General features: G+C 37.9%; 77 protein-coding genes (1 of these 77 running past the window's edge). 52 read left to right on the plus strand and 25 right to left on the minus strand.

Annotated elements, in window-relative coordinates; all coding sequences use genetic code 11:
• Positions 1-215: T9SS type A sorting domain-containing protein (locus tag LVD51_RS08265; RefSeq protein ID WP_236970745.1), on the plus strand; the 215-nt coding region annotated here is incomplete at its 5' end.
• Positions 216-422: 207 nt separating this feature from the next.
• On the plus strand, positions 423-5,816 hold the full coding sequence (locus LVD51_RS08270) for a dockerin type I domain-containing protein (protein WP_236970746.1): 5,394 nt from the start codon (positions 423-425) through the stop codon (positions 5,814-5,816).
• 223 nt (positions 5,817-6,039) lie between these two features.
• On the opposite strand, the gene LVD51_RS08275 is transcribed toward LVD51_RS08270, so the two are convergent.
• Positions 6,040-6,921, minus strand: a complete 882-nt coding sequence (locus LVD51_RS08275; protein ID WP_236970747.1) for an AraC family transcriptional regulator — start codon at positions 6,919-6,921, stop codon at positions 6,040-6,042.
• A gap of 130 nt (positions 6,922-7,051) precedes the next feature.
• On the opposite strand from LVD51_RS08275, the gene LVD51_RS08280 reads away from it, so the two are divergent.
• The 3 genes from LVD51_RS08280 to LVD51_RS08290 are packed head-to-tail and all read left to right on the plus strand — an operon-like array spanning position 7,052 to position 12,147.
• Positions 7,052-10,114: a PVC-type heme-binding CxxCH protein gene (locus LVD51_RS08280; protein WP_236970748.1), complete on the plus strand. Its 3,063-nt coding sequence runs from the start codon at positions 7,052-7,054 to the stop codon at positions 10,112-10,114.
• Positions 10,115-10,139: 25 nt separating this feature from the next.
• On the plus strand, positions 10,140-11,003 hold the full coding sequence (locus LVD51_RS08285) for a sugar phosphate isomerase/epimerase family protein (RefSeq protein ID WP_236970749.1): 864 nt from the start codon (positions 10,140-10,142) through the stop codon (positions 11,001-11,003).
• A gap of 10 nt (positions 11,004-11,013) precedes the next feature.
• A complete protein-coding gene (locus tag LVD51_RS08290; protein ID WP_236970750.1) occupies positions 11,014-12,147 on the plus strand; it encodes a Gfo/Idh/MocA family protein in 1,134 nt (377 codons plus the stop codon).
• A 26-nt stretch (positions 12,148-12,173) separates the two neighbouring features.
• Here LVD51_RS08290 and LVD51_RS08295 read toward each other — a convergent pair whose 3' ends face one another.
• Positions 12,174-12,860, minus strand: coding sequence for a FadR/GntR family transcriptional regulator (locus LVD51_RS08295; protein ID WP_236970751.1), 687 nt, complete (start codon positions 12,858-12,860; stop codon positions 12,174-12,176).
• A 759-nt stretch (positions 12,861-13,619) separates the two neighbouring features.
• On the opposite strand from LVD51_RS08295, the gene uxuA reads away from it, so the two are divergent.
• A complete protein-coding gene (uxuA, locus tag LVD51_RS08300; RefSeq protein WP_236970752.1) occupies positions 13,620-14,783 on the plus strand; it encodes a mannonate dehydratase in 1,164 nt (387 codons plus the stop codon).
• Between the two features lie 306 nt (positions 14,784-15,089).
• On the opposite strand, the gene LVD51_RS08305 is transcribed toward uxuA, so the two are convergent.
• Positions 15,090-15,791 carry a FadR/GntR family transcriptional regulator gene (locus tag LVD51_RS08305; protein WP_236970753.1) on the minus strand — a complete coding sequence of 234 codons (702 nt, stop codon included), beginning with the start codon at positions 15,789-15,791 and terminating at the stop codon, positions 15,090-15,092.
• A gap of 422 nt (positions 15,792-16,213) precedes the next feature.
• Here LVD51_RS08305 and LVD51_RS08310 point away from each other — a divergent pair, with 422 nt between their 5' ends.
• The 6 genes from LVD51_RS08310 to LVD51_RS08335 all read left to right on the plus strand — a co-directional run bounded on the left by LVD51_RS08310 (position 16,214) and on the right by LVD51_RS08335 (position 27,604).
• Positions 16,214-19,399 (plus strand): SusC/RagA family TonB-linked outer membrane protein, encoded by a 3,186-nt coding sequence (locus LVD51_RS08310; RefSeq protein WP_236970754.1) that lies wholly within the window; start codon positions 16,214-16,216, stop codon positions 19,397-19,399.
• A 12-nt stretch (positions 19,400-19,411) separates the two neighbouring features.
• Positions 19,412-21,301, plus strand: coding sequence for a RagB/SusD family nutrient uptake outer membrane protein (locus LVD51_RS08315; RefSeq protein WP_236970755.1), 1,890 nt, complete (start codon positions 19,412-19,414; stop codon positions 21,299-21,301).
• 20 nt (positions 21,302-21,321) lie between these two features.
• Complete coding sequence (locus LVD51_RS08320) at positions 21,322-22,497, plus strand: DUF5000 domain-containing lipoprotein (protein WP_236970756.1); 1,176 nt, start codon at positions 21,322-21,324, stop codon at positions 22,495-22,497.
• Positions 22,498-22,550: 53 nt separating this feature from the next.
• Positions 22,551-23,225 carry a DUF4998 domain-containing protein gene (locus tag LVD51_RS08325; RefSeq protein ID WP_236970757.1) on the plus strand — a complete coding sequence of 225 codons (675 nt, stop codon included), beginning with the start codon at positions 22,551-22,553 and terminating at the stop codon, positions 23,223-23,225.
• A gap of 196 nt (positions 23,226-23,421) precedes the next feature.
• Positions 23,422-26,178, plus strand: a complete 2,757-nt coding sequence (locus tag LVD51_RS08330; protein WP_236970758.1) for an FG-GAP repeat domain-containing protein — start codon at positions 23,422-23,424, stop codon at positions 26,176-26,178.
• Positions 26,179-26,305: 127 nt separating this feature from the next.
• Positions 26,306-27,604, plus strand: coding sequence for a sialidase family protein (locus LVD51_RS08335; protein ID WP_236970759.1), 1,299 nt, complete (start codon positions 26,306-26,308; stop codon positions 27,602-27,604).
• A 123-nt stretch (positions 27,605-27,727) separates the two neighbouring features.
• On the opposite strand, the gene LVD51_RS08340 is transcribed toward LVD51_RS08335, so the two are convergent.
• Positions 27,728-28,411 (minus strand): FadR/GntR family transcriptional regulator, encoded by a 684-nt coding sequence (locus LVD51_RS08340; protein WP_236970760.1) that lies wholly within the window; start codon positions 28,409-28,411, stop codon positions 27,728-27,730.
• 416 nt (positions 28,412-28,827) lie between these two features.
• Here LVD51_RS08340 and LVD51_RS08345 point away from each other — a divergent pair, with 416 nt between their 5' ends.
• From LVD51_RS08345 to LVD51_RS08510, 34 genes are all read left to right on the plus strand, one after another.
• On the plus strand, positions 28,828-32,082 hold the full coding sequence (locus tag LVD51_RS08345) for a SusC/RagA family TonB-linked outer membrane protein (protein ID WP_236970761.1): 3,255 nt from the start codon (positions 28,828-28,830) through the stop codon (positions 32,080-32,082).
• Positions 32,083-32,105: 23 nt separating this feature from the next.
• Positions 32,106-33,572, plus strand: a complete 1,467-nt coding sequence (locus LVD51_RS08350) for a RagB/SusD family nutrient uptake outer membrane protein (RefSeq protein ID WP_236970762.1) — start codon at positions 32,106-32,108, stop codon at positions 33,570-33,572.
• Positions 33,573-33,740: 168 nt separating this feature from the next.
• Positions 33,741-35,021 carry a sialidase family protein gene (locus tag LVD51_RS08355; protein WP_236970763.1) on the plus strand — a complete coding sequence of 427 codons (1,281 nt, stop codon included), beginning with the start codon at positions 33,741-33,743 and terminating at the stop codon, positions 35,019-35,021.
• Positions 35,022-35,380: 359 nt separating this feature from the next.
• Positions 35,381-35,995, plus strand: a complete 615-nt coding sequence (locus tag LVD51_RS08360; protein ID WP_236970764.1) for a sialidase family protein — start codon at positions 35,381-35,383, stop codon at positions 35,993-35,995.
• Complete coding sequence (locus LVD51_RS08365; RefSeq protein ID WP_236970765.1) at positions 35,976-36,719, plus strand: exo-alpha-sialidase; 744 nt, start codon at positions 35,976-35,978, stop codon at positions 36,717-36,719. Before LVD51_RS08360 ends, LVD51_RS08365 begins: the two co-directional genes overlap by 20 nt.
• Before the next feature lie 349 nt (positions 36,720-37,068).
• Positions 37,069-38,613 carry a sulfatase family protein gene (locus tag LVD51_RS08370; protein WP_236970766.1) on the plus strand — a complete coding sequence of 515 codons (1,545 nt, stop codon included), beginning with the start codon at positions 37,069-37,071 and terminating at the stop codon, positions 38,611-38,613.
• Position 38,614: 1 nt separating this feature from the next.
• Positions 38,615-39,745 (plus strand): sialidase family protein, encoded by a 1,131-nt coding sequence (locus LVD51_RS08375; protein ID WP_236970767.1) that lies wholly within the window; start codon positions 38,615-38,617, stop codon positions 39,743-39,745.
• A gap of 16 nt (positions 39,746-39,761) precedes the next feature.
• Positions 39,762-40,919, plus strand: coding sequence for a sialidase family protein (locus LVD51_RS08380; RefSeq protein WP_236970768.1), 1,158 nt, complete (start codon positions 39,762-39,764; stop codon positions 40,917-40,919).
• 109 nt (positions 40,920-41,028) lie between these two features.
• Positions 41,029-41,661, plus strand: coding sequence for an SGNH/GDSL hydrolase family protein (locus LVD51_RS08385; protein ID WP_236970769.1), 633 nt, complete (start codon positions 41,029-41,031; stop codon positions 41,659-41,661).
• Positions 41,658-42,932, plus strand: coding sequence for a sialidase family protein (locus tag LVD51_RS08390; RefSeq protein WP_236970770.1), 1,275 nt, complete (start codon positions 41,658-41,660; stop codon positions 42,930-42,932). Before LVD51_RS08385 ends, LVD51_RS08390 begins: the two co-directional genes overlap by 4 nt.
• 4 nt (positions 42,933-42,936) lie before the next feature.
• A complete protein-coding gene (locus LVD51_RS08395; RefSeq protein ID WP_236970771.1) occupies positions 42,937-44,070 on the plus strand; it encodes a sialidase family protein in 1,134 nt (377 codons plus the stop codon).
• A 70-nt stretch (positions 44,071-44,140) separates the two neighbouring features.
• Positions 44,141-45,040, plus strand: a complete 900-nt coding sequence (locus LVD51_RS08400; RefSeq protein ID WP_236970772.1) for a hypothetical protein — start codon at positions 44,141-44,143, stop codon at positions 45,038-45,040.
• On the plus strand, positions 45,025-47,199 hold the full coding sequence (locus LVD51_RS08405) for an exo-alpha-sialidase (RefSeq protein WP_236970773.1): 2,175 nt from the start codon (positions 45,025-45,027) through the stop codon (positions 47,197-47,199). The genes LVD51_RS08400 and LVD51_RS08405 overlap by 16 nt, the downstream gene beginning before the upstream one ends.
• Positions 47,200-47,301: 102 nt before the next feature.
• Positions 47,302-48,120, plus strand: coding sequence for an HpcH/HpaI aldolase family protein (locus LVD51_RS08410; RefSeq protein ID WP_236970774.1), 819 nt, complete (start codon positions 47,302-47,304; stop codon positions 48,118-48,120).
• Between the two features lie 41 nt (positions 48,121-48,161).
• A complete protein-coding gene (locus tag LVD51_RS08415; protein ID WP_236970775.1) occupies positions 48,162-48,959 on the plus strand; it encodes an SGNH/GDSL hydrolase family protein in 798 nt (265 codons plus the stop codon).
• A gap of 23 nt (positions 48,960-48,982) precedes the next feature.
• On the plus strand, positions 48,983-50,155 hold the full coding sequence (locus tag LVD51_RS08420) for a sialidase family protein (RefSeq protein ID WP_236970776.1): 1,173 nt from the start codon (positions 48,983-48,985) through the stop codon (positions 50,153-50,155).
• A 44-nt stretch (positions 50,156-50,199) separates the two neighbouring features.
• On the plus strand, positions 50,200-51,138 hold the full coding sequence (locus LVD51_RS08425) for a succinylglutamate desuccinylase/aspartoacylase family protein (RefSeq protein WP_236970777.1): 939 nt from the start codon (positions 50,200-50,202) through the stop codon (positions 51,136-51,138).
• Entirely contained in the window at positions 51,131-51,955 is an 825-nt protein-coding gene (locus LVD51_RS08430; RefSeq protein WP_236970778.1) for an SDR family NAD(P)-dependent oxidoreductase, read from the plus strand. Before LVD51_RS08425 ends, LVD51_RS08430 begins: the two co-directional genes overlap by 8 nt.
• The gene (locus tag LVD51_RS08435) at positions 51,952-53,046 is read left to right on the plus strand and encodes a pyridoxal-phosphate dependent enzyme (protein WP_236970779.1); all 1,095 of its coding nucleotides are present in this window, start codon (positions 51,952-51,954) and stop codon (positions 53,044-53,046) included. The genes LVD51_RS08430 and LVD51_RS08435 overlap by 4 nt, the downstream gene beginning before the upstream one ends.
• 20 nt (positions 53,047-53,066) lie before the next feature.
• Positions 53,067-53,975, plus strand: a complete 909-nt coding sequence (locus tag LVD51_RS08440; RefSeq protein WP_236970780.1) for a dihydrodipicolinate synthase family protein — start codon at positions 53,067-53,069, stop codon at positions 53,973-53,975.
• A gap of 9 nt (positions 53,976-53,984) precedes the next feature.
• On the plus strand, positions 53,985-54,635 hold the full coding sequence (locus tag LVD51_RS08445; RefSeq protein ID WP_236970781.1) for an RraA family protein: 651 nt from the start codon (positions 53,985-53,987) through the stop codon (positions 54,633-54,635).
• 64 nt (positions 54,636-54,699) lie between these two features.
• Positions 54,700-55,089: a RidA family protein gene (locus tag LVD51_RS08450; protein WP_236970782.1), complete on the plus strand. Its 390-nt coding sequence runs from the start codon at positions 54,700-54,702 to the stop codon at positions 55,087-55,089.
• A gap of 142 nt (positions 55,090-55,231) precedes the next feature.
• Positions 55,232-56,713, plus strand: coding sequence for a M81 family metallopeptidase (locus LVD51_RS08455; protein ID WP_236970783.1), 1,482 nt, complete (start codon positions 55,232-55,234; stop codon positions 56,711-56,713).
• Complete coding sequence (locus LVD51_RS08460; protein ID WP_236970784.1) at positions 56,706-57,563, plus strand: SMP-30/gluconolactonase/LRE family protein; 858 nt, start codon at positions 56,706-56,708, stop codon at positions 57,561-57,563. The genes LVD51_RS08455 and LVD51_RS08460 overlap by 8 nt, the downstream gene beginning before the upstream one ends.
• A gap of 15 nt (positions 57,564-57,578) precedes the next feature.
• Complete coding sequence (locus LVD51_RS08465; protein WP_236970785.1) at positions 57,579-60,104, plus strand: sodium:solute symporter family transporter; 2,526 nt, start codon at positions 57,579-57,581, stop codon at positions 60,102-60,104.
• A gap of 423 nt (positions 60,105-60,527) precedes the next feature.
• The gene (locus tag LVD51_RS08470; protein ID WP_236970786.1) at positions 60,528-61,097 is read left to right on the plus strand and encodes an HNH endonuclease; all 570 of its coding nucleotides are present in this window, start codon (positions 60,528-60,530) and stop codon (positions 61,095-61,097) included.
• A gap of 145 nt (positions 61,098-61,242) precedes the next feature.
• Positions 61,243-63,933 carry a helix-turn-helix and ligand-binding sensor domain-containing protein gene (locus tag LVD51_RS08475; RefSeq protein WP_236970787.1) on the plus strand — a complete coding sequence of 897 codons (2,691 nt, stop codon included), beginning with the start codon at positions 61,243-61,245 and terminating at the stop codon, positions 63,931-63,933.
• Positions 63,934-64,402: 469 nt separating this feature from the next.
• The gene (locus LVD51_RS08480; protein ID WP_236970788.1) at positions 64,403-67,423 is read left to right on the plus strand and encodes a SusC/RagA family TonB-linked outer membrane protein; all 3,021 of its coding nucleotides are present in this window, start codon (positions 64,403-64,405) and stop codon (positions 67,421-67,423) included.
• 3 nt (positions 67,424-67,426) lie between these two features.
• A complete protein-coding gene (locus LVD51_RS08485; protein WP_236970789.1) occupies positions 67,427-68,953 on the plus strand; it encodes a RagB/SusD family nutrient uptake outer membrane protein in 1,527 nt (508 codons plus the stop codon).
• 19 nt (positions 68,954-68,972) lie between these two features.
• Entirely contained in the window at positions 68,973-70,772 is a 1,800-nt protein-coding gene (locus LVD51_RS08490) for a LamG-like jellyroll fold domain-containing protein (protein ID WP_236970790.1), read from the plus strand.
• A 63-nt stretch (positions 70,773-70,835) separates the two neighbouring features.
• The gene (locus LVD51_RS08495; RefSeq protein WP_236970791.1) at positions 70,836-72,794 is read left to right on the plus strand and encodes a glucoamylase family protein; all 1,959 of its coding nucleotides are present in this window, start codon (positions 70,836-70,838) and stop codon (positions 72,792-72,794) included.
• A 16-nt stretch (positions 72,795-72,810) separates the two neighbouring features.
• Complete coding sequence (locus LVD51_RS08500; RefSeq protein WP_236970792.1) at positions 72,811-74,139, plus strand: glucoamylase family protein; 1,329 nt, start codon at positions 72,811-72,813, stop codon at positions 74,137-74,139.
• A gap of 47 nt (positions 74,140-74,186) precedes the next feature.
• On the plus strand, positions 74,187-76,184 hold the full coding sequence (locus tag LVD51_RS08505; protein ID WP_236970793.1) for a DUF4886 domain-containing protein: 1,998 nt from the start codon (positions 74,187-74,189) through the stop codon (positions 76,182-76,184).
• Positions 76,185-76,282: 98 nt separating this feature from the next.
• The gene (locus LVD51_RS08510; protein WP_236970794.1) at positions 76,283-77,035 is read left to right on the plus strand and encodes a carboxylesterase family protein; all 753 of its coding nucleotides are present in this window, start codon (positions 76,283-76,285) and stop codon (positions 77,033-77,035) included.
• A 241-nt stretch (positions 77,036-77,276) separates the two neighbouring features.
• Here LVD51_RS08510 and LVD51_RS08515 read toward each other — a convergent pair whose 3' ends face one another.
• The 5 genes from LVD51_RS08515 to LVD51_RS08535 all read right to left on the minus strand — a co-directional run bounded on the left by LVD51_RS08515 (position 77,277) and on the right by LVD51_RS08535 (position 83,463).
• The gene (locus LVD51_RS08515) at positions 77,277-77,558 is read right to left on the minus strand and encodes a hypothetical protein (protein ID WP_236970795.1); all 282 of its coding nucleotides are present in this window, start codon (positions 77,556-77,558) and stop codon (positions 77,277-77,279) included.
• A gap of 942 nt (positions 77,559-78,500) precedes the next feature.
• Positions 78,501-78,848 (minus strand): transmembrane 220 family protein, encoded by a 348-nt coding sequence (locus LVD51_RS08520; RefSeq protein WP_236970796.1) that lies wholly within the window; start codon positions 78,846-78,848, stop codon positions 78,501-78,503.
• Positions 78,849-78,859: 11 nt separating this feature from the next.
• Entirely contained in the window at positions 78,860-81,151 is a 2,292-nt protein-coding gene (locus LVD51_RS08525; RefSeq protein ID WP_236970797.1) for a TonB-dependent receptor, read from the minus strand.
• A gap of 136 nt (positions 81,152-81,287) precedes the next feature.
• Positions 81,288-81,947 (minus strand): peptide-methionine (S)-S-oxide reductase MsrA, encoded by a 660-nt coding sequence (msrA, locus tag LVD51_RS08530; protein WP_236970798.1) that lies wholly within the window; start codon positions 81,945-81,947, stop codon positions 81,288-81,290.
• Between the two features lie 376 nt (positions 81,948-82,323).
• Positions 82,324-83,463: an AI-2E family transporter gene (locus LVD51_RS08535; protein ID WP_236970799.1), complete on the minus strand. Its 1,140-nt coding sequence runs from the start codon at positions 83,461-83,463 to the stop codon at positions 82,324-82,326.
• Between the two features lie 225 nt (positions 83,464-83,688).
• Here LVD51_RS08535 and LVD51_RS08540 point away from each other — a divergent pair, with 225 nt between their 5' ends.
• Positions 83,689-86,727 carry a PVC-type heme-binding CxxCH protein gene (locus LVD51_RS08540; protein ID WP_236970800.1) on the plus strand — a complete coding sequence of 1,013 codons (3,039 nt, stop codon included), beginning with the start codon at positions 83,689-83,691 and terminating at the stop codon, positions 86,725-86,727.
• An 80-nt stretch (positions 86,728-86,807) separates the two neighbouring features.
• On the plus strand, positions 86,808-89,264 hold the full coding sequence (gene priA, locus LVD51_RS08545; RefSeq protein ID WP_236970801.1) for a replication restart helicase PriA: 2,457 nt from the start codon (positions 86,808-86,810) through the stop codon (positions 89,262-89,264).
• Between the two features lie 66 nt (positions 89,265-89,330).
• On the opposite strand, the gene LVD51_RS08550 is transcribed toward priA, so the two are convergent.
• Positions 89,331-89,771, minus strand: coding sequence for a VOC family protein (locus tag LVD51_RS08550; RefSeq protein WP_236970802.1), 441 nt, complete (start codon positions 89,769-89,771; stop codon positions 89,331-89,333).
• A gap of 475 nt (positions 89,772-90,246) precedes the next feature.
• Between LVD51_RS08550 and LVD51_RS08555 the strand changes: the two genes are divergently transcribed.
• Entirely contained in the window at positions 90,247-92,379 is a 2,133-nt protein-coding gene (locus LVD51_RS08555; protein WP_236970803.1) for an alginate lyase family protein, read from the plus strand.
• 12 nt (positions 92,380-92,391) lie between these two features.
• Here LVD51_RS08555 and LVD51_RS08560 read toward each other — a convergent pair whose 3' ends face one another.
• The 14 genes from LVD51_RS08560 to LVD51_RS08625 all read right to left on the minus strand — a co-directional run bounded on the left by LVD51_RS08560 (position 92,392) and on the right by LVD51_RS08625 (position 109,551).
• Positions 92,392-93,657, minus strand: a complete 1,266-nt coding sequence (locus tag LVD51_RS08560) for an alpha-hydroxy-acid oxidizing protein (RefSeq protein WP_236970804.1) — start codon at positions 93,655-93,657, stop codon at positions 92,392-92,394.
• A gap of 650 nt (positions 93,658-94,307) precedes the next feature.
• Positions 94,308-95,786 carry a PhoPQ-activated pathogenicity-related family protein gene (locus LVD51_RS08565; RefSeq protein ID WP_236970805.1) on the minus strand — a complete coding sequence of 493 codons (1,479 nt, stop codon included), beginning with the start codon at positions 95,784-95,786 and terminating at the stop codon, positions 94,308-94,310.
• Positions 95,787-95,819: 33 nt separating this feature from the next.
• A complete protein-coding gene (locus tag LVD51_RS08570) occupies positions 95,820-97,370 on the minus strand; it encodes a hypothetical protein (protein ID WP_236970806.1) in 1,551 nt (516 codons plus the stop codon).
• Between the two features lie 673 nt (positions 97,371-98,043).
• Positions 98,044-98,880 (minus strand): class D beta-lactamase, encoded by an 837-nt coding sequence (blaOXA, locus tag LVD51_RS08575; protein ID WP_236970807.1) that lies wholly within the window; start codon positions 98,878-98,880, stop codon positions 98,044-98,046.
• Positions 98,881-99,547: 667 nt separating this feature from the next.
• Positions 99,548-99,886, minus strand: coding sequence for a gamma-glutamylcyclotransferase family protein (locus tag LVD51_RS08580; RefSeq protein ID WP_236970808.1), 339 nt, complete (start codon positions 99,884-99,886; stop codon positions 99,548-99,550).
• Between the two features lie 20 nt (positions 99,887-99,906).
• Positions 99,907-100,644, minus strand: a complete 738-nt coding sequence (locus tag LVD51_RS08585) for a class I SAM-dependent methyltransferase (protein WP_236970809.1) — start codon at positions 100,642-100,644, stop codon at positions 99,907-99,909.
• 18 nt (positions 100,645-100,662) lie between these two features.
• Positions 100,663-101,526 (minus strand): SDR family oxidoreductase, encoded by an 864-nt coding sequence (locus tag LVD51_RS08590; protein WP_236970810.1) that lies wholly within the window; start codon positions 101,524-101,526, stop codon positions 100,663-100,665.
• Between the two features lie 386 nt (positions 101,527-101,912).
• Entirely contained in the window at positions 101,913-102,530 is a 618-nt protein-coding gene (locus tag LVD51_RS08595) for an alpha-ketoglutarate-dependent dioxygenase AlkB family protein (protein WP_236970811.1), read from the minus strand.
• A gap of 208 nt (positions 102,531-102,738) precedes the next feature.
• Entirely contained in the window at positions 102,739-103,740 is a 1,002-nt protein-coding gene (locus tag LVD51_RS08600; RefSeq protein WP_236970812.1) for a YncE family protein, read from the minus strand.
• Positions 103,741-104,404: 664 nt separating this feature from the next.
• On the minus strand, positions 104,405-105,694 hold the full coding sequence (locus LVD51_RS08605; protein ID WP_236970813.1) for a hypothetical protein: 1,290 nt from the start codon (positions 105,692-105,694) through the stop codon (positions 104,405-104,407).
• 335 nt (positions 105,695-106,029) lie between these two features.
• Entirely contained in the window at positions 106,030-107,370 is a 1,341-nt protein-coding gene (gene gdhA / locus LVD51_RS08610) for an NADP-specific glutamate dehydrogenase (RefSeq protein WP_236970814.1), read from the minus strand.
• Positions 107,371-107,843: 473 nt separating this feature from the next.
• Positions 107,844-108,602, minus strand: coding sequence for a tetratricopeptide repeat protein (locus LVD51_RS08615; protein WP_236970815.1), 759 nt, complete (start codon positions 108,600-108,602; stop codon positions 107,844-107,846).
• Positions 108,603-108,608: 6 nt separating this feature from the next.
• Positions 108,609-109,169, minus strand: coding sequence for an RNA polymerase sigma factor (locus LVD51_RS08620; RefSeq protein WP_236970816.1), 561 nt, complete (start codon positions 109,167-109,169; stop codon positions 108,609-108,611).
• 88 nt (positions 109,170-109,257) lie between these two features.
• On the minus strand, positions 109,258-109,551 hold the full coding sequence (locus tag LVD51_RS08625) for a hypothetical protein (protein WP_236970817.1): 294 nt from the start codon (positions 109,549-109,551) through the stop codon (positions 109,258-109,260).
• A 478-nt stretch (positions 109,552-110,029) separates the two neighbouring features.
• On the opposite strand from LVD51_RS08625, the gene LVD51_RS08630 reads away from it, so the two are divergent.
• From LVD51_RS08630 to LVD51_RS08640, 3 genes are read left to right on the plus strand one after another with little or no spacing between them, the layout of a single operon-like run.
• Positions 110,030-111,598, plus strand: coding sequence for a sodium/sugar symporter (locus tag LVD51_RS08630; protein WP_236970818.1), 1,569 nt, complete (start codon positions 110,030-110,032; stop codon positions 111,596-111,598).
• Positions 111,599-112,744 carry a galactokinase gene (galK, locus tag LVD51_RS08635; RefSeq protein ID WP_236970819.1) on the plus strand — a complete coding sequence of 382 codons (1,146 nt, stop codon included), beginning with the start codon at positions 111,599-111,601 and terminating at the stop codon, positions 112,742-112,744.
• Between the two features lie 60 nt (positions 112,745-112,804).
• Positions 112,805-114,220 carry a PQQ-dependent sugar dehydrogenase gene (locus LVD51_RS08640; protein ID WP_236970820.1) on the plus strand — a complete coding sequence of 472 codons (1,416 nt, stop codon included), beginning with the start codon at positions 112,805-112,807 and terminating at the stop codon, positions 114,218-114,220.
• 386 nt (positions 114,221-114,606) lie between these two features.
• Here LVD51_RS08640 and LVD51_RS08645 read toward each other — a convergent pair whose 3' ends face one another.
• Positions 114,607-115,343: the 3' portion of an IS1595 family transposase gene (locus LVD51_RS08645; RefSeq protein ID WP_236970821.1), read on the minus strand. It continues 187 nt past the right edge of the window; only the last 737 of its 924 coding nucleotides appear in the window; its start codon lies off the right edge, out of view; it ends in the stop codon at positions 114,607-114,609.

Here is a 115,343-nt window from a genome sequence, read left to right on the forward strand (position 1 = left end):
CAGCTATCGGATTCAACTTGCCTGAGGCATCAGATGCGACATTGAGCGTATACGATGTAACTGGAAAAGTATTGAAAATAGTAGAAGGTGCATACGGAAAAGGCTACAACGAAGTAAAATTAAACAGTTCAGATCTTAACGCAACAGGAGTATTGTACTATCAATTAGATACAAAAACTTATACAGCGACTAAGAAAATGATCGTGATTGAGTAAGCATATTTAGGTTAAAATAATTTGCTCTGGATCCTCCCTTATTGTTAGGGAGGATCTTTTTTTTTATGGTTATACTACTTTTAAATGTCATTATATTTAATAATCTTAATATATGATGTTGATATACAATTGATTGTGTGATATTTTATTTGTTTCTTAACATTAATATATTATCTTTGGTAAGAGCGACCAAAAGAACAGTATATCATGAAAAACCAATTTCTCCATGGTTTATTTAATAATCTACCTGGAGTAAATAAGTTACTTCCTGCTTCGCTAGTGGGATTTTCTGCTGTATTGGGAATTGTACCAAGTCCTAACAGTTATTCTGACGTGCCTGTATCTGTGTCCGTGGTAAATCGTATAGACACAGTTGTTATTTCAAATAATTTTCTGTTAAGTCGGGAAATTCCTATGCCGTATATTTCTTTGGGGAGTATAGTAAATGAAGATTATACTTTAACTGGGATTCCACTTTATATGCCTTCGGTTTCCATGAGTGCTCATTCTCACCAATTTGCTACTAGGAAATTTTTAAATCTTCCTTGGTTGACATCAAGCCACTATTCTATTTTGGGATTATTTTCCAATAATTCTAAAAAGTCGAAATCTAAGAATATTTTTCTTGAATACGATGGATCAAATCTTATATCCTATAGCTTAAATAGTTACATGAATCAGAATGGTAGTTATTCTTCCACAATAACTACGAATTTTACTTATGTGAATTTACTGAAAGATAGAGGCCCACCCATTATATTTTTTAAAAATGAATTAGATCCAAAGCATAGTCAAAATGGGATACTTAGTGACAGTATTGATTGTGATGAGAAAGCTTATCCATTAAATTGTGATCTGGATATATATCCTATATTGGATTCAAATAATAAAATAAAACTAACTGTTCGAGATATTTCCCCTAACGCCAGTGATTGTGCTAATCACCATAATGTAAAAGTCAAGAATAAATGGGGTAGTGTGATCTGGGAAAGAGACCATATTACTGGCAAAGATTCTATTTTAAATAATATATCATTATGTTCATACGTAGGCCAAAGTCTTACTGTTGAAATCGACAATGGTATACCAGGCTGTGTAAGTAATTTAAATTTTACAACCTTTCCCAAAGTATCACTTCATTCGGCATTCCACAATAATGCCGCCTTTCCAAACATTCCTACTTATCAGGTTTCTAGAAGGAAGCTTACTACATACGTAGGTCTAGTACCTAGTCCGGATTCCCATAGACCGACGGTATCTGTGCCATGTAATCCCGGTGGGGGATTGGGGTATTACGGTTTAGAATCTCATCCCGATTGGACTGTAGGGCGACCCTGTGATGACAATACTGATACAGCTGAGGTTATTTATAGAAGATGGGAGGTATTTAACAATAGCGGTCTGTCTACAACCTTACTCGATACAATAGTGGTTTTGCGCTGGCCTATGTTCGGTCCTCAGAACTTTATCGGACTATATAAAGATTCCGTATCTAGTGGTATAGATACTATAAGTCAACAGAATGTTTCATTAAAGAGGTATTTTGCCCACAAACAAATCTTGGGAGTTAAAGGGGATGATTTTCCCATTACCGATGATGATATATTGAATTATAAATTGTCTCCCAGTATTATTGAAACAGCGTATAAGAACGCAGCGAACAATAGATTAATCAAACAATATCTCGACTGTATCATCATCAAAAAAGGAAGTAATCCGGCTAGAGAATACACCATAAGAGATATATTGGATGGAAGTTATCATAGAGAAGTTTCTCCTTTTTTTCCTGAAGATATAAAATCTCAATTATTAGTAGATGGCCCTTTGGGTGAATATATGCCTATATTATTTTTAAAGGAAGGGGATGAATTGTTAGCTGCTGATGGAAGGTTTGAAAAGGTAACTCGTCAATGGTTTAAAAGTGGCATTGATCCTTTTTGGTTTTCCGGGGGGTGGCCTTTGGTGTATGGAAGTGGTGATTTGGTCAAATATCAAGAAGGAATTGATGATTCTTTTTTAGACTGTCAGGTGAGATTGTTTTTTCCTGATTTGACAAATTTGGAAGCTAATACTTGTATTGCTATCTGTTTAGACCAATTTTTACTTAATGATTTAAATGGTATAACTATAACACAGGAAACCATTAATCAAAGGGATTCCTGTCCTATTTTCCGCAAGGTATTGACAACTATATATCAAGATTGTTGGGCCAAGGGAGATCTTATCGGAAACTTTCGAATATGTCAGTGGCGAGAGTTTGACACTGCTCAATATAGATTGGGTAATTTGACTATTCAACCGATTTCTGAAATCAACCAAGATTCTGCTCAGCAAGTTTATTCTTTGGCTAAAAAATGGATATTGAATGATACTGTAGGGCCTACTTTTAATTTTTTGTATCCCATGGATAATGGAGTAAGTGAAATAGAATGTGAATCTATCTGTACTACAGGTCCATGGGATCATGAAGAGAAGTGGATATTCAGTAAATCCGGCAATAATTCGATTATTAATCAATCAACTTATGAGAGTTTAAGTAGTTTTGAACAATTACTGTACAGTAAGTATCCTTCTGATATCGGCCATCATGTTTTATCAGGCAGACAATACCCAAGTGCTAAAGAATGGGAATTATGTAATGCTAGCTTATATGCCGCAGATACGGATCGTTGCGGAACTGCCTTATTTCTACCCTCCATCCAAGCTTCTGATTTGGGCTCTGGTATAGCTAATGTTACAGCGACTATTCTGGATACAACTATTTTTCTCACCGAGGTGAAAGATGATGAAATCTATACATATATTCATACTGGTCGTCCACTAGAGATTACTATAGAATCAGTGGATCAAATTTTAGAAGTAGTTTACAGGGCTACAGATAGTTGCCAAAATACAAGTGAATGGAGTAAGTATTTAACATTTGAGGATGTAATACCTCCTTTGGTAGTAATTGATTCTTCGGTGACTATAGATCTCAATCTTCCTGAATCCTGGGTATCTGTAAACTCTTTGGATGGTGGTAGCAGAGATAATTGTCAATTGGAAAATTTGTTGGTGAGAAGGTCGGATTGGTGGGTGGATAGTAGTAGGTTTGATTTTGTATTGGCCGATACTGTAACCCTTACATTTGAAAATATTTTAGAACACTTAGGATTTAGAGACATTGATCGCGCCGTAAAGGGAGAAAATCAATGTGGAGATTATAATTTTAATTTATTAGCCATCAATTCATTCTTTAAATCAAAAAATGCTCCATCTCCATATTTCTTGGATTTAATTGGTTTTTGGACGTCTAATGATTCATTTTCAACCAAGGTATTTCACGGTTGGCTTTTTCATATTTTAGAACAAATATTGATGGAAAATCCATCCTTGTTTTTATCTCATAATAGATTTGATATATTAAATAGATATGAAACATTTATCGATGCGCTAATGGGACATCCAGGCTATGGTAAAGAAATTCGAACTATAGGAGGAGGATGGAGTACTGCTATACCATTTACCTGTGATGATGTATGTGAAAATATAACCATAGAATTATTGGCCAGCGATGGGAGTGGAAATTGGTCAAAAGATTGGGAAAATATTAGCGTAACATCGTTAATTACTCCTGAAGTCGTTCGTGAATTGCCGAGTGTAGAGCTTTCATGCGCTAGTTTTAATGAAAATTACAAAAACTTATTTACCGCGGCCGCTCAATATGGCGAAGCAGGTTCCTCAATGGATAGTTTAAAAATATTTGAACAAATCGATGAAGTTTTTGGAAGCTATCGCCTTATTTATGTCGATACGGTCGCGGAGTGGATTGATAAAAATACTGTTTCTGGATATTTACAGCATCATCCGATTGATGTGAATTGTTCTAATGTAGTCAATGGACAACTGGATTGGGAGGATAAGGTATTGACTGTAGAAGATGGAGTGATCAATAATTGTTGCTTAGCTTTTCGTTTGGATCAAAATCTTGAGATAAATATTGATGATTGTGGAATGGGGGAAATTGTTAGGAATTTTACTTTGAATTCTTATTGTGATGTACAGCAGCCAGCGTTAGAGTTCACACAGGTGATTCATATCATTGAGCAATGTCCTATATCTTCAGAAATGTTTTATATTCCGAATTTAATTAATGATAGTTTGAATCCCTTCTGCGTGTCGTCCTTAGAAACAGCTGCCAAGGAATTGTCTATTCAAATCACAGGTAGCCCCTCTTTACTACCTAGTTTTGAAAACAAAATTTGTACTTCGATTGCATTAGGGGTTATGGATGAGACCATCGAAAAAATAGAAAATACAGACAATTATAATTTGTATAGGAAGTGGATATTAAAGGATTGGTGTAGTAAAGAAGAGATTGGCTTTGATCAAGAAATTGTTTTTAGGATAGGTGAAGAATGCTCTACTTTGCCGACCATAGAAAATTTGATTTTTGGCAATATAATTACTGAAAAAGGGAAAAGTATTGCCGATGTAAAAGTGGAAGCCAGTACTTCTAAAGGAATAACCATGGAAACCAGTACTGATGATCAAGGATACTATTCATTTTTTGCCCCTGATTCTCAAGCCGTAACCCTTGTGCCGAGTAAAAATATTAACCATGGAAATGGAATAACTACCATCGATGTAATTACCATTCAGCGGTATTTATTGGGGAAATTGGAATTTAATTCTAGATATGAAAAGATTGCAGCTGATGTTGATAATGATGGGTCTATTACAGGTTTAGATGTTTTGGCTACGCGTCGAATGGTTTTGAATCCATTTGGGCGATTTGCCAACAACAGCAGTTGGCGGTTTTTCGTCAATGATAATACCATGAGAGAATCCATGCTGTATCATGTAGCATCCAAAGAAGAAAAAATAGATTTTATTGGTGTAAAGATTGGAGATGTTAACCACAGCAATAATCCTTCTAGAAGTAAATACCGACATAGTCTGGAACTAAGGCTAGATGATCGAAAATTGCAAGCAGGAGAATTGTATACTGTGGGAGTACGATGTCAAAATTTTTCTAATATTACCGGTTTTCAATTTTCATTAGAATCGCCAGACGGAGCAGTAAAAATAAAAACTATTGAATCAGGAGTACTTCATATGACGGAGGAAAATTATCTAATGATAGGTTCAGATGTGGTTAATATCTCATGGAGTGAGGCTGAAGGTAAGGACATTGCTAAAGATGAGGCCTTATTTTTCATCACTATTGAAGCCCAGGAGGAGGTGACCTTAGGTGAGGGTTTGGTATTGAGTCAAGATCATTTATTTGGAGAAGCTTATTCTGCTGATCTAGAAGTAAATTCAATCGATTGGCAAATGAATCGTATTGATTCCAATCCTATGGTTCTGTATCAGAACCGACCCAATCCCTTTCATCATTATACGGTGATTGGATTTTATTTGCCATATGATTCACCAACTTGTCTCCGAGTTTTTGATATAACCGGTCGACTACTATGGTCACAACAACAACCTTACAAAGCTGGATATCACGAGGTCAATCTTGATGCAAGTTTATTGAATCAATCGGGAATGATGATGTATCAATTGTCGACAGACAATGTTGCTATAACGAATCGAATGGTGGTTTTTGATCGATAAAGAAATGGGATGATTCTTATATTTTTAGGTAGTTTCGTATTATACGAATTACATTTTATAATGACGGAAAAGATTTCGAGAGTATTTGAAGTTTGACGAGGCTAAAAACACAGGCATAGCAGTAGCTACGGCGAGTATTTTAAACGAAGTAAAACTTCTAATAAATCGAAAGATTACCGTTAATTATAAATGTAATTCGTATTAGTTACTTTTTTGATGCTCTTTATCCTAGACCTCCAAAACTGTGAAAAGTTTCTCGAAAACAAGAGGGACTCATATTTGTCAATTTTTTAAACTGATAATTGAAATTGGATAGTGTTTGAAAACCAGATAGATAGGCTATTTGGTTGACATTTTGGTCGGTTTCTATTAATAGTTTTCTAGCGTAACCAATGCGAATTTCGAGAAGAAAATTGGAAAAGGTTTTGTTGGCGTGTTTTGTGAAATATCGGCTAAAAGAAGTCGGTGTCATATTGGCTATTTGAGCTACTGCTTCAAGACTTATTTGACTTCTAAAATTTTTAAATACAAAGGCTTGTACCTTGTTCATGCGATCGGTGTCTTCCAATCGCAAATTATTGGTGTAATGTGGACTAGAGAGCAATGTATAGTCCTTGGTTTTGCTTAATTCATTTAAAATGTCGAGTAATATTAGATATCCGTTAAAATTGGGAGACTGACTGAGTTGAATCATTTTTCTTAAGACTTGTTGGGATATTTTCTTTGGAAAATGAAGGCCTCTATGGGATAGGGTCAATAGCTGTTTAATACTATACAATTCAGTTTTCTGAAGTAGATAATCTCCCAGAATTTCGCGATTAAAATATACGACAATGCCATCGGTATTGTCAGGGTTTTTTTCTTCAAAATATTCGGGATCGCTCCGCCAAAGATGAGGTAGATTGGGGCCTGTAAAGACCAAGTCCCCAGGGAAAAAAGAATCTACATGGTCGCCTATAAATCTCGTTCCCGAACCCTTGAGAACAATAAATAGCTGGTATTCTCGGTGAAAGTGCCAGTTGGGGTCAAAAAAACTCGCTATTAACCGATTGCTCACAAAAGTTCTAGATTGAGGGATGGGTGATTTTTCGACAATCGTCTTCATGGTAATCTTTTATTGTCCAATAAATGTAGTAAAATTTGTTTTATGGATATAATATAGGTAGGTATGGTTATTATATAGGGTTGGGTATTGTTTTATATAGTCGATATTTGATGTAATTAAAATAAATAATATGGCAGTAAGTCAATATATAAAGGTTGTTTTCTTGATGTCTATTTTTTGTATTGTCGGTTGCGTTAGTCGTCAAGAGTCAGTAGAGGAAGGGCCACGTCGAATTGAAGTTCTATTTCTGGGACATGAATCCCCTCATCACAATTCTAATGAATATGCGCCTATGTTGGCTCAAGCTTTATCTAAAGAGGGCATAAATGTAAGTTATACGACAGATCGGAGGGACTTGAATATTGATAATTTAAACCGTTACGATGCTTTAATTATATATGCCAATCACGAAACTGATAATACCGAACAAGTGGCAGCATTATCAGAATATGTGCAATCTGGCCATGGATTTATACCTATTCACTGTGCTAGTTTTTGCTTTAATACTTCCCATGAGTATATCAATATGGTCGGAGGACAATTCGAAAGACACGATACCGGAGTAGTGGCTGCAGAAATTGTACTGCCCAATCATCCCGCCATGAATGGTGTTAAGTCCTTTGCATCTTGGGATGAGACTTATGTTCATCAAAAGCTGGCCGATGATATTACCGTTCTCATGGAGCGGGTAGAAGGCCATTATCGCGAGCCGTGGACTTGGGTCAAAGAATACGGTCAGGGTAAGGTGTTTTATACGGCATATGGTCACAACGAAAAAACATGGAGCCATCCGGAATTTCAAAATTTAATAAAATCCGGAATTCTGTGGGCAGTATCACCAGAGGTCAAGGAATTGTATGAAGCTTTTATGGCCGATATGCCAGAACTGCAATACAGGGAAGTGTCAGGAATTCCCAACTATGAAAAGCGGCAACCCCCTCCCTTGTTTCAAGAACCCCTATCTCCTGACGAGTCAAAAAGATTGACTCAAGTTCCTCCAGGCTTTGAATTGCAATTGTTTGTTTCAGAACCCGATATTATAAATCCCATAACCATGGATTGGGATGAAAAAGGGAGATTATGGGTAATAGAAACTGTCGATTATCCCAATACGGTTCGCAATGATAAAGGGCAAGGTGATGATCGTATAAAAATATGTGAAGATACCGATGGCGATGGACGAGCCGATAAGTTTACTGTGTTTGCTGAGGGCTTAAATATTCCAACTAGCTTGGTATTTGCCAATGGAGGGATCATAGTCGCTCAAGCACCAGACTTTTTATTTTTAAAAGATACCGATGGCGATGACATAGCTGATATTCGACAAGTGCTTTTCAGTGGCTGGGGTACATTCGATACCCATGCAGGACCATCCAACTTAACCTATGGATTGGATAATCAGATTTGGGGGACGGTGGGATATTCTGGTTTTGATGGGGTGATTGCTGGTGATTCGATGAAGTTTCGACAGGGATTGTATCGTTTCCCGACGGATCTATCTAGTTTTGAATATGTGACATCTACTAGCAACAATACTTGGGGGCTGGGTTTTACTGAGAATAATGAAGTTTTTGCTTCCACGGCAAACAACAACCATAGTGTATATATGGGCATCCCCAATAAATACTATAACAATAGTCCAGAATTGCCAATCCAGGGTAGTAAAAAAATTGATGGTCATTATGCCATGCATAGTGTGACCAATAAAGTGAGACAGGTAGATGTATTTGGAGGATTTACTGCGGCAGCTGGACATTCATTTTACAACGCTCGAACCTATCCCGAAGAATATTGGGATAGAATGGCTTTGGTTTGTGAACCCACTGGTAATTTGGTTCACATCGCGAAAATAAAACCAGATGGAGGAGGCTTTAAGGAAGTGGATGGCTGGAATTTATTGGCTAGTACGGACGAGTGGTTTTCACCTGTCGAAGCCAAAGTTGGGCCAGATGGAAATGTTTGGATAGCGGATTGGTATAATTTTATTATTCAACACAATCCAACACCTTCTCCTGAAAGGGGTGGATTTCAGGCAGAGAATGGTGAAGGAAATGCCTACATACAGCCGTTGAGAGACAAAAGTCATGGTAGGATATGGCGATTGGTTCAAAAAAAGGGAGAGAATGGTCAAAAATACAGCTTAGATAAGGCCAATGAGGAATTTTTGGTCGATGCCTTAGGGCACGACAATATGTTCTGGCGTAAAACGGCTCAACGCATTATTGTAGAAAGTCAAAATATGGATTTTAAACCTCTTTTATTTGACATCGTTCACAGCGGACTAGAGAATGTATCGATTAACCATTTCCAACTATTACACAGTTTATGGGCATTGGATGGACTGATTGCATTTGATGGAATATCATTGGAAAATTTAGAGAAAATTCATTCTTTGTTACAACATTCATCTTCGGCGATTCGGAAGGCCGTTATCGATATTCTATCTGCTACCGTAGAGGGACAGGCTATCCTTATGAAGGAGAGAATATGGGAGGAAGCCGATTCCAATGTTTTGTTGTCGGCTCTTTTGGCATTATCTATTTGTAGTGAAAATCAAGATGTAGGTATGGGGCTATATGCATTGACTGTGGAGGGCAACATTACGGAAGATTATTGGTTGTCGCAGGCCTTGTACATTGCTGCTGCCAAACACAGTCGAGGATTTATAAAAAGTTATATCGATGAATATGGTCAATATATTCCACCGACTATAAATACAGATGAATTGTCTTGGTTGGAAGGATTTATGCAAAACCAATGGCGGGAAGAATATGTGAATTTAAATAGTCAGGAGACTACTACATCTTCAAATCAACTCGTGATTCAATTGGGTGTTATTCAGAATGAAATGAAATACGACAAAAAAGAATTTGTGGTAAAGGCGGGGCAAAGTGTTCGCATAGAATTTGAAAATAGAGATTTTATGCAACACAATCTTGTCATTGGTCGTCCTGGTAGCTTGGAAGAAATAGGCAGAGCTGCCGATAAAATGGCTATGGATACCGATGCGGCCGAGCGAAATTACGTGCCCGATCTGCCCTCGATATTGCATGCTACTGCCCTCGTGAACCCTGAAGATCAAGTGGTTTTGGAATTTACGGCACCAGCGGAAGAAGGGTTTTATCCTTTTATTTGTACTTTCCCTGGTCATTGGCAGATTATGAATGGAATCATGAAGGTGGTTAAACAATAGGTAAAAAGGAAAATTAAAGAATAAGATGAAAGGGCAAAATGTCAAATTGGGGATTAGTACATGGATATGGACTTCACCCTTTAATACAGATACCATAAAACTATTTCCCAAAATTAAGGCTATGGGCTATGATTCGGTAGAGATTCCAGTGGAATATCCCGAGTTAATAGATGGACAGGAGGTCAGCAAGGCACTTGAAGATTGCGGTCTTACTGCTGTAGTTTGTGGGGCTTTTGGGCCTGAAAGAGATTTTACTCATGAAGATGTGGCCGTCCATCAAAATTGTATGGACTATATTTTAGCTTGTTTTGATCTATGCGAAATGTGGGATTGTGGATTTTTGGCAGGTCCAATGTATTCTGCTGTAGGCAAGGTGAGGATGTTGACGCCAGAACAGCGGAAAGAAGATTGGAAGCTGGCTGTTGAAAATTTACAAAAAGTGTGTGAGGTGGCCGGGCCAAGAAATCTTTCTTTGGCAATTGAGCCATTGAATCGCTTTGAATCCGATATGGTCAATACGGCAGACGATGTAATGCGTTTGATTCACGATATAGGTCACACTAGTGCTAAAGTGATGTTGGATTCTTTTCATATGAATTTGGAGGAGAATGATATAGGGCTAGCATTAAAGAAGGTCGGAGATGATTTACTTCATTTTCAGGTGTCAGATAGTCATCGGGGGGTGCCGGGAACTGGTCTAAGTCCTTGGGATGAGATTAAAAAAGGATTGCAGGTTATTCAATATGATGATGTTGTATCGATTGAGAGCTTTACCCCAGAGGTCAAGGAATTGGCTGGGGCAGTCTGTATATGGCGTACGTTTGCTTCCAGTCAAGATGAATTTGCCCGTCTGGGAATATCATTTTTAAAACAATTACTACATACTTAAATTAAGAAAAATGAGTCAAAAGAAATTAAATATAGCTATTGTGGGATTGGGATTTGGTGCTGAATTTATACCTATTTATCAGGATTATCCTGGTGTACACTTATATGCCATTTGCCAACGAACGCCATCCACTCTTAATGAAATAGGGGATCGATACAATATTGAGCAACGCTATACTTCTTACGAAGAGTTGTTGGCCGATCCTCAAGTGGATGCGGTACACATTAATACTCCGATTCCCAATCACGGTCAGCAAAGTATACAAGCTCTGAGGGCGGGGAAACATGTAGCTTGCACTGTGCCTATGGCTACCACCATAGCTGAATGTGAAGAAATTGTCCATTTGGTAGCCGAAACTGGACTGACCTATATGATGATGGAGACCGTGGTATATGCCAGGGAATTTCTCTATATGAAGCAAGAGTATGAGAGTGGTAAATTGGGTAAACTACAGTTTCTTAAAGCCAGTCATCAGCAGGATATGGATGGATGGCCTAATTATTGGCCTGGATTGCCGCCGATGTATTATGCGACACATTGTGTGGGGCCAGTTTTGGGTTTAGGTCAACATCAGGCGGAGTATGTATCTTGTTTTGGTTCGGGAACAATAAGAGAAGAACTTCATCACCATTACCAATCGCCCTTTGCAGTAGAAACCACTCATATCAAATTTAAGGACAGTGATTTATCTGCTCATATTTACCGGTCGTTGTTCGATGTTGCTCGACAGTATCGGGAGAGTTTTGAGGTGTACGGAGATAAGCGATCTGTGGAATGGCCATTGATAGAACACAATCCTTTGGTATTGCACACGGCGAAGCGACCAGAACCAGAAATCCCAGAAGAGGTAGTTTGTCCTGATTTTGCCCATTATTTGCCTAGTGAAATACAAAAATATACTAGAGCTGGAGTGTACGATGACGATGACCATCAACATTTGTCCTTTGTTCAAGGGGGAGGGCATGGAGGATCTCATCCTCATTTAGTTCATGAATTTGTAAAAGCATTACAGGGTTTGGGGCCAGGTTATCCCAATGCCGTTGCTTCAGCCAATATTACTTGTGTGGGATTATTGGCTCATGAATCTGCTTTGGAAGGGGGAGTTATTAAGTTTTTACCAGGATTTACTTTGTCAGATACATAGGCAGAATAAATTATTCTAATCCTTTATTAATCTGTTATTTTAAAATATGGTGCCAGGTGTTTTTTCATGGCTAAACGAAAATCTTCAACCGTGCCAGATTTCAATATATTCACTAAATCTTTGTGATATATGTGGTTAGATTGATGTACCTTATTGTTTTTTTTATATAAACTGAATACGTGATTAAATAATGGTATAAGTAAAACTTGAAAACGGGTAAAAGTTTCATTCCCCGTCATGTCATAGAGTTTGGTGTGAAATTCAATTTCTTCCTCGATGGTAGGTTCATGTATACTCGATTGATTTTTTATAATGACTTCCAATTCTTCGATGTCTTTATCGGTCTTTCTCAAAAATAGAAATTCAGCCATGCCTATTTCTAATATAAGTCTCATTTCAAAGATATCTTTAAGGGTGTCCTTTCCCAAAATAAAGGGATTTAATACTCTTTCGAGACCACCGAGGATGTCGGGGCGAGCCATAATCATTCCTCTTCTCGTCCTAGATTCTATTATGCCGAGCATACGAAGTCTACTCAAAGCCTCGCGGACTACATTTCGGCTGACATTTAGTTTTTCTGCGATTTCATTTTCTCCGGGTAAGGAATCGCCGGGTTTAAAAGCATTTTCTAAAAAATAGGCGCGAAGATTGTTTTCTACTCGATCTGTCAACGAGATATTATCCAGTGGTGTAAGACTTTGTTTGCTATTCATAATCGATTATATATTCAAAATTACTACAAAGATAGATATAGTATGAATCAATAATATTTATAACTAAAAAAAGCTCAAAATATAGTTGATCAATTTCATACTTGACTACTTAACGTATGTATTAGAAGTAGGTGTTTAGTTTTCTTAAAAGATGAATATTAAGTATAGGTAAAAGTAAAAGTATTATTCGTAATAATAATTCAAGATTAATTGTAATTTTGTACTACAAATCAATATTGATGATTAAAGAATTTTATTAACCCATTTGGAATTAGTAGGTATTATATAGGTTAGTGATTTGCATTGATGTATTTTATGGACTATAATATGAATTGATGTTATCTAATCTAGGACTATGAATTTAAAATTTCATAGTCGATGAATATATGTGATTTCTTTTGTTAGTTGAATGATGCAATTATTGTTCATGTGTGATTCAATATATAAAATCAAAGGGTTTGATTAATTTCTGTCTTTAGACTTTGTTGAAAATGTATAGTGTTCAAAGGATTTAAATTTTTCTGTACATTTTGGTATTAAACTTAAAAGAGATGAATTATTTTTCTTGACTATGAGGGTAAATATTTTCTATTATTTACACTGTAGCAGAAAATGTTAAATTTTTTGGAGCAGGAAATTGGATTATATGTAATAAAATAAAGGTATTAGAATTCAAGAAAGTCTCAATAACCTTTGAATTGAAAATTGATTTACTTTTTGAAGAAATTTAATATTTATTGACTTAAACATTCACAGAATATGGCGAAGAGAAAATATATTTTTAAACACACCATGAAATGGCATGGGCCCAGTGATCAAGTAAGCCTAATAAATTTAGTTCAGAGTGGTGCAGAAGGCGTGGTTACCACATTAGAGAACATTGCAATAGGAGAGGTGTGGACGGAGGAAAAGATTAGTGAGCGAAAAGCTCAAATTAATAGCGTAGGTTTAGATTGGACGGTTGCAGAGAGTCTACCTGTTCATGAAGATATAAAGTTAGGGGCATCTACTCGAGATCAATATATTGAGAAATATAAACTGTCGTTGAGAAATTTAAGTGAAGCTGGAGTTAAAGTAATTGCCTACAATTTTATGCCTTTATTTGATTGGATGCGAACAGATTGGTACTACACATTAGAAGATGGAAGTCTTTCAACGCATTATGATCATTTGTACATAGTGGCATTTGATTTATTTGTATTGGAAAGGAAGAATGTAAGTTATCCAGAAGAAATAATCATTAAGGCCGAGGAATTGTTTAAGAAATTGTTGGAGCAAGAGCTCGAAAGCTTAACCCAAGCGGTATTGCGAAGTTTTAGTTATGCAGGATTGGGAGATACAATAGAAGACCTTAAAATAAACTTGGCCAAGTACGACGATATGGATCAGGAGACTTTGCGATCCAATTGGGCTTATTTTATAGAGAGTATTTTACCTGTGGTTGAAGAATGTGGCATACAATTAGCCATACATCCAGATGATCCCCCTTACAACTTATTTGGTATTCCGAGAATCACGAGTACAAGTGAGGATATTCAATGGTTGATGAATAGAGTGAAGTCAAAAAACAACGGCCTATGTTTTTGTACTGGAGCCTTGGGGGCTCAGCCGGACAACAAATTGACCGACATAGTAAAAGAATGGAAGGATCGAATTCACTATTTACATTTGCGAAGTGTAAAAGTATTGGATAAAGGAGTTTTCTATGAGACTAGCCATTTGGAAGGCGATGTGAATTTGTATTCTATTATTAAAGAGTTTGCCGATTCTCCGGTTGCATTACCTATTCGACCTGATCACGGTCATGCGATATTAGACGATCTTGGGAAGGAAGGTATTAATCCTGGTTATACTTGTATCGGAAGGATGCAAGGATTAACAGCCGTTAAAGGAATAGAATACGCTTTGATCCAAGGAAAATAATTATGCAAGCAATTACCTGCTTTAAAATAAGTAGGTAATTGTTTTTTATAAGCCTGCTTAGAGTCTGGTTTCTATCATCAATACATAAATGATATAGAAGTGGTTGTAGAGGGTAGAAGTATGTAAAATATTGAAATAGTAGCAGCAGTTTTCTGCTCCCTATGATCCATAATTTTGCGATCCTTTAAAGGTGTAAATTGACGACCTATATGGTATTTAAAAATTATAAGATCGAAGTGTATAAGTAGCAGCTAAATAAATCGAAATACAACCGTTGCCTATGATTTTACTAATTATAAGGATGATTTAATTTGAATTTTGTTCAGTCATTTGAAAATACGGCGCTAAGTGTTTTTTCATAGCGAGTCGGAAGTCTTCTACGGTTCCCGATTTCAAAGCTTTTACGATACCATCATGGTGTATGTGGTCAGGAGCTGAAGGTAGTTTATTTTCTTTTTTATAAATATTAAAAACATGATTGAATACCGGTAATAAAAGAATTTGAAAACGGGTAAAAGTTTCATTGCCCGTCATATCATAGAGTTTGGTGTGAAATTCAATTTCCTCCTCTATGGTAGGCTCAGGGATGCTCGATTGTTTTTTTACAATGGCCTCCAATTCTTCGATGTCTTTATCGGTCTTTCTAGAAAATAGAAATTCTGCCATACCCATTTCCAAGATCAATCGCATCTCAAATACATCGTTGAGGGTGTCATTGCCCAAAATAAAGGGATTTAATACTCTTTCGAGGCCTCCGAGAATATCGGGGCGAGCCATAATCATTCCTCTTCTGGTCCTAGATTCTATTATGCCGAGCATGCGCAGTCTACTCAAGGCCTCGCGGACTACATTTCGGCTTACATTTAGTTTTTCTGCGATTTCAATTTCTCCAGGTAAGGAGTCACCGGGTTTAAAAGCATTTTCTAAAAAATAGGCGCGAAGATTGTTTTCCACTCGATCTGTCATCGAGATATTATCTAGTGGAGTAAGACTTTGTTTGCTATTCATAATCAATTATATAACCTTAATAACTACAAAGATAGGTATACTTAGATAAAAAATTTTGATTGATCAAAAATTAGGCAAGAACAAAAATTTATGAACCTTATGTATTGCCATTTATCATTAGGGGGGAATGCCGTAAAAACCCTCTTTGCAGTTGTCTTGCAAATGTACATAAAAATAAAAATTTATTATTATTTTTATAAATCAAAAGTATTTGTATATTTGACCAACAAATACAATATTTCTGGACGATGTTTGTAGGCTCTGTAACATTAAATTTACAGATGTGCCTTTTGGGGTAGGTATTTTTGATGGTATGATATTTTCAAAATGACTCCACCGAATTCAATTTCCTATATAGATATAATGGTTGAGTGGTTATGATTCGATTTGCAATAATTAATAGATTAATTAAAAGAATAAGTATGAAAATTAGTATGTTCTCCATTCGGTTTTCAATAGGAGTACTGTTTGTAATGATTACAATGACTGTTTATGGACATTCGTATGGAAATACTAGCAGTTATATCAAAAACCATTCGGTTGTCAGTTTGGATACCCTTCCTTATATGGTGAAAGGGGTGGTAACTGACGTTGATGGAGAGACGCTGCCAGGAGTAAATATAACCATAGTAGGGGATACCAGAGGGGTAACTACGGACTTTGAAGGTCTGTATGAAATCAAAGTAAAGAAATCTGATATTTTATTATTTACCTACATTGGTATGCAGGAGCAAGAGATTCCGGTCGAAGGCAAACCTGTCATTGATGTGGTATTGACGGAAAAAGCTTCAGAATTGGAGGGATTGACGGTCGTAGCCTTTGGTACGCAAAAGAAAGAAAGTGTCATAGCATCAGTGAGTTCAATTAATCCCAAAGACTTAAAGGTTCCATCGAGTAACTTGACCACGGCACTAGCGGGTAGAATGGCGGGATTGATTGCTTATCAGCGGACTGGAGAGCCTGGTCAAGACAATGCAGAGTTCTTTATTAGAGGGGTGACGAGTTTTGGTTATACTGCTAGTCCATTGATATTGTTGGATGGATTGGAAATAAGTTCATCTGATTTGTCTCGTTTACAACCTGATGATATCGCTAGTTTTACCATTATGAAAGATGCTTCGGCGGCTGCATTGTATGGAGCGCGTGGTGCCAATGGGGTTATTTTGATTACCACCAAGGAAGGGGTTGAAGGAAAAGCAAGAGTTTCCGTACGATTTGAACAATCGATATCTTCTCCCACTCAAAAAATAGAATTGGCAGATCCAATTACTTATATGAATCTCCACAACGAATCTATACTAACTCGTGATCCCTTGGGGGTATTGAATTATAGTAGAGAAAAAATCGATAAAACTCAAGCAGGTGCCAATAACTTAGTATACCCAGCTACCGACTGGCAAAATCTGATGTTTAAAGATATGACTACGAATAATCGTCTCAATTTCAATGTGAGTGGAGGGGGTAAAGTTGCCCGTTATTATATCGCAGGTACGTATAACCAAGATAATGGTCTGCTGAAGGTGCCGGAAGAAAATAACTTTAATAGCAACATTAATTTAAAGAAATATTTATTGCGATCGAATGTTAACATTAATGTGACGAAAAGCACCGAAGTGGTTGTCCGATTACATGGTACATTCGATGATTATAAAGGACCTATTGATGGTGGAGAAGCCTTGTATCAAAAAGTGATGAGAACCAATCCAGTATTGTTTGCACCTTACTATCCCAAAGATGAAGAGAATGCGTTTAAACAACACATTCTGTTTGGAAATTATGAGACAGGTAATTATCTAAACCCATATGCAGATATGATGCGAGGGTATAAGGATTATACTAAATCGTTGATGTTGGCACAATTCGAATTGAAACAAGATTTGGATTTTATTGCCAAAGGTTTGCGAGTTAGAGGGTTGTTTAGTACGACTCGATATTCCTATTTTGATGTCAATCGATTTTATCAACCTTTTTATTATAATATTGCAGCTTATGATAAGAGAGCCGATACATATTCTTTATATGGCTTGAATCCGGAGGGGGGACAAGAGCATTTAAGTTATTCTGAGGGAAGAAAGGATGTAACCAGCAGTACTTATACAGAGACAGCCATCAACTATGACAAAACCATAGGTGATAACCATGAGTTTGGAGGTATGTTGGTATTCTATTTGAGGAATGAACTCGAAGGTAATGCAGGTTCCCTTCAAAAATCGTTGGCATATCGAAATATGGGATTGTCGGGTAGAGCTACCTATGGTCTAAAAGGTCGTTACTTTCTTGAAGCTAACTTTGGTTACAATGGGTCTGAAAGATTTTCGAAGGAAAATAGATTTGGTTTCTTCCCATCGGTTGGTTTAGGTTGGTCTGTTTCTAAGGAGGCATTTTGGGGACCGAGGATGAAAGAAGTGATGCCGATCTTGCGTTTGAAAGCCACTCACGGTTTGGTAGGAAATGATGCCATTGGAGGGCCAGATGATCGATTCTTCCATTTGTCACAAGTGAATATTGGTGATTCTAATAAGGGCTATACTTTTGGTTCTGATTTTCAATATACCAAAAATGGGGTAACCATCGATAGATACGAAAACCCTGCAATAACTTGGGAGACAGCAGAAAAAACCAATATCGGGATAGAAATGAATCTATTCAATATGATCGATGTAAATGTAGATCTATTCTCAGAACATCGAACCAATATTTTGATGAGTAGAGCATTTATTCCAACTACATTGGGTCTACAGTCAACTCCTAGAGCCAATGTGGGAGAAGCGACAGGACAAGGATTGGATGTGTCCGTTGATATACAAAAGAATTACAATTCTGGATTTTGGTACGTAGGTCGATTTAATTTAACCTATGCAACTAGTGAATTCAAAGTGTTTGAAGAACCCAATTATTTGGACGCGCCTTGGAAATCGAGAATTGGTCACTCATTGGGACAACGATGGGGATATGTAGCAGAGCGGTTATTTGTAGATGAATTGGAGGTTGAAAACTCACCTTTTCAATCGGGTGAAGTTATGGCTGGTGATATTAAATATAGAGACATTAATGACGATGGGGTAATCAATGAATTGGACCAAGTACCTATTGGACATCCCACTACTCCAGAGATTGTGTACGGATTTGGATTGTCTACGGGTTATAAAAACTTTGATTTATCCTTCTTTTTCCAAGGTTTGGCTCGAGAATCATTTTGGATAGATAGTTATAATACAGCGCCATTTATCGATACCGATGGGGCTTCAACATTATCGAATAATGCACTCCTTCAAGTCTATGCAGATAGCTACTGGTCAGAGTCCAATAGAGATTTAACGGCTATATGGCCTCGATTATCCAATACTGTAAATAGCAATAATAATGCAGTGAGTACTTGGTTTATGCGAAATGGAGCCTTTTTGAGATTGAAAACAGTTGAATTTGGATACTCACTTTCACCTGAAACAGTCGAAAAAATTGGATTGTCTAACGTGCGCTGGTATTTAAGTGGTGTTAACTTGTTGACAATTAGTGATTTCGATTTGTGGGATCCTGAAATGGCTGGTAACGGTCTTGGTTACCCGATTCAACGAACTTTTAATTTGGGAATTCTAGTATCATTCTAAAAAATGACAAAAATGAAAATTAAACTTCAACTTATACTTTTAGTAATACTCGGAATGCAGAGTTGTCAATCTTTTCTCGACATCGTTCCCGATAATATTGCCACTTTGGATTTTGCTTTTAGAGATAGAATTAGGGCGGAGCAATATTTATTCACTTGTTATTCTTATTTACCTCAAAATTTGACAGCTGGTGATCCTGGGTTATTAGCTGGTGATGCAATTTATTCTAATCCCACCCGGAGTGGCAACTTTCCCAATGTAGGATTTGATCTTATGTATCGGGGTAATAATGTCAACAGTCCATATTTGAATTATTGGGATGGAAGCAGTGGAGCGAAAAATTTATGGCAGGGCATTCGCGATTGTAATATATTCTTAGAAAATATTCATTCTGTAAATGAAATGGATAGTTTTGAAAAGAATAGATGGGCAGCAGAAAGTAAGTTTCTAAAAGCTTATTACCATTTTTACTTAATGAGAATGTATGGGCCGATCCCTATTGTTCGCGAAAATTTGCCAATCTCAGCTACTCCTGAAGAGGTAGCAGTATATCGAGAGCCAATTGATGATTTGGTGGCTTACATGGTTGAGTTGATCGACGAAGCCGTTGAGGATTTACCTTTGATTATCGACAATCAGGTTTCCGAATTAGGTAGAATTACAAAACCCATTGCATTGGCGATGAAAGCTAAGATCTTGGTTACGGCAGCTAGTCCAATGTTTAATGGAAATCAAAATTATCAGAATCTAGTAGATTCCCGAAATGTTCCATTGTTTAATCAAACTTATAGTGATGCCAAATGGGAATTAGCCCTAGCTGCCTGCGAAGAGGCCATTACGGTGAGCCATCAGGCTGGACATACGATGTATAAAAAGGAAAATATATCATTGAATGTTTCAGATTCTACCAAGCATGTGTTGATGACTAGTCAGATCGTGGCAGACAAGTGGAACAATGAAATATTATGGGCTTCTGCTCGATATAATACTTCTAATATTGAAAAATTTACCCTTCCACCTTTAACATCGGACCACAGATTATTTTCTGGAGGAGGTACTTGGGCGCCAACTCTTAAAATGGTAGAAATGTATTATACTAGCCATGGTGTACCGATCAATGAGGATGTGGAATATGATTATGAGAATAGATATAGTTTGACCACCGTCAGTGATAGCGCTCGTTATTATTTGCAACCAGGTGCTCGAACAGCAATATTACATACCGAACGCGAACCTAGATTTTATGGATCCATTGGTGTAGATGGGGGATGGGTTTTTGGACTTGGACGCAACGACGAAAATGCACAGTGGCCAATTAATTCTAAATTGGGCGAATTGTCGGGAAGACAAGGAATAGAGCGATATAGTCCAACTTCTTTTTATTTGAAGAAGTTGTATAGCTATCGATCGACCTTTAGTGGAGAATCATACATTAATTTTAGATGGTCTATTCCTATTATTAGATTGGCAGATCTTTATTTATTATATGCTGAAGCGTTGAATGAAACATTGGATGCGCCCAATGAGGATGTATACAAGTATGTGGATTTAATTAGGGAGCGAGCTGGCTTGGAAAGTGTGGCAGATTCTTGGACAAAATATTCTGTATTTCCACAAAAATATCAGACCAAAGAGGGAATGAGAGACATTATTCACAGTGAAAGAAACATCGAATTGTCGTTTGAAGGACAACGATTCTGGGATATAAGAAGATGGAACAAAGCCGTTGATGAATTTTCCGAAGCTCCCCAAGGTTGGAATATCAATGGAGAAACTCCAGAAGAATTTTATCAAGTACGAACATTGGAAATCGCACCATATTCTTTGAAAGACGTTCTGTGGCCTATTGCACAGTCAAATATTTCAGTTAATAACAATCTAATTCAAAATCCAGGATGGTAAATTATAATAAATTTTTAAAGATGAAATATATCATATATCTTTTGATGTTTAGTTTTTGTTGCTTTTTGTCTTGCGAAACAGAGGAAAGAGGACAATATGCCGTAGATAGTATTCCTCCTGGTAAAGTATCCAATGCCACGGTGGAAAATATCGAGGGCGGAGCTATCATAAACTACACTATACCCAATGACGATGATTTACTCTATGTCAAAGCAGTTTATGAGCGTACCAGTGGAGAAATTGTAGAACAAAAATCTTCGTCTTATTCCAACAGTATTCAAATCGAAGGAATAGGAAAGTCTAGAGAAGTAAAAGTACAACTTATCGCAGGAGATCGAAGTCAGAATGAATCTGAACCCGTAGAAGTAATCGCTCAACCCTTAGATGCCGCTATATATAGTATTCTAGATTCGATGAAGATGGATAGTGATTTTGGAGGAATGAGGATTAGTTGGAAAAACCCAACCGAGGCAGAAATTGTAATCACCGTTTCAACCTTGGATGAACTTGGGGAATGGACAGATGTTGAGAGTTTTTATACCAAAGTACCCTCTAGTCAAGGAAGTGTACGTGGTTTTGAAAATGAGGAGAGACAATTTGGGATATCGATACGTGATAGATGGGGAAATGTAACTGATACTTTGGTTACCACACTAACTCCCTTATTTGAGGAGAGAATTGAACCTGAAAATGCTTTTAGAAGATGGAATCCACCTGGGATCGATTATTCCCACTATGCGGATGCGTATTCTATTGAAAAATTATTCGACGATAACCCCAAGACTTTTTACTTGGTTCTTGCACCTGGATTACCTTATTCATTTACTTTTGATATGGGGCAGACTGTAAAATTCAGTAGATTAAAACAAATTCAGCGAAATGTCAATGCCGGCTTTTTTTATTCCGCTCAAAATGTTGAAGCTTTTGAAATTTGGGGAGCTGAAAGTGCAGAAGGTTTGACCGACGATTTCAATTCAGGTTGGATTAAAATGGGTGAGTTTAATGTAGAAAAACCATCTGGTTTGCCTCTGGGGCAAAATACCGATGAGGATGTGGCAGTCGCTATTGGAGGCCATGAATTTAATGTCAATCCCGATGCACCAAAGGTTCGGTATATTAGATATGTGATTGCCAAAAACTGGTCGAGTAGTAATATTAATGCTATTGCAGAATTGCAATTTTGGGGAAGTAAGTAATATATTAAATGTGAGAGTTAATAAGCTTTCAACAGTATAGTTAAAAAAGTATTATGAAATATACATATATAATTTTATTAGCATTCTTGTATGTTTTTTCGTCTTGCGATGATATGAACTCCCTCCATGACATCTATTTAGAGGATGGAGAAAGAATTTATCTAGGGAAAGTGGATTCTGCTTATGTATTTCCGGGAAAGAACCGGGTGAAATTACGTTATTGGCCGAGTGATCCACGTGCAACCAAAATGGTTGTATATTGGGCCGGTAGAAGTGATTCACTATTGGTAGATATTAATCCAGAGGAGGTCGGCGAATCTTCTGATGTGATCATTGAAAATTTGGAAGAATACGATCATTTCTTTGAAATTATTACCATGAACAATCAATTGAAAAATAAATCCATTCCCTATACTTTGTCGGGCAAGGTTTTTGGAGATGTATTTGCTCAAACCCTTTCTCAACGAACCATTCGCGAAGTGGTTTTAGATACGACTTCAGGTATTTGGAGTATTGATTGGTTAGGTAAGGTAGAAAGAGGTATTGGAACGGATATATTGTATACCGATAAGACAGGCATGGAGATAAAGCAATTTGCTTCTATGGATGAGTCTATAACGGTGCTTCAGGATAGTATAAGTGAGTTGAAATATCGAACCTTGTTTTTGCCTGCGGCAGATGCATTGGATACTTTTTATACTGAATATGTAGCCTATCCTATACCCTAATTTTTGGGAAATCCTACAAGGGTTTAAAAATTTTATTAATCTGGTAAGTAAGGACTTAGGGGCGAATTTTACCTATGTAGTTAATCAATCGTTGACTTAGATTGGTAGTCATTTTGTTCAATATTTTATAATAAAAATAATGCCATTAATGCAAAAATCGTGGTTTAATAAATGTTGTATTGTTATAAGTTTGATCATGTTGAATGTATTTTCAGTAAAAGCCCAAGAATGGCTTGATGCTGGATTTGAAAGTATTTCGAAAGGGAGTTTCAGTAATTCAGGGCAGAATCTATATGTAAACTCTGAAGGGGAAATAAAGTCCATTCGCAGATATGATGTCAATGATGATGGTTTTATTGATTTAATGTTCAATAGTACTCACGATCAAGAGAATTATGAAGATGCCACATTATGGTCATTAGATGATCATGGAAATGTAGATATCACAGGACTGCCAGTGGAAGGAAGTCTTTCGGCTAGAAGTGCAGATTTAAACAAGGATGGATATCCCGATATTGTTTTCTGTCCCAATAAAAGTGGGATTCAACATCCCCGTCGTTTTTTGAAAATATATTGGGGTACTGCCAATGGATGGTCTTCCAACCTTTGCTTGGGTATGCTTCCGGTAAACGATGTATCTAGTGTGGAAATCGCTGATCTAAATGGTGACTCGTGGCCAGACTTACTAACTTTGAATTCAAATGCTTGGTTGCCCAATCAACCTTCTGGAAAAATACTGAGAGTGTATTGGGGAAGTGCTCATAGTTTTCAACTGAACTCTTATACCGATATCGGACTTGAGGGAGCTAGTGAGATTATATGCGAAGATTTTACCGGTGATGGGAAAGTAGATATCCTATATGCCAATCAGAATGGAGGACTGGATTGGATTAGTGGTCAGGAAGTCCAAAAAAATATAGTGCAACAACCGAAAATATTAGACCAACCTAATAATCAAAAGATAAAGTCAACTAATAATATTTATTCATCGCTTAATTCCTTGAAGCAAGGAAAAGAGATGAAACTGTACGCTTTGTCAGATTCAGATGAAGTGGTAGAAGTTTCTTACTCTGTTGATCAAGAATGGAAAACACAGAATGTAGTAGAGAATATGGTTGGCACGGATTTATCCGTGGATGATTTAGACGGTGATGGTCATGTGGACTTTGTCCTTAGTAATTTTGAAATTAAAAAAGCTGCAGGTGGAGAGGTGGTAGGTGGTAGTTCAGAAATGAATAATGATATTACTATTATCTGGGGTGGTAAGAAGGGAGGACGGTCAGATTCTCCAACCATTATCACATTAGCCAATGCCATAAGTTCTAGCGTTGGAGATCTCAATGGTGATGGAAAATTAGATATTGCAGTAGCGGTATATCAAGGAGAAAAAAGATATGATGCTTCATCTAAAATATATTTTGGAAAGGGCAATAGAAAATTTGTTGATTCTGGCTATGACATTCCTACCAGAGGAGCTAATACGGTCTGTATCATTGAAGATAGTGAGTGGAATACTGCTGTATTTAGCAATAGTATGGGAGGGAATCTTTATGAAACAGTACCACTCTACCTATATTTGGGAACAAGTACTGGTTTTTCTGAAAACAACTTATATAAAATTCCTTTTACCAGTGGATATGAAAGTACAGCTGCTGATGTAAATGAGGATGGCTATGTCGATATATTGGCTATCAACTCTATGCATGGAGGTGGTTTTAATGATAAATTCGGAGGGATTAACATCTTTACAGGAAGTAAAAACGGTTTTGATTTTTCAGGGGATAGGCAAGTATTGCGAGAATTGAATGCCGCTACTAGTAATGTGGCTGACTTAAATAAAGATGGCTACTTAGATATTATTGTTGGATTGTTTGATCAAAAGAAGGGAGTAGCAACAGAATTGGTGATTCACTATGGAAGTGCCCAAGGTTATACATTGAAAAATCGTCAATCGATTATCTCTCCGGGTAGATCATCAAGTCCGATGGTCGCTGATTTTGACAAAGATGGTTGGTTGGATATAGTAGTAAGTTCGTATTCTAAGAGTACAGTCAGAATATTTAAAGGTTCGGAAAATGGTTTTAGCGAATCAGCTCAGGAAACTTTCCCAATGTATTCTGTTATAGATTTGGAAGTAGCGGATTTAAATGCCGATGGTTATTTAGATATAATTGCTTGTCATTACAAGGATCATATCAATGGACATCACGATTTGGGGATGACTATTATGTGGGGGAGTCAGAACGGATTTCAAAATTGGAATTCACAATGGTTGCCCAGTTATACACCTTTAGGGCCAGTGGTTGCCGATTTTGATGGAGATGGTTATTTGGATTTATTCGCTCCTGCATATCACGGCGATATTTCAAGAGAGAGCCTACCTATGTACTTGTATTGGGGTAGCAAGGATGGATTTTCAGTAGATAATAAAACCATACTTGTGGGAGATTCTGGGACGGATGCTATGGCGGCTGATTTTGATAAGGATGGACGGTTAGATTTGGCGGTAGCACATCACACAATACATGGTTCACATGCCAAAGCTAAGTCGAAAGTATATTACAACGACGGGAATCGATTCCAATCCGATCAAATGAGAACTACAGAATTATCTACTCCAGGCGTACATTGGATGTGGAATAAGGATATGGGGAATATATATGATCGATCATGGACGGAATTCTATACTTCACAGATATTTAATTGGAATACTTCCAAGTCCTTTATGGATATAAATTGGGAGGCAATGCTGCCTTCTGGGGCAAGATTAGAACTATATTTCAGATCTTCTTCAAATGAAGAGCAGCTCAAAAAATCAGAATGGAATCCGGTTTCAAATCATTCAATTCCCATTTCAACCAAAGATCGTTGTTTTCAATATAAGGTGTTCTTTATATCGCCGAATGGTGATGCCTATCCTATGTTAAAATCTGTTCAATTAGCTTTAAAGTAAGGTTTTATTTTATGTGTATGTATAGGAGAATTTTATACTAATTGGGGATATTCAGAATTTAACGTATAAAGTAGAGGTTGCATTCACTTATAATAATAGACTTTTTTCGAAAAATTAATCTAAGAAAATGAAAGATATAAAAAATATTACATCGATAGCGAGAAGAAATTTTTGTTCTAAATCTGGAAAAATTCTTTTGGGATCATCTTTAATTCCATTGAGTTCAACTTGGTTAATGGCGCAAGGCTGTTCCAAAGAAGCGGTGAAAGAAGTCGTCGTAGAAGACATTCCTAAGCCTATCATCTTAGATAAAGAAATAGTCTATATAGATCAACCATCGGGATATCGATCTATTCCCAATGATTCTAATTTTAGAAATGTTCACAATTTGCCCGGTTTGCCGAGTACCATAAAAGTGGACTATCCTTGGGAGAAAGAGCGTTTGATTGGTAATAACCAAGGCTATATTACCAGCAATGTATTTGTTGATCCCAACAATGAATATATCTTACAGTTGATGTTGTCTACACCGGGAACACCAGATACTTCTACCGGCTCTCCTCAGTATAAGACTCGATATAGAGTGTCCACCGATGGTGGAGCTACTTTTTCAGAAGTAAAGTTATTGCAAATAGAAGGGTATACCAAAGACAATCCTATTAAGGGGGTAGAGATTGGTAGAAATGGGTACAATGTCAATTTTACTACACCGATTATTCAAGCTAAAAGTGGAAAAATTGTCATTCCAATTAACTTACATCCTTGGGATGATGTCAATAAAAAGATTTATAATCCAGCCAATGCCTATATATTTCAAGATGCAGGAGCTATTATAGGAACATGGAATTCTACAAGTAAGAGCTTTACTTGGGAGTTTGGTGAATGGTTGAGAATTGACCACAATGTTTCTACTAGGGGATTATCAGAGCCCTCTATCGTCGAATTGAAGGATGGTAGATTTGCTATGACGGCTCGAGGCTCGAATCTGAACCGACCAGATTTGCCTGGTTATACTTGGGTTTCTTTTTCTTCCGATCACTGTATGACTTGGTCAGTCCCAGTACCCTTGACTTATTCTACGGGAGAAAACTTCTTTGTACCCGCTTCTTGTTCTACTATTTTTCGATCTCGAATTAATGGTCGTTTATATTGGATTGGTAATTTGGTGAACAGTAATCCAGAGAGTAATTACCCGCGATTTCCATTGGTCATTGGTGAAGTTAATGAGAAAAATTTTGGGTTGATTAAAGAAACGGTATTACAGATCGATACTCGAAATCCGGACAAAGAGGGTGAAAAAATGCAATTGTCCAATTTTAAGATTTTGGAGCATAACCAAAGAAATGAAATTATCGTCGTGGTTACTCGATTGGAATTGTCTAAAGCAGCCAAGGCACCTTGTTGGTATCAAATTCAATTGACATAAAAATAAACATTGTAATAGGGAAGGCAGGATGTAGAATCTACATCCTGCAATTATATTATGCTGTGAAATTTTTAGATTTACTAGCTGGTTAGTGTAGTAAACAATATAGAATTCAAGAAAAACTTAGACCGTCATTTTAAAATAAGGCTTTAAGTGTTTTTTCATGGCTAGTCTAAAATCTTCTACAGAGCCCGATTTTAAAGCTTTGACAATGCCGTCATGGTAAATGTGATCGGGAGTATGAATTTTATGTTTCTTTTTGTTATTGAAAGTATGGTTAAAGATAGGTTGTAGGAGAATTTGAAACCGTTTAAATGTTTCATTGCCCGTCATGTCATAGAGTTTGGTGTGAAATTTTATTTCTTCTTCGATAGTAGGCTCGTTTAGGCTGGCTTGTTTTTTAACGATGGCCTCCAGTTCTTCAATGTCTTTCTCGGTCTTTCGAGCAAATAGAAATTCGGCCATGCCCATTTCCAAAATTAATCTCAATTCGAAAATATCTTCTAAGGTGTCTTGTCCAAGAATAAAAGGGTTCATTACTCTTTCTAGGCCACCGAGGATGTCGGGGCGAGCCATAATCATTCCCCTCCTGGTGCGCGATTCGATAATGCCTAACATACGCAGTCTACTCAAGGCCTCGCGAACCACATTGCGACTTACATTCAGTTTTTCTGCAATTTCAATTTCTCCAGGTAAAGAGTCCCCAGGTTTAAAAGCATTTTTTAAAAAGTAGGCGCGCAGCTTATTTTCTACCCGATCTGTCATTGAGATGTTTCCTAGAGGGACGAGGTTTTGTTTATCATTCATAATTGATCCGAAATCTTTTTGTAAGTCAAATATAGTTAAATGCGATGTTTAATTTGTTAACATTTTGCAAATACGCACAGTATAAAAGTTTGCCTTCATGTATATATGCAAATTAAATCATGTGATTTCATTCCATAGTGGCATAAATGGAGGATTGAGGTTTTTTTTGAATTATTAATTTAATATTAATTTAATATTTCAAAACAAATTGTATATTTGACCAACAAATAAAATACAAGTCTAAAATAGGTTTAAAGTTGAGGTAGTGAGAATCTAACCTTATGGAAGAATATTGGAATAGGTTGATGTGATAGGCATTAGAGCAAGCTGAATGATAATGACAGACGCTCAGTTAGAAAAATTGGTTTTTGACCAACTTGTCGATATTATTAATAGGTAAATTAAAATGTAAAAGTATGAAATTAGAAGTACTATTTCGTCAGGTCATCATGTGGAGCCTTTGCTTCGGAGTGATCTGTATTCACTCTCTAGGTGCGGAGGAAACGCCGAATATGAGAGAAATTACTTTCAAAACATTGGATATAATTGATGTCAAAGGTTCTGTGGTAGATGGTTCAGGAGAGGCCTTGATTGGTGTCAATGTATTGGTGAAGGGAAGTGCATTGGGTACTGCAACTGACTTTAATGGTGAGTTTGTTTTATCAGGTGTTCCAGAGGATGCCATTTTGGTAGTGAGTTATATTGGATACCAGACTCAAGAAGTGGCGGTAGCGAATCAAACGAATATCCAAATTGTACTGTTGGAAGATAGGCAGACATTGGATGAAATTGTAGTTATTGGATATGGAGAACAATCACGAGAAACGCTGACTTCTGCCGTTACAAAATTGGATAACAAAGTTATAGAGAATACCGTGTACGGTGATGCTGCGTCAGCTTTGCAGGGGACGGTATCAGGTGTGCGTGTACAGACTACCTCAGGTCAGCCAGGAAGTTCTCCAAGAGTGATAGTTCGAGGAGGAGCTTCTATTAACAACCCAAATGGAGCGGAACCTTTGTATGTAGTAGATGGAGTATTGCGAGAAAATTTAGATGGTATCAATACGGCTGACATTGAATCGATGCAGGTATTGAAAGATGCTGCATCTACGGCTATTTATGGAGCCAGAGCCGCTAATGGGGTTGTTATTGTTGCATTGAAAGCAGGGGTTGCTGGACAGACTAGAGTAAATTATAAATACTCTTTGGGTGTATCTGAGGTAAGAGAAACCTATGACTTAATGTCGGCTGAAGATTACATCTATTTTGCTCGATTAGGGATCGCCGCCATTGGGGAAAAACATCCTGAAAGGCTTACTCTTCTAAATAATTCTTCTGCAGCATCTACACATAATGATTTAACTAAAAATACTGCCTTTACACCACAGTATTTAAGTCCCGAAAATGAATACAAATTGAGCGAGGGCTGGCAAAGTATGGCTGATCCCTTGGATCCATCCAAGACCATTATTTTTGATGATGTTGATTGGCAGGACGTTTTATTTCAAACAGGAATTACTCAGGATCATTATCTAAGTTTTTCAGGTGGAACTGAAAAAGCCACTTTTAATGTAGGGCTTGGATATGCTGACGTACAGGGAGTGGCCATCCAGACCGATTACCAACGTTTGACAGTTAACATCAATGGACGATTACAAGTAGCGGATAATATTTATGCCTTTGGGGGATTAAATTTTAGTAGAGTTAGTGATAATTCTGTATACAGTGAAAATTCTATTTTTGAACGTTCGATTATGTTGCCTCAATCTACAAAATACAAATATGAAGATGGCACCTTGGCACCTGGTATCAGTGGTAGTTTGGGTAATACAGAATATCATTTGAGTAGATTGGACAATCGCAACCAGTCAAATCAAATGACTTTGTCTGGTGGTTTGAGTTGGGAGATTCTTCCTAATTTGATTTTTGAGCCTACAGCGTCTTTGTTTTATAGAGCCATAGACAATAATTCATTTCAAAAATCTTATTATAATGGAGGAAATCAATATGTAGATTCTAGAAATACAACGGGTGGTTTTTCTAAATGGGATCAGTCCCAATTAGATGCTGCTTTGAGCTATAATAATAGTTTTGCAGGAAAACATAATTTTCAAGCCAAAGTAGGGGTTTCTCATTTTGATAGAAATAATAGTAGTTTGACTGCTGTGGGTCGGGGTGCTGCGACGGATTTGTTGACTACTTTAAATGCTGCAGCTGAGCCTGTTAGTGTGACAGGATTGGCGTCTGAACAAACCATTTTTGGATATTTTAGTAGAGTGACTTACAATTACGACAGAAAGTATTTGTTTGCTCTTAATGCCAGATATGATGGAGCCTCAAATTTGGGAGATGATAATAAATGGGGTTTTTTTCCAGGAGTTTCTGCAGGATGGAATGTGCATAATGAGGACTTTTGGACAGACAATTCTATACTTTCTTCTTTGAAAGTAAGAGCCAGTTATGGAGTCAATGGAAATCTAGGAAATTTGTCAGATTTTCAAGCACAAGGTCAATATAGTGTAGGATCTACCTATGATGGAGTAGCAGCAGTAGAATACTCTAGTATTGCCAATCAAGGTCTACAATGGGAGCAGTCAAAAACCTTGGATTTTGGTTTTGATGCTGGTATCTTAAACAACAGAGTGCAATTGATTTTCGATTATTACGATCGAATTACCGATAATTTGATCACATCGTTGGCCTTGCCAAATTCCACTGGTTTTAGCAGTATTTTGACCAATCTTGGTAGTCTTCAAAACAAGGGAGTAGAGCTTGAAGTGTCTACTAATTTGATTAATAAAAATGATTTTTCATGGGATTTGGCTTTTAATGCATCTTATAATAAGAATAAGATCATTGAATTACCAGAAAATGATAATGAAAACAATCGAATTGGAGGCTTTAATCTATATGATCCTGGTTCCGGGGAATATGTGTGGAAAGGTGGATTGCAAGAAGGCCAGGAAATAGGTCAAATGTATGGTTATCAATTCTTGTACGTGTATGCGACGGATGAAGAGGCTGCTGCTGGACCTTATGATGAATTGGTAGCTGGAGCAGATAAGACCAAGTACGGTGGAGATGTAGCCTGGTTGGATAATGATGGTAACAATATCATTAATCCTCAAGATAGAGTCTATATGGGTAATATTTATCCCAAATGGACGGGAGGAATGTCGACAACCTTGACTTACAAAGGACTAAGCCTTTACGGTCGAATGGACTACATGACTGGACATACCATTTACAATTATGTTGGGGCTCAAACAATGGGACAGTTTCAAGGTAGTGTTAATCTTTCAAATGATTTGTTGAGATCATGGCAAAATCAAGGAGATGTTACGGATATCCCAAGATATTATTGGGCAGATCAAGCAGCTCAAAGTAATTATTGGAGAGGAGATCCTCGAAACCTAAACAACGGAGGGGGTAGTTCAATGAACTATGAATCAGGAGATTATCTTGCATTGAGAGAGATAACGTTGACCTATGATTTACCTGCAGAGATCTATTCAAAAATTGGGTTAAGTAATTTGCGGTTTAATATAACGGGTAATAATATCCATTATTTCACGAATTATTCTGGTCTAGCTCCTGAAGAAGGTGGAATAGATAGAGGAAGGTATCCAGTGCCAAGGGTGATTACTTTTGGATTGAATGCTACATTTTAATTAGACCATTAAATTGATATAAAATGAAAAATATAATAAAAATTTTTACTGTCCTTGCTTTTTCCTTTTGTATGTCTTGTTCAGACATTTTGGACACCCATCCTGAAAGTACCATAACGGTGAATTCATTTTGGCAGTCAGAGGAAGATGCCCTAGGGGGATTGTATGGTATGTACAATCAATTTAGAGTATTTGCCGATGCGAATATTGTCTTACTTGGCGAAGCGCGAAGTGAAATAATGGGCCATGGATTGGCCAATGCCGATTATCGGATCAAGTATTTTGAGAATACATTGACTGAAACCAATGCCGATCTCGATTGGCAGCAAATGTATCGAATTGTGAATTTCTCTAATTTGATATTAAATTATGTTCCTGGGATAGATTTTGTGGATTCTGCCGAGCAGGACAAAATATTAGCTCAAGCTTATGCCATGCGTGCTTATATCTATTTTGTAATGGCTAAGACTTGGGGAGATTTGCCTGTATTTACCGAGCCTGTAGAAGGTTATGATGCTGAAACAACTTTTCGAGAAAGAAAACCAGTTTCTGAAATTTTTACTTTAATTAAATCTGACATCGATCAGTCAAATAATCTCTTTGCAGATTATTCCTTTAATGCCAATCGCTCTATTTGGAATAAAGCAGCCTTGAATATGTTGAAAGCCGAAGTCTATCTTTGGACCGGAAAGACTATGGGGGGGGGAGAATCTGATATATCAACTGCCTTATCTGCTTTAAATGATGCTGAAAATGCTGACGTTGAACTGCTCGATGATTTTGGTTCTATCTTCGATTATGGTAACAAAGGGAATAAGGAAGTGATATTAGCAATGAACTTCCAAGACCTGGAAGCTAGCAACAATTACTTTGGGGATATGTATGTAGGTTCTGGTTCTATTACCACTAGTTTGACCCAAGAAACTCGAGATAAGATTGGGACTCCAGGAGGTAATAACTGGTGGGCACCAACAGCCTATTTTCGAGATCAATTCAGTGATGACGATCAGCGAAAAGATGCCAGTTTCTTTGAACTTTATACTTATGAAAATGATGTTCCTAGTTATTTAACTACCATTGTTTGGAAAGGAAAGGGTTTTGAGGATGCAGGAGAACGAAAATTTTTAGACGATATTATTATCTATCGCTATGCTGATTTATTGTTGATGAAGGCTGAGGCTAAAAATGCCTTAGGGCAAGATCCTTCAGCTGAAATGAATCAAGTGAGACAGCGGGCTTATGGAGATCAATTCCCTAATTATTCATTTGTTTCAGGAAGTCAAGTCGAAAATGATGCAGCTATCTTACAGGAGAGACTCTTTGAGTTGGCCTTCGAAAGTAAAAGATGGTGGGATTTAGTGAGATTTGATAAAGCCTATGAATTAGTTCCTTCGCTTCAAGGCAGAGAGAGTGAGAGTCAAGTGTTATGGCCTATTCCTATATCTACTTTAAGTTTAAACTCTAAGTTGGTTCAGAATCCTGGATATTAATATAGACATGATTTAAGGAGTGCGAAGGGTCTTGGATTTTAAAAAAAATCATCGCACTCCTATAATCTTGAATAATTAAAATCAAATTGTTCGCTAGTCGAAAGTGAGTGACCTACATATATCGTGATAACCCATGATGTATTATATGATGATTAAATTTTTTCGATTATGAATAAATATATGTTAAATAGTAAATTAGTTTCAAATCAATTACGCCCATCTTTTGGGAAAGTGGATTTGAAAAATGAAATTATATTTAGGTGGTATGCATTAGATCGCATTCTGCTAGTCTGTTTTGTATTGTGGTTTCTGACCATGCCTCTAATGGGATTCGGTCAAGAACAATTTTCGGTACCAGAAAGATGGGATTATGCTTATGAGGCTCATCCTGCATTAGAGCTAAATCAAAACATGCCTGAGGGACCTTTTGTTAGAATTGGTCCAAAAAGTATTGTAAGTGCGTGGTCTCCTTCCGGGCAAGATGTATTATTGTCTAATGACAATGGTGATACTTGGAAAAAGTCAAGAATATTTTCAGATACAAGCCAGTTTAAAATTAATGCCAAGGCGATTCAGCAAACCAAGGATGGTGTGATAGTTTTGGCGTTTACTAATATTAAAGAAGCGAACTGGACATGGAGTGATGAGCTTAAAGATGCTCCCGGTGCGGTATTGCCAACTTATGTTACTCGTAGCATGGATAATGGTAATACTTGGACAAAACCTGTAAAATTACATGACGATTGGACTGGCCATATTGCCAAAATGATTGTGACTCGTGACAATCACATTGTTTTTACTTCTATGATGATGCGACATAATCCGGGACGGCATACTGTGTTGACCTACATGAGTGCTGATAATGGAGAGACCTGGACACGAAGTAATGTAATTGATCTCGGCGGATCAGGACACCATGGTGGTGTTACTGAACCCACTTTAGTCGAACTTAAGGATGGAAGTCTCAGAATGTTGATTAGAACCAATTGGATGGAATTTTGGGATGCACAATCTTTGGACGGTGGGCGAACCTGGCATCCCCTAGGGCCTAGTAGAATTCCAGCTAGTCCTTCACATGGTCAACTGCAAAGGTTGAGTAGTGGTCGGATTGTATTGGTGTGGAATAGACCTTTCCCCGAAGGGAGTAATTCTTACCCTATGGTAGGTGGAGATCAAGTATGGTCTGCGGTTCCTGTTAGCAATTTTCGAGGAGAATTGTCAATGGCGTTTAGTGATGACGAAGGCAAATCTTGGTCCACTCCTACAGTAATAGCTTCCACTAAAACATTGGGATTTAGAAAAGCTACCGCTGGTGGGGCTGGAAAGTATATGCCTCAAAGAGAAATATCTTATCCACATGTCTTTGAATATGAACCAGGTGTTCTTTGGATAACCACGGCTAGAGGTCCTTTAAGGGCCATAGTTAAGGAAAAAGATTTTGCTAAGTGATTTTTTAATTGGTTTGTATACAATTTATAGTCTAATTCGACCCTCGAATTTTAAGTAGTATTTTAATTGTATAAATTAATTAACTGTGATAACTAGTTTACTAATAATGGATTTATCTAATCAATTTTGATATTAAATCGCGAGGTCAAAAATATTGCAGTCGTAATTCTAGAGAGTCTATGAGTTGTCGCTTGAATGTAAGAGAAGTCGTAGTTTGATTTAGCATATGACTTCGTTAGTATACTTTAGCGCAATGAGGATGAGAGTTAGGTTTTGTGCGAATACCCATTTAAACGTTAAGTCTGAAATTTAAGTTGGTTTGCAGCTAATAATATTAAAGAGTTATAAGTCAAGTTGTTATGATGGGGTTGTTGAAGTATTTTTTGGTTGTTGTAACTTTTTATTTGTTAGGCGCTTGCGATTCAACAGCCGTAAACGATGAAATGGATTTAACGGCTATTGGAAAACCCGAAGAAGGCGCTCTTGATCCTTTTATGGCTGAGTCATTTTTTAAGATGGATGTTGTGTTTCAGGATGGTAGTGCCAAATTGCGTGAGCCATATTTAGCGGTAGCAGTGGATGGTACTATTCTTGCGATGCGTAATCGAAAAGGACATTTGCGTCGTAGCGAAGATGGTGGCAAAACTTGGGGAGAGATCATAGAAGTTCCATTTGGATTTTTAGACAGTAACTTTATAATAGATGAAAATACGGGTGATATTATTGTCATTAGACTTTGGGAGGATACTGATAAGCAATGGCGAAGCAAAGATCACGGCAAAACTTGGAGAGAAGAAAATTTGATTCTTAAACCCAATGGAATTGTAAAATGGCTTAATCAGACAGGTTTAATGAAAAGGGTTTCATGGCGAAGACAGGAAAAAGAACAAAATGGCAATATTGATACCTATACCTTGCATTCTAATGCCAGTGAAAGTGGTATTACACTCAGGCATGGGGGAAAAAAAAGGTAGGCTGATCGTTTCGTCTACTTTTCGGCCTAATGCTCCCGAGCATCCTTCGGACAGGAGTCCTTTAAAAGCTATTTACAGTTGTGCTGTATATAGTGATGATGGTGGAGTTTCTTGGCAAATTAGCGATTTGTTCCCGGAAGGATATACAGAGGAAGCTGCGCTCGCTGAATTGAGTGATGGACGGATCTATTATAATTCTCGAAGTTGTAGTGGATATTATGATGAATCTTTAGCTCGAGAACTTAAACCCGAAGAAGTGATGCGACGTGAAGCATGGAGTTATGATTATGGTCATACTTGGGAAGATTTAAATATTAGTACAGTGCTTCCAGATGGAGGTGGAGCGGATAGAGGCTACGGTCTAAAAGGAGGATTGGTGCGTTTGCCAATTAAAAATCATGATATTTTAATTTTTAGCAATACGGATGCAGGGCTAGGTCCAAGAGAAGATCTGACAGTTTGGGCTAGTTTTGATGGAGGAGAAACATGGCCGATAAAAAGATTGGTGAATGAACCTCGTGGAGCTTATTCATCTTTGGGTGCAGGACGACCTGGCACTCCTAGTGAAGGTATGGTTTATATGTTATTTGAAGACCGTTTTGCCGATATGAGGTCAAAAACCCTTCCCCCTGATGCTACCATGCAGGTAGCTCGATTCAATCTTTCATGGATTCTTGAGGGCGAATTGACAGGTAATGGAAATGTGCCAGATTGGTTAAATTAATTGTCGATTGGAATAGTTTGGATGTAGAAGTTGGATTGCATGAATTGACTTTTTAAGGAGGGCTTAGCTGATGATTGGTTTTTGGGGTGAATTTTTAAAATAATTTATATAAAAATGTTGGTTTTGAATTGAATTTATGGAGCTTATATTTTTTATCTCAAATGAATTTGTATATTTGACCAACAAATTAAAGTATGTTTGGTATATTTAATCAAAGACTGCGGTTTAATATGCTTGTAAATTGTGGGTGGTATTAAATATTTTAAAATTGGAATAATCAAAAAATGATATTTAAATACAACACTAGAAGAATTTGAATTTTATACCTCAATTACTTCTCGAAATAAATATGAAGAAAACAAATATATATAAAATGATTTTTTATCGATTCTGGTTAAGCTGCTTGATTTGTAGTTGCTTTATTGCTTGTGATCCTCAAATAAGCTCTCAGGATGATATGAATCCCAATATTATACTAATCGTATCCGAAGACAATAGTCAAGACCTTGGCTGTTATGGAAATACGACCGTACACACTCCCAATCTCGATTCTTTGGCATTCAATGGTGCAATGTTTATGAATGCTTATACTACCTACTCTGTATGTAGTCCTTCAAGAGCATCTATTTTTACAGGATTATATCCTCATCAGAATGGGCAGATTGGCTTAGCGACTCATAAATTTAGAATGTATGATTACTTTGATAATATCCCGAAATATTTAAAATCCAAAGGATATCGAACCGGTTGTTTGGGGAAATTACATGTGAATCCCGATGACGCTATCCCATTTGATTTTCACGAGTTAACCACAAGTAATTTTGCAAAAAAGAATCTTCAAGACTACGCTATTCAAGCTACGGAATTTATTAAATCTGGAGATGCACCCTATTTTTTAATGGTTAATTATCCAGATGCACATTTTCCTTTAATTAGAGAAGTGGAAGGATTGCCCACCAAAGTTGTGGAAGGGTCTGAAGTAAATTCAACTTTGCCTTTTGTGGGAGCAGATTCAGAGCGTTTGAGAGAATTGACAGCAGACTATTACAGTCAAATCAATCGAATGGATGAATGCGTAGGTATGCTGCTCGATTCGTTGAATGCCATAGGGATGACCGAGAATACGCTGATCATTTATATCAGTGATCACGGTGCTCAGTTTTCGAGAGGTAAAGGTTCTAATTATGAAGGTGGTTTGAAAATACCTATGGTTTGGCATTGGCCGGGTAAGATTAAACCAGAAACTGTTTACGAGGAGGAGTTAACTTCCGTTATCGATATTTTTCCTTCTATAATCGATGCAATAGGAGATACAAGTCGAATTGAATTGCCGGGTCATTCCTTGTTGCCACTTTTTAAAGAAGAGAAGTACGAAGGCCATGATTATTTATTCGCAGAGGGTGCTTTGGGTACTGCGAAGTTTTTCTATCCTCGAAGAAGTGTTCGAGATGAACGATATAAATTGATTTACAATTTGTATTCACCCGATCCAGATCCCTATTTTCCAGTTTACACCGATCATAATTATTCATTCATGGTTTCGGGGACGGGAAGGCAAGAAATTGCTGAAAGCTCAAAAGAAATACAAAGGATATATGATATATGGGAAAATCCACCAAAGTATGAATTATATGACCTAGTAAATGATCCTTGGGAGTTTGTGAATTTGGCAGAAAATCCTAAATACACAGCGGAGTTGAATAGAATGAAACAGGTGCTAGACACATGGCGACAGGATACTAGAGATCCGATGTCGAATCCTGTATTGTTTGACAAAATGCGCAGGGAAACCGATTCTATTAATACCTTATATCCTGAACACAGTTATCAAAAAGACAGTACGTTCAAGTGGAATTATCCAAAATATTTTGGTGATCACGTCTTAAAAGAATGATATGAAATTTTATAATACGGTAGTGCTTATTTTACTTTGTTTTTCTGCATTTGGTCAGAGTCCTTTGTCCAAAAGGACAGTCCATGGTTATTTAATTCATGAAAAGGCTGAAGAGCTGGTAGGAATAAAGACCGGTCCATTTGTCAGACTCGACAATGGTGGAATATTGACGGTCGAGAAAAATATGAGTTGTATCAGTATGGATGAAGGGAAGACTTGGGAATACTATTCCATCTTTCAAGATTCTGCAAAGTTTGATATTCGTATCGAAAGGGTATTATTAAAAACCAGTAGTGGGGCAATTATTCTTGCTTTTGCCAATAATAAAGAAAGAGCCAATTGGAATTGGGATACAAGCATTTCTGATTCTCCCGGTGCCAGAATTCCAACCTATACTGTTAGAAGTTTGGATGGTGGTAAATCTTGGCAAGATCTTCAAATGTTACATGAAGAATGGACTGGAGCCAATAGAGATATAATAGAAACTAAAGAGGGCAATATTATTTTTACTTCAATGATGATGCGTCACAATCCTGGTCATCATACCACAATCACATATACTTCTAAAACCAATGGATTCAATTGGAAAAGATCCAACGTTATCGATAGAGGTGGGGTTGGTCACCACAGTGGGGTCATTGAATCAACCATCGAACAATTGGAGGACGGGAGAATATGGATGTTAATGCGCACCAATTGGGGAGTCTTTTGGGAAGCCTATTCAGACAATCAAGGGCTGCTGTGGAAAAATATTCGACCGACGAAGATTGATATGGCTTCGGCTCCTGGGTTATTGAAGCGATTGTCTAGCGGACGATTGGTTTTGGTGTGGAATCGAAAATATCCTGAAGGAGAATCTTCTTATTCTCTGAGTGGTGGTGATGGACAGCACTCAGAGGTGGCTCATAGTAATCATAGAAAAGAATTGTCAATTATGTTTTCTGATGATGATGGTACAACATGGTCTAATCCTGTTGTATTTGCTAAAGTCACTGACGAGAGTAAAACTAAAAACCTCGCTTACCCTAGAGTTTTTGAAGCTAGACCAGGTGAATTATGGGTTACTACAACCTACGCCAATTTTGGAGGATTCTTAGGAGTGAAATTGTTGGAAAAAGATTTTTTGAAATAGTGAAAGCATAAGAAAAATGAATATTAGAGGGATATTTTCTACAGCTGTTTTTTTGTGCAGCTTTTTTGTAAATCAAGTACAAGCACAAGTCATTCATGGGGTAGAGGGTAAAGTTACTAGCAATGGTATATGGATTCCCGCATTTGCACAAGAAATATCCAATATGAAAATGGGACCATTTATTCATTTGGATAACGGGAATATCTTAACGATAGAAGGGCAAAAAAGTCTCATTAGTACAGATAATGGTACATCTTGGGAGGAATATAAGATGTTTGAAGACAACGAACCTTTTAAAGTTTCTAATGAAGGAACACTCATAAATACATCAAATGGTACAGTTATATTGGCCTTTATGAATTTGGCGGAAAAGAAAAATTGGAACTGGGATGCCAAAATATCAGATAGTCCAGGAGCCATATTACCTACTTATGTAATCCGGAGTTTAGATGGAGGAAAAACTTGGCAGGATTTGCAAAAACTTCACAATGAATGGACTGGAGCCAATAGAGATATAATAGAAACTACGAGTGGGAATGTTGTATTCACTTCAATGATGATGCGGCACAATCCGGGAAGACATACGGTATTGACTTATACCTCACGGGACGATGGCAGATCATGGGAGCGCAGTAATATATTGGATATGGGAGGTATCGGTCACCATGGTGGATTAACAGAGTCTACGATTGAACAATTAAAAGATGGACGGATATGGCAATTAATACGAACCAATTGGGGTAGTTTTTGGGAAGCCTATTCTTCGGATGAAGGCATAACGTGGGAAGATTTAAAACCCACAAGTATCGATGCGAGTTCGGCCCCAGGTATCTTGAAAAGATTGAGCAGTGGTCGATTGGTTTTGATCTGGAATAGACTGTATCCTCAGGGCAAAGATTATTATCCATTGAGAGGTGGGGATCGACAGTGGTCAGAAGTGAAAAGTAGCAATCATAGAGAAGAGTTATCCATTGCCTTTTCGGAAGACGAAGGGAAGACCTGGACTGAACCGCAAGTAATTGCTAAATCATATGCACATCAAAATGAAGATTCTGGTAAGACTTGGTTGTCTTATCCATATTGTTTTGAGTTAAGTCCGGGCGTATTGTGGTTAACTACAATGCAAGGTGGATTGAGAATGCAATTGAATGAAAAAGATTTAATAACAGAATAACGATAAAGCCATTTAAATGGGGAATGTTATTTCCATATTTTATATTTTGCTTTTAACTGTACATTCATACAGTAGTCACTCTATTGGTTTGTTAAGAGATAAGTCCCCAATGAAAATTATTGCTTTTGGCAATTCCATTACCGCCGAGAGGGCAACCATAGAGAGCGTATTTGCCCAAAGATTACCACATTTATTGTCTGAGATTGGTATTTCAGCTAAGGTCATCAACGAAGGTATTCCAGGTAGTCATTCAGGAAGTATCCAAGACAATGATTTGTTTAAAATAAAACATGGAATGGATCGCTTTCAAGAAGTCGTTTTAAATCAACATCCAGATTTGGTGACCATTGGATTTGGTACCAATGATGCCTATATCGATGCAAAAGAAAAAGGAGGTGAATCTAGAATAGCATTGAAAGACTATCGTCAAAATCTGACTTATATGATCGAAAGTTTACTTGCACAACATGTAAAGATAGTTTTGATAGCTCCCAATATACTTGGAAGTAATTATCCAGATTTTCAAAATGAACGAATGTTCCAATATGTAAAGGTAGTTCGAAGGCTGGCTAAAACATACAAATTGGGTTTGCAAGATAATTATCAGTTGTTTCTCGATTACGAAAGGAACACTGGTCAAGATTTCGATGGATTGATGTTGGATGGTTGTCATCCCAATGATACAGGACATGAACTTATTGCTGAAAATTTAACGAAAGAAATAAAAAGAATACTGCTATGAGTCTAAGCTTTGATTCCAAAAATCGACGTTCTTTTTTAAGGAAACTACCTGTCATACTTTCCCTTCCTATGGTCGGCTGCCAGTTTATGAAAGACAAAAATCTAGTCAGCCACAATAATCCAATAACGGTTTTGGATAAAGAAGTAGCATTTGTTAATGCTTCAACAAATGCTGGGTATCGACCTGTTCCGTCAGAATTTGTATTTACTCAATACCCTAGAACACCTGAGATCCCAGAAATGATGAAAGTTTTTTATTCCGATCAGGAAGAACGCTGTACTGTAGGAATTGAACACTTGAATGGATTGGGAGCTGTAAATGAGGGGGTATATCGAGAAGGTAAAAACATTATACAGATTATTGCTTCTACGCCGGGTACTCCAGATACCGGTAGTGGGTCTCCTCAATATAAGAACTGGTATAGGATCTCCAATGATGGGGGAAAGACTTATTCAGAATTTCGTTTGATTATACTCGAAGGCCATACTTGGGAAGAACCTATGAAGGCTGTAAAAATAGGTAGAAATGGTTATACGATGCCTTTCACCTGTCCCATTGTCAAAGCATCCAATGGGGAGATATTGGTTCCTATTAATCTGCATCCATGGGATGAAGTTAATCAGAAAATATACAATCCTGCCGATGCATTTCTATTCGGCGATTCAGGGGTGTTGGTCGGTAAATGGACGAAGGATAATAAAGATATAATTTGGAATTTTGGGGATTGGTTGAGAATTGATCACCATTTATCTACGAGAGGTTTATTTGAACCCTCGATAACGGAATTGTCACCCAAAGGTCGATTTGCTATGGTGTTGCGTGGATCCAATTATAAAAAGCCCGATTTGCCGGGTTATACTTGGCTTTCGTTTTCGGATGATTATTGTCGCACTTGGTCTACACCGAAACCTTTTACTTTCTCCAATGGTGAAAATTTCTTTACCCCGGCTTCTTGTTCCACCTTGCTCCGATCTCATAAGACGGGGGATTTGTATTGGATCGGGAATTTGTTGGAGAAAAACTCTTATGCCAATCATCCCCGAAACCCTTTGGTTATCGGTCGAGTAGATGAAGAAAATTTTGGTGTAATCAAGGAATCTGTGGTTACCATCGATAGCCGTCATGTTGATCATGAAGGTGAAAATGTTGAACTTTCTAATTTCAAAGTTATGCAGCATGGCCATTTAGATGAAATCGTTGTGGCATTGTCGCGCAGAATTAAGGGGAAATGGGCTGATAAGGCATCTTGGTATAGAATAAAATTAAGCTAGTTATATGAAATGTAGATTTGGAATATTTATACTGTTATTAATGTTGGTTATTTCTTCCGTGCAAGGACAGGATAACACGCCATTTACAGTCAACTTACAATTGAATCCAGGGCCCAATAATCCAAGGAATAGTGAAGGGGATTTTATAACCCTAAAAGATGGCCGGATCTTATACATTTATTCACATTTTATGGGAAAATCTTCCAGTGATTTTGGAAGTTCTCATTTGGCTTCTCGATATTCTGATGACAACGGTGAAACATGGTCTGCTTCAGATAAGATTGAGGTGGAGAATGAAGGTGCTATGAATGTGATGTCAGTGTCCTTGCTGAGATTGCAAAATGGTGATATAGCTTTGTTTTATGCAAGGAAAAATTCTATTAACGACTGTATTCCTCAAATGCGTATATCCAAAGATGAGGGGCAATCATGGAGTGATCCAATATCCTGTATTACTGATTATCCAGGGTATTATGTGTTGAACAACGATAGAGTGATCCAATTGAAAAATGGACGACTATTATTACCTGTGGCCTTGCATGAATCCAAGGAAAAAGCGAATAATCATCTTGGACATAAGTTTAATAATAAAGGGGTGATCTATTGTTATTATTCTGACGACAACGGACAGACTTGGAAAAAGAAAAATGCCATTAAAATTTCTGATGATATAACTGCTCAAGAACCGGGATTGGTTGAATTGAATAATGGACATGTGCTTATGTTTATTCGAACGGATGCCGGTGTTCAATACCAATCTATTTCCAAAAACAAGGGAAAGACTTGGTCAGATGCCCAGCCTACAGATATTCCATCTCCTTTGTCACCAGCTAGTATTGAAACCATTCCCAATACCAATGATCTAGTCTTGGTATGGAATAATAATGGTGTAAAGGGGGGAACTTATCGCAATAAGAGAAGTCCTTTCAATATCGCTATCTCTCAGAACCAGGGATTGACTTGGAAGAATGTGAAAACCATCCACGATGATGCAGACGGTTGGTATTGTTATACAGCCATACATTTTATCAACGATAAGGAATTTTTACTGAGTTATTGCGCGGGAAATAGACCCGCGGGAACCGGGTTGTCGGTCACTAATATTTCAAAATTTAATACGAGTTATTTGTATGAATAACAAATAGATATAGAACTACAATTACATTATACTAATAAAAACAAGAGAATAGAGATTAATTACCGCGTTTATGAGGATGAATAGAGAAAAATGGAAAAATGTCCTAACCCTAGATGTAGATCGGACAATAGTTGCTGGAGATCATCAATCCTTGGTAGACGCTATTAGTAATGGAGCTGATTTGAGAATTTATACTGAATTTAGACACAATGAACACGTGGATATCCATTCGGATAACAATGAATGGGTAAAAGAAGTTGCCGACTATCGGGTGACTTATCTCTTGAATAATGAATGGACTGCTGGAATTGTGACATTGCGTGTGCCGATAAATCCTCCGGTAGGCTTTGGGACGAGTCCTTCTATGTCATTTTTTATGTATAATCAAGACGGAAGTCAAGGAATAGCCAGACCCTATTTAGAAAAGGAAGATAAATCTAATGGCAAAGTCGATGACCATATCGAAATGGCGCGATACAATATTATAAAAGATTGGGATCAAGACAGTCTGGCGCCCAGTCGTAACTTTGTCTATGATTTTGACACTTATCGATTTTTTGTTGATGATTCCTGGGAAGAGGTTTTTGTTAATGATGGTCTAGGCGAGGTGTTAAGGGGTTCACTCTCGGTATTGGAAGAGGCTTTTTCAAACGGAATGGAGGTGAAAGTTGGGGTCACAAACTTATGCAGAGATCTATTGGGGGAAGATGATTACAAAATGGATCATGAAGTTTTTATCCAATGTGGCTCTTGTTATTATTACTCAGAAAGTAAAATATTCTGTGCTGGTTCACATCCTTTGGTTAGGGTGAAACCGAGTATTCCCCTAAAGTATGAAAGTGGAGGCTGGGATTTTGGTTGGTTAATGTTGCGGACAGATGGGAGTGTCAGTCGTTGGATAGTGGATCCATACACTTTGAAATTTATTAAAAGCGAAGAAAAATATCAATTAAGATGGTTTGTAAAATAAAAAGGTGTTTAGAAAGGATGTTGTTTTCATTAATTAGGCAATTAAGAATAAAGCTTCAAGGAAGTAATTTGAATTTATTGTTGCCGAGTATCTTGTCTTTATTAATTGTGTTTAATGTGACGGCGCAGAATACGGATATGGACTCTAATACGGTATTGGATATTTTGTCTTCTAAAGACAATCCTCGAAATAGTGAAGGAAGCTTTGTGACACTAAAGGATGGTCGAATTTTATTTGTTTACTCGAGATTTATGCAGTCGACCAGTGATCATGCACCAGCTCAATTAATGGGAAGGTTTTCTGAGGATAATGGTGCAACATGGTCAATGGAAGATCATTTAATTGTGGATCGAGAAGGGGACATGAATGTTATGTCCGTATCATTGTTGAGGTTGTATAATGGGAATATTGCATTGTTCTATATGCGAAAAAATTCAATGAATGATTGCACACTTTATGTGAGAATTTCTACCGATGAAGCCAAGTCTTGGAGTGAGCCTAAGAGCATTATTGAAGATCAAACTGGATATTTTGTAACTAATAATGACAGAGTCATACAGCATTCATCCGGGAGGATCCTAGTGCCAGTTTCTTTACATAAAACCGCTCAATCAATTTGGAGTAATTCTGGAGAATTAAGATGTTATTATTCTGACGATGATGGGCAGACATGGATCAGAGGCAGGGCTGTACCCAGTCCGAGTGAACACATTACCCAGGAGCCTGGATTAATAGAATTGCAAGATAGTTCACTGATGATGTTTATTCGTGCCAGTGGTGGAAAAATGATGAGAAGTTTTTCAAAGGATATGGGATATAGTTGGACTTTGGCTGAAAAAACAAATGTGCCCGCCCCAATAGCTCCAACTTCTATAAAGCGATTACCTCAGACAGGTGATTTATTTATGGCTTGGATTCACAATGGAGAATCTGGACCGGGTTATTTTAAGACCAAACGTTCTCCTCTGACCATGGCTGTGTCCAAAGATGATGGAAAGACCTGGCAACATATTCAGAATGTTGAATATTCACCGGAGGCTACTTATTCCTACACCGCTATTCACGCTGTGGATGATTATGTATTGTTGGGATATTATTTCAAAGCCGATGCCAAACCTGGATTTGATATCCGAATTAAAAGATATTCCATGGACGAGGTATATACTGAGAAAGACCTTGATCCAGTATTGGTTGTGGCCAATAAACACTCCAATACCCTTTCCTATGTGAATCCAGTGACCAAAAAGGTGTTAGAGAGTATTGACATTGGCAATAATCCTCATGAAATCGCCATTACCCCCGATCAACGTTTTGCTTATTTGAGTAGTTATGAGGCCCCAGGTAATCAAATATTGGTGGTTGATTTGCAGGCGAGAGAGCAGGTGAAAACCATTTCCACAGGAGAGGTTGGTAGAATTCATGGGGTAACCATCTCCCCAGATGGACTTTACGCCTATTTCACTGCCGGTCAATCGGGATATGTTATTGAGGTGGATACTAGAACACAAGAAATTACTAGAAAGATTCCCACTCATGGCAAGATTTCTCATATGGTGTATATATCACCAGATTCTAGGTACTTGCTGACAGCAAATATTGTATCTGAAAATATCTCATTGATTGAACGGACTTCGGGTAAATTGATTAAACAAATCCCCGCTGGTAAAGGTGTAGAAGGCATGGCATTTACTCCAGATGGTAGATTTCTGTGGGCTTTGAATCAGACAGGGGCTAGTATAACCATTATTGATGTGGCTACTTGGGAGGCAGTGGAGAATCTTCCTTGTCCGGGAATGCCGGTGAGAATTGTGTTTATAGATGGAGGTAAGCGAGCTTTGGTCGCAGGATGGCAGAAAGAGGGAAGTTTGACGGTGATCGATGTAGAAAAAAAGAAAGAGATTAAGAGGATAAAGGTCGGTGATTATGCCATAGGAATAGAAGTGAGTCCAGATCAACGCTATGCTTTTGTGGGATGTGAAGATTCCTTGGAGCCTGAGATCTTACCCAATGGTTCCGAACGAATAAAGTCTAAAAAAGAAGATTCTGACGGAGTTCATGTAGTGGATTTACAAACCTTGAAAGTAGTCCATGTGATTAAGACAGGATTGGGACCTGATCCAATGTCTTTGTGGTACCCACCCTCAACGATAGAAGAGTAGGACCTATATATGGAGTAAAAATTGACCTAAACAGGTATTAATAAATGACAAATGCACTTAAATATTAATTTGTGTTTTTAATTAAGTGTAAAAAAAATAATTATGAAAGGAAGAGAGATAAGAGAAGCATTTAAGAAAGGCGACTATGTATTTGGAACCTGTATGGTATCGCAATCCACCTATTGGCCTGGTGTATTGGCCTCATTGGGGATGGATTTAGTATTTATCGATACCGAACATGTGCCGTTAGGTAGAGAACAGGTAAGTACGATGTGTAAATTGTATTCTAAGCATGGAATAGCACCTGTCGTAAGAATTCCTTCCCCTGATCCATATCAAGTATCTATGGTATTAGATGGAGGAGCCTCAGGGATTATCGCTCCTTATGTGGAGACTGTGGAACAAGTCAAATCATTGGTCGGTGCGGTTAAATACAAACCTTTAAAAGGAGAAAGATTAAATGGCTTTATATATAACAATGTGGCCATTGAGCCAGAGTTGGAGGCATACGCCGACAATCAAAATCAGGATAATGTATTGATTGTCAATATAGAGAGTGTCCCAGCTATCAATAACTTAGATGAAATATTGAAGGTTAAAGGATTGGATGCCGTATTGGTCGGACCCCATGATTTATCCTGTAGCCTGGGAATTCCAGAAGATTATCATCATCCCAAGTTTAAGGAGGCTATCCAAACCATCATACAAAAAGGACGCGCCCACAATGTAGGTGTAGGGATTCACGTATGGGATCAGATTGGATATGATGTAGAAATGGAGTGGGCCAAATTAGGTGCTAATTTTATTATGCACAGCAATGATTTAAATATTTTCACAAAGGCATTGGAGAAGGAGATGAATAATTTGAAGGCCTATTTAGGGATTGAAAATTCTTCTGAATCTAAGGAGGTAACTATTTAAGTGGATAGCCCTTTGGAACAAAATCAAAAAGGAAGTACATTATGAAACGAAGACGTTTTCTCCATAATTCAACCGCAGCGATGTCAATTCCCCTTGTATTGCCAACATGGGCCAAATCTATGTTTAATAAGATGGATAGCGATAAATTGAATACGGCATCAGATGATTTGGATAAAATCAAAAAATTGATCCTCACTAAGCAACCTAGCATATGGTTGTTTACCGGAGATAGTATCACTCATGGAGCCAAGCATACCCATGGTTATCGATCCTATGTTGAGGTATTTCAAGAGCGAATTCGATATGAGGTTAGTACTTCAAAGAATATTGTGATCAATACGGGGATTAGTGGGAATACAACCCAGAATATTTTGGACGATTACACTTGGCGGATTGATCAATTTAAACCGACCGTAGTGTCTTTGATGATCGGTACCAATGATTGTGCAAGGGCAGGTATGAATATTGAAAAATTTTCTGTGAATTTAAGTCAACTCATCCGACAAATGAGGGCAGGGGGTAGTATCCCCATTTTACATACGCCCAACGTAATCATTGTAGCCGACCATCCTGAGCGAAAAACTTTTCCAACCTTCATCCCCGTCATTAGAGATGTGGCTGCGAGAGAAAATGTAGTATTGGTCGATAACTATGCTTACTGGGAAGAAGAAATTCAGAAAACTTCTCAAGCAATTGTCTTCAAGAAATGGCTTAACGATGGATTGCATCCCAATGGCTTTGGACATCAGCAAATCGCCAGAACGATGTTTAAACGACTAGATATTTTTGATGAAAATGCACCTACTTGTGGTGGACCTTATTACGAAGGCAAACATTAATTATAAATTTTAAAAAAATAAAAATGGTTTTGAAGGTAGTTAATCGCATGACTGATAAATCTAAAAATGGATTGAAGTCTCTTTTGTTTTTTGTTCTATTGGCTGGTTTATATTCTTGTGGTCAAAAGCCATCAACTCCAGAAGCTTTGGTTGAGCCTCAAATTACGTTAGATCTATCGCCAACGGAGGATAATCCGCGCAATAGTGAAGGAGATTTTATATCGTTAAACGATGGACGACTTTTGTTTATATACAGTCGATACGTGGGGACTTCTACTAGTGATCATGCTCCTGCTTCATTGGCTGCTAGGTATTCAAGTGATGGTGGACAGACCTGGACTGATAACGATGAAATCGTCGTGCCCAATGAAGGAGGGATGAATGTGATGTCGGTTTCTTTACTGAGATTACAAAATGGTGATATTGCTCTTTTTTACTTGCGAAAAAATTCAACAGAAGATTGCATTCCCATGATGCGAATATCTAAAGATGAAGCCAAGACTTGGAGTGAGGCCATCCCTTGTATTACCGATAAGCCTGGATATTTTGTGTTGAACAATGATCGGGTGATTCAATTAAAAAATGGTCGCCTGATGATGGCCGTTGCTTTACATAAGGTACCTGGTGGAGAATGGAGTGGAGTGGGATCTTTATACAGTTATTATTCCGATGACAATGGTGTTACTTGGACTTCAAGTGAGGAAGTACCTCGGCCTTATGAGATTACAACCCAAGAGCCAGGATTGATCGAACTTTCAGATGGTCGGGTCATGATGTATATCAGAGCAAGTGGTGGATTTCAACAGAAGACTTATTCCTCTGATCAAGGGGAAACTTGGTCACCATATGAGGTGAGTAATATTCCATCCCCTGTTTCACCAGCGACAATTGAAGTAATTCCCGGTAGTGGAGATTGGCTTTTGGTGTGGAACAACAACGATGGTTCCAATCCCGATATTAAGGGAAAACGAACTCCATTGACCATGGCGGTTTCTAAAGACGAAGGTGAAACTTGGACGTATACCAAAAATATAGAAGAAGATCCCGATGGTTGGTATTGCTATATCGCCATGTACTTTTTGGAGGATAAGGTTATGTTGAGTTATTGTGCCGGCAGCCAAATAAAAAAACAAGGATTGGCGGTGACCCATGTAACTCAATTGGATAAGGACTGGATCTACAGTGAGTCATTGTAGAAAATTAAAATCAAAGAATTGTTTTATTAACTAAAGAAGATATTTTGAATCATCGTTTCAAACATATTAATCCGATTTCCTTCGATTCTGGAAAACCAGGTCATCATTTATTGATCATCGCTGGTGTCCATGGAGATGAGTACGAGCCTATAATGGCCGTTGGGAAATTGATTGAGTTATTGGAAAACGATATAAAGTTGTTATCGGGTAAAATAACTTTGGTTCCAATTGTGAATTTACCGGCCTTTGTCAATAATAGCCGAACGGCTGAAGATCAATTGGATTTGGCTCGGACATGTCCTGGTATAGCGGATGGAAGCATTAGTCAGTCCATCGCATTTGAGATTTCCTCACTGATTCAAACCGTCGATTTTTTAATTGATATGCATACTGGTGGGGTTTTATTTGAAATCTCTGCAATGGCCGGATATGTATTACATCCACAAGCTGAAGTGTTGGAACATCAACGCAATATGGCCAGAGTGTTTAATCTTCCAATAGTATGGGGGACATCGCCCAATCTCGAAGGTCGGACACTGAGCGTGGCTCGAGATGCCAATGTCCCAGCGATATATACCGAGTACGGCGGAGGAGGTAGTTGTAAACATTCTATTGTTGAAGAGTTGGTAGAGGGTTGTTGTCATGTGATGGCTTATTTAGACCAAATGGGTATGGTTTCCAACCTAGAAGATCGGGTTGTATATACTGTCGAGGACTTTCGAGATCAAAGCGGTCATCTACAAATCATGCATCCCGCAAAAATAGACGGTATCTTTTTATCTGCCATAGATCTGGATGACCAGGTTGAAGAGGGTGATATTTTGGGCCATGTGCATCATATTGATGGACATCGAGAAGCTGTCAGAGCGGTAGAGAGTGGGGTTGTGTTTTTACTTCGCAAACAAGCCAATGTAGTCAAAGGGGATGCTTTAGCAGGGATATTACCCATTTTAGAAAAAGGAAAAAGAATGATATATGAATAAAGATAAAAAGGTAGCCATAATCACTGGCGCAGCTGGAGGTATTGGAAGAGCCACGGCATTGCGATTTGCTCGAGAGGATTATCGACTATTACTCAGTGATATAGATGAATCTGGTTTACAATCTTTAAGTGCAGACTTGGTTTCGGACGGTATGTCAGTAGATGATTTTGTATTGTTTCCCGGAGATTTAATGGATTTGACCTATGCTCAGTCTATGGTAAAAGAATGTGTGAGCAGGTGGAATGCTATTGATGTACTGGTCAATAATGCCATTTGGAGAAGTCATGAGACTATGAGGTCAATGGCCATTGATCGCTGGGAAAAAACCATAAAGATCGGCTTAACCGTGCCGGCATTTCTCAGTAAATGGGTGGCTGAAGTCATGGAAAGTGAAGGACGCAAAGGCGTGATCGTCAATATATCGAGCGTAATGTCTGTAAAAGCCGGGGGAACCAGTCCAGCTTACACCGTATGCAAAGGTGGAATTGAGAGTTTAACCTTTGAGTTGGCTTCTCTTTATGGTCGGTCTGGAATACGGGTAGTGGCTATAGCCCCAGGCAATGTACTCACTAGCTTGAGCGATGATTTTGTTTCTGAAGATGGAGAAAATTTAAGTGGAAAAATGGAAGCCAGTATGGCAGATCAAACTCCACTGAAACGATCTGGACAATCCAGCGAAATAGCCAATGCCATATATTGGGTGAGTAGTCCGGAAGCTTCATTTGTATCGGGAACTGTCATTCAGGTAGATGGTGGCTACAGCCACGGATTTAATCGTAATTCATTAAAAAACTTACAATTCCCCAATCAGTTTTGAAAGGTATCTGGAAATATAACGAATATTGGTCGACGGCGGACGACATGACTCAATTGACCATGGGGGAAGGAAATACCCCCTTGTTGCGATCAGATCGCATTAGCAAGAAATACAACATCCCAAATTTGTATTTCAAATTGGAAACTTCGAATCCTACGGGATCTTATAAAGATCGGTATGCAGCCAGTGCGATATCGCATTTAATGTTAAATAAGTCAAAATTGTGCTTAGCTACTTCGAGTGGCAATACCGGTGCAGCATTGGCGGCCTATTGTGCACGAGCCAATATGCCATGTTACATTGTGGTGGTAGATGGAGCGCCAGCTGGTAAACTCAATCAAATGCGATTGTATGGTGCAGAAACCCTTATGGTTAAAGGTTTTGGTAAGGATGAAGAAATTAGCAAAAACACTTTCGATGAATTGAAAGCATTTGCTCTTTCTATGAACAGCCAAGTGCAAATAAGTGCCTATGCTTATTCGCCTGAAGGTATGCAGGGAGTCGAATCCATTGCCTTTGAAATAGCAGAAGAATTGCCGGAGGATAATGTGAAAGTTTTTTCCCCTTCTGGAGGTGGGGGTTTGACCTTGGCCGTCGGTAGAGGATTTTTAAAATGGAAAGAAAAGAATAAGGAATATTCGCTACCGGCTTTACACTGCGTGCAACCGGAAGGGAATAATACCATCGCAGGACCACTAAAGGAAAAGTTGCGAACAGCAACAGCTATTTCAAAAAGTGTGACTAAAGTCAGTGGTCTGCAAGTGCCTAATATTATCGATGGAAATCAAACCATTGAGCTGTGTAATGCATTGCACGGTGATGGCCATTTGGTCACTGATGAAGAGATATTTAAAATTCAAGGAGAGTTGGCTCGATTAGAAGGTATCTATTGCGAACCCGCAGGAGCTGTTGCTCTGGCAGGGGCTATTCGGGCGAGGTCAGAAGGATTGATAAAAGGAGATCAACATATTGTATGTCTGATTACAGGACACGGTTTCAAAGATGAGACTTCTATCGACCGTATGGTCGAAAAGGGAAATCCATTTTTCGAAAACATTGAAAAAGTAAAAAATTATATTCTACATAAATAATATTGAATAAAGACGTGATTATGAATAGTATATTTCAAGGTATTTGGCCAGCAATGTTTACCCCTTTAGATGAATCGGGTAATCCATCACTTAAAGAAGTTGAAAAATTGACTGATAAACTGGTAACTGAAGGAGTGCCGGGTTTGTATATATTGGGATCTACAGGGCAAGGAGTTCTGTTTTCTCAAGCACAAAGGGAAGAAGTGGCCAATGTGGTGTTGCAAACAGTGGCGAAAAGAATTCCAGTCATGGTACAAGTAGGTTCTATGACATCAACAGAATCATCGGCCTTGGCCAAACATGCCCAAAAAGCGGGAGCCAGTGCAGTTTCCTCTGTAGGACCTATTTACTTTGGTGGTGGTGCCGACATGGTATTGGAACATTATCGCCAAATAGCAGAATCCACTGATTTGCCATTTTTCCCCTATCAATTAGGGAATAATTCTATCCAAGGAAATCTTGAGTCTTTTATAGATGAATTGATGAAGATGCCTCAAGTGGCTGGGATGAAACTTACCACTACAGATCTGTTGACCATCAGTGCTGTTCACAATCATGCTGGAGAGCGATTGCGTTTGTTCAGTGGAGCAGATGAATTGCTTTGTCACTCCACATTGTGTGGTACAGTAGGAGCTATCGGTTCTATGTATAATTTTTGGTGGAAAGAATGCAATTATGTAAGAAATGCCTTTATGGATGGAGACTTTGAATTGGGACGAAGTTTTATGTTAGAGTTTCAACGATTGATATTCCAATTTTTACCGAATGTATGGACTTTCTTTCGCCAAGCAATGCAACACATTTATCAAATAGATATAGGGCCAGCAGTACGACCAGTGGGGAATACTAATAAAATTTGGTCAGAGGCTGAGTTGCATCGAGTTTTAGATCAGTTCCAAGCAGCGGCTCAATTTAATCAACCCGTTTAAATACATCAAATGAAAATCAATTTTAATGAAATAAGGCAGCAGCTCTATGTAGCTGTTGTTTGTGATGCTTTGGATAGCATAGGGTTTAGATATCAATCTCCTGTTTTGCCTTTTATCGATTGTACAGGGATGGAGACCATGGTCGGTAGAGCTAAGACGACTCTTTGGGTCGATATGTTTCACAAGGATCCCAGTCCTTATACTATGGAGTTGCAAGCTGTGGATTCATGTCAGCCCGACGATATTATCATTGCAGCAGCCGGAGGTTCATTGAGATCTGGTATTTGGGGAGAATTGTTGTCAACTGCAGCCCAAAATTCGGGTTGTAATGGTGCTTTGATCCACGGTGGAGTGCGAGATGTCAATAAGATGAGGCAAATGGAATTTCCCGTTTTTGCCACCGCAAAAATTCCTTACGATAGCCAGCATAGACAACGAGTAGTAGATGTCGATGTCGAAGTAGCTATCGGTGGAGTATCTATATGCCCTGGCGATATCGTATTTGCTGATGCCGATGGTGTAGTGGTCATTCCTCACCATGTAGAGGAAGAGGTTTTGCAATTGGCTATGAAAAAAGTTAACGATGAAAACATAAGTCGTGATGCTATCAAGCAGGGGATGAAAGCCTCTGCTGCCTATGAAAAATACGGTGTTTTATAACCTCGCATTAAGAATAATAATTTAAAAAAAATGAATCCATAGCGATTCTAGTAAAATATATAGAATGAAAAAAACAGTAATAACAGGAGAAAACGTTCCTGCCAGTGATTTGCCATTTTCTCCAGCTTTGAAAGTAGGAGAATGGGTATTCGTTTCTGGTCAAGCTTCAGTGGATGAAGAAGGTAAGATAGTAGTGGATACTTTTGCCGGTGAGTGTAGGAGATCTTTTGAGAATGTCAAAAAGGTGTTGGCAGGTGCAGGTCTTACTTTGGACGACGTGGTTCAAGTGAGAAACTTTGTAGGTAGCGAAGCCTATCTTAAAGAGTTCAACGAAATATACCGAGAATACTTTAATCCCCCTTATCCAGCGAGAACCACAATAATGAATTGCCTAGGTCAATTGTTGAAATTTGAAGTGGAAGTGATTGCAATGGACAAGAGTGAGAAAGGATAATTAGGATGCCCTTTTTCTCTGAAAAAAGAAGATTCTGCTTTTTTTAGTATCTAAATAATCAGTCTATTTATATAAACGCAGATGAAATCCTACAGTTTAAAAGCTAGTGAATTCACTAAGCCTTAAATAATATTTATAAAAAATGAAAACCAGAGTAGCATTAATCGGTATATATCATGAGTCAAATACTTTTTTGGCTCAGCCGACAACCTATAAAAATTTTGAAGATGGTCATCTTATGTTTGGTGAGGATATTCGCCGTGAATACGCCGATGCTCATCATGAAATAGGGGGGATCCTCGAAGTATTTGATTCGACTGATATCGAAATTGTACCATTGGTATATGCCGAAGCCACACCGGGCGGAAAATTGACTAGGAAAACCTATGAAAAATTGTTGGAATTAATGGTTTCGGCACTGAGGGATTCAGGAAGTTTTGATGGAATAATGGTCTGTCCTCATGGGGCTGCTGTTGCTGAAACTTATCCCGATATGGATGGTCATTGGTTGAAATTGGTTCGATTATTGGTCGGTGACCATGTTCCTATTGTATGTACTTTGGATCCCCATGCCAATGTGAGCCCTGCCATGGTAGATGCAACTAACGCTCTTGTTGCTTATAGCAGTAATCCGCATTTGGATCAACGGGAAACAGGTAGAAAAGCGGCTAAATTAATGTTGCAGAATCTGGTAGAAAAGAGAAAACTGACATCTGTGCTCTGTCAAAGTCGGGTTTCTATAAGCATAGAACAACAGTTTACCAGTGATTATCCATGTAAGGCATTGTATGAGCTAGCGGATAAATACTTACAAGATGATTCGGTTTTGTCGATAAGTGTTATTCTTGGTTTCCCATATTCTGATGTAGAAAAAATGGGAAGTTCTTTTATTGTGGTTACAGATAACGATGTCGACAAGGCCAATGAAATCGGTAAAGCCATGACCGATTATTTGGAATCCAATAAAGAATTGTTTGTCGGCGAACGAATAGATGCCCATGCATCGGTTATCGCTGCTAAGCAAATGGACAAACCTGTTTTGCTTTTAGACATGGGGGATAATGTAGGTGGAGGTTCTCCAGGCGATGCGACGATCTTACTCCATGCCCTTAACAAAGAAAATGATTTGACATATTTTTATTGCCTTTACGACCCTACAGCAGTAGAAGAATGTATGGCTTTAGGAGAGGGAGAGTCCATCGATTTAACTATGGGTGGCAAATCAGATGACCTACACGGAAGTCCAGTAGAAATGAGGGTAAATATATTGGCCATTAAAAATGGAGTATTTCAAGAAAGTGAGCCAAGACACGGTGGGCAGGTACAGTATAATATGGGAGATATAGTCATTGTAGAGACGGAGAATCGGTCAGTGATTATGCTTATATCAAAACGAGTGCCTCCTTTTAGTTTAAGTCAATTAACTACTTTTGATGTTCAGCCTTCACGATTTGATGTTTTGGTGGCCAAGGGGGTTCAAGCCCCTATCGCTGCCTATGGGCCAGTGTGCGCTTCCATGATACGAGTTGATACCCCAGGGGTGACACGAGCAGATGCCACTCAGCTCACTTACCATCATCGTCGAAAACCATTGTTCCCTTTTGAAAAAAATATCGATGAATAGTCCAGTAGCCACACGGTGGGAAAAGTACTTGGATTTGGATTATTATACTGAAGGACCAGGATTAGATACAGAAGGCAATCTGTATTTCACAACCCTTACTGGTGGCTATATAATGAAGGTGTCTAAAGGCAACCCTCCTAGACAGTGGGCGCAATCCCCCTGCCCCAATGGACAGCGAATATTGTCTGATGGAAGTCACTTGGTTTGTGAAACAGCCCATCATGAAATTGTCCAATTCAATGCCTATGGACAGAAGATCAAGACTTGGGTAGCTGGATTGTGCGCGGGAGAAAAAGTCTATTCGCCCAATGATTTAACGATTGACGAGTCACAAGGATTTTACTTTACGGACTCTATCCGTCACTACGGCAAGGTTTTTTTCGTTGGTTGGGATGGTAGAGAAGAAGTCATTGCTACCGATGTTGATTACCCCAATGGTATTGCATTGGACGCTCAATCCGAGTGGTTGTATATTGCTGAAAGTCATAGTAACTCTATATTGCGAGTCAAATTAGCTGGTCCTGGTAAAGGGAAAGGCAAACCAGAAGTTTTCACGGTTTTACCCTTTAATCCTCGCCCATTGGACGAAAATCATTTGCCACTTACGGCAAATTTGCCAGATGGCATCGCTTTTGACCAGCAGGGACGACTATGGGTAGCACATTACGGTATGAATGCTTTGCAGATCATTGACGGGGACGGTCAATGGATAGGCAGTGCGGAAACAGGAATTCCCGCTACGAGTAATTTATGTTTTTCTAAGGATTTTAATTCCATTTATGTTACGGGAGGGATGGGTGAACCCGGCCCGGGCAGAGTCCATATTATTTATATTGAATCATTGTCATAAAAAATTAAGCAAACCATGAAAAGATCTATACTATCCTTACTCATTCTTCTAATTTCTTTGTCATGTGTTTGGTCTCAGTCCAATACTTTGAGTGTGAAAGAATTATCTGCCATTCCCGATCAAGAGGGATTTGCAGGAATGTTTGCAGGAGTGAGTAATGGTGCTTTGTTATGTATGGGGGGAGCTAATTTTCCTGAGGCCAAGCCATGGGAAGGAGGAGAGAAGAAATGGTATGATAATATTTACGTTTTAGAGGACAAAGAAGGACAGTGGACGCTAGTCAATGAAAGTTTACCGAGACCGTTGGCTTATGGAGTTGCCGTAAATTATCAGAATGAAGTAATAGTCATCGGGGGAAGCAATGCTGATGGCCACTATGGAGATGTATTCGCACTTCAATATGTTGATGGTCGGATTTCTGTGGATGACAATTATCCTAGACTACCGATTCCATTGGCGAATATGGCCGGAGCACTAGTGGGCGATGAAATATTTGTGGCTGGTGGATTATCCTCTCCTACAGGGAGACCTGAAAAAGTGTTTTACCGGTTGGATTTATCAAAAAATCAAGAGGAACTCGCTTGGGAAAAATTAGAACCATGGCCTGGTGCTGCCCGTATGTTAGCCGTATCAGCATCTAAAGATGGATTGTTTTATTTGTTTAGTGGTATCGATGTGACGGCCGCTGACAAAGCAAGTGGTGGAAGAACCATGTTGAAGGATGCCTATGTATTTGACCCTGCTACTGCGGAGTGGGATACCTTGTCCGATCTACCTAGATCGGTAGCAGCTGGACCCAATCCCGCTCCTATAATGGGACAAAATCACATCATTTTTGCCGGAGGTTTAGATGAAGCTACCGCTGCTCATACTGATCCGGCGAGTCATCCCGGTTTTAAAGAAGAAATATTGGCTTACAACACCTTGAGCAAGACTTATGTCAAAGTAGGAGATATGCCTTCTGGTGGTTCTAGGGTAACCTTGCCAAGTACGCAATGGGCTGGGGATTGGGTCATTCCCAATGGAGAATCAGGACCAGGAGTAAGGTCATCAAAGGTGTATTTATTGAACAATTCAGTTGAATTCGGAGTATGGAATTGGAGTTTTTTACTCGTTTACTTACTCGGAATGCTCTACATGGGGTATTTCTTTTCGAAACGAGGAAATACTACGGAGGATTATTTTCTGGCAGGCCAGCGAATTCCTTGGTGGGCGGCTGGATTGAGTATCTATGGGACGCAGTTAAGTGCCATTACATTTATGGCCATACCTGCTATAGTGTATGCAACCGATTGGACTTTGGCCATTGGGTCTTTGATGATATTGGCTATTGTTCCATTGATCATTCGATATTATGTTCCATTTTTCCGAAGATTAAGTGTGACGACAGCCTATGAATATTTAGAACATCGATTCAATGCCAATGTCCGCACCATGGCCAGTATCACTTTTATATTGATGCAGTTGGCGCGAGTGGGTATTGTGGTTTATTTGCCGGCGATTGCCATTGCTTCGGTCACTGGATTAGATATTTATTTCTGTATAGTAATCATGGGAGTGATTTCCACTATTTACACCATGATGGGGGGAATTGAAGCAGTAATATGGACCGATGTTATACAAGTGGTTGTATTGATTGGTGGCGCGATCTGCTGTATTATCATAGCGTCCTTACATATCGATGGCGGATTTACAGAAATTATTCATCAGGGAATTAATTTTGATAAATTTTCAATGATTCATTTGGGATGGGATCCTTCTAAATTGGTGCTTTGGGTAGCTTTGGTAAGTTTTTTCTTCCTCAATATTATTCCATACACATCAGATCAAACCGTGGTTCAGCGATACTTGACGGTGAAATCGGAAAAGGAAGTTGCTAAAAGTTTATGGACCAATGGTTTGTTGATGTTGCCAGGCATAGTAATCTTTTTTGGACTAGGGACTACTTTATTTGTGTATTACATAGACAATCCCAGCATTATCAATTCCAATAAGCCAGATGAATTACTTCCGTTTTATATTGTCCACCATTTGCCCAATGGTTTGGCTGGGATCGTAATTGCGGCGCTATTTGCTGCAAGTATGTCCTCTTTGGACAGTAGTATGAACAGTATATCTTCTGCTTATGTAACGGATATTCATCCTAAGATTGCAGGGGCTTTGTCTGATGCTCAGAATCTCCGATTGGCTAAGAGTATCACCATTTTTATTGGAGTAATCGGGACGGCTTCCGCCATGTTGATAGCGATTGCCGATGTAGATTATATATTTGATTTTTTCCAAGAGATGCTCGGTTTATTCGGCGGTGGCTTGGCTGGGGTATTTGCACTGGCTATTTTTGTGAAACGTGCCAATGCGACCAGTGCTATCATTGGGTTGTTGGGTAGTGCGATGGTCACTTATTTGTTCAAGACTCAGACCGACATTACCGGCTACTTATATGGAGCGATAGGGGTCATAAGTTGTGTTTTGATCGGAATATTGCTCAGTTTTATAATTCCTACAAAGACAACGGCCAGTGTAGCCACGGCTAGTGAATAGGCCTATTTAAAGTGTTTTATTGAATTCCGTTAGAGATTAGGGCAATGACTTGATTTCTAACGGAATTTTGCTTTTTAGATGCTTGTATTATTAATCCAACAGTCTTTTAAAATCTTAATATTTTTCTGCAACATTAATGTGATGAGAGAAAACAAGAGATTTATAAGAAATCGTGAAATTCAAGTAATTCTTAGAGAGTCAGACCGATATTAAAATTACATCAACCTCAACTTACTTTCTATCTTAACTGACCATATATTAACAATTGATACCATTATTTAAAAATCCTTTAGTATATTCATATAATTTGTGAATTGGCAATCGAGGTGTTTGTTTTGGTGTTTTGGTTGAATGAAACTGGTATATGTGTTGTTGGTTTGTTAGTAATTCAAAATAAATATTTTGGTGAAATAACGGTGTGCGATGGCTAAAGCGTTAAAATATGAAACTGTTAAGGAGTTTATTTTTTGGTCATATGCAAACCTCGCTATGGCACACACCGCTGTGGAGCGAAATCAAGAAAAATATGGAACTTTCAATTATATAATAAGAGCAAAACTTTATAAAGGATTGAAAGATGAAACAATGAATATGCGAACAATATTTGATGATGAAAAAATTAAATTACAAACAGGACAGATTTGCAATTATTGTGGTTCTAAAGAAAAATTGGCACTAGATCATATTTTTCCTCAAAAAATGGGTGGAAAAGATGATGCTGAAAATTTGGTATTTGCCTGTCGTAGTTGTAATAGTTCAAAAGGTAAAAAATGCTTGATGGAGTGGATGAATTTTAATGGTGAATTTTTGCCACTAATGATAATTAGAAGGTATCTAAAATTAGTATTTCAGTATTGTAAAGAAAATGGATTGCTTGATAAGCGCATTGATGAATTAAAGAGTTTAGAGTTACCGTTTAAAGTTGAGTTTATTCCGACTAAATATCCAAAACCAAAAGAATTGAAATTACATAGCAATCAAAAATTAATTTGAAGTCGATATCCATATTATTTGTTATGAATGTAATTTATTAGGTAAATATTAGAAAAAGTAATTTCAAATTCATTACACCTAGAAAAGAAATATAAATTCAGTTAATCATTGCTAAAATCTAACATCGGCATTATCTTTAATCTAAATGAGGAATTGGTGTACGATAATAATTAGGCAAATAGAATTATTGGCGTTGCTCGGATTGTCCATGAGTTTAGTGGGACAAGAAGTGCCAAGAATGCACAGTTTTGATAAATCAGACTATAAAGGATTATATCAAAATTGGGATTTTGCTGAGGATTGTAAGGGTAACTTATATGTGGCGAATACCGCTGGTGTATTTATATACAATGGTTTTGCTTGGAAGCAGGTAGTGTTAAACTATGGTCATATACCTCGAGCCCTTCACTTGGGAAAGGATTGTAAAATATATGTCGGGGGATATGAGACCATTGGGGTAATTGATCCCAGTGCAGATACCCTAACCGTTGTAGCTCTGGAAAACAGTCAAATTGAAGATTCAGAAGAGGAAATTTGGCATGTTTTCGAAGATCGTTCAGCTATTTATTTTCAATCATTTTCACTGCTATATAAATATGATTATGAAATTATCGAGAAAATCACTCCTCCAAATAATATCATGTTTGGTCAATATTTGGATGATAAGATCTTTATTCCTGAAATTAGAGGAGGTTTATTTGAATTTGATGATCAGACATTTACCAAACTTTCAGAAAAAGGACTGCCACCAGAAGTTAAGATCGTAGGAGTAGAAATCCTTGATGGAGAACTGATTATTGCCACAGAATTCCATGGAATAGCTTGGTACAATAAGGATCATTTTGAGTTTATAAATTCATCATTTACAAGACAAATTAAGGATGAACAAATCAACAAAATGATTAAACTTCAGGATGGACGAATTGCAATAGGGACGATTAGGAATGGCATTTATATTACAGATGATTTTATTGATTTTGATTTCCATATTAACCGCGAAAATGGTCTTTCAAACAATACCGTTCTATCTTTATACCAAACCCAGTTCGGTCCTCTTTGTGTGGGGCTAGAGAGAGGATTTGAGATTATTGATATTCATAAGCCAGGCATTCACTACTACGATTCCAAAGGACAATTGGGGACTATCTTTTCTACCATTTGGCATAATGATCAATTTTATTTAGGAAGTAATCAAGGATTATATCTCAAAAATTCATTGGGGGAATTTGAACTTGTGCCGGGTTCTCAGGGACAAGTTTTGACTTTGCTTAGTTATCAAAATGAACTGATTATAGGACATAATCGAGGGACCTTGGTCTTGGATGCAAAGCAAGAATTGGTACATGTGTCTGAGCGAACGGGTGGTTTACATATGCAGGTTGTCGGGCGGGATAGTATTCTGCAATCCACTTATACAGGTATTATTCTTCTCGAAAAGATAAAGGGGAGTTGGCAGGAAGTACATGTTGTTGAGGGAAGTGACCAATTGATCGAACATTTTCTATATTCCAATGGATCATTGGCTGGTATTCAGAAGTATAAAGGATTGCTACACTACAAATTGGATAAGAATTTTACGAAAGTAGAGGAGGCTCAGTATTATTTGCCTCAAACGAGTATAAAACGAGAAGGCCTCGTAGATATATTTACTAAAGAAAACGGTTTTAATATAGTTTACGACACGTTGTTGTATTGTGTTTCTGCCACAGAAATATTTCCTTATAGTTTTGAAGACAAACAAAGCAGAATAGAATCTGAATCCGATTTGAACCAGGTTTATTCACTTTTTAGTAAGATATACAACTCATTGGAGTATGGTCAACTATTGAATCAAAATCCTCTGTCCGACGAATTGGTCATACAATTGGAAGAAGGATATATGAAAATTGCTATGGCTGAATATATTGAATTAGAAGAAAATAGAGATATCGTTGTGGAGGCGGTTTCGGTTCAAGACATAGGTCATGTCGATATTGAGTCGGATGGTCAGGTTTATAATGCTAATAACAATGATTTGCAAATTCAATTGGCTTTAAATAGAAATCTCTTTATTTCAAAAACTCATTTGAAATTCAAAGTAAGTGGTTTTATAGAAGACTGGCAAGATATTCCTGAAAATGGATTGGTTCTGTTAACCAAATTACCGGCTGGGAAATATGATTTTATAGTGGACAATGGTGAACAGATTCAATCCTTATATAAGTTTGAAATTAAGCCACCATGGTATCGGTCTACTTTGGGCTTTTTACTGTATTTCATTTTAGGATTCACCGTTTTCATCGCCATCAATGGTTATTATAGAAGGAAATGGAAGAGAGAAAAAATGAAAATGGAACATGAGAAAAAAGAGTTTATAGAGAAGGAGGCCATGAGACTTAAAGCCAAGAACCTCGAACATGAGGTCAATTTTAAAACCAAAATGTTAGCCAACAGTGCCATGGCTTTGGTTCAAAAAAATAAAGCTTTAGATGAATTAAAAGACTTGGTGAAAAATGAATTTAAAACCAATGATCATACTCAAAAGCAAAACTTGTATAATAAGATTGTAAAAATAGTGGATACCAACCTCAGTAGTAAGAAGGATTGGGAAGTTTTTGAGACCAATTTTGCTCAGGTTCACAAAGACTTTATTCAAAGAATGAAAGAATCATATCCCGATATTACACAGGGAGATCTAAAATTGGCAGCCTACATTAGAATGGACATGAGTTCTAAAGAAATTGCCCCCCTCTTGGGCATTTCCGTTCGCTCCGTTGAAAACAAACGGTATCGACTGCGTAAAAAAATGAATTTGACTATAGATGACAATCTTTCCGAATTTTTGATGCGATTTTAAAGATAAGAATAAGGGTTAAAATTTTTCAAACACAGAAAAAAGTAGTATATTATTTCGTGATTGTTTTTTCAATATTTCTATACCTCCATATGGATTGAAATATAAAATATCAAAGGTTGTAAGTGTATTTTTACTTGCTTCGGTGATTAATTCCTTTGCTCACTTTTTGTTAAGGCTCCAAAAATTCCATCTTAAAATTTGTTATAACTTTTTATAATAAAATCCAAGATCTAAATTCTTGTGATGAGGTGGCTATTATCCATGTAAATGCAATTTTCAATTCTTGAATTATGTAAATAATTGAAAACTAATAAAATATGATATTGTTAGAAAGTGTTGGCCTAGCTAAAAAAGTATCAATGATGAGGTAATTGTGAGGTGGTATATTAGACTAAAACATAGATTATGGTGATATTTGTACAATTAATAGTTGGTTTTTAATCGATTTTTTGAAATATAAAATATGGTTATGGGAAGGATGAAATTTATAATTCTTTTGACAGTGATTTGTGCTGGGTTTTTTCCCGAAAATCTTATTGCACAGACCACTTATACAGGAAAAGTGACTGGAGAAGACTTGAATGAAGCCCTTATTGGAGTGAATATATTTATTCTAGGATCCAATACCGGAGCTTTGACCGATTTCGATGGGAGGTTTTCTATAGAGGCAAATCCCGGTGATTCCATGCAGATTAGTTATATCGGGTATGAAACGATTGTTATGATTTTGGGAGTTGATACGGAATTAAATGTGGCTATGTCTAATAGTGCGAGCTTATTGGAAGAAGTAGTGGTAGTAGGGTATGGTTCCCAGCGGTCGAGAGATCTGACCAGTTCCATCACAACAGTAAGAAGTGAGGAAATTGTTAAGACTCCGTCGAGTGCCGCCATGCAGTCGCTTCAAGGAAAAGTAGCTGGATTGCAAATTGTATCCTCCGGAGCCCCAGGAGATGAACCCACGGTTAGGTTGCGTGGAATTGGTTCCTATACAAGTGACGATACCAAGCCGCTATATGTAGTAGATGGGATGTTTTTTGACAATATTGATTTCCTAAATAATTCAGATATAGCGTCTATTTCGGTATTAAAAGATGCATCGGCGGCTGCCATATATGGTGTTCGGGCTGCCAATGGAGTCGTTCTTATTCAAACCAAATCGGGGGAGCTCAATAAGCCAGCAGAAATAAGCATTGATTCTTATGTGGGTACACAACGTGCGTCAAATGTATTGAAAATGGCAAATGCAGAACAGTTTGCACAGGTTATTTCAGAATTAGATCCAGACAGATATCCCGATTATCAGTTTATAGAAAATGCCATGCAGAAATATGGTCGAAGTAGGGTGAACCCCAATGTACCCAATGTAAATACCGATTGGTATAAGGAAATCCTTAGACCAGCCAGTATTCAAAATCACAACATAGGTATTTCTGGTGGTGGCTCAAGAGCCTCCTATTCATTGGGAGGAAGTTATTTTGTTCAGGATGGAATAATGGATATGGAAAACGATTTTACTCGTTTTAATGTGCGTTCCAAATTGGATTTTCAAGCATTGGATTGGTTGAAGATTGGAGGAAATGTAATTATGAGTTCTGCGACGAAACAAAGTGCAGAAAATGGAGCTTGGTTTAAAGCTTATTTTGCAGTTCCGATACTTCCTGTTTTCGATAACAATATTGATGGTGAATTGCGCTATGCCAGTGCTCAAGATTTGGGGTATAGAGGGGGACAAAATCCTTTCGTGGATATGCGGTATAGCAACAACGAGCAAAAGATTCGCAAGATATTAGGTAATTTTTATGCGGAGGTGGACATTATTCCCGATGCCTTAACTTTTAAGTCAACTTATAATCAAAGCATGACTTTTTTAAATCTGAGAAATATAAGATTGCCTTATTTCTCAAGTACGGGTTATCAAAGGAATATTTCGAATATATCCAGAAACTTTGAAAATTTCAACAACATTATTTGGGACAATACTTTAACCTATGATGAAGATTTCGGTAAACATAGTCTTACTGTATTAGGGGGGACATCTTATAGAGAGGAGAATTTTGAAAATTTAAGAGCACAAGCCGAGGGGTTTCCTATAGAAAATGAGCAATCGTGGTATATCGATAAGTCTACCGAAATATTAACCAATTCAGTGACCGATGGAGGTGCGCGATTGTATGGGATGTCTTACTTTGGAAGAGTGGCATATAGCTACAACAACAAATACTTAGCCTATGCAACTTATCGAGCAGATGGTTCTTCCAAATATCAAGAGAAATGGGGATACTTCCCTGCAGCCGGATTGGGTTGGGTTGTATCAGAAGAATCATTCTTCGATCTTCCATTTGTTGATTTTTTCAAATTAAGAGGGGGTTGGGGCCGATTGGGTAACGATAAAATAGGTGCCAGCTTGGGTACAAGAAGTAACAATGTAGTAACCACGGCATTGGGAGATGTACAATATACCGGTTTGCAGACAGGATTGGGATTTGATTATTTGATCTGGGAACTAGTGGAAGAAAGTAATGTTGGAATTACAGCCGAGGCCTTCAATCAAAGGTTAAACCTAGATCTTGACGTATTCCAAAGGGATACTAAAAATTCTGCCATTCCAATCAATAATCCCGGCATTGGCGGCAGCAATAGACGAAGTGCTGGAGTGATTCGAAACTCTGGTGTTGAACTGGCTTTGGGTTGGAATGACGCAGTAGGTGCTGATTGGTCCTATAGCCTAGGAGGAAATATCTCTTTTGTTAAAAATACAGTCGAAGATCTTTTTGGGCAAACCTATATAGATGGCGGAACTGCTGAGTTTCGACAACGTACAGAGGTAGGGCATTCTTTATTTGAATTCTATGGATATGAGGTTTTAGGAGTGTATCAGAACCAAGCGGAAATTAATGCTGATGGGATAGAAACAGGCTCTACGGTATTGGAGCCAGGGGATTTGAGGTTTAAAGATCAAGATGGTGATGGAGATATTGATGGTGATGATAGAATATATCTTGGGTCCTTTTTGCCGAGTATGACTTATGGTTTTAATCTGGGTTTGAATTATAAAAACATCTCGCTGTCCATTTATGGATTGGGACAAAGTGGGAACAAAATTTTAAATCGAAAACGGGGAGAATATAGATTTACAAATGATACCAATTTGGATGCTGATTTGGCCATCAATCGATGGCATGGTGAAGGAACCTCCAATAAATATCCTTCCGCCAACGGTTTGAGGAAATCGTGGAATCAAGATTTTAGTAGCTATTACATTGAGGATGGCTCCTATTTTAGAATTCAAAACATCAATTTATCCTATCGTTTATCCACCCAGAAATGGTTGGGTGAAAATTTCCCTCAAGCAACCCTGTATTTAACGGCTGATAGACCGATTACCATTTTTAAATACAATGGATTTGATCCCGAAGTGGCGAATGGTATTGATCGTCAAACCTATCCTATTCCTTCTGTGTACACAGGTGGTATTAAACTTAAATTTTAAAACATGAAAAAGATTATCATATTTTCAATCATCATATTTTTGGGAACTCAGTCTTGTCATGACCGATTGTACGACTTAAGTGAAAACACCGTTCCCATTGAAGAAATCGATTATACAGATCCCAATGGAATGTTTGACCAATTAATTGGATCCTATGCAGCATTTCAAAGTCGCGGTTGGGAGCAGTTTCTTTTCTTAAGTGTGAGAGGGGATGATGTAAATGCCGCAGGAGATCAAGCTCCACTCCAAGAAACAGATGTATACGATTATAAAGTGACGTCTTGGATGTCTAATTCGATTTGGCAAACATTCTATAGAGATGTTTATCAATGTATTTCGGCGATAGAGCAGATAAGATTGTATGAAGAGAACATTCCGGGTTCCAGTCAAAAAGCAGAGGAATATATAGCTGAAATCAAAGTGTTGTATGCATTTTTACTTTTTCATGTGGATAGAAATTGGAATGATATTATTATTCCTCAAACCTCTGATCCCAATGAATTGAGGTTGTTGCCCATTAATACCCAAGAAGAGGTAATGGCTTTTATTTCTAATCTAATGGATGAGGCCATTCCTTATCTAAAAGATATGACGCCTGGACAACGCACTGATGTACCCGGTGGAGTGACTAAATACACCGCCTTGGCGATTAAGGCACTTGCCAATTTGGAAATTAAAAATTATCAAGAAGTGGCGGATGCGACGGGGGCCATTATCAATTCGGGGCAGTTTCAGTTATATGATGACTATTACAATTTGTTTAAGATCCCTGGTAAATTGAGTGATGAGAATTTACTAGAAATGCAGTATTCTGATTTCGGTCAAGGATCTGGAGATAATACCAATTTTAATTCTCAGTGTTTTGGTCCTACGAGTTGGAGTCCCAAGGTTGGGGATATTGCAGGGGGATGGGGATTTTTTGAGCCCAGTCTTAAGTATATAAAATTTTTATTGGACAGGAATGACGAACAGCGATTGCAGACCAGCATACTTTTCACGCCTAATGGGATTTCAAAAATTAAGGAAGATCCCGAGTACGCCAATCTTCCGAATTACATTTCAAATGAAACCCCATCTGGTGATGTGATCAATAATTCCGCAAGGGCATTGTTTTTTAGTGGCAAGCACTATGTTCCTTCTGAACAGTATACTCCAGGTAGAACCCGATGGGGTGAAAATAGAAATTATCCATGCATTCGTTATTCGGAGATTTTATTGATGTATGCTGAAGCGCTTACTCAAGGAGGGAGTGGTAATGCGGGAACAGCAGATCAGGCCGTGAATTTGGTTCGTGAAAGAGTAGGATTGGCGCCGATTTCTAATGTGACTATTGATCAGGTGTTAGATGAAAAATTTGCAGAATTAGGCCTGGAATGGGGGACTAGATTTTACGATTTGTTAAGACACGAAAAACTGGATGAGCTCAATTATGAAGGCAGGAGTTTTAACGCCAAGCTCAAATACCTTCCTTATCCTCAAGCGCAAGTGGATTTAATTCCACAATTGGCCGACCATAACAATATTGACTAAGCAAAATAGAATAATAATCATGAAATATATTTTCACAACAATACCCGGTTATTTTCTTCTTTTATTTTTGATTTCGCAGTTTTCCTGTGAATATGGAATTGATCCTATTACTCCGGTTGAAATGGGATTAGATGAATCTGCTCCACAGATTAATATTTCAAGTCCGCTCGAGGGAAATCAAATAAGAGTAGTAGAAGATATTACTTCGATTGATATAGAATTTGAAGTAACGGACGACATCGAGATTATGAGTATTTCAGTACTACTTGATGGTGATGAGATAGCCACATTTTCCACTTTCAAGGATTATAGACGATTTCTTGGAGCTTACACCTATGATCTATTAACCAATGGAGAACATGTATTGTCTGTTGTGGCAACAGATATCGAGGGAAAAGTAAGTACTGAAGAAGTTAATTTTCAAAAAGTAAGTCCTTATGTGCCTTTGTATTCAGGAGAGATTCTGTATATGCCGTTTAATGGCGATTTTCTTGATTTAATTACTTTACAATCTGCCAATAAAGTGGGTAATCCTGGATTTGGCGGAGAGAGTGTTATCGATAGTGAGAATGAGAACAGTTATAGCGGAGCATTGAATTCTTATTTGACTTTGCCAGCTGATCATTTTACAAAAACCAACGAATTTTCTGCTGTATTTTGGATGAAAATTAATCCAGAACCCAATCGGGCAGCTATGTTGGTTTTGGGACCAGAAGATACGGCCAATCCATCTGCAGCGAATGATAGAACCAAAGGGTTTAGATTTTTTAGAGAAGCAGCTGGGGACAAACAAAGATTTAAATTAAATATAGGAAATGGTGGGGGTGAGAATTGGTTTGATGGCGGTGCAGCCGCGGATGTAGATCCAAGCACCGATGAATGGGTTCACTTTGCCATCAGTATTGGTGCGGATAATGCCAAAGTATTCATCAATGGACAAGTTGTAAAAGAAGGTGATTTTGGTGGAATTGATTGGACGGGATGCAATGTGTTGTCCATTATGTCTGGAGCACCTAATTTTATTGGATGGAGCCATCTTTCGGACCATAGTTTAATGGATGAACTTCGCATATTTGATCGAGCGATCGGCAATGATGAAGTCGCCAGTATTATAGCTAGAGAATCTGGACAATTTGTAAGCACTTATACGCCTAAGTTTGATGGGGAGATTTTTTATCTACCTTTTGAAGGCGATTATCAAGAACAAATCAGCGGGGTAAGAGGGATGCCGGTAGGGAGTCCATCCTATGAGATGAATGGGAAATATGGCCAAGCTTACAAAGGAGCTATGGATTCCTATGTTACTTTCCCTACTTCACGGATTAATCACGATGAGGTTTCTTATTCATTCTGGTATAAAATTCAGGGAGATGAGGATAAGGAAGGGATAGTGACCATCAGTCCACCCGATCCGGATGCAGAAAAGCCAAATAAACGGACTTCGGGATTGCGACTGTTTCGAGAGGCCAACGATGAGAATTATATTTTCAAGTTAAATATAGGTACGGGAGCTGGTGAGGCTTGGTTTGTAAATGACGGTCTGAATATAGCCAAAGAAAGTATCAAGGATAAATGGCTTCACATAACCATGACTATTGGAGAAGGCAAAGCCAAAGTGTATTTCGATGGGGAATTGGTGAAAGAAGGGGATTTGAGTGGAATAGATTGGACGGATTGTGATAGGATGAGTCTAATGTCTGGTCAACCACGATTTGTGGAATGGGGTCTATTTTCCACGGAGAGTCAAATGGATGAATTTAGGGTGTTTGACAAAGTACTTTCGGCGGAAGAAGTGAAACTCGTTATGGCAGCCAATTAAATCATTGTACAAATTCGTTGGATCCGACTCCTTGAAGTTGTGATTAGATTTTAAAATCTTTCTATGTATTTATGTCTAAAATATATATTATTCATAGCCATGACGGTATCTGTTTGGGCTTGTGAAAAAAAAGCCGAAACGGAGCCTGAAGTTGCTGAAGAGCTTGGTCTGAGTTATATACGACTAGGTCAAAAATCTATTGTGGGTGGCGGAGAAGTATCTATAGCTGACGCAATAGTTATTGGGTTTGACCAAGAGGTCTGGCCGACTAATAACAGTCATTTTACTTTGGAAGAAAATGGTGTAGAGAAGTCTATCGAATTAGCGCAAGGACAAAATAAGAGAGAAATAATCTGTAGTGCAACGGATGAGTTTAAAGAAGGCCATTCCTATCGTTTTCTTATTCACTCCACTTTAAGGTCATTGGAGGGGGCTGGTTTTAAAGGAGGAGGGTATTCATTTACCATTTCGGTGGAACCACTTAAATTATTGACGGCCTCAAGTAATGGTTTGGTATTGGATATGAGAAAGCAGAATAAAGATATTTCACTGTCTTTGGACCTTCAACTAGAATTTTCTCATCCACTTTCTTTAGAAAATTTCAAGAATAATATTCATTTGGAAGATGGAGGAGAGCTGACGGTTGAGCAAGAAAGCGAAAATGCTTTTTTGGTAAAGACGACTGACCCGTTAGACTATTGGAAGAAAGTGAGTCTGGTCATTGACGAGGGATTGGGAGCGGAAGTTCATCGGCCTTTTGAGGAAGTGAAATTGGATTGTTTTACGGCATTGGATTCTACGGATAAGTTTCCTAGGATAACAGATGAAGCGCTACTGAATAAAGTACAACAACACAGTTTTGAATATTTTTGGTCTTTTGGTCATCCGGTAAGTGGAATGGCGAGAGAGCGAAATACCAGCAATGATATTGTGACTACAGGGGGGACTGGATTTGGTTTGATGGCTATGATTGTGGCGATAGAACGCGGATTTATCTCTAGAGAAAAGGGGATTCAAAGATGGGAGAAAATAGTGAATTTTTTGGAGACCGCAGATCGATTTCACGGAGCATGGCCTCATTGGCTCAATGGGAATACAGGAAAGGTGCAGCCTTTTAGTCAGCAAGACAATGGTGGGGATCTGGTGGAAACAGCTTTTTTAATGCAAGGATTGCTCACGGTTCAGGCTTATTTGAAAAACGAGGTGCCCAGTGAGACTGAGTTAATGGCAAAAATTCAAGGACTGTGGGAAGAAGTAGAATGGGATTGGTATACCAAAGGGGGAACTAATACATTGTATTGGCATTGGTCTCCGGATGGGGAATGGGCGATTAATCTACCTATTTCGGGACACAATGAAACGCAAATAGTTTATGTCTTGGCTGCTGCATCTCCGACACATTCGATTGCTAAATCAGTCTATGAAAATGGGTATAAAAGAAATGGAGCCTATAGAAATGGACAAAATTATGGGAACATAACCCTGCCTTTGGGCAATGATCAAGGTGGACCACTTTTCTTTGCACATTACTCGTATCTGGGATTGGATCCAAGAAATTTAAAAGAAGACAATGTCTCTTATTGGGATCAAAACAGGAGCCATACTTTGATCAATCGAGCGTACTGTATCGATAATCCCAGACAATATGTGGGCTATTCTGGTGACTGTTGGGGATTGACGGCTAGTGACAATCAAGAGGGTTATTCGGCCCATAGTCCAAACAATGACTTAGGAGTCATTACAGCGACTGCGGCCTTGAGTTCTTTTCCATATACACCGGAAGAATCTATGGCAGCCTTGCATTTCTTTTATTACAAGATAGGCGATCGCATATGGGGGGAATATGGATTCTATGATGCTTTTAATCCCGATATGGAGTGGTATGCTGACAGTTATTTGGCGATAGATCAAGGACCGATCGTGGTTATGATAGAAAATTACCGCAGTCAATTGTTATGGAACTTATTTATGTCTAATGTTGAAATCCAAAAGGGGCTCGAAAAATTAGAAATTTTATTTTAAAGATTATTCATTGGATATGAAAAGAATACTGGTTGTTATTGTTTGTATTGCATTTTTGGGGACGAGTTGTTCAACCCGCAACAAGGTAGAACACGATCGCGATTTTATAGATGAGGCATTGCTGACTCAGGTGCAACAGCAAACGTTTAATTATATGTGGGAAGGGGGAGAGCCTATCTCTGGTGGAGCAAGAGAGCGCATCCACATGGATGATATTTATCCGAGCAATGATGAAGATGTGATCACTTCTGGGGGTACAGGATTTGGGATTATGGCCATCTTGGTCGGGATAGAACGCGGATTCATTACACGAGAAGAGGGGTACGAAAGATTATTAAAGTTAACCGATTGGTTGGCTACGGCGGATCGGTTTTACGGTGTCTGGCCACATTGGTTTACGCCTGATGGTAAGGTTCGACCGTTTAGTCAATTTGATGACGGAGGAGATTTGGTGGAAACAGCTTTTTTGGCTCAAGGATTGATTACAGCCCGACAATATTTTATGGAAGGAAATCCAGGGGAAAAGGCTTTGGCTCAAAAGATGGATGAATTGTGGAGAGGTATTGATTGGCAGTGGTATACCAAAGGGGGGGAAGATGTGTTGTATTGGCATTGGTCGCCAAATCATGGCTGGAAAATGGATTTCGATGTACGCGGATACAATGAGTGTTTGATTATGTATGTTTTGGCTGCATCCTCACCTACCCATCCGGTATCAGCTGAAGTCTACCACAAGGGATTTATGTTGGATGGAGATATCGTAACTCAGGATTCTATGTACGGGATTCCGACCCTATTAAATCATTATGAAACCAATAATATGCATGTAGGTCCTTTGTTTTGGGCTCATTATTCGTATTTGGGATTGGATCCGAGAAATTTAAAAGATCAATATACGGATTGGTGGGCCATGAACCAAAATCATGCAAAAATACACTATCAGCATTGTCTTCAAAATCCATATGACTATCGCGGGTATTCTGAGGAATGTTGGGGGTTGTCATCTAGTTATTCCATTATGGGCTATGCCGGTCACAATCCACAGGAAGATTTGGGTGTAATTACACCTACCGCAGCCTTGAGTTCATTTCCGTATACCCCTGAAGAAAGCATGCGTTTTCTAAACTATATGTATACCAAGCAAGATAGTTTAATCGGTAAGTATGGGCCATATGATGCATTTAGCATAGAATCCAACTGGAGTCTGCCTCGCTATTTGGCTATTGATCAATTGCCTATTCCGGTAATGATTGAAAACTATAGAAGTGGTTTGCTATGGAATTTGTTTATGTCAGCACCGGAGATTCAATCGGGCTTAAATAAACTGGGTTTTACCACTCAATAATTAACATTAAAACGATTCGTCAATATTTATAATAAAATCAATTTCCAATGAAAAATATAAATGAATTTCGACTTATGCAAAATTGGCTTTCCCTGTTTATATTGGTTTTTTTACTCTTTGGATGTGAAAAAACAGATGGGGTAGAAGTTGAAAAGAATATTTACTTAAGCTTATCTCAGGCAACGGTAGCGGTAAATTCCAGTATTGTTCTAAATCCACATTTTGACGGTGCTATCCGTCCTCAGAAAATGTACAGTTGGGTTTCTTCGGATACATCGGTGATAAAGGTAGAAATGGTGGATGGTAGTCTCAGTGGTTTGGTGTCGGCTGTCGGTGAAGGCAGTGCAACAGCTACTATCGTATCGGACGACGGCCTAGTGAAAACGAGTTGTGAAATTTTGTCGACACAAATTACGGAGTCTGGAGTAAGTCTTCCACCTTCCCTATTGGCATATACGCAGGCAACGGTAACGGTGAAACCCAGTTTTCAAAATGTAGATGTTCCAACCAAAGCTTATAATTGGTCGGTAAGTCCCAGTACCGCTTTGAGCATTGAGGTAGACCCTGTGACCTATGAAGCTACTATTTTGGGTTTGGAGCCTGGTATGGCGACATTGACCATTGCTTCTACGGACGGCGATCTGTCGGCTAGTACTCAAGTATTGATCGAAGATGAAAATGATGGAATTTTAAAAGTTTTGGCGATTGGAAATAGTTTTTCAGAAGATGCCTTAGAGTCTCATTTGTATGGATTGGCTAAGGCTGTGGGTAAAGAAATAATTATTGGAAATATGTATATCGGAGGAGCCGAATTGTCCCTCCATGCCGAGAATGCTCTAAGTGATGGAGGCAATTATAGCTATAGAAAAATTGATTTAAATGGCAATAAAACCACAGTTGCCGGTACTTCTCTTTCGACTGCTGTTAAGGATGAAAACTGGGATTATATTAGTTTTCAGCAAGCCAGTTATAAATCTGGATTGTTTGAAACTTTTGGAAATCCTCTCACCGTTTTATATGACAAAGTAAAAGAAATTAACCCCAATGAATACACAAGGTATTTGTTGCATAAAACTTGGGCTTATGCTCAAAATTCGACCCATGAGGGATTTGCCAACTACAATCACGATCAAGGTGAGATGTTCGATGCTATTGTTGATGCCTATCGTCAAGCCAAAGATCTTATTCCCGTTTATGATGTTATTCCTGCCGGTACGGCCATTCAAAATGCGAGGACTACTTATCTTATGGATAACTTCACAAGGGACGGTTATCACTTAAATGATATGGGGAAATATATAGCCTCTTGTGTTTGGTTTGAAAAATTGACCAATGAAAGTGTGATAGGCAATGCCTATTTTCCGGATGGGATGATTCCTGTCAATGTTGAAATATCTCAACAAGCGGCCCATTTAGCCAATGAATTTCCAGAGGAAGTGACGGTTTTAGAAGATTATCAAAATTCTGGTGGGACGGGGATCTTGACGGCAGCCGTTTATATTGATTTTTCAACTTCTTCTAGTTCTCCGGGCTGGAATGGAATGACCAATTTTTTGGAAGATTCTTTTATTCCTAATTTATTGTATCCAGATAATTCCTTTACAGGTATTCAAGCTACCATAACCAAGAGATTTAATGCTGCTAGTAATTCAGCAGCTACGGTCACCAATACGGATTTTGATATGCCAGAGGAAGTTTCGCGAACATTTTATTACGGCAATGCTGGCAATGCATGGCTCGGCAGGGTGAACGATACGAGCGCTATAGAATTGAGTGGATTTAAGTCGGATGATGCCTATGAACTTTGTTTTTTTAGTTCTCGTAATAATATTAGCGATACCAGAGAAACCAAGTTTATTGTCCATGGAGAGGAAACCAAAACCGTGACGGTTAATTCTTCCAATAATTCAGATATGTTGGCCTGTGTAAGTGGGATGGTACCCGATGAAGATGGGGTGATAACGATAGAAGTTACCGCCGGTGATGTAAATGAAAATGCCAATAAATTTTTTTATCTATCCGCGATGAGGATTAGTCCAGAGTAGTTTTTTGAGAATTGTAAATTCATCAGAAAATAATACCAACAATTAGAATCGCATTTGGTATAAGTGTATAATTTATTTAATCTTTATTATTATCAAGTATGAAACAACTTATTTTATTAACTCTTATAACTTGTAGTGGTTTTATGGTTCATGCTCAAAATTCGGCGTTTGACACGACGGCATATGAAGCCAAAGAAATATCCAATGGAGAACACTCCTTAGGTTATCGGATATTGTATCCAAAAAAAATGGTGGATGGTCAAAAGTATCCATTGGTATTGTTTCTTCATGGAATGGGGGAGCGCGGCTCTGACAACTCTAGTCAATTGATTCATGGTGGACGTTTGTTTTTAGATTCATTAGAACAATATCCATCGGTGGTGGTATTCCCCCAATGTCCAATTACGGATACTTGGACGAATTTTAGATCATCGGAAGGAGGGCCAACCATCACTCCAAGTATGGAATTGATCTTGACTTTGATCGATGAACTCCTAGCGGAATCTTATATTGATCCCAATCGATTCTATGTTTCGGGGCTCTCCATGGGAGGTTATGCTACTTGGGAATTGTTGTGGCGGATTCCAGAGAAGATAGCGGTGGCATTGCCGATATGTGGAGGTGGAATAGTCGATAAAACAATACATATGACCGATGTGCCGATCTGGGCATTTCACGGTGCCGAGGACAATGTAGTTCCGACGAGACGGAGTATACAGATGGTGAAAGGAGTTCAACAAAATGGGGGTAAGGCTAAAATCACCATTTATCCTGAAGTGGGACATAATTCGTGGACCAATGCCTTCAATGAGCCTGAATATTTAAAATGGATGTTTGATCAAAGGAAATAGGCAGTGCCAATTTTATAGACGATTCTGATGGAGCTAGGGGTAGAGGGTATACTTAGTGTGGATTGAAATATTGACCGTCTGATAGTACTATTCAAGGTCAACTTTCAGTGTAGCCACGGCAAGTGAATAGGCCTATTTAGTATATAAAGTCATTTAATATTTTTTAGAAAAGTTCCATATATAAAAAGTATCAAGAAATACTTCTTGATCCATATGACTTAATCACCCTAATCAATGGTTATTATACATTAATAGGATTAACATATACTAGATAATACAATACTGCTAAGATGGCGAATAAGCTTGCTATTCCAATGACCAATAGCCGTTTGTTTTCAAATTTGTCATTTGTAATAATAACTCCAGCAGCACCAGCATATAACATACATTCTCCTATTGTAGAAAATAGTTCATTGCTAATCATTCGGAATTGAACACATAACATAATACCGATTCCAATCCAACCTACAATTTTACAACTCAATATCCATTGGCTATTTTTTAATGTTGTCGAAACTTCCATATAGTACGTATTATTTTGATTGATAAATTTATTATTTCAGTGATGGCTAGAGTGGGAAGCACATCCAATAGAGGTACCAGTAGTGCAACTAGTAAATAATCGGGCTACATTTTTAATCACAATGAGACTAAATCCTCTTTATTATTAGATTCTACCTTTCTATTGCAAGGCTATTCGATTTAATTCCTAAGAAGAGTATTTATTTTTCTTTCATTGGTATGAATAGATGAAGCCGTTTCATTTTCTCTATATTATAAGAAGTAAAAAAGGTCGGAAATAATCAATACCCTGGTTATAATGCTCTTCGGGAAATGAATTAATCTGTTTGTGTTTTGTCGTAAAAGTGCATTTAAATAAATATTAAGTGAGATAATTACAACAATATAATATAAAATTTTCATTTATTGCCATAATGCATTAAAAACAATTAGATCATATTGATATCTGTTTATTGTAGAGGAGAATCATATATAATTGAATAAAAGCCCATAATTCTATGCATAGGATAGGGATTTAGTCAGAATTATCCACAATAATGAAAAGTACTTTGTAAGGAATTATTCCATAGCAAAGATCGATATACGACTAGTTGCCTTTATAAGCTAGATTATTCGGTTCTGGACTTTGATATTAGATTAGAATTTAGCAAAACTATTTTGTGATTTAAGTGAATGAAGCGCCTTTTACCTTCTTCCATCCCAGATCTTCAGCCCCTACCTCTCTAATCTAACCTTTTTTATTCCCTTTAAAATATCGTAAATCGTGTTAAATACACATTGACTTCACTCCATAATTAAATTAGGGGCTAGCCGTATTTTATTTCCAGTCAGATCACAACTTCCAATGTCTTATGATGACTAGGGAAGCTTTACTCATGTGATATGAGTATGGAGAGAATATCACAAATAAGAAAATTACAAATGTGAAAATAGTCAGTAATGATTATTTTCGATAGAGTAAAAGGGCAAGATGAGTTATGCATATCAATAATCCACCGCCTTCTCTAACCAATTCTACGTACTTGGTTTCAGCCTTCATGGTTCCTGTAATGGTTGGAAATCCATCCATCACCCATCCTGTAATCGAAGGTACATATGAACTAAAGTACAATAGATAGACGATAAGCACCGCAATGGGAATGTAGGTGTGAAGTTTGTTGCGAAGATAGAATATGGTCAGTACACATGGAATAAGATAAATAATGATCCATAACCAAGGATCGGGATCATTCCATTGCACAATGGCCGCTAAAATTTCAATAATACAAAAGAAAATTAAAGTCCATTTCATAAGGTTGATATTTACATGCTAATAATATAACTTAACATCGGGATGAGTCCCAATTGATATTTATCGAAAGTTTTATCGAGAAAAGGATCAAAATATCTATAGGCCAGATTTTCTTTATTCAAAACATTGGACAAATCCATGCTTATCATTGAATATCTTTTGTCGTGATTTATTTTGTAGTAAATCCTAAAATAAGATCGCAGTACATTGGGCTGCTGAATGGTAAATTCACTGCCATTGACATATTTCGTGGTTTGAGCTGCTCTGGATGCCTCCTCATCAATGAGAGAAGTCCAGTATCCACCAGCATAGATCAATTGTAAATTGATTCCTAGGGTTTTGTTTTTTTCATGGTCAGACCAATCAAATTCCTTTCCTATGACTGCATTGAAAATAAATTGGGTATTGTATCTGGTGTTTTTCCAATCGTCAAAGGAAGGGTTTTTAAATTTTGAATCAAATAGGGAAGTGGAAATCCTGTAAAACATTCCATTGTTTAAATAATAATTATAGCTCATTTCCAAACCGTAATTTTTCCCCTTTCCAGTCGTCGACAATTCTTGAGAGGGATATTGCTCCAGTTGATTGAGAGCAGAAAATCCATTGTTGTCCACAGCGACGTCTGATAGTGATTCGTAGTAAAGTGTTGCATTGAAATGACTTTTGTCTAAATTAAAATCATAGGCAATGCTGGATTTCCAAGACGACATCATATCCAAACTAGCATTGGCCGCAGAAGAAAGTAGAATTAAATAGGTTTGCTGTTTGTGATGAATGCCGGAATTCAATGAAATTTTTTGATTCTGATCTAGGTATCGAAGAATTTGTATGCGGGGTTCTATGTCCGTCGATTGCGATGAAGTATTGTGCTGTAGACCTAGACTCAGTCCTATGGTCCAATAATCTTTAATGTATTTTATCTGCGAATACGGACGTATTAATCCTCCACTGGCATCATTGCCTAGGTTGGATAGGGTTTCTGTGGAATAATCCAAGTTGCCCGACCACAAAGTCATGCTTCCTCCATATAGCCATTTCCAAGAAGGGGAAATAGATTGTTCGATCTTGGTATCAAAACCGTATTTGGCTAGACTAGAGTGATCTTCACTTTTTCGAGAAGGCAAATCGTTGTAAAAATCAGAGCGATCATCTGATCTGCCAGACACGACCATGGTCGAATGCCAGTTGCTTCCATTTTTTAATTGATGATTTACCGATAATCCTAAAATGCCTATTTTAGAATTATAGTCTATGGTTTGAAGATCTTTTTCTACTTCTCTGAGACTGTCGACTTGACCTTCAAATAAATTGCTATTGTCTCCACCAATGGCGAAAAATTGCCACTGTGTTCGTTGGTTTTGTTTGAAAGTTAAGTTCAATGACAAATCTTGGTAATTAATGGTTTCTCCTCCAAAATCAACTCCCAATTTACTCAACAAACCTACAGTTGAATATCTATAATTAGCGACATAACTCAATCGATCACTTAGTGGACCATTGAGGGCTAGATCGATGCCATTTAATCCGGCTTGACCGGTAAAATGCATTTTGTCCTCACTGCCAGATTGAAAATAATAGTCCAGGCTTCCCGCCGTGGACTGGCCTATTGATATGGGCTGAACACCAGTGTGAATCCTGCTCTCGTCCAATAACTGTGCACTTATCATGCTTACTCCACCTCCATTGGCGGTTGGACGGTCGGTCGCTGTACCGGCATTGGCCAGATGATTGGGATTGACGATTTCTACTCCTTGAATATAATAATTCATATTGTTCGGACTATTGCCTCGAATGGAAAGATTATTGGCTTGGTCGTTGTCATTTAATACCCCTGGATAGACTGTAGCCAATCGAGCCGGATCATAAAAGGTGGCTGGAAATCGACGGACTTGTTCCTGAGTCATTACATAAATACTGGAAAGAGTAGATATGGGTTGACCATGATTTCCCGCCTTGATGACCACTTCTTCTAAAGGTATAGTAGTGGGACTCATTTCAAATACCACTTCCTTGGTATCGATGTGCTCAATGGCATATTCTGGTATTTTGACCATTTTATATCCGATAGAAGAAAGGTGGACTTGGTAAATGCCAAAGGGAATATTTTTAATCACAAATTTGCCTATTGAGTCCGTGATGGCATTGTAACTGCCATTGCTATTTTCTAGTACAATGGTCGCATAGGGTAGACCATCTAGACTATTTTGGATTCTTACTTCACCAGTGAAATCGGTTTGATTATTTTGTCCAAACATTAAAATTGGGAAAAAAATGAATATCAAGAAGCGAATATCGATGGTCATAATATTATTTTTGGAGAATAGGTAAACCTAGGCAATATTCGCAATTAACCATGAATTTTCCAAGTAATATTCCCAGTCTAACCCAATTTATATTGTATCTAAGAGCTGAGCCATGATGACCAGTAAATCAGTGATATTACGGCTGTTGTTTTAGTAGTGATTTATAGTTTTTTTCAAATTTCTCAACCTTGGGTCTGGTCACATTTTGAATGTAAGGATTGCCGGGGTGAGCGGGGTAGTAGTCTTGGTGATAATCTTCCGCTTCATAAAATTTGGAGAATTCAGTAACCTCAGTAGCAATGACTTGATTCCATTTGCCGGATTCATTTAAATCTTCAATGTATTGATCGATGATGTCTTTCTCCGTTATATTTCGATAGAATGCTATGGAACGATATTGACTACCTACATCTGGTCCTTGACGATTGACTTGTGTTGGGTCGTGGGCTGCCATAAAAAACACTTCGAGCAAGGTCGGAAAATCAATGGTAGTGGAGTCGTAGTAAATTTGAATGGCTTCCGCATGCCCAGTAAGTCCAGTACCTATGGTTTCATAACTGGGGTTGTCGGTTTGACCACCTGCATAGCCAGATATTACTCGGTTTACCCCATTGAGTTTTTCAAAAATAGCTTCCGTACACCAAAAACATCCACCAGCCAAGGTGGCTATAGATTCGCCTTCCATAACTATGGTTTGAGTGGAATTAGTCATCATTTTCCCTGAAGAACTGCCATTGTCACATTGTAATATAAGACCGATAATGGGTGATAATAGATAGAAAAGTGTAAGTTTCATAATCGTTGCTGAATTGAATTGTTTAATAGCCAATATACTTATTAATACAATTATATAATTTTTATTGTTGCAGAATAGATTATTTCTTATTGAGGAATTTGCAATATTGTGATCTAATTTTGAATAATCGAAATTATTGAATCAAATATTTTTTATTAAATTATAATTCACGTTCAAATATTTTTTAAAATTTCCACATAATAGTTTGTTTAGAATTTTTTAACAATTGTATTACAGAATAACTATCACAAAAGTTAGGTCTTTGTAAATTAATTATTTATATTTGATTAATCAATCTAGTGAAATTTCTTGTTTTGCTAGTTTGACCATGTTGATCTTAAGTGAGTATAATTTCAAGGGGGGCCTTAAGTGTATCTTAAGGCTCTTTTTTATTGGTAGTCTTAGATAGGTAATTGATTAATCGATATTTTTCCTGATCGTATTCCCGTAAAAACATATTTTTATTTTTGGCTAAATCCTTATCCAACAATAGTCCAAATGGTTTGAGAAGTTCTATATGATCAAATAGAATTCTAATAATAGCAATTACTGGTAAGGCAATGACCAATCCAGCTAAACCCCATGTCAATCCACCAGCTACCATAGCTACAATGGCTGCAAAAGGATTGAGTTTCATCGTCCCCCCGACCACCTTTGGAGTAATGATATTGCCCTCTATCTGTTGAATGACTTGATAGATAATAACCACTCCTAATGGCTTCCACAGTGAATCTTCAGTGGCGAATGCATAGAAAAAAGGCAGGGTTCCACCCAAAGTTGTACCGATGTAGGGAAATATGGTGAGTACTGCCGCCAATGCTCCCCATAAAATGGGATATCCTATGCCCAAAAGCCAAAGGCCTAAACTATTTAAAATGGCTAAGATGACCATGACCAATAATCGACCCAAAAAATATTGTTGACTTATCTTGCTAATACTGTCGAGCAAACCGAGGATTTCACCTCTATTGGACTTTGGAAATTGACTGATAATAAAGTTTCGAAACGCATCCTTATACAAGAGAATGAAGAATATATACACCATACAGATTAAGGACTGCAAAAGAAAAGCAGAAGAACTGGACAAACCTTTTGAAAGAAATGAGGTCGGTAATTCTACGATGAGAGCGATTTGGGAATCTATCCAATCTCTTACCACATCGGTGCTCAGGTTGAATTTGTCGGCTACAAAATAATTGATCTTGTTGATGCCATTGGTAAGCTGGGTTTTGATCTCAGATAATTCAGAAAAAACTTGATATATCTGTAAAGAGAAAAAATAGGTGATTAATCCTAGCGATCCTAAAATAGTGAGAAAACACAATACTATGGATAGCCAATTAATTTTTAGCATCCGGTTGAAAAAATTATATAGGGGAAGAATCAGCAGGGATAGAAAAATAGAAAAAATAATGGGGGTTAAAAAAGTCTGCCCATAAATAAATATTAGCCATAGAATGACGACAGATACCAAGATACTGCTCAATTTGGTCCAATTAAATATGTGGTTAGTCATGGCTTTAAAATTTTCAAATAAAGTAACAATTTTAATGCAACTTTTAAATAAAAAAAACTCTATGTGTGCTTATTAAAATAGAATTTCAAATATATTTACTAGACATTGTTGTTTTATGCAATAATATCTGGCATAAAAAAGCTGTAATCCAGGTGTATATTTTGAATTGCATGTAATTTACTGTTTTTAATTCTTTCTTGTTTTGAATGTGTTTAAACTTTTCCCATGTATAAAAATATTTATTATATTTTTCTTAGCACTATTTTGATATTATCTCATTTTCAGTGCAATCAAAGTCCTCGTTCGGAAGATATTTCCTTTTCTAGTCTGGATGAGGAAGAAAAACGATGGCCAGAAAATGCCCTTAAAGGTATACAGCTCGCTGATGATGTAGAAGTAGCCTTGTTTGCCAATGAGCCTATGTTGATCAATCCAACCAATATAGATGTCGATCATCGTGGCAGAGTTTATGTCTGTGAGGCATATAATTATAGAAATCGATTGACTGGTAATCCCGTCAAGACTGAGGGCGATAGAATATTGATATTGACGGATACCGATGGCGATGGCCAAGCAGATGATCAGAAGGTTTTTTATCAAGATTCTAGCCTCCAAGCTCCTATTGGAATAATGGTATTGGGACATCGTGTCTTAGTATCTCAAAGTCCTTATGTATGGTTGTTGACCGATGAGGATGGAGATGACGTAGCCGACAAAAAAGAAATTATTTTTCAAGGGATTGAAGGAGTACAACACGATCACGGCGTCCATGCCTTTGTTTTTGGACCAGATGGTAAGTTTTACTTTAATTTTGGAAATGAAGGAAAGCAATTGTTGGACAAAGAGGGACAGCCAGTAAAAGATAAATATGGCCAAGTCATAGATTTTAAAAAATACCGCCACGGTATGGTCTTTCGATGTGACCAAAATTTTGAAAATTTAGAGATACTTGGACATAATTTTAGAAATCCATATGAAGTGGCCATCGATAGCTACGGCACCATGTGGCAATCCGACAATGATGACGATGGCAATAGAGGAGTGAGAATCAATTACGTCATGGATTATGGAAATTATGGTTTTAGAGATGAAATAACAGGTGGTAGCTGGAGAGAATATAGAACGAACATGGAGGATTCAATCCCCTATCGACACTGGCACCTCAACGATCCAGGTGTGGTACCCAATGTACTGCAAACAGGGGCGGGTTCTCCAACAGGTATACTGGTTTATGAAGGAGATATGCTATCGGACAAGTACCGCAATCAACTCATACATTGCGATGCCGGGCCCAATGTGTTGAGATCGTACTCTATTTCCAATCAAGGTAGTGGATATACCGCTGCCATAAACAATATTATGGTAGGTGAAGAGGACCAGTGGTTTCGTCCCTCTGATGTATGTGTAGCTCCCGATGGATCTCTATTGGTTTCTGATTGGTATGATCCTGGAGTAGGCGGACATCAAGTAGGTGATTTGACGCGGGGCCGATTGTATAGGGTCTCGACTAATACATCTTCTTATAAACCGGTGGAAGTCGATTGGACTCAGCCTGCTGGTGCCTTATTGGGCTTGCAAAGCCCCAACCAATCGATTAGATATCATTCGTGGAATTCCTTGCACACTATGGGGAATAAGGCCGAAGCCGTATTGGCTTCATTTTTTAAGGATACTTCCCAGCCTTCTCGTATGAGGGCGAGGACATTGTGGTTGTTGGCTCAGATGAATGGCAAGGGCGAATCTTATATCGATATGGCTTTGGCCGATACCGACGCCAATATTAGGATAACTGGAATTAGAGCAGTACGACAGTTTCTGCCAGACCTCATTGTTGAAAAGCTGATGGATTTGTCTTCTGAGGCAGATAGTCAAGTATTGAGAGAGATGGCGGTTTCATTGTATAATCAATCTGGTGATAAAGCCGATGCATTGTGGAATTCCTTGGTTGAAAAATACGATGGTTCTGATCGATGGTTTTTGGAGGCATTGGGGATAGGAGGTAAACACCAATGGTCATCGCGAATGAAATCTATTTATTCAAAACCGGAAACTGAAGTACTGTCCAAATACAAAGATTTGGTTTGGAGGTCGAGAACGGAAAACAGCCTGCCCTATCTAATTTCTTTGGCCAGTGACCGCGATCAGTCAGTTCGAGAAAGATTACGGTACTTAAGAGCTATAGATTTTGTGGAAAATGAATCGGCTAAGAACAAAGCTTTGTTGAAAATAGTAGGTCAAGCGAATCCCTCAGAAAAAGACGAATTGACGACAATTATTCTTCGTCAAATAGATCCAGGATTTTTTAAGCAGTCGACACAAGCCCAGGCAATGGTCAATGATATGCTTATAAAAATGAAGGGTAGTAAAGATTATTTTGATTTGATAGAACGTTTTGATATTAAGACGGAAAATTCAAATCTGGCATCGTTATTAAATCCTGAACAAGCCTTGGAACTGCGCCAAAGAGCAGTTCATTTGTTGATGAAAAACAATGGATTCAACATAGTAAAACAGCATTTAAATGCAAAAACCATTGAAGAAAAAATATCGACAATAGAGGCTGTGGAAAGAGAAGTTAATGGAGACGTGCGAGATGTATTAATATCCATGGTAGAGAACAAAAACACAGATCTGGCGGTGAGGGATAAAGCCGTATATACTTTGGGTGCATCATATGCAGGTCGAGAGTGGACATTGTCTGCTTTGGAGAATAATGAATTGGATTCTGCATTGGTGTTAATGGCCGTACAAGGTCTTAACAATTCTCGTGATCGAAGTATACAATTGCGAGCCGCAAAATTCCTAAAACAAAGTGATAATCAACATCCTCCTATTGAGGAGTTGGTGTTGAAAACCGGAAATAGAAGTGAGGGGAAATTGGTGTTTGAGCAGCATTGTGGTCTCTGTCATCAAGTAGGGGATATGGGCAATGATTTTGGTCCTAATTTATCCCAAATTGGAAGAAAATTGCCGAAATTAAGTCAATATACGGCTATTTTTTACCCCAGCGCAGGGATCAGTTTTGGGTATGAGGGGCAAACATTGACATTTAATGATGGCAATTCTACAACAGGGATTGTTGTCAGTAGAACTGAGAATCAAATAGTATTGAAATTTCCAGGCGGCAGTCAACAAACTTATAATATGAGTGATATCAAGGAAATCGAAGAAGAGACGGTTTCTATGATGCCTTCAGGTCTTCAAAATGCTATGACTACTGATAAGTTGGTGGATTTGGTTGAGTTTTTAGTGGCTCTGAAGTAGAAATTAACATCTTTGTTTGGCTATCTTTGTTGATAGGGTGTTGATATATATCCGTCCGAAAATAAAATGAGCTAAGCAATATGTCCTCTACCAAGAATACTTCAATGTGGATCAATGTACTACTGCCCTTGCCTGTCGAACAAGCATATGGTTATACTGTCCCCATTGAATTGCAGGATAAAATTGATTTTGGTAAGCGAGTAGAAATTCAATTTGGACAAAAAAAGTTATATACCGGTCTGGTTATTGAAATTTTCCACGATATTCCCTCGATTCCACTTAAGCCTATCAGAGATGTTTTAGACCAAGAGCCCATTTTTTTGGAAAAGCACTATCGTTTTTGGCAGTGGATATCTCAATATTATCATTGTTTTTTGGGAGAGGTGATGAATGCAGCTTTGCCAGCGCCGCTGAAGATTGATAGTGAAACCCTATTTGTGTATAATGATAATCACGTAGTGGCAGATGAGGAATTGTCCGATGAATCTTTTCTAATTGCAGAAGCATTTGAATTTTCGCCAGAGTTGAACTGGAAGGACATTCAGGCTATTTTACAGAAAAACAATATTAAAAAGCATGTAATCCAACTTGTGGAATCCAATATTATTCACGTCAAAGAAAAGGCTATTCACAAGAAGGCGTACAATAAGGAATTGGTCATGGTTTGGGGTGAAAATTACCGAGGTAATACCGCTCAAGCATTGGAAGATACCCAAAGGTCAATGAAGCAGAGTAAGGCAGTACTGGCTTTTCAAACATTGATAAAACAAGGTGAAAAATCTATAAAGAGAGCACAAATAATTGAAAGATCGGGTACAGATAGTGCTACTATTTTAGCTTTGAAAAAGAAGGGAATTTTGGAGGAAGTACCCTACGAAAAGGATTTTTCCCAGGCTTTGAAATTTTCATCAAAGTTGCCTCGTCTGGCGGACTTTCAAGAAAAGGCCATGGAAGAATTGAGGTTGGCTTTTCAAGATTTTGATGTCGCTCTGTTAGAAGGAGTAACTGGGAGTGGGAAAACAAGGATATATCTAGAGTGGGTGGCTGAGATGGCAAAGCAAAAAAAGCAAGTGTTGTTAATGCTACCTGAGATTGCATTGACCACCCAAATCATTATAAGGTTGCAGCAGTTGTTTGATTCTGAAGTTATTGTGTATCACAGTAAGATCTCTGAAAAGAGTAGGATGGAGGCATATTATCAAGTACAGCAAGGTGCGACATTGGTCATTGGAACTCGATCTTCCCTGTTTTTACCTTTTCCGAAACTGGGAATGATCATTGTAGATGAAGAGCACGATAGATCCTATAAACAAAGCAATCCTGCTCCTCGGTTTCACGGCAGAGATGCCGCTATATTATTGGGCAAACAACAGGGTGCAAAAGTCTTATTGGGTACGGCTACTCCTTCCATAGAAACCTGGCATAATGTTCAAAATAACCGATACGGTCATGTAGAAATAACTAAGAGATTTGGATATATGGCATTACCGGTGCTACAAGTATTGGATTTGAAAACCAATATGATGAATGATGCTCAGAAGGAAATCAAAATGACTCCGGTTTTAGAGCAGGCCATTCACGATACCTTGGACAGTGGTCGCCAAGTGATGATATTTCAAAATAGGCGAGGTTTTGCTCCCATGTTGCAATGTGTAAATTGCGGATATATAGAGCGATGTAATGATTGCGATGTAAGCATGACTTATCATAAATTTCACAATAAGCTACAGTGCCATTACTGTCGCAAGGAAAAAAGTATTCCGAAATTCTGTCCTACATGTAAGCATTGGGGGATGGAGATTCACGGTTTGGGTACAGAAAAGATTGAGGAAGAAATCAAGGCTTTTTTCCCTAATGTCAACATTGATCGATTGGATTACGATACAGCTTCGGGTAAAAAAAGATTAGAAAGCATTTTGCAACGGTTTATGGCCAAAGAGACGCAAATATTGGTGGGTACTCAGATGATAACCAAGGGCCTGGACTTCGACCATGTTGGCTTAGTTGTTATCCCTCATGCTGATCAGTTGTTGGGTTTTCCTGACTTTCGATCATCGGAATGGGCATTTCAAATTTTAAAGCAAGTCAGTGGAAGGGCAGGTCGAAAAGGTGATCAAGGCAAGGTCATCATTCAGACCTATCAACCCGAACACGATGTGTATCAGCATTTGTTAAAGGGTGTCAATGCGGGATTTTACCAAAGTGAATTAATTGAGCGAAAACTATTCCAATACCCTCCTTATACTCGATTGGTTAAAATCACTTTCAAGAACAAAGACAAGGGCAAAAACGATAAGATCAGTTATGAATGCTATCGTTATTTTTTGCCGTATTTTGACAATCGCGTACATGAACCCACTCCTCCAGTAGTGTCCTATGTTCGCAGTTATCACATAATGGATATTTACATAAAACTAAAAAAGACGGCAGAAGACGGTAGATTGTTTCGTCAAAGAATCAACCACTTTGTCAAGGAAGTCAAAGGCAGACCAGGTTATTCCAATTTTAGGATTACTGTGGATATAGATCCTATATAGGACTTCATCAATAGGTTTATACTGTCTTATACCAAATACGGTTATAATTGTCTGTTATATTTCGAATTATTCCCGACTACTGCAATTAAACATCCATTGCACTCCGAATGGGTCGATACAACTCCCAAAATAATCGCCCCAAAACATTTCTTGTAAATCCATAGTCACTCTGCCTTCAGAGGACAATGCCTTAAACAATCGTTGGGTTTCAACCCTAGTATCGGGCTGTAAATTGATATGTATATTATTTCCTTTATTGAGGTTAAATCCCATCGATTCGGGCGAATCAGTCCCCATGATTTTATGACAACCTAATATAGTCATTTCAACGTGCATGACCAATTGACCATCTTCTTCTGATAAGGGAGGCATGCCCTCTTGGGGAGGAATGCTATTCATGCGCACAATTCCCTGTCCATCAAACTCAGAATTAAATACGGATTTATAAAAATTGAAAGCCGCCTCGGTATTGCGCTCAAAATTTAAATATGTACTTACACTTGCCATTATTATAGTATTATAAGATTAATTAAAAAATTTCATCGCCTTTGTCTTCTTGTTTTAAAAGATTGTTTTCTCTTACTTATTTGGGGTACAATAATGATAAATCCTTTTTTTATCTAAAACTAGAATGGATTTTCCTCTGTAAAGAGGTAAACTGCTGGTAGAATGTAACTTTTAAATCATTTTTACCTTTTAAAAATAGGTAATATTCTCTTGAATCTTCATTTCAACTGTACTTGAATTTTCCTGTATTCTCACTTCAGTTATTCAACCTTTAATGTCATTCAATATGTTTAAAAAAATCGTCAGATTATGTTTTCATAGCCATAAGGTGTTTGACTGTGATTTTGAATAATTGTTAATATGGCAAATATAGTATGTGTAATTGAATGTTTTGCGTTAAAAAAATTATCTTAGATAAGTGAAAAATCTTTTATACCTATCTCTATCTCTAGTAGTTTAAAACAAGTAAACGGTGATGATGAAATTAATCCATTCGATTTTATATTTCTGTTCTTTTCTGTTATTGGCATTTCAACTTGCCGCTTGCCATTCTAATAATGTATCCCTTTCTTCCGTAGAAGATTTATGGGATAGTCATCCAGAAAAAGTACGCAGCCTCATCCAAAGTATTAATCTTTTGTCTATTCCTACAGCAGATAATTATTTGCATTCAGGGGATACCGTGATGGCTTGCCGAGAATTATTGTTGCATTTTAAAAATATGGATAGAGGTTGGATTGTTAATTCTATCGATCCTATGGATATGACTGAAGCCGTAGCCATAAGTGAAAAATTAAACCGAGACTCCGTCCTAATCCACGATATTCCCGCAAGTATCCCAAGGTTGGAAGGTGGTGGTTGGGATTGGACTTATCAAGGGCCGGATAATGATGCAGAATTTGCTTACTCACTCAATACCCAAAGTTACTTAATAGCATTGTACAAGGTTTGGTCTGTGGATCACAAAGATCATCATATTTCGGTATTCAATTCAATCGTTAAAGATTGGGCTCTTAACCACCCATTGCCTGAGGAAGGAGATTCTATTTATTTAGTCCTCAATCAAGAGGGCAATATCGATTATCGAGACATAGGAGAGGTTGAATGGAGAACCCTGGATACAGGTCGTAGATTGGGATCTTCTTGGGTGCAGTTATTTTATGCTTTTTTAGGTCATGAATCATTTGAACCATCGACTCAGTTATTGATGTTGTCCAGTATAGCTGAACAAGCTGAATTTATTAGAAAATATCATAAATCGGGACATAATTGGACGACCATGGAGATGAATGGTTTGGCTTTGGTAGGATTGGCTATGCCAGAGTTTAAGCAAGCAGCAGAGTGGTCGGATTATGCATTGGATGTGATGTCCAAAGAAATTCAGCGGCAAGTCTATCCCGATGGTGTGCAAACAGAAATATCTAGCAAGACACAATGGGTGGCATTGAGACGATTTGAGTCCTTGGCCAAAAATTTTCAAAGTGCAGGACGTAGTATTGATTCAAATTATATGGTTAGGATTGGTGAAATGTACGATTATTTGGCTTTTACCCTTCGCCCCGACGGTCATCAACCCCTGAACAATGATTCGGATCGAGACAACTTAAGAGATCGTCTCCAAGTGGCTTCTGATAAATTTAATCGATCCGATTGGCAGTATGTCATCAGCAATGGGAGCTCTGGAACACTGCCTCAACATCCTCTGAGTTATACTTATCCATGGGCAGGCATACAAATCCACCGCAGTGGGTGGGACTCCGATGCCAGTTGGGCATTTTTTGATTTGGGGCCTTATGGCACTGGTCATCAGCACCGGGATATGTTGCATCTTTCCATAGCTGACTTTGGACAGGATTTATTGGTCGATGGGGGGCGATTTACCCATAAAGATTATTTTAGTTTCGATCCAACCATAGAAAGGGGATATTTTCGTAGTTCGTGGTCACATAATGTGATATTGGTCGATCATCGAGGTCAGAATGCCGGTCCATTGAAGGCAGAAAAACCGCTCAAGGAAGGACTGGACTATATCCATGCTGAGGGTTTTGATACCGGTATAGGTCGATTTGTGAATGGTTATACCGATGTGGATGGAGAAGTCATTCACACTAGATCAGTGACTTATTTAAAGGATCATCATTGGTTGGTGGTAGATCAAATTGAAACCGATAAGCCGAGAGATATAACTGCTCTATGGCATTTGGCACCGGATCTAGAAGTCGTTATTGAGGATGAAAATGTAAAAACAAAGAACATGGAGAGAGCCAATATTGAAATTCATCCCTTGTCAGATTCTCCATGGACATTAAAATTGGTTCAAGGGCAGAGTGAACCACATCTCCAGGGTTGGTACAGCGCTGAATATGGAGTGAAATTAGCGAATCCAACAATCGAATACCATAAGCATATTCAAAAAACATCGATATTTGCCTGGCTTATTACTGCAAAGGAAGGATTGATAGAAGATCAAAATATTCAATTTCGTCAGACGAACAACTTCTTAATTTTGGAATATACAGACATCAATAATGATGTTAAAAGTATTATTTACCCCTTAAATCATAATTTAAGAGATATTGTAGTAAGGCGTCAAATCAATAGTTTTTAATTATAAACGCATTTAGTATAAAACATCGGAATTAATTTCTTTAATAGAAGATATACCCATAAGGGACATTTGTAATTCTAATTCGGCCAAATAATGTCTAAATAGGGTCTCGACCCCAGTTTCTCCCGCTATGGCTAAGGCATATACATAGGGGCGTCCAACCAATACTGCATCTGCGCCCAAAGCCAATGCTTTGATCACGTCAGCTCCACTGCGAATTCCACTGTCGAATAAGATAGACATATGTCCGCTATATTCTTGAGCAATCGATCGTAGACAGTGAATAGCTGCGACACCTCCATCTATTTGTCTTCCCCCGTGGTTGGATACGATAACACCATCTACTCCAGATTGCTCCGCCATATGCACATCTTCTAGGGTTTGAACACCTTTGACAACAATGGGTAGATTGGTCATTTTTCTTAATCTAATCAGATCCCCCCATTTCAATTCTGGGCGCATGTAGATATTGGTAAAGGTACGTACAGCGGTAAGTGCTCGACCTGTGATTAAATTTGATCTAAAGGAACCTGGATATTTATTGCACAGTCGTATTAGGTTGCACAATCCAGAAAAACTGATTGTATTCTTGCCCTCATCTTGCAAATTGTCGTTGTTCATGTTTTGATTCACTAAATATTGAAATACTGGATCTGAATAATAATGCGCCAATCCCAAACCTCTTAAGAAGGGAAGGTAGCCCAACTCAAGGTCTCTAGGCCGCCATCCCAGTCTAGTAGTGTCTAAGGTTACTACTATGGCATCACATTTACAGGATTCTGCTCGACTGAGGAAACTCTGTACCAGTTCATCTGATTTACTCCAATACAACTGAAACCAACGCGGGCTGTCATCCATAACTGCTGCACATTTTTCCATAGAAAATGAAGCTTGACTGGAAAAGATCATTGGAGTTTTCATGGTTTTACAAGCTTTGGCTACTCCGATATCTGCTGATGGATGTGCCATTTCCAGTACTCCAATGGGAGCGGCTAAAATAGGACTTGCATATTTATGTCCCAATATCGATACTTCGAGGTTGATATTACTAGAGGCCTTCATCATAGATGCTTTGAGGGGGTATTTTTCAAACCCTTTTTCGTTTGCCCTAATGGTTCGGCCTTGACCAGCACCTCCGTCGATATAGGCAAACTGTTCTGCTGTTAGTTTTGCTTGGGCTTGGCTTTTTAAATGTGTATAGTGAAGGGGAATGGGAGGTTTTTTACCCATCATGCCATTAGTAAAAATCTGTCTTTGGGTTTGAGTGCCATAATTCATAAATGATCGATATTTTGGGTTTGTTAATCAATGTATAGCGAAAAAAGCCAACGCTGGGATTTTCGCTAGTAAATACATGGTTTACAATCTATATTGGATTGCTATCAAATATATGTTTTTGTGGCAGAGTCTATCACATCCATTAAACCCCGTGAAAATCATTTCAATGATAGGTTTAAACACATAGTGTAGACTTGATCAATTATGGTATTAAGTGATCATAATACAAGACAATTTTGATAGTAAGTGAGCTGCGTCAATTTACAAAATTGTTCTGATTTTTTAAGTTATTTGGGGCAAATAAATGTAAAGTTATGTGAAAATATTAAACTTATTAAATATTGGTAAGTATAGATGTTTAAAAATAGATTAATAATTTAATTGTTTGAGGGTTTTAATGATTTAACAGGGGAGGTGTGCGTTTAGATTTTTTAATTTATAAATGTATATTTGACAATAATTAAATAGGATGCCAAATTAAATATCATTGCAATAATTCGAATATTGAGTTCGGAGGGCTAGGTAATCCCATATGGATTTGGTATAATCCCAAAAACAAAAACCTCCAATAGTCATGACTATTAGAGGTTTTTGTTTTAATATGTGTTCTGTGATCGATTATAGCATCGATTACAGAAGCGGATCAATCCTTACTTAATTGTACCTTTTGGTGTTTCACTTTCATAGGGCGGAAAAGGATATACATCTGGGGTTACCACAATTCCTGTCGATAGTTTCAATGGAACTTCATCGAGAATCCCGGGATAGGTTAATTCTACATAGAATGCCGTCCATCCTTTGTCTGGGGCTGGAACTTCGATGGTGTATTTTCCATTGGCGGCAAGTGGAATATCTTCAGCAGTATACGATCTTCCGATTTCACCTACTTGAAAATTTCTTGCATTGGGATTATTTGCCTGCCAAACTTGCATGGCAAGAGGGGGCGTGTCGGCATCGGTTTCGATAATTATTTTGCCGTTTTTCACCTTCCAGTCAAATTCTGGTCTGGCATGATCCATTAATATCATTTGATAAAAGGCTGCCAAAGTATAGACAATATCGGTTCCTTTCATTGAATGCTCTGAATTGGGTACATAGCGCAAGTGTTTTTCCCCTTTCAGTTCATTCCAGTAAAATTGCCATGAATCCGGTAGGAAAAACTGGTCTCCACTGGCGCTCAATATCATTTTGGGCATGGTCAATTGATCGATAAATGAAAAAGGCTCCGTCTTTTCTGTAAGCCTTTTGTATTCTTCAGAATTTTGCCAATCCATAACCCCTTCCACTTTGTAATCGTGAATGGCATCGGCCCATCTACCATATGCTCTCCAATGGTGTTCGAAAGAAGGTATCATATTCAACATGTCGATTACTATAGGGGCGATAGCTACTACTCTCTTGTCAACTGCTCCGGTAGTCCAAGTCGTCCAGCCACGCTTTGATGCACCAGCAACAACAAATTTTTCAACTTTTTTTAATTCAGCTCTTTTTTCTGTAAAATCTGAGATGACGTCCATGGCTCGTACGGCTGCCTTCGTCATTGGAAATCTGGCCAACCATTCGTTGTCGGCATCCACAGCCCCACCTTCTAAATATTTCCTCCAAGTATAGGCAATCAATTCGTCTTCCACACGTGGACCATAATCGTCACCTATAAATACAGAAGGTTGATTGGGCACATTGTGTAGTTGAGTGACCACACTTTGCGTACCCATGGCTATTTGTAACATTTGTTTGTCTGGAGAACTGGGTTGTTTGGTTTTATGGCTTCCACCATTGATAAACAACATTCCAGTATTAAAAGCAGCACCATCTGGTACAACCATGGTCATCCAATGCCACCATATCGGTCTCTCTACTTCGGCTTCAGTCAACCACTTTTGAGAGATCATTTTAAATACATATGTAGTATATCCTTCACCCTTGATCTCATCGACCAAATCATATTTAAAGGCATCATCCTTTGTGTATACATATTCCGACAAATCGTTGATGAAATCATTTGAACCCGCCGGCTGATTTGTAGTCTGAGTGGCGGTAGCACTTTGTTTGGGGGAACAGCCTTGCCAAAATACACTAAAGAGTAAAATGGTTAATCCCAATAAAGGACTAAATTTAGGTCGTATCATGTTGGTTAGTTTATAAAGTTTAGATAAATAATACTATAGTTTTTCAATTAATTCGGATAAAGCATCGTATAAAATCGGTGCGGTTTCTGGCCCTAATGAATTTTCTTCTCCATAAGAATCACTATCGTCTAAATACAGCCAAGGCTCCACTTCGTCCCATTCGCTCTTGGGGATGATGTAGCCGATTTCATCATTGGACAAGCCTAGATAAAAGGTGTAAGTCTGTTTGATTTTGGTTTTAAGCGCAGGAACTTCAACTGGAGAGATATCGAAATCTTGTCCTGGAGGACTTTCAATTCCTCCGTATAAAATCTCTGGATATAATTCTCCTGGAATGCTTATAAATGCGGCTGGCCCAATAGAAAAAGCTGCTACTTCGCTCCTAGTTTGGAACCATTTCGATGTACCTCTTTCCAAAAGTCCAATGGCTGAAGCAATCCTAAAATTGCGGTTGGCAATAGGTAAATAAAGAGAGCGGGCTTCGAGATGGATGGGGCTTACTCGACTTAATGTGTCTTCTGTACTCAAAGCGGCCATACCCAACATGGCGATTTGTTCGCCCAATGTTCTGGTTTTTTCAAAAGACGGTTCAGAAAGTACGGTATCTCTGATCGGATCGTTGAATGGGAGGCTGGGGTGGGGAGCCATTAGCCCACCGACGGCACCATTAAAAAAGATGGCAGTACCTCCTATACCGGCTTGAATCAACTGACCATTGTCATATATTCCGTTTTCTAGACTTTCTCTAATGTAATGAGGAAAATCAGAACTGATTAATAAATTTTTACTCCATAGGGTTTCTGGATGGTTGGCCCAATTGATGATGCTGCCCAATGTGGTATCGGTTACGGCATCCAATACTTGCATTACGTGGACGCCAGTGGCTTTTACAATGGGTTTCCTTGTATCCTTGATTAAAATAGAATCTCTTCCCGTAAGGTCTTGACCTAGGATGATTTTGGCAGGACGAATGGCCTTTATGGCCATAGCGATGGATTCTTTAACCTGTGCTTTGACATAGGCCATGTGGTCAGGGTCTACACCTGAATGAAAGATGTCTGGTCCCCACATTCCGATGAGGTCATTGCTTTCGTGGGTATGGGTGGAAGCGATCAGGACATAGTCTATGTCCCATTCGCTGGGTATGCTCTGACGAATATCTACTACGTCGGCATACATGTATCCCACTGCATCTAAGGATACCATGGCTACTCTGGATTCACCGTCATCGACCAACATCGTCCTTGCCCATACATCGTCATGAACACCATTGGCCGGCTTGTTGTTACTAAATCCGGCAATCCATACAGCATCAAATTCACCGTTGTTGTTGACATCATTGTAAACTTCCCCTTCGTCAAATCTTGCATTGCCGTTGGCATCTTCCCAAGTATCGATAATCGTAGGTGTAATCTTTGTCTTGCCGAATCCAATTTGTAAATCCACTTCCTTCACATCCTGTTTCAGCGTTATATTTACCTCATAGCCGGGATGCCTGTCTCTCATATTATGTTTGGCCCAAAACAATAGGGCAATCACAGCTATCAACAAGACGATGCTCAATCGCAGTATCCATTTTTTCATAGTCTCAATTAGGTGTTTATACTTTGGCCTAAGATATTCAACAATTGACTTAAAGTCAAACAATTTTTAGATAAAATTTAAAATTAACCATGAATAAACATAGAGGTTGGGATTTTTGAGGCAAATCTAGTATCTAACTGGCCTTAGTCCAATAAGATATGGTAAATTATTAGATGAGGTCTTGATTTTAATAGATTTCTGATTTTCTCATTTTGCTATTTAAGTTTTAGCAATTAGGCAAGGAAATTGAATTCGACTATTTTAATCGTAACTATGCGCGTCTGAGACAAGAAGTAATTTTCGATGCTATATGTGTAAAAACAATATCTTATACGAATTACATTTTATAATGACGGAAAAGATTTCGAGAATATTTGAAGTTTGACGAGGCTAAAAACACAGGCATAGCCGTAGCTACGGCGAGTATTTTAAACGAAGTAAAACTTCTAATAAATCGAAAGATTACCGTTAATTATAAATGTAATTCGTATTAGTCCAACTTTTGTAAATTCACTCCGAATACATGAGGGTCTATTTCAAAATAAATATTGTGGAGAATCCCTTGCCCGTTTACTTGAGTTATATATCCAACATAAGTTGCCATTACCTCTATTATTTCAGATGAGAAAATAGACTGTGTTTTTATAATCCAATTTTGCCTATTAGCATTCATCTAATCGCGAAATAACTCGAGTGCATTAAAGACAATGTCCTTGCGTATTTGTGCAAAATCATCCATATTGAATGTAGGTTTTGGTTCCACATTGGCAGCAAAAAATAAGACTTCCGCATTAGAGATTTGATAGCCTACAAACCAGCCATTGTCCACAGAATCATTGCTAGACCAACCTGTTTTGCCGAATAAGGTTCCATTATGGTGGCCTTCTATGACCATCATACTGTCGACCATGTCGAGGCTGCGCTTGGAGATCGGGAGATTGTTTTCGTATAATTTTTTCAAAAACGATATCTGTTCCATTGGACTAATTCGCGATTTACCTGTCAACCAAAAAAGGTTGATATTACTGGAGTCGATATCCATATGACCATATTGAAGTTGGTCGACATAGGTCTGCATTCGAGTTACACCTACCTTCCTTGCAATATCTTGGTAGCAGGGCACACAGGAAAGTCGAAAAGCATCGCGTAAAATTAAATCTTGTTCCCATGATTTTAAGAATTTTGGTTGCCCATCCCATTTAAACAATGTAGAATCACTCGCTGCTACACCGGTTTCTAGGGCAATTAAACTGTTGGGAATTTTGAATGTGGATGCCGGTAATTGACCCTTATTCGCCCAGTCGTAATCATTGGAGAAATATTGGTTGTTTTGTAAATCATAGACAAGGATGCAGCCCTTTACACCAGCAGAATCTATAATGTTTTGAAAAGCGGGGAGGTTGTGGTAGTTTCCCTCATGAGAAGAGTTTGGTGACTGTGAAGTTGAAGATTGACAGGATAAGTGCCAACATCCAAGAATTAGAAATAATGTAATATTCAAAGTTTTCATAAGGGGGATTTTTTACTTTACTCAATAAAGTTAATCTAATTTTATAGGACTGAGCATAGATGTACTTTGGGCAACTTCATTTGGTCATCTTGAAATCTTTTCCGTCATGACTAAATGTAATTCGTATTAAAAGATTAGAATATGTGCCAGGAATTCTCCCGATGCTATTATGTCGTCCACTTCGACTCAGCTCAGTGCGCTGCTTTCAGGACTTTTCATTGAACATAAACATGTCTTTAACAAGTATTTATCCCATTTAAATGATTAAACAGATCATCATTTCGATGCTCATGGATTTGTCACACTTTTTGCCCAGATTATCCAAATATATAATTGTAGAAAATTAAAAATTATGATCTTTTCGTGTTGCGCGATAATTGCTGCAAAAAGTCCGCCAAATGAATGTTGGTTAACTTTATGGAATCTCGTCATGCCACAGTGGGCATGACTAGTATTTATGAAAACTGACGGTATGATTTTGATATTAAAAGATAAGAATATGTGTCAGGAATTCTCCCGATGCTATCATGTCGTCCATTTCGACTCAGCTCAGTGCGCCGCTTTTAGGACTTTTCTTTAAACAAGAAGGTAGGTTCAATACTTATACAAATTACATTCTTAATTGACGGCAATCTTTTAACTTATAATAGTGATGCCTACTTTTTTATTACAATTTTTCGACGTATATCCATCCTTTTCTGCCAGAAACAAACTCTACTTCAATTCGCTGATAATCCTCTACTTCGTATTCATCAGCCTGGGCCAATTCTTCATCAGAAATCTCAAATAGCATGCCTTTCACTTGGTCTTCGGCTTGGCCAGTTGCTTTGGCAATGGGATGATATTCTTGATCACTTCGCTTTAATACCTTGTCATCGGTAATCTTTAAGGACTCCAATCGATACCCGGGCAATATTTCTGGACTGCCTTGTAATAGTCTACCGAAGGTTTCAATTTGCACCTTGTCAATTTGTAAAGTGCCATATGAAAATAAATATTGACTCATCTTTGTTGTCTTTATTTTGATTAATGATTTGGACTTTGAGATTTAGGTCTTTTCAAAACTAAGTACTTGTTGTAGTTTAGTTCTGCGCGAAGTTTTAAATCCTCTTCGCCAAAAAGTTGATTCCAATGATACTGAAACTCCCCTGATTTTGGATATTTTTGGTTGATGGCGGATGCGATGGGCTTTTCTGCAAATAAAACGTGAATAATCTCACTGGGACTACAAATAAAGGAGGTGGGGGAAACATAGGTTTCTCTTAAATGTAAAAACGAAGCCTGCAGGTCAGAAAAATCAGTGTCGTGTTCGTAATTAGATTCAGGAAGTATAAGATTTAGCTTCGAAAGTATTGGACTTAAATCCAATTGAAAATCATAGACCAAAATGATAGCTTCTTCTTTGGAAATTCGCATAACCTCATTTAGTAAGGCTTGAGATTTGGCATAAAAAAGGGAGCCGGCAAAGGTAATTAAATCATAATGGCTACTGGGCAGAGGATATTGAGTAAGAGAACCACAGATATATTGGATGTTTTTATGTGTTTTTGCCTTTTCCAACATGGCTGCACTGATTTCCAATCCGGTAATATTGCGCCCATATTCGAGCAATGCCACACTTGAATGACCAACACCGCAACCTACGTCGAGGACTTGGTCGAAGATCTTACTTTTCCTAAATACACTTTTTAAAATATTTTGATGCAATGAAGGCCGATAGGCTTGGTAATGCTTAGCTGTAGAGGTATTGTATAAGTCATTCATGATATGAATATCTAGGATTTAGGACAAAAATCTTTTTTGAACCATGGCGTTCAGTTTCAATCCATCCGGATCTCCTATCGTTTTAAGTTTGGTGAATTCTTCTGCCCATTCAGAGGTTCGGATTCTCAGTGGAGGACGATGGCTTTGCACCACTTTGACAATGACTTGGGCCACTTCCTCAGCGGTCTGAAATGTGGATGTATTGGGATCGGACGAGCGTTTCTTAATGCCGGCCATGTATTTGTCCATAATGGCTTGATAGGCCGGTAAAGTCATCTGACCATCGGTCATGGTTTTGGCCATGGTTGATTCTAAGAAGGAAGAGTAAATTCCACCCGGTTCTATAAGAGTAAAATGAATACCAAATGCGGAAGAAATATAGGACGCTTGTGCTTCGGTATATCCTTCGAGGGCAAATTTGGCTGCGCAATACAACTCATTAAAGGGTTGGCCTACTAGACCTCCGACCGATGAAATATTGATAATATGACCAGACATTTGAGTCCTCATAATGGGTAATACGGCCTTACTGCATCGAACCACACCTAGAAAATTGACATCGATCAACCATTGAACCTCGGCTTCTGTAGCCTGTTCTGTGGTTTTGGCCATTCCAGCGCCGGCATTGTTGATCCATAAATCGATACGACCTTCGGTTTTCATTATTTCTTCTACACAAGATTCAATGGAATCGGTATGCAGTACATCAAGGACTAGGACATGAATATTTAGATTTTTTTCTTTGGCCAAGCTTAGGAGGGCTTCACTTTTATTGGTATCCCTCATGGTAGCGTATACTTTATATCCGATTTCGGCCAATGCTATTGAAGTATATAGGCCCAAGCCCGTAGATGTTCCTGTAATGACAGCTATTTTACTCATCTCTTTGATTTATAGATTCTCAATCGTATAGAAATAGAGACTAAAGGTAAATTTTTTATTTTTTATATGAAATTGAAGAATTAAATAGTCCACGAACTCAAAATGGCTTCGATATTGTGGGGGAAATAGATACCTTTCATTGTAATTTTCAACAAGTTTATTGTTGGGAGAACTACAGTATGGTTATCTCTACAATGTGATTTTTTGGTAATTTTCGGATCTGGCAATGGCACCTGACGATTAGTGCTAGTTAATTCCAGTTTTCTAAAAAGTATTTTCCATTAAAATGAAATAGTTTTTACATAAAAATACAAGCCTGTGCAATCCTTTAAGGGGTATAAAAATGTTACTCTTTGTTGAACTGTCCTATGAGGTGGGCAGAAGGGTTAATATTGTTGATTTTCGATGGTTCTAAAGGTGAGATTGATTCTCGCCGTAAGTACTTTTTTACTCGGTGGCAATCGATGCAGCCAGTGTCGTTGCGTACTTCCCTGCATAATAAGTAATCCACCGCGTTGGAGGATAAGGGAAATGACTTCTTTAGTAGTTTTATGTTTAAAAGAAAACTTCCTTTCCGCCCCAAAACTAAGAGAAGCTATGGCTCCATCTTTTTTCAATGCTTCCTCTCCATCGCTGTGCCAGCCCATGGTTTCTTGACCGTTGTGGTATAAGTTGAGCAAACAGGAATTATAACTTTGTCCACTAATCATTTCTACTTTTTTCTTCAATTCCAAAAGTGTATCCGACCACGGTAGGGCAATTTTGGAGGTGTTAGAATATCGATATAAATATTTTTGATCACCGTACCAAGCGATTTTGCGTTTGGTCACAATGTGTTTGCCAAACATGTAAGCCTCGTCATTTTTCCATTCCACTTCCTCGAGTAAAGTATGGTAATAACCTTGGGCGGTATTCGTGTCGAATATCGGGCCATAATAATACACTTCTCCATCTCGAGGTAGGAGGTTGCTGTTGTTGTTGTGGAAGAGAAGTCCTGTCGTCATAGAGCGAAAGCCATTGGTTGTAAAAAACAACGATTTTATAATGGTTTGGTTTATACTAAATGAATTTACAAATGAATTTACAAATGAATATTCTGGATCGTATTATTCTATGAGATGACCTCCCTTCCAAATTTCAAAAATGGAATGTTAAGTTGAAAAACTCTAACTCTTAAGATACATTTTTATTAAATGATAACTACTAATTCGCTTATCGCTGATAATATGCAATACCAAATGGATTGTTTTGTACGGTGAGGGTTTTGGATAATGTTGGCGTTCCATCCGATATATTATAGACAGTTACTTGATTGGCAGAACCTCCTGAATGGGTTATAAAGGCTTTCGAACCCGCTTTATTTAGAGTAATGTTGTGAGGAACAGATATATCACTGCCCAAGGCAGATCCCTTGATCGTGTTGTCTGCAGTTTGAAATGAGAAGATTTGGCTACCTGGTAGGTTAGTAATAAATAAATATTTATTATCTGGTGAAGGATATATGCCGTGTGAACCCGCCATTGAAACACTGTCAATTGTGGACAAATCGTTTTCATCCAACACAAATAATGTGCCCGATTGATTGGGTACATATAGGCGATTGTTACTCGGGAGGTGATACAGATGGGGGTCATCTCCTACAGCCTTTGAAGCTAGTTTCTCGAAAGAACTCGTCGAAAAAGCATAGACGCTATCACGAACGTTCTCATCTCCAATTAGTACTGTAACATAGGCTTTTGTACCAGAATTGGTTAGAAATACATCGTGTGGTTTGACCCCAATATTTATGGTGTTTGTCACAGTATGATTGGTTAAATTAATGACAGATATGGTGTTATCAATATCGTTATTCACCCACAATTGTTTACCTTGACCATCGGCCCACATGTGAAAAACTCCTTCTCCCACTGGTATGGATGTTTCTAATTCTCGACTATCTGGATTGATTACATGTACTTGTTTCTGCGCCCTGTCCCCTACATATATTCTATCTTTTGCCGATACAAATACAACATACATTGGTTCAGAACCACTGATGGTTAAAGTTTCTATTACTTCATCTGTTTCTGCATTGATAAAACTGATTGAACCGCTTGATCGATTGGCCACAACTACTACTTCTTCAATATTCGCTTGTGTTTTGTCGTCATCTTTGTCACAGGACAATAGGGAAAAGGATAAAGCCAATAAACTAAATAAAAATAATTTGTTCATAACATAGGTTTTTTCAGTATAACCTTCACAAATTACTGTGGGGTATACCGTTAATTAATAATATACTGTTTGCCGTAATTGAATTGCAAAATGTTGCTTTGGGGGAAGAGAATTGAGAAAGGTGACAATCTATATCACTGAAAAAACTTAAGATTGACGCGAAAAACGATGATAATACATCTCATCGTTTTTCGATAATATGATATTTAAGCCTTAATAGCGTAGAGTGATATAAACACTTGTTCTATAAAATGCACAATTATCGTAAAGTATTGCATTAAAAATAGAATTTTATTTTCCTACAATAATGCACATTAGTACGTTTAAAGATTGGCAATTATTGTCATAAAGATGACATTTTAAAATTTATTTTATAAAATAGGAGGATTTTTGATCAAAATATTTACAAATAATAGTTTTTTTTTAAGGGCTGTAGGGTGTTTATGTTCAATACTTATGATTTATACCAAATCAATAAACAATTGTCGGTTGTATTTAGATTTATTGTAGAGGCATGGCCGAACGATGTACAAAGAATCCAATCGACATTATAATAATGTAATTTGTATTGGGAGGAAAGAAAAGCTTTATCAATTGGCGATGATTGACCTTTGCCTGTAATTCATTCGGGAATAACCGTAGTTTTTATACTTACCTTATATTATTATGGAATAAAATTGATGACCTCATGGGAATGATGCCAAAAATTTGATTTCATTTTCCCCATTTCCTCAGAGGTACTTACTTCCAAACAAATGTCGTCAATAAAATATCCTTCGTTCTTTTTGGTGACAAAGAAATTGAGACCGTAAAAGGCGAGCAAAGAAGTCGTATCGCCAATTAATGAAGCACAGGCCGATAATTGAGCATGAATATCATCTCCCATAGATACAAGGATGACATCATTATCTAAGTCTATGAGGAATTCAACAGGGATCCAGGAATTTTTAGGCAAAAGATTAGGAGCCATTAATGTAAACCCATTTTGACGGAATGTGGTTAACCCTTTATGATCAAAGGCAATTTCAAAACCTTGATCACTGGTCTTTCTTCCCGTATTGGTCCTTTTTTCTGATCTAAAACGACCCGCTTTTCCCTCGGGAATATAGAGGTTGAAATCCAATTTCAACTTTCCTGAAACCATAGGGTGTTGGAATAATTTTTTCACTACATCTTGATAACCGAAGTCGTTGAAGTCAAATTTTACTGATTTATTTTCTTCGTTATTTTCTTCAGATACAATTCCTCCATCAACACCGATATCATCCCATAGATGCCATGTGGTGGATTGTCTGTTTATTCCACCATCTGAAGCAATGCGTGTAGATAAATGGTTGTAGTTTTCGCAAGCTACATAGGGTCTATCTTTTTTACTTTTACTAAATTTTAAATGGTAGGAACTGGTTTTGCGATAGGGTTTTACAATGAGAAAATAATCACCAGCATTGGCATATACTTCTAAGAATTCTCTATCATCGCTATTGCTGGTACTATAACTGAGTAAATTCCCGAGGGCTTTTTGACCTTTGTCATTTACCTTCATTTTTGTGATAAACAAATCATGGTCAGTCTTAAGTTGAGAGAGATTGATTTGAATATAACTACTTTGGGTTAGTGAAAAATGATATACTTCTCTGTCACCTTCTAAAGTGTAAGGCTCTGTTTGAGTTACATCTTTCCACATCGTTTGATGTTTTATAGTGATCTGGTTCAAATTGGGAATTTCTTCTCCAGTATTTACTATCTTTTTGATCGTATCTAAGTCTACATAATGGTCGATTATAATATCTTTTCCGTAGTGATAATAATTAAATTTTAAATCTTTTTTGACAGTTTTGTAAAATGTATAATCTTTTTCATTCAAAGGGGTGTTGCTTTTAAAAATTTCCTCTGTATCACAGGATGTCAACAAAAATAGGAGATAGATTAATGAGGTGAAACTGCCGGTTTTCATAATTCTATAGTTTAGATTATTAAATCAACAGTAAGTGTGTTTATTCATTAAAAGTAACCCTATTGAAATGGATTAATTATAATTGTTTAATTATGTTGTTGAATGTATATAATTTGTGTTAGATGTGGTTTCTCGGACTCAGTTCGTTGTTTGCCCTGATTCTTTAATTTCTGAATTTTGTTTAAATAATTTTGCAACTTGAAATCTATTTCTATCCGCAGCCTCATGTGGTTGAGAGGAAAATAAAAAGAGGCTTTTCTGTTAATTATAGTACAGATTATATTATATAATCACTGTCTTATTAAACAGCGAAAGCCTCCATCTATTGTCAGTAATTACACTATACCCTGAGCCAACATTGCATCGGCTATTTTGACAAATCCAGCGATATTGGCACCCTTTACATAGTTGATATAGTCATTTTCTTCACGACCATATTGTACACAGGATTGATGGATTTGTTCTATAATTACTTTTAATTTTCTATCGATTTTTTCACGACTCCAGGAGTACCGCAGTGAATTTTGTGACATTTCTAATCCAGACACCGCTACTCCCCCAGCATTGGCTGCCTTTCCGGGGGCATATAAAATTTTGGAACTTTCAAAGTGATGAATGGCCGCTCGCGTCGAAGGCATGTTTGCGCCTTCAGCTACACAAAAACATCCATTGCTAATTAAGGTTAGGGCATCTTGATGGTCCAATTCATTTTGAGTGGCATTGGGAAAGGCTATGTCACAGGGAATTGACCAAGGTTTTTCATTGGGAAAGTATTCGCAGCCAAATTCTTCGGCGTATTCCTTGATTCTACCCCGCTTCACATTTTTAAGGTGCATAATATAGGCCAACTTATGACTATCTATTCCATTGGCGTCATAGACAAATCCTTTAGAGTCGGACATGGTCAATACTTTCGCTCCTTCTGCGATGCATTTTTCCGCGGTAAACTGAGCAACATTGCCCGAACCTGATATGATTACCCTCTTGCCCTTTAGGTTGTCATTGCGCATTTTTAGCATTTCCTGAACAAAATAGACTACGCCATATCCAGTGGCTTCAGGTCTGATTAGGCTGCCTCCCCATTCATGGCCTTTGCCAGTCAATACTCCAGTAAACTCTCCTTTTATCCTTTTGTATTGCCCGAATAAATAACCTATTTCTCTCGCTCCAACTCCTATATCTCCCGCAGGAATATCCATATTGGGACCTACGTGTTTAAATAGTTCCGTCATATAACTCTGACAGAATCTCATCACTTCTAAATCAGATTTGCCTTTGGGGTCAAAATCAGCTCCACCCTTTCCCCCTCCCATGGGTAGGCCGGTTAGGCTGTTTTTAAAAATTTGTTCAAAGGCCAAAAATTTTAATACGCTTAAGTTGACACTGGGATGAAAACGCAAACCGCCCTTGTATGGTCCAATTGCACTATTCATCTGTACCCTATATCCTCTATTGACTTCAATTTCTCCATGGTCGTTGACCCAAGGTACTCTAAACATGATGACGCGTTCGGGTTCAATCATGCGTTCCAATACTTTGTATTTTTTGTATTGGGGATGATCCTCCATATATAGGAGAATGGATTCTGCAATCTCAGAAACCGATTGTAAAAATTCTTCTTCATGGGGGTTTCTTACCTCCACTTCTTTCATAAAGCTGTCCACTAGCAATTCCATATATTTTGTATATTCTATTTAGTATCGATGAGATGGATACCTATTCTATCCAATAAGAATGCTCTAAAATAAATTATTTTCTTATTTTATGAATACTTGCGGGCTTTTTTTGATAAAATATTTGGTGCAATCTATAAAGTTTAGTTAAAAGAATGGAAATAATTGTAAATATCAATATTTGTATCTGATGACTTAAGGGGCTGTTTTCTTATTTTTTGTGATGCTTTTTCAAAGCATTGTAGTTTTTAAATTGTAATACGTTAAGATAGGAGCTAAATCGAATATTTGCATAAAAATACATTCTGAAGTTGCTAAGATTATCATTTCTATAGTTGAGAAAAAGTATTTGATAGAAAGCTTTGTTTGTACTAACATAAAGAGTGTGAATAATACCAATAAAGCCTTCTATTCACTATAGTATCATAATAGTCAGCGGAAGATGAATAATCAATTATATTAAAAGGGAATACTTGTCAAAGTTTCGATTGTCCAGTAATTTCTCGATATATTTCTTTGGCTTGAGGAGCTCTGAAATGCGGGGAGTAGACAATGTCAATTAATTGTAAGCCAGCCAATTCCCATTCTTTTCTTTTTATGGCGACCAAGGAGTAGTACCATTTGTATTCCATGTTTATGGAATCCAGGGTTATTAACTCGGTAAAAAGACTCATGGCCTTTTCCCAATTTTTAAGTTCTATTTCGCAGATTCCCTGATAAAAAAGAGCTTGAAGATGGGCATTTTCTCCGTAAATGGAGGCAAATAATTTGCCAGCAACATTGTAATTTCCCTCTCGGTAATATTGATTGGCTCTAGATTTGTCGGTGGATTCAAACATTGAATTTACATCGTTTCTATCAATGATAGGGGTATTGTAATATTTGTTAAATAGTCTGGTCGAAAGCCTGAAATTCAAAGAGATGTTAAAAAATGTATTCCAATTGGATTCTTTGGTTTTTGACCTATTATCGGAGGGCCAGACTTCATTTGGATAATTGATATGGTTGTCTATATTTTCCAAGGTCGATTTAAATGACATTAGGTATTGATACCTTATCGCGTCTGTTAGTAATTTTTCGAAATCTTGTACATAAATTAATTGCAGTATAGGTCTAATATTCTGCGAGTTAGATATGCCTAAAATATTTAGGGAATAGGCAAAAAGCTGACCATTTACGGTGAAAAAAATAGTCGCTAAGGCCTTGAATAGTTTAATGTTGTTTTTTACATTCATCTGTAATTATATTTTATCGAATTCTTGATAAATTATCTTTTTGAGGCGATTTAGACATTTGTATTTTTGATTTTTAGCGGTTTCGGTGTTTTTGTAATTAAAATCTTTAGCAATTTTTTGAATAGAGTCTTTATTGAAGTAAAATCTCTCTAAAATCTTCGCACAGGGATTGCCCAATTGTTCGAGGCCCTGAAGAACTATATTGATCTGTTTTTCTTTAAGATCTTTTTCTTCATTGCTAGCATTGGCCGGTATGTTGTATATGTAGACATCCAACGGTGAAATGGCTAAGGATCTATTTTTTCTATAATATTCATATAGTTTATTTTTTCCAATTTGAAATAGATAGCTTTTAAAAGAGGAATTAATTCTTTTTAATTTCCCTTGTACGATGTTTTCGTACAATATCAACATGGATAGCTGGTAGACTTCTTTGATATCTTCTTCCGGTAGAGAATGATTTTGCATGCCCCATTGGATGAATTCGTTTCGGTATTTGGTATATATATCAGTTAAAGCATCTTCGTTTCCATCTTTGATTTTTGAGATCAGGTGGTTTTCTTTCATATTGACTACGGTCTGTTTTATTCCATATGCATTTAGGATAAAAGGAAAGGGAATTCAAAGAACTTGACTCCCTTTCCATAGGGCAGAATTATTGATGAACGTTAATATTCTTTTTACATTTAACCATAGATCTCATTGTGCTATCACGGTTGATCCCTAGAAAGTGGATATGGTTTTTGTAGTCTATTTCTGTTTGAACTGAGGTTGAATCTTTTGAATCGTCATATTGAAATCCTATTTCCTTAAATGATGGTCCGACTTCCATTTGGCCTTCGATATCCATTTTGTATTGATCGGGCATCGATGAAGTATTTTCAATAATAATTATTTCAGAATTTAAATCAGAAAGGTCATTAAGGCTATTTTTTGTACAAGACGACATAAAACAAATAATCAAAATGAGGGGAAAATTAATTAAGTATTTCATTAGTTATGGATAAGGTTAAATAAAAAATATTCACTCATTAGTGTCCTATGGATTAAAAAGTAACCCTGTCCTAGAAGAAATTTTACTGGTGTTCTCCTCAATACACTTCCATTTGATGGGATTGATTGATGGGAAAATGTGAATGATGGAATACTCCGATTATTTTGAGCTAGGATATACATTGAGATGAATGTCTGGAAAAGAGTTTTCCTTGATCAGGGTATTCCGATAATTATTTTAATTAATAAAATTATTTAACTAGTCACCCTATTTATTGTTGGCTAAATCATTAGTATTCCAAACAATATTTAGATTGTTGTTTAGGTCTGATTTCCTTGATAATTTTGGTTTTAAATATTAATTGACAAATAAAGTATTATTAATTACTTTGGGCTTTCGTTTAGAATATACTTTAGAAAAAATTAGAATGCTTATGGGATTTTCTACACTGGATATAGTTTTATTTGGACTCTATATTGTGCTGACCATGTTTATGGGGCTATGGATAGGATCTAGAAAAAAGAATGGACCGGAATCTGCTGCAGATTATTTTTTGGCCGACAAGTCTATTCCTTGGTGGGCCGTGGGTGGATCTTTGATTGCCTCCAATATTTCTGCGGAGCAGTTTATCGGTATGTCGGGATCTGGATTCGCTGTGGGTATGGCCATAGCATCATACGAGTTAATGGCTGCTTTTTCCCTATTGATCATTGCTAAATTTTTTCTCCCTATTTATATTGAAAAAGGCATATATACTATGCCTCAGTTTTTGGAGCAACGTTTTGGTAATGGAGTGAGAACTGGATTGGCACTTTTCTGGATTGGCTTATTTGTCTTGGTCAATATTACCAGTGTATTGTATTTGGGAGCTTTAGCAATTAAAACCATTCTGGGCATCCCGTTAATCTATGGTATTTTGGGACTATCTATTTACTCTGCGGCCTTCTCTATCTTAGGAGGGTTGAAAACCGTAGTATGGTCAGAAGTTGTTCAGGTTATAGTATTGATATTTGGTGGATTTATGGCCAGCTATTTAGTTCTAAATCAAGTGGGCGATGGCGGTGGATTTTTCGCAGGGCTAAATGCATTGGTGGAAAAAGCTCCAGAAAAATTTGATATGATATTAGATAAAGCCAATCCAGAATACATCAACCTACCTGGGGTAAGTGTTCTGATCGGAGGAATGTGGATTGCTAACCTCTATTACTGGGGGACAAATCAATATATTATCCAGCGCGCTTTAGCGGCCAAGAACATTGAGGAAGCTCAGCGAGGAATGGCATTTGCCGGGGTATTGAAAATATTTTTGCCCATTATCGTCGTTGTTCCTGGTATTGCAGCCTATGTTTTGGGTGCCGATATTCTCAAGCCTGATGAAGCTTTTCCTTGGGTGTTGTCCAACTATGTGACGGCTGGATTTAAAGGTATTGTTTTTGCCGCCTTGATCGCTGCAGTGGGATCTTCAGTTAGTGCAATGGTCAACAGTACATCGACTATTTTTACCCTCGATATCTATAAAAATTATTTTACCAAAGACAAGAGCGATAAAAACCTAGTAAAAGTAGGGAAAATATCTTCGGTCTTGGCTCTAGTTGTAGGAACCGCATTGGCGCCTACCTTGAGCAGTTTGGATCAGGCCTTTCAGTATATTCAAGAATATACAGGGTTTATCAGTCCAGGAGTAGTGGTGGTCTTCCTCTTTGGTATGTTTTGGAAGAAAACCTCAAATCGAGCTGCTTTTATGGTAGTCTTGTTGTCTATTCCTTTTTCAGCAGCGATTAAATTTATGGCTCCCGATTTTCCTTTTATGGATAGAATGGGCGTTTGTTTTCTATTGTTGTCCATTATCTTAATGGTGATTTCGTATATGGATAATGGCAAAGGAGACGATCCCAAGGCGCTTGAATTGTCAAAAGATATATATAAATCAGGCTGGGTGTTTAATCTAGCATCATTTTTAATCTTAATGATTTTGGCCTTTGTCTATTATAAATTTTGGTAAATGGGGGGATTGAAAGAAAACCATATTGAGCTATTTCATAGTTCAGACCTAGAAGTGTGGGCGCCGGGAAGGATAAATTTAATTGGAGAACATACGGATTACAATTCTGGCTTTGTTTTACCCGCTGCCATTGATCGAGGAATTCAAATGTTTTTTTCCTTTGATAAATCAGCAAATAGGTTTGATTTATACAGTCACAATTTTCAAGATTCAAGACATTTCACAAAGTCAGATCATAATCTACCCGATGACAATTGGGCCAAATATCTTCAGGCTTTGATTCAAGTGGTCGAAGAATCTGAAAAAATAGAAATTCCATATTTTAGTGTTAGCCTAGAAAGCAATATTCCAGTAGGTGGTGGACTGTCTTCTTCAGCTGCTCTCAATGCTGGGTTTTTAACAGGGATTAACCAACTTTTAGGTAAAAATTGGTCCAAGGTAGCTATGGCAGAATTGGCTCAAAAAACCGAACATAAGATCGGCCTCAATGTGGGCATCATGGATCCCTATGCCATCATTCACGGGGTAGAGGATGGTTTTATTTTTTTGGACTGTCAAAGTCAAAGTCATGAAATCATCAGCAGTAACTTTGATGACTATGTATTGGTTTTGGTCGATACCATGGTTTCACATAATTTGGCATCTAGTGAATACAATGCACGGCGAGAGACTTGCGAAAGAGTAGTCGCTGCTACACAAACTTTTCGAAAAGTTACTTCACTGCGAGATGTAAATAAGGAGGATTTACAATACATCAATCATCATTATCCAGAAGTATCTACGGTAGAGGCAGAATATATACTTGAAGAAAATCAGCGAGTGGTAGAGGCCGTCACAGCCTTAAAGTCAAAGGATTTTCTCGGATTGGGGAAATTATTGTTTGCCAGTCATGAAGGATTGAAATCCAAATATCGAGTCAGTTGCGATGAATTAGATTTTCTAGTGGATATAGCAATACAGAGTCCGGCCGTCTTAGGCGCAAGAATGATGGGCGGTGGTTTTGGAGGGAATACGATAAATCTATTGCACAAAAACGATGTCCAGCAGTGGGAAGAAGAAGTGAAGGATAAATATAAGGTCAAATATGGAGTGTTGCCCAATACACTGGTGGCTCGACCTTCTATAGGAGCAAAAATTGTGGAATAATATCCTCAGTATATTATCAACGGTGTTTTATTCGTTGATTATTAGACAAATCCAATGGATATGAAACTTTACTTGACATCTATCGGGGTGATTTTGGGTGTTGTCTTGTCGGCACAGCCAAAATTATTTTTTACACCATTTTACAATGATGCCAATCAGCCTTTAGCCATGTCCTATATACATGGACAGGACGATGTTTTTTATATTGTGGAAAGGCCGGGAAGAATCATCAGGGTAAATTCCAATGGTCAGTATTTGAGTGAATTTCTCGATATTTCGGATCGAATATCTGCTATAGGGGAAGGAGGACTTTTGGGCATGGATTTTCATCCCAATTACTTTCAAAATCATACTTTTTATATCAATTATACCAGGTTGGTCAACAATGTTTTTCAGACGGTTATTGCTCAGGTACGCGGAGATAGCACAGGTACTGTGGCCGATGATAATACGTTGAAAGAAATTTATTTTTTCGATCAACCCTTTGCCAATCACAATGGAGGGGATATTCACTTTGGGCCTGATGGTTACTTGTATATTGCTACTGGTGATGGTGGCAGTGGTGGGGATCCCTTGGGCAATGGACAGGATTTGTTGACACCTTTGGGTAAGATACTGCGATTTGCCGTTCATCCACAGGCAGAAGATGAAGTCTATCTTACTATTCCACCCAGTAATCCTTTTGCAGATACCGATCACGCTCTGTCTGAAATATTTGCCTATGGATTGCGCAATCCTTGGCGATTTAGTTTTGATAAAAATCTAGGAGATCTTTGGATTGCCGATGTTGGACAGGGGGATTATGAAGAAATTCACAGGCAAAGTCTCGATACCAGTGGTTTGAATTACGGGTGGAACTGTAGGGAAGGACTGGCGGAATTTATAAATTGTGATTACGACAATTTTGTTGACCCCGTCTATGTATATGCCCATCTCAATAAGCCAGCCTGTAGTGAAAGTATTTATTGTGGCCAGTCGATTACTGGGGGCTATGTTTATCGAGGAGAAAAATATCCTTCACTTCAAGGTCATTATGTCTTTGCCGATTATGTGTCCAATAATATTTGGACTATGGATATAGAAGATTACAATGTGGCATTTCAAGGCAATATTCCCGTGGCCAACCTTCGGAATATTGCAAGTTTTTTTGAAGATCCTAATGGAGAGCTTTATGCAATGTCTACCAATGGATATATATTCAAGATCTCTGCCGATGAAGCGACATCTATATTGCCAGGCCATGAGGCGTTGGGCTTTGACGTATATCCCAATCCAGCCGATAGAGAAATAGCTATTGAGGGATTGGATTTTGATAAATTAAATATATACAGCGGTCAGGGTTTACACGTCAAGAGTTTGACGGATGAATTGGGTGTAAAGGCTAGGTATTCGGTTTCTGATTTACAGCCGGGGATTTATTATATAGTGGGGTACAAAGGTCTACAAAAGTACGTCAGTAGATTGGTCGTATTGTGAAATAATATCTAATGAATTGAACATTGACGATACTCTCTCGATTTATTTGAGAGACCGAAATAAGATTTGGCGAAGATTTACAGAAATATAATATACTAGGTTGGAATAGTAAAGATATTAAGGATAGTCTCCCGAGGTGCGGAGGCCTCGGTTTCTTCACTCTAAAGTTAGCAAAAGTGGTGGACAAAAATTTATGTAGTATAATAACCATATCACTCCTACGGAGCTAATATTCAATACTTTATTTGCCTGCCCTTCGATAGGTGAAGCGATTGTGGAAATGTAACTTCTTTATATTATATCAATAAATTCAAATATAGCTATCCATCATAAATTCATTTGGCATTAGCTGTCGAAAAGGAGGAAAATTGTGGTTGCTGAAAAATTTAGTGGTTGTCGATAAACAGGGCTTTAGGCGTAAAATTAACAATGTCGAAATACGTCCTCGGTTCGTGTTTTATCATTCGATCCAGTAAATGTAAAAATAGTCCATCCTCCATATCACATCGGTTTAACCGGAAGAAATATTCGTCGAGGTAATATTGTAATAATTCGGCATGACCATGAGTTCCTCTAATCCAATGTAATAAGCCACAGCTTATGCGATAGGTCAAGACAACAGGACGTTTTCCCTTCTTTGGAATTACTGTTTCTAATCCTGGGAATTTATTTTGTAAAGCTTTAAAACTATGCCAACCATTGGTTTTGATATGTGTGGCTTTGTCGATGTGGTCATTAAAAATGATAATCAGCTCTTTAGCACTCAAATTACTTACCTTATGACCATAGGTTTTACCACGTCCTTTACTCTTTTTTTCATGAGCTAAAACGGCTAATTTCTTTTTTTTAATTTTGATTCCATCCCTAACGATTTGGTTGATACCTAGTTCACAGGTCATTACTTCAGCATCGTTTGATATGGAATATTTCTTTCGACTGGCCATGGCTTGCATGACTTTATGCTTAAAAAGCCAGCATGTTTTTTGTCTTAGCCTAAGTTTTCTACTTAATTCAGTAGAGGAAATCCCTTTTTTATTGGTAGAAACCAGGTAGACGATATAAAACGCTTTAAGAAGGCTAAATTTCATATGGTGAAATAAAGTATTGGCTTTTGGGGATTCTA

This window comes from Membranihabitans marinus (assembly GCF_021729155.1).
Taxonomy (GTDB): domain Bacteria; phylum Bacteroidota; class Bacteroidia; order Chitinophagales; family Saprospiraceae; genus Membranihabitans; species Membranihabitans marinus.

Coding starts and splice junctions, on each gene's coding strand:
- LVD51_RS08270 (WP_236970746.1), top strand. CDS start 423: ATGAAAAACCAATTTCTCCATGGTTTATTTAATAATCTACCTGGAGTA.
- LVD51_RS08540 (WP_236970800.1), top strand. CDS start 83,689: ATGTATAAAAATATTTATTATATTTTTCTTAGCACTATTTTGATATTA.
- LVD51_RS08595 (WP_236970811.1), bottom strand. CDS start 102,530: ATGACGACAGGACTTCTCTTCCACAACAACAACAGCAACCTCCTACCT.
- LVD51_RS08640 (WP_236970820.1), top strand. CDS start 112,805: ATGAAACTTTACTTGACATCTATCGGGGTGATTTTGGGTGTTGTCTTG.
- LVD51_RS08375 (WP_236970767.1), top strand. CDS start 38,615: ATGAAATTTTATAATACGGTAGTGCTTATTTTACTTTGTTTTTCTGCA.
- LVD51_RS08320 (WP_236970756.1), top strand. CDS start 21,322: ATGAAATATATCATATATCTTTTGATGTTTAGTTTTTGTTGCTTTTTG.
- LVD51_RS08510 (WP_236970794.1), top strand. CDS start 76,283: ATGAAACAACTTATTTTATTAACTCTTATAACTTGTAGTGGTTTTATG.
- LVD51_RS08520 (WP_236970796.1), bottom strand. CDS start 78,848: ATGAAATGGACTTTAATTTTCTTTTGTATTATTGAAATTTTAGCGGCC.
- LVD51_RS08380 (WP_236970768.1), top strand. CDS start 39,762: ATGAATATTAGAGGGATATTTTCTACAGCTGTTTTTTTGTGCAGCTTT.
- LVD51_RS08600 (WP_236970812.1), bottom strand. CDS start 103,740: ATGAACAAATTATTTTTATTTAGTTTATTGGCTTTATCCTTTTCCCTA.
- LVD51_RS08420 (WP_236970776.1), top strand. CDS start 48,983: ATGGTTTTGAAGGTAGTTAATCGCATGACTGATAAATCTAAAAATGGA.
- LVD51_RS08305 (WP_236970753.1), bottom strand. CDS start 15,791: ATGAATAGCAAACAAAGTCTTACTCCACTAGATAATATCTCGATGACA.
- LVD51_RS08495 (WP_236970791.1), top strand. CDS start 70,836: ATGTATTTATGTCTAAAATATATATTATTCATAGCCATGACGGTATCT.
- LVD51_RS08310 (WP_236970754.1), top strand. CDS start 16,214: ATGAAAATTAGTATGTTCTCCATTCGGTTTTCAATAGGAGTACTGTTT.
- LVD51_RS08475 (WP_236970787.1), top strand. CDS start 61,243: ATGAGGAATTGGTGTACGATAATAATTAGGCAAATAGAATTATTGGCG.
- LVD51_RS08535 (WP_236970799.1), bottom strand. CDS start 83,463: ATGACTAACCACATATTTAATTGGACCAAATTGAGCAGTATCTTGGTA.
- LVD51_RS08395 (WP_236970771.1), top strand. CDS start 42,937: ATGAAATGTAGATTTGGAATATTTATACTGTTATTAATGTTGGTTATT.
- LVD51_RS08345 (WP_236970761.1), top strand. CDS start 28,828: ATGAAATTAGAAGTACTATTTCGTCAGGTCATCATGTGGAGCCTTTGC.
- LVD51_RS08490 (WP_236970790.1), top strand. CDS start 68,973: ATGAAATATATTTTCACAACAATACCCGGTTATTTTCTTCTTTTATTT.
- LVD51_RS08315 (WP_236970755.1), top strand. CDS start 19,412: ATGAAAATTAAACTTCAACTTATACTTTTAGTAATACTCGGAATGCAG.
- LVD51_RS08485 (WP_236970789.1), top strand. CDS start 67,427: ATGAAAAAGATTATCATATTTTCAATCATCATATTTTTGGGAACTCAG.
- LVD51_RS08550 (WP_236970802.1), bottom strand. CDS start 89,771: ATGGCAAGTGTAAGTACATATTTAAATTTTGAGCGCAATACCGAGGCG.
- LVD51_RS08590 (WP_236970810.1), bottom strand. CDS start 101,526: ATGAGTAAAATAGCTGTCATTACAGGAACATCTACGGGCTTGGGCCTA.
- LVD51_RS08285 (WP_236970749.1), top strand. CDS start 10,140: ATGAAAGGGCAAAATGTCAAATTGGGGATTAGTACATGGATATGGACT.
- LVD51_RS08330 (WP_236970758.1), top strand. CDS start 23,422: ATGTTGAATGTATTTTCAGTAAAAGCCCAAGAATGGCTTGATGCTGGA.
- gdhA (WP_236970814.1), bottom strand. CDS start 107,370: ATGGAATTGCTAGTGGACAGCTTTATGAAAGAAGTGGAGGTAAGAAAC.
- LVD51_RS08415 (WP_236970775.1), top strand. CDS start 48,162: ATGAAACGAAGACGTTTTCTCCATAATTCAACCGCAGCGATGTCAATT.
- LVD51_RS08280 (WP_236970748.1), top strand. CDS start 7,052: ATGGCAGTAAGTCAATATATAAAGGTTGTTTTCTTGATGTCTATTTTT.
- LVD51_RS08360 (WP_236970764.1), top strand. CDS start 35,381: ATGATGGGGTTGTTGAAGTATTTTTTGGTTGTTGTAACTTTTTATTTG.
- LVD51_RS08525 (WP_236970797.1), bottom strand. CDS start 81,151: ATGACCATCGATATTCGCTTCTTGATATTCATTTTTTTCCCAATTTTA.
- LVD51_RS08350 (WP_236970762.1), top strand. CDS start 32,106: ATGAAAAATATAATAAAAATTTTTACTGTCCTTGCTTTTTCCTTTTGT.
- LVD51_RS08400 (WP_236970772.1), top strand. CDS start 44,141: ATGAGGATGAATAGAGAAAAATGGAAAAATGTCCTAACCCTAGATGTA.
- LVD51_RS08385 (WP_236970769.1), top strand. CDS start 41,029: ATGAAAATTATTGCTTTTGGCAATTCCATTACCGCCGAGAGGGCAACC.
- LVD51_RS08625 (WP_236970817.1), bottom strand. CDS start 109,551: ATGTCGTCTTGTACAAAAAATAGCCTTAATGACCTTTCTGATTTAAAT.
- LVD51_RS08355 (WP_236970763.1), top strand. CDS start 33,741: ATGAATAAATATATGTTAAATAGTAAATTAGTTTCAAATCAATTACGC.
- LVD51_RS08570 (WP_236970806.1), bottom strand. CDS start 97,370: ATGAAAAAATGGATACTGCGATTGAGCATCGTCTTGTTGATAGCTGTG.
- LVD51_RS08370 (WP_236970766.1), top strand. CDS start 37,069: ATGAAGAAAACAAATATATATAAAATGATTTTTTATCGATTCTGGTTA.
- msrA (WP_236970798.1), bottom strand. CDS start 81,947: ATGAAACTTACACTTTTCTATCTATTATCACCCATTATCGGTCTTATA.
- LVD51_RS08440 (WP_236970780.1), top strand. CDS start 53,067: ATGAATAGTATATTTCAAGGTATTTGGCCAGCAATGTTTACCCCTTTA.
- LVD51_RS08290 (WP_236970750.1), top strand. CDS start 11,014: ATGAGTCAAAAGAAATTAAATATAGCTATTGTGGGATTGGGATTTGGT.
- LVD51_RS08455 (WP_236970783.1), top strand. CDS start 55,232: ATGAAAACCAGAGTAGCATTAATCGGTATATATCATGAGTCAAATACT.
- LVD51_RS08295 (WP_236970751.1), bottom strand. CDS start 12,860: ATGAATAGCAAACAAAGTCTTACACCACTGGATAATATCTCGTTGACA.
- LVD51_RS08405 (WP_236970773.1), top strand. CDS start 45,025: ATGGTTTGTAAAATAAAAAGGTGTTTAGAAAGGATGTTGTTTTCATTA.
- LVD51_RS08445 (WP_236970781.1), top strand. CDS start 53,985: ATGAAAATCAATTTTAATGAAATAAGGCAGCAGCTCTATGTAGCTGTT.
- LVD51_RS08340 (WP_236970760.1), bottom strand. CDS start 28,411: ATGAATGATAAACAAAACCTCGTCCCTCTAGGAAACATCTCAATGACA.
- LVD51_RS08390 (WP_236970770.1), top strand. CDS start 41,658: ATGAGTCTAAGCTTTGATTCCAAAAATCGACGTTCTTTTTTAAGGAAA.
- LVD51_RS08365 (WP_236970765.1), top strand. CDS start 35,976: ATGGGGGAAAAAAAAGGTAGGCTGATCGTTTCGTCTACTTTTCGGCCT.
- blaOXA (WP_236970807.1), bottom strand. CDS start 98,880: ATGAAAACTTTGAATATTACATTATTTCTAATTCTTGGATGTTGGCAC.
- LVD51_RS08505 (WP_236970793.1), top strand. CDS start 74,187: ATGAAAAATATAAATGAATTTCGACTTATGCAAAATTGGCTTTCCCTG.
- LVD51_RS08480 (WP_236970788.1), top strand. CDS start 64,403: ATGGGAAGGATGAAATTTATAATTCTTTTGACAGTGATTTGTGCTGGG.
- LVD51_RS08465 (WP_236970785.1), top strand. CDS start 57,579: ATGAAAAGATCTATACTATCCTTACTCATTCTTCTAATTTCTTTGTCA.
- uxuA (WP_236970752.1), top strand. CDS start 13,620: ATGGCGAAGAGAAAATATATTTTTAAACACACCATGAAATGGCATGGG.
- LVD51_RS08580 (WP_236970808.1), bottom strand. CDS start 99,886: ATGAGTCAATATTTATTTTCATATGGCACTTTACAAATTGACAAGGTG.
- LVD51_RS08605 (WP_236970813.1), bottom strand. CDS start 105,694: ATGAAAACCGGCAGTTTCACCTCATTAATCTATCTCCTATTTTTGTTG.
- LVD51_RS08335 (WP_236970759.1), top strand. CDS start 26,306: ATGAAAGATATAAAAAATATTACATCGATAGCGAGAAGAAATTTTTGT.
- LVD51_RS08450 (WP_236970782.1), top strand. CDS start 54,700: ATGAAAAAAACAGTAATAACAGGAGAAAACGTTCCTGCCAGTGATTTG.
- LVD51_RS08275 (WP_236970747.1), bottom strand. CDS start 6,921: ATGAAGACGATTGTCGAAAAATCACCCATCCCTCAATCTAGAACTTTT.
- LVD51_RS08565 (WP_236970805.1), bottom strand. CDS start 95,786: ATGATACGACCTAAATTTAGTCCTTTATTGGGATTAACCATTTTACTC.
- LVD51_RS08325 (WP_236970757.1), top strand. CDS start 22,551: ATGAAATATACATATATAATTTTATTAGCATTCTTGTATGTTTTTTCG.
- LVD51_RS08460 (WP_236970784.1), top strand. CDS start 56,706: ATGAATAGTCCAGTAGCCACACGGTGGGAAAAGTACTTGGATTTGGAT.
- LVD51_RS08630 (WP_236970818.1), top strand. CDS start 110,030: ATGGGATTTTCTACACTGGATATAGTTTTATTTGGACTCTATATTGTG.
- LVD51_RS08585 (WP_236970809.1), bottom strand. CDS start 100,644: ATGAATGACTTATACAATACCTCTACAGCTAAGCATTACCAAGCCTAT.
- LVD51_RS08620 (WP_236970816.1), bottom strand. CDS start 109,169: ATGAAAGAAAACCACCTGATCTCAAAAATCAAAGATGGAAACGAAGAT.
- LVD51_RS08410 (WP_236970774.1), top strand. CDS start 47,302: ATGAAAGGAAGAGAGATAAGAGAAGCATTTAAGAAAGGCGACTATGTA.
- LVD51_RS08615 (WP_236970815.1), bottom strand. CDS start 108,602: ATGAATGTAAAAAACAACATTAAACTATTCAAGGCCTTAGCGACTATT.
- LVD51_RS08555 (WP_236970803.1), top strand. CDS start 90,247: ATGATGAAATTAATCCATTCGATTTTATATTTCTGTTCTTTTCTGTTA.
- LVD51_RS08515 (WP_236970795.1), bottom strand. CDS start 77,558: ATGGAAGTTTCGACAACATTAAAAAATAGCCAATGGATATTGAGTTGT.
- LVD51_RS08470 (WP_236970786.1), top strand. CDS start 60,528: ATGGCTAAAGCGTTAAAATATGAAACTGTTAAGGAGTTTATTTTTTGG.
- LVD51_RS08500 (WP_236970792.1), top strand. CDS start 72,811: ATGAAAAGAATACTGGTTGTTATTGTTTGTATTGCATTTTTGGGGACG.
- priA (WP_236970801.1), top strand. CDS start 86,808: ATGTCCTCTACCAAGAATACTTCAATGTGGATCAATGTACTACTGCCC.
- galK (WP_236970819.1), top strand. CDS start 111,599: ATGGGGGGATTGAAAGAAAACCATATTGAGCTATTTCATAGTTCAGAC.
- LVD51_RS08430 (WP_236970778.1), top strand. CDS start 51,131: ATGAATAAAGATAAAAAGGTAGCCATAATCACTGGCGCAGCTGGAGGT.
- LVD51_RS08560 (WP_236970804.1), bottom strand. CDS start 93,657: ATGAATTATGGCACTCAAACCCAAAGACAGATTTTTACTAATGGCATG.